106 protein-coding genes, 1 tRNA gene and 1 riboswitch (1 of these 108 running past the window's edge) are annotated in these 115,343 nt (G+C 71.7%); of the genes, 62 read left to right on the top strand and 45 right to left on the bottom strand.

The features are described 5' to 3' along the window. The 4 genes from HCK04_RS11410 to HCK04_RS11395 all read left to right on the top strand — a co-directional run. Positions 1-102, top strand: the final stretch of a protein-coding gene (locus tag HCK04_RS11410; protein WP_142647148.1) for a F0F1 ATP synthase subunit gamma. The gene continues 798 nt to the left of window position 1, outside the view; 102 of the gene's 900 nt are visible here — the last part of the coding sequence; its start codon lies off the left edge, out of view; the stop codon is at positions 100-102. A 1-nt stretch (position 103) separates the two neighbouring features. After that, on the top strand, positions 104-1,531 hold the full coding sequence (gene atpD, locus HCK04_RS11405) for a F0F1 ATP synthase subunit beta (protein ID WP_142647147.1): 1,428 nt from the start codon (positions 104-106) through the stop codon (positions 1,529-1,531). Between the two features lie 71 nt (positions 1,532-1,602). Beyond that, positions 1,603-2,004 carry a F0F1 ATP synthase subunit epsilon gene (locus HCK04_RS11400; protein WP_079320504.1) on the top strand — a complete coding sequence of 134 codons (402 nt, stop codon included), beginning with the start codon at positions 1,603-1,605 and terminating at the stop codon, positions 2,002-2,004. Positions 2,005-2,023: 19 nt separating this feature from the next. After that, the gene (locus tag HCK04_RS11395) at positions 2,024-2,422 is read left to right on the top strand and encodes a DUF2550 domain-containing protein (RefSeq protein WP_142647146.1); all 399 of its coding nucleotides are present in this window, start codon (positions 2,024-2,026) and stop codon (positions 2,420-2,422) included. Positions 2,423-2,453: 31 nt separating this feature from the next. On the opposite strand, the gene HCK04_RS11390 is transcribed toward HCK04_RS11395, so the two are convergent. The 5 genes from HCK04_RS11390 to HCK04_RS11370 all read right to left on the bottom strand — a co-directional run bounded on the left by HCK04_RS11390 (position 2,454) and on the right by HCK04_RS11370 (position 6,674). Beyond that, entirely contained in the window at positions 2,454-3,062 is a 609-nt protein-coding gene (locus tag HCK04_RS11390; protein WP_142647145.1) for a cob(I)yrinic acid a,c-diamide adenosyltransferase, read from the bottom strand. 53 nt (positions 3,063-3,115) lie between these two features. Further along, positions 3,116-3,721, bottom strand: coding sequence for a TetR/AcrR family transcriptional regulator (locus HCK04_RS11385; protein WP_142647144.1), 606 nt, complete (start codon positions 3,719-3,721; stop codon positions 3,116-3,118). 257 nt (positions 3,722-3,978) lie between these two features. Next, positions 3,979-4,806, bottom strand: a complete 828-nt coding sequence (locus HCK04_RS11380) for an ABC transporter permease (RefSeq protein ID WP_142647143.1) — start codon at positions 4,804-4,806, stop codon at positions 3,979-3,981. Positions 4,807-4,912: 106 nt separating this feature from the next. Then, a complete protein-coding gene (locus tag HCK04_RS11375) occupies positions 4,913-5,797 on the bottom strand; it encodes an ABC transporter ATP-binding protein (protein WP_142647142.1) in 885 nt (294 codons plus the stop codon). Positions 5,798-5,882: 85 nt separating this feature from the next. Continuing rightward, on the bottom strand, positions 5,883-6,674 hold the full coding sequence (locus HCK04_RS11370) for a TetR/AcrR family transcriptional regulator C-terminal domain-containing protein (protein ID WP_142647141.1): 792 nt from the start codon (positions 6,672-6,674) through the stop codon (positions 5,883-5,885). 72 nt (positions 6,675-6,746) lie between these two features. Here HCK04_RS11370 and HCK04_RS11365 point away from each other — a divergent pair, with 72 nt between their 5' ends. Continuing rightward, entirely contained in the window at positions 6,747-7,643 is an 897-nt protein-coding gene (locus tag HCK04_RS11365; RefSeq protein ID WP_142647140.1) for an NAD(P)H-binding protein, read from the top strand. 55 nt (positions 7,644-7,698) lie between these two features. Here HCK04_RS11365 and nucS read toward each other — a convergent pair whose 3' ends face one another. Beyond that, complete coding sequence (gene nucS, locus HCK04_RS11360; protein WP_142647139.1) at positions 7,699-8,373, bottom strand: endonuclease NucS; 675 nt, start codon at positions 8,371-8,373, stop codon at positions 7,699-7,701. A gap of 209 nt (positions 8,374-8,582) precedes the next feature. On the opposite strand from nucS, the gene HCK04_RS11355 reads away from it, so the two are divergent. From HCK04_RS11355 to HCK04_RS11345, 3 genes are all read left to right on the top strand, one after another. Next, positions 8,583-8,900, top strand: coding sequence for an ATP/GTP-binding protein (locus HCK04_RS11355; RefSeq protein WP_185948956.1), 318 nt, complete (start codon positions 8,583-8,585; stop codon positions 8,898-8,900). 20 nt (positions 8,901-8,920) lie between these two features. Continuing rightward, positions 8,921-9,625 carry an alpha/beta hydrolase gene (locus tag HCK04_RS11350; protein ID WP_142647138.1) on the top strand — a complete coding sequence of 235 codons (705 nt, stop codon included), beginning with the start codon at positions 8,921-8,923 and terminating at the stop codon, positions 9,623-9,625. 78 nt (positions 9,626-9,703) lie between these two features. Further along, positions 9,704-10,474, top strand: a complete 771-nt coding sequence (locus tag HCK04_RS11345) for an alpha/beta fold hydrolase (protein ID WP_142647137.1) — start codon at positions 9,704-9,706, stop codon at positions 10,472-10,474. A gap of 248 nt (positions 10,475-10,722) precedes the next feature. On the opposite strand, the gene HCK04_RS11340 is transcribed toward HCK04_RS11345, so the two are convergent. Both HCK04_RS11340 and mce read right to left on the bottom strand, forming a co-directional pair. Further along, positions 10,723-12,024, bottom strand: a complete 1,302-nt coding sequence (locus tag HCK04_RS11340) for a DivIVA domain-containing protein (protein ID WP_142647136.1) — start codon at positions 12,022-12,024, stop codon at positions 10,723-10,725. Between the two features lie 182 nt (positions 12,025-12,206). Further along, positions 12,207-12,629 (bottom strand): methylmalonyl-CoA epimerase, encoded by a 423-nt coding sequence (mce, locus tag HCK04_RS11335; RefSeq protein WP_142647135.1) that lies wholly within the window; start codon positions 12,627-12,629, stop codon positions 12,207-12,209. Between the two features lie 103 nt (positions 12,630-12,732). Between mce and HCK04_RS11330 the strand changes: the two genes are divergently transcribed. Continuing rightward, positions 12,733-13,926: an acetyl-CoA C-acetyltransferase gene (locus tag HCK04_RS11330; RefSeq protein ID WP_142647134.1), complete on the top strand. Its 1,194-nt coding sequence runs from the start codon at positions 12,733-12,735 to the stop codon at positions 13,924-13,926. 12 nt (positions 13,927-13,938) lie between these two features. Next, entirely contained in the window at positions 13,939-14,949 is a 1,011-nt protein-coding gene (meaB, locus tag HCK04_RS11325) for a methylmalonyl Co-A mutase-associated GTPase MeaB (protein WP_142647133.1), read from the top strand. 167 nt (positions 14,950-15,116) lie between these two features. On the opposite strand, the gene HCK04_RS11320 is transcribed toward meaB, so the two are convergent. Together HCK04_RS11320 and HCK04_RS11315 are read right to left on the bottom strand one after the other, a co-directional pair. Beyond that, positions 15,117-15,839: a DUF4230 domain-containing protein gene (locus HCK04_RS11320; RefSeq protein WP_260617203.1), complete on the bottom strand. Its 723-nt coding sequence runs from the start codon at positions 15,837-15,839 to the stop codon at positions 15,117-15,119. A 586-nt stretch (positions 15,840-16,425) separates the two neighbouring features. Further along, positions 16,426-18,483 carry a hypothetical protein gene (locus HCK04_RS11315; RefSeq protein WP_142647132.1) on the bottom strand — a complete coding sequence of 686 codons (2,058 nt, stop codon included), beginning with the start codon at positions 18,481-18,483 and terminating at the stop codon, positions 16,426-16,428. 414 nt (positions 18,484-18,897) lie between these two features. Here HCK04_RS11315 and HCK04_RS11310 point away from each other — a divergent pair, with 414 nt between their 5' ends. Further along, entirely contained in the window at positions 18,898-19,410 is a 513-nt protein-coding gene (locus tag HCK04_RS11310; RefSeq protein WP_142647131.1) for a MarR family transcriptional regulator, read from the top strand. 120 nt (positions 19,411-19,530) lie between these two features. Here HCK04_RS11310 and HCK04_RS11305 read toward each other — a convergent pair whose 3' ends face one another. Together HCK04_RS11305 and HCK04_RS11300 are read right to left on the bottom strand one after the other, a co-directional pair. Beyond that, positions 19,531-21,021 (bottom strand): serine hydrolase, encoded by a 1,491-nt coding sequence (locus HCK04_RS11305; protein ID WP_168065838.1) that lies wholly within the window; start codon positions 21,019-21,021, stop codon positions 19,531-19,533. 397 nt (positions 21,022-21,418) lie between these two features. Beyond that, positions 21,419-23,149: a S8 family serine peptidase gene (locus HCK04_RS11300; protein ID WP_260617202.1), complete on the bottom strand. Its 1,731-nt coding sequence runs from the start codon at positions 23,147-23,149 to the stop codon at positions 21,419-21,421. 196 nt (positions 23,150-23,345) lie between these two features. On the opposite strand from HCK04_RS11300, the gene HCK04_RS11295 reads away from it, so the two are divergent. Further along, a complete protein-coding gene (locus HCK04_RS11295) occupies positions 23,346-25,028 on the top strand; it encodes a methylmalonyl-CoA mutase family protein (RefSeq protein WP_142647129.1) in 1,683 nt (560 codons plus the stop codon). A 281-nt stretch (positions 25,029-25,309) separates the two neighbouring features. Here HCK04_RS11295 and HCK04_RS11290 read toward each other — a convergent pair whose 3' ends face one another. Beyond that, positions 25,310-25,930: a hypothetical protein gene (locus tag HCK04_RS11290; RefSeq protein ID WP_142647128.1), complete on the bottom strand. Its 621-nt coding sequence runs from the start codon at positions 25,928-25,930 to the stop codon at positions 25,310-25,312. A 184-nt stretch (positions 25,931-26,114) separates the two neighbouring features. Here HCK04_RS11290 and HCK04_RS44140 point away from each other — a divergent pair, with 184 nt between their 5' ends. Next, a complete protein-coding gene (locus HCK04_RS44140) occupies positions 26,115-27,107 on the top strand; it encodes a MarR family transcriptional regulator (protein ID WP_142647127.1) in 993 nt (330 codons plus the stop codon). A gap of 201 nt (positions 27,108-27,308) precedes the next feature. On the opposite strand, the gene HCK04_RS11280 is transcribed toward HCK04_RS44140, so the two are convergent. Together HCK04_RS11280 and HCK04_RS11275 are read right to left on the bottom strand one after the other, a co-directional pair. Next, positions 27,309-28,748, bottom strand: coding sequence for a pyridoxal-dependent decarboxylase (locus HCK04_RS11280; RefSeq protein WP_142647126.1), 1,440 nt, complete (start codon positions 28,746-28,748; stop codon positions 27,309-27,311). 167 nt (positions 28,749-28,915) lie between these two features. Beyond that, a complete protein-coding gene (locus HCK04_RS11275; RefSeq protein ID WP_142647125.1) occupies positions 28,916-29,422 on the bottom strand; it encodes a DinB family protein in 507 nt (168 codons plus the stop codon). 131 nt (positions 29,423-29,553) lie between these two features. On the opposite strand from HCK04_RS11275, the gene HCK04_RS11270 reads away from it, so the two are divergent. The 3 genes from HCK04_RS11270 (at position 29,554) to HCK04_RS11260 (ending at position 32,801) form a co-directional block, all read left to right on the top strand. After that, a complete protein-coding gene (locus HCK04_RS11270) occupies positions 29,554-30,468 on the top strand; it encodes a tetratricopeptide repeat protein (protein WP_142647124.1) in 915 nt (304 codons plus the stop codon). 245 nt (positions 30,469-30,713) lie between these two features. Then, positions 30,714-32,123 (top strand): NAD-dependent malic enzyme, encoded by a 1,410-nt coding sequence (locus HCK04_RS11265; RefSeq protein ID WP_142647123.1) that lies wholly within the window; start codon positions 30,714-30,716, stop codon positions 32,121-32,123. 102 nt (positions 32,124-32,225) lie between these two features. Further along, the gene (locus HCK04_RS11260; protein ID WP_142647122.1) at positions 32,226-32,801 is read left to right on the top strand and encodes a YqgE/AlgH family protein; all 576 of its coding nucleotides are present in this window, start codon (positions 32,226-32,228) and stop codon (positions 32,799-32,801) included. Positions 32,802-32,903: 102 nt separating this feature from the next. Here HCK04_RS11260 and HCK04_RS11255 read toward each other — a convergent pair whose 3' ends face one another. Then, positions 32,904-34,289 (bottom strand): cellulase family glycosylhydrolase, encoded by a 1,386-nt coding sequence (locus tag HCK04_RS11255; RefSeq protein ID WP_142647121.1) that lies wholly within the window; start codon positions 34,287-34,289, stop codon positions 32,904-32,906. Between the two features lie 398 nt (positions 34,290-34,687). On the opposite strand from HCK04_RS11255, the gene HCK04_RS11250 reads away from it, so the two are divergent. Continuing rightward, the gene (locus HCK04_RS11250; RefSeq protein ID WP_142647120.1) at positions 34,688-35,215 is read left to right on the top strand and encodes a leucine-rich repeat domain-containing protein; all 528 of its coding nucleotides are present in this window, start codon (positions 34,688-34,690) and stop codon (positions 35,213-35,215) included. Between the two features lie 60 nt (positions 35,216-35,275). Here HCK04_RS11250 and HCK04_RS11245 read toward each other — a convergent pair whose 3' ends face one another. Then, positions 35,276-35,941, bottom strand: a complete 666-nt coding sequence (locus HCK04_RS11245) for a TetR family transcriptional regulator (protein ID WP_142647119.1) — start codon at positions 35,939-35,941, stop codon at positions 35,276-35,278. A gap of 126 nt (positions 35,942-36,067) precedes the next feature. On the opposite strand from HCK04_RS11245, the gene HCK04_RS11240 reads away from it, so the two are divergent. From HCK04_RS11240 to HCK04_RS11215, 6 genes are all read left to right on the top strand, one after another. Then, on the top strand, positions 36,068-37,633 hold the full coding sequence (locus HCK04_RS11240) for an MFS transporter (protein ID WP_142647118.1): 1,566 nt from the start codon (positions 36,068-36,070) through the stop codon (positions 37,631-37,633). Positions 37,634-37,719: 86 nt separating this feature from the next. Beyond that, the gene (locus HCK04_RS11235) at positions 37,720-37,980 is read left to right on the top strand and encodes a DUF3039 domain-containing protein (RefSeq protein ID WP_142647117.1); all 261 of its coding nucleotides are present in this window, start codon (positions 37,720-37,722) and stop codon (positions 37,978-37,980) included. A gap of 620 nt (positions 37,981-38,600) precedes the next feature. Continuing rightward, complete coding sequence (locus tag HCK04_RS11230) at positions 38,601-39,548, top strand: zinc metalloprotease (protein ID WP_205830103.1); 948 nt, start codon at positions 38,601-38,603, stop codon at positions 39,546-39,548. Between the two features lie 178 nt (positions 39,549-39,726). Further along, complete coding sequence (locus HCK04_RS11225) at positions 39,727-40,626, top strand: hypothetical protein (RefSeq protein ID WP_142647116.1); 900 nt, start codon at positions 39,727-39,729, stop codon at positions 40,624-40,626. Between the two features lie 690 nt (positions 40,627-41,316). Then, a complete protein-coding gene (locus HCK04_RS11220; RefSeq protein WP_142647115.1) occupies positions 41,317-41,850 on the top strand; it encodes a hypothetical protein in 534 nt (177 codons plus the stop codon). A 374-nt stretch (positions 41,851-42,224) separates the two neighbouring features. Then, on the top strand, positions 42,225-43,979 hold the full coding sequence (locus HCK04_RS11215; protein ID WP_142647114.1) for a DEAD/DEAH box helicase: 1,755 nt from the start codon (positions 42,225-42,227) through the stop codon (positions 43,977-43,979). Between the two features lie 338 nt (positions 43,980-44,317). On the opposite strand, the gene HCK04_RS11210 is transcribed toward HCK04_RS11215, so the two are convergent. The 4 genes from HCK04_RS11210 to HCK04_RS11195 form a co-directional block, all read right to left on the bottom strand. Beyond that, positions 44,318-45,058 (bottom strand): hypothetical protein, encoded by a 741-nt coding sequence (locus tag HCK04_RS11210; RefSeq protein WP_142647113.1) that lies wholly within the window; start codon positions 45,056-45,058, stop codon positions 44,318-44,320. Between the two features lie 262 nt (positions 45,059-45,320). After that, a complete protein-coding gene (locus HCK04_RS11205) occupies positions 45,321-45,935 on the bottom strand; it encodes a hypothetical protein (RefSeq protein WP_142647112.1) in 615 nt (204 codons plus the stop codon). 150 nt (positions 45,936-46,085) lie between these two features. After that, on the bottom strand, positions 46,086-46,658 hold the full coding sequence (locus tag HCK04_RS11200; RefSeq protein ID WP_142647111.1) for a nicotinamidase: 573 nt from the start codon (positions 46,656-46,658) through the stop codon (positions 46,086-46,088). A 64-nt stretch (positions 46,659-46,722) separates the two neighbouring features. Then, positions 46,723-48,006: a nicotinate phosphoribosyltransferase gene (locus HCK04_RS11195; protein ID WP_142647110.1), complete on the bottom strand. Its 1,284-nt coding sequence runs from the start codon at positions 48,004-48,006 to the stop codon at positions 46,723-46,725. 39 nt (positions 48,007-48,045) lie between these two features. Here HCK04_RS11195 and clpS point away from each other — a divergent pair, with 39 nt between their 5' ends. From clpS to HCK04_RS11170, 5 genes are all read left to right on the top strand, one after another. After that, positions 48,046-48,333, top strand: a complete 288-nt coding sequence (gene clpS / locus HCK04_RS42170) for an ATP-dependent Clp protease adapter ClpS (protein WP_079315320.1) — start codon at positions 48,046-48,048, stop codon at positions 48,331-48,333. After that, positions 48,333-48,857 carry a DUF2017 domain-containing protein gene (locus HCK04_RS11185; protein WP_142647109.1) on the top strand — a complete coding sequence of 175 codons (525 nt, stop codon included), beginning with the start codon at positions 48,333-48,335 and terminating at the stop codon, positions 48,855-48,857. The genes clpS and HCK04_RS11185 overlap by 1 nt, the downstream gene beginning before the upstream one ends. Before the next feature lie 10 nt (positions 48,858-48,867). After that, positions 48,868-49,284: a M67 family metallopeptidase gene (locus HCK04_RS11180; RefSeq protein WP_142647108.1), complete on the top strand. Its 417-nt coding sequence runs from the start codon at positions 48,868-48,870 to the stop codon at positions 49,282-49,284. A 261-nt stretch (positions 49,285-49,545) separates the two neighbouring features. Beyond that, on the top strand, positions 49,546-49,824 hold the full coding sequence (locus HCK04_RS11175; protein ID WP_142647107.1) for a MoaD/ThiS family protein: 279 nt from the start codon (positions 49,546-49,548) through the stop codon (positions 49,822-49,824). After that, on the top strand, positions 49,825-50,772 hold the full coding sequence (locus HCK04_RS11170; RefSeq protein ID WP_142647106.1) for a cysteine synthase: 948 nt from the start codon (positions 49,825-49,827) through the stop codon (positions 50,770-50,772). A gap of 144 nt (positions 50,773-50,916) precedes the next feature. On the opposite strand, the gene HCK04_RS11165 is transcribed toward HCK04_RS11170, so the two are convergent. Then, positions 50,917-52,530 (bottom strand): DUF3352 domain-containing protein, encoded by a 1,614-nt coding sequence (locus HCK04_RS11165; RefSeq protein WP_142647105.1) that lies wholly within the window; start codon positions 52,528-52,530, stop codon positions 50,917-50,919. A gap of 412 nt (positions 52,531-52,942) precedes the next feature. Between HCK04_RS11165 and HCK04_RS11160 the strand changes: the two genes are divergently transcribed. From HCK04_RS11160 to HCK04_RS42165, 7 genes are all read left to right on the top strand, one after another. Beyond that, complete coding sequence (locus tag HCK04_RS11160; protein ID WP_142647104.1) at positions 52,943-53,737, top strand: thioesterase family protein; 795 nt, start codon at positions 52,943-52,945, stop codon at positions 53,735-53,737. Positions 53,738-53,810: 73 nt separating this feature from the next. Continuing rightward, positions 53,811-54,656, top strand: coding sequence for a glutamate racemase (gene murI, locus HCK04_RS11155; protein WP_142647103.1), 846 nt, complete (start codon positions 53,811-53,813; stop codon positions 54,654-54,656). Next, positions 54,653-55,405 (top strand): MBL fold metallo-hydrolase, encoded by a 753-nt coding sequence (locus HCK04_RS11150; protein WP_142647102.1) that lies wholly within the window; start codon positions 54,653-54,655, stop codon positions 55,403-55,405. Before murI ends, HCK04_RS11150 begins: the two co-directional genes overlap by 4 nt. Positions 55,406-55,410: 5 nt before the next feature. After that, positions 55,411-56,127, top strand: a complete 717-nt coding sequence (rph, locus tag HCK04_RS11145) for a ribonuclease PH (protein ID WP_142647101.1) — start codon at positions 55,411-55,413, stop codon at positions 56,125-56,127. A 19-nt stretch (positions 56,128-56,146) separates the two neighbouring features. Further along, a complete protein-coding gene (gene rdgB, locus HCK04_RS11140; protein ID WP_142647100.1) occupies positions 56,147-56,749 on the top strand; it encodes an RdgB/HAM1 family non-canonical purine NTP pyrophosphatase in 603 nt (200 codons plus the stop codon). Positions 56,750-56,807: 58 nt separating this feature from the next. Then, positions 56,808-58,733 carry a molybdopterin-dependent oxidoreductase gene (locus HCK04_RS11135; protein ID WP_260617201.1) on the top strand — a complete coding sequence of 642 codons (1,926 nt, stop codon included), beginning with the start codon at positions 56,808-56,810 and terminating at the stop codon, positions 58,731-58,733. A 134-nt stretch (positions 58,734-58,867) separates the two neighbouring features. Continuing rightward, positions 58,868-60,982, top strand: coding sequence for a toxin glutamine deamidase domain-containing protein (locus tag HCK04_RS42165; protein ID WP_240971309.1), 2,115 nt, complete (start codon positions 58,868-58,870; stop codon positions 60,980-60,982). Between the two features lie 60 nt (positions 60,983-61,042). Here the strand turns inward: HCK04_RS42165 and HCK04_RS11125 are convergent, their stop codons facing one another. Continuing rightward, positions 61,043-61,996, bottom strand: a complete 954-nt coding sequence (locus HCK04_RS11125; protein ID WP_205830102.1) for an alpha/beta hydrolase — start codon at positions 61,994-61,996, stop codon at positions 61,043-61,045. 85 nt (positions 61,997-62,081) lie between these two features. Between HCK04_RS11125 and HCK04_RS11120 the strand changes: the two genes are divergently transcribed. Beyond that, positions 62,082-62,705: a TetR/AcrR family transcriptional regulator gene (locus HCK04_RS11120; protein ID WP_168065836.1), complete on the top strand. Its 624-nt coding sequence runs from the start codon at positions 62,082-62,084 to the stop codon at positions 62,703-62,705. Between the two features lie 214 nt (positions 62,706-62,919). Here HCK04_RS11120 and HCK04_RS11115 read toward each other — a convergent pair whose 3' ends face one another. From HCK04_RS11115 to HCK04_RS11100, 4 genes are all read right to left on the bottom strand, one after another. Then, complete coding sequence (locus HCK04_RS11115) at positions 62,920-65,409, bottom strand: FtsX-like permease family protein (RefSeq protein WP_142647098.1); 2,490 nt, start codon at positions 65,407-65,409, stop codon at positions 62,920-62,922. A gap of 3 nt (positions 65,410-65,412) precedes the next feature. Continuing rightward, the gene (locus tag HCK04_RS11110; protein WP_142647097.1) at positions 65,413-66,156 is read right to left on the bottom strand and encodes an ABC transporter ATP-binding protein; all 744 of its coding nucleotides are present in this window, start codon (positions 66,154-66,156) and stop codon (positions 65,413-65,415) included. A gap of 113 nt (positions 66,157-66,269) precedes the next feature. Further along, on the bottom strand, positions 66,270-66,935 hold the full coding sequence (locus HCK04_RS11105) for a response regulator transcription factor (protein WP_221889898.1): 666 nt from the start codon (positions 66,933-66,935) through the stop codon (positions 66,270-66,272). Positions 66,936-67,121: 186 nt separating this feature from the next. Next, positions 67,122-68,303 (bottom strand): histidine kinase, encoded by a 1,182-nt coding sequence (locus HCK04_RS11100; RefSeq protein WP_260617200.1) that lies wholly within the window; start codon positions 68,301-68,303, stop codon positions 67,122-67,124. A 787-nt stretch (positions 68,304-69,090) separates the two neighbouring features. On the opposite strand from HCK04_RS11100, the gene HCK04_RS11095 reads away from it, so the two are divergent. Next, positions 69,091-69,336 (top strand): hypothetical protein, encoded by a 246-nt coding sequence (locus HCK04_RS11095; RefSeq protein WP_142647095.1) that lies wholly within the window; start codon positions 69,091-69,093, stop codon positions 69,334-69,336. Between the two features lie 352 nt (positions 69,337-69,688). Here the strand turns inward: HCK04_RS11095 and HCK04_RS11090 are convergent. Continuing rightward, positions 69,689-69,762: transfer RNA gene (locus HCK04_RS11090), tRNA-Leu, on the bottom strand. Positions 69,763-70,290: 528 nt separating this feature from the next. Beyond that, a complete protein-coding gene (gene bcp / locus HCK04_RS11080) occupies positions 70,291-70,758 on the bottom strand; it encodes a thioredoxin-dependent thiol peroxidase (protein WP_142647094.1) in 468 nt (155 codons plus the stop codon). A 135-nt stretch (positions 70,759-70,893) separates the two neighbouring features. Between bcp and HCK04_RS11075 the strand changes: the two genes are divergently transcribed. Next, positions 70,894-71,223 carry a DUF3618 domain-containing protein gene (locus tag HCK04_RS11075; protein WP_142647093.1) on the top strand — a complete coding sequence of 110 codons (330 nt, stop codon included), beginning with the start codon at positions 70,894-70,896 and terminating at the stop codon, positions 71,221-71,223. Between the two features lie 121 nt (positions 71,224-71,344). On the opposite strand, the gene HCK04_RS11070 is transcribed toward HCK04_RS11075, so the two are convergent. Beyond that, entirely contained in the window at positions 71,345-72,520 is a 1,176-nt protein-coding gene (locus HCK04_RS11070) for an amino acid deaminase/aldolase (protein ID WP_142647092.1), read from the bottom strand. 201 nt (positions 72,521-72,721) lie between these two features. Here HCK04_RS11070 and HCK04_RS11065 point away from each other — a divergent pair, with 201 nt between their 5' ends. Together HCK04_RS11065 and HCK04_RS11060 are read left to right on the top strand one after the other, a co-directional pair. Continuing rightward, positions 72,722-73,456, top strand: coding sequence for a DUF6286 domain-containing protein (locus tag HCK04_RS11065; protein ID WP_142647091.1), 735 nt, complete (start codon positions 72,722-72,724; stop codon positions 73,454-73,456). 1 nt (position 73,457) lies between these two features. Then, positions 73,458-73,949: a hypothetical protein gene (locus HCK04_RS11060; protein ID WP_142647090.1), complete on the top strand. Its 492-nt coding sequence runs from the start codon at positions 73,458-73,460 to the stop codon at positions 73,947-73,949. Here HCK04_RS11060 and HCK04_RS11055 read toward each other — a convergent pair. Beyond that, positions 73,878-75,305, bottom strand: coding sequence for a hypothetical protein (locus tag HCK04_RS11055; RefSeq protein WP_142647089.1), 1,428 nt, complete (start codon positions 75,303-75,305; stop codon positions 73,878-73,880). The two genes, HCK04_RS11060 and HCK04_RS11055, sit on opposite strands and share 72 nt — an antisense overlap. 52 nt (positions 75,306-75,357) lie before the next feature. Between HCK04_RS11055 and HCK04_RS43500 the strand changes: the two genes are divergently transcribed. Beyond that, positions 75,358-75,489: a hypothetical protein gene (locus HCK04_RS43500; protein WP_260617199.1), complete on the top strand. Its 132-nt coding sequence runs from the start codon at positions 75,358-75,360 to the stop codon at positions 75,487-75,489. Here HCK04_RS43500 and HCK04_RS11050 read toward each other — a convergent pair. The 11 genes from HCK04_RS11050 to HCK04_RS11000 form a co-directional block, all read right to left on the bottom strand. After that, positions 75,476-76,849, bottom strand: coding sequence for an L-serine ammonia-lyase (locus HCK04_RS11050; protein WP_142647088.1), 1,374 nt, complete (start codon positions 76,847-76,849; stop codon positions 75,476-75,478). The two genes, HCK04_RS43500 and HCK04_RS11050, sit on opposite strands and share 14 nt — an antisense overlap. 25 nt (positions 76,850-76,874) lie before the next feature. Next, on the bottom strand, positions 76,875-77,267 hold the full coding sequence (gene gcvH / locus HCK04_RS11045; protein WP_142647087.1) for a glycine cleavage system protein GcvH: 393 nt from the start codon (positions 77,265-77,267) through the stop codon (positions 76,875-76,877). Continuing rightward, on the bottom strand, positions 77,264-78,352 hold the full coding sequence (gene gcvT, locus HCK04_RS11040) for a glycine cleavage system aminomethyltransferase GcvT (RefSeq protein ID WP_142647086.1): 1,089 nt from the start codon (positions 78,350-78,352) through the stop codon (positions 77,264-77,266). Before gcvT ends, gcvH begins: the two co-directional genes overlap by 4 nt. Before the next feature lie 138 nt (positions 78,353-78,490). Then, positions 78,491-78,588: riboswitch (glycine riboswitch) on the bottom strand. A 98-nt stretch (positions 78,589-78,686) separates the two neighbouring features. After that, on the bottom strand, positions 78,687-79,289 hold the full coding sequence (locus HCK04_RS11035) for an AfsR/SARP family transcriptional regulator (RefSeq protein ID WP_240971318.1): 603 nt from the start codon (positions 79,287-79,289) through the stop codon (positions 78,687-78,689). A 583-nt stretch (positions 79,290-79,872) separates the two neighbouring features. After that, positions 79,873-81,192, bottom strand: coding sequence for a TIGR04500 family putative peptide maturation system protein (locus tag HCK04_RS11030; RefSeq protein WP_142647084.1), 1,320 nt, complete (start codon positions 81,190-81,192; stop codon positions 79,873-79,875). 74 nt (positions 81,193-81,266) lie between these two features. Then, a complete protein-coding gene (locus HCK04_RS11025) occupies positions 81,267-82,232 on the bottom strand; it encodes an MvdC/MvdD family ATP grasp protein (protein WP_260617198.1) in 966 nt (321 codons plus the stop codon). Between the two features lie 407 nt (positions 82,233-82,639). Next, on the bottom strand, positions 82,640-84,739 hold the full coding sequence (locus tag HCK04_RS11020) for a peptidase domain-containing ABC transporter (RefSeq protein WP_142647082.1): 2,100 nt from the start codon (positions 84,737-84,739) through the stop codon (positions 82,640-82,642). Positions 84,740-84,830: 91 nt separating this feature from the next. Continuing rightward, positions 84,831-85,520, bottom strand: a complete 690-nt coding sequence (locus HCK04_RS11015; RefSeq protein ID WP_142647081.1) for a gamma-glutamyl-gamma-aminobutyrate hydrolase family protein — start codon at positions 85,518-85,520, stop codon at positions 84,831-84,833. 11 nt (positions 85,521-85,531) lie between these two features. Beyond that, a complete protein-coding gene (locus HCK04_RS11010) occupies positions 85,532-86,296 on the bottom strand; it encodes a 3-oxoacyl-ACP reductase (protein ID WP_142647080.1) in 765 nt (254 codons plus the stop codon). Between the two features lie 4 nt (positions 86,297-86,300). Beyond that, positions 86,301-87,608, bottom strand: a complete 1,308-nt coding sequence (locus HCK04_RS11005; protein WP_240971317.1) for an aldehyde dehydrogenase family protein — start codon at positions 87,606-87,608, stop codon at positions 86,301-86,303. Between the two features lie 44 nt (positions 87,609-87,652). After that, positions 87,653-88,990: a glutamine synthetase family protein gene (locus tag HCK04_RS11000; protein WP_312845729.1), complete on the bottom strand. Its 1,338-nt coding sequence runs from the start codon at positions 88,988-88,990 to the stop codon at positions 87,653-87,655. A gap of 146 nt (positions 88,991-89,136) precedes the next feature. Between HCK04_RS11000 and HCK04_RS10995 the strand changes: the two genes are divergently transcribed. From HCK04_RS10995 to HCK04_RS10970, 6 genes are all read left to right on the top strand, one after another. Then, positions 89,137-89,940: an FCD domain-containing protein gene (locus HCK04_RS10995; RefSeq protein ID WP_240971308.1), complete on the top strand. Its 804-nt coding sequence runs from the start codon at positions 89,137-89,139 to the stop codon at positions 89,938-89,940. 44 nt (positions 89,941-89,984) lie between these two features. Continuing rightward, positions 89,985-90,845, top strand: a complete 861-nt coding sequence (locus tag HCK04_RS10990) for a hypothetical protein (RefSeq protein WP_240971307.1) — start codon at positions 89,985-89,987, stop codon at positions 90,843-90,845. A 152-nt stretch (positions 90,846-90,997) separates the two neighbouring features. Beyond that, positions 90,998-91,450 carry a DUF3592 domain-containing protein gene (locus HCK04_RS10985; RefSeq protein ID WP_142647078.1) on the top strand — a complete coding sequence of 151 codons (453 nt, stop codon included), beginning with the start codon at positions 90,998-91,000 and terminating at the stop codon, positions 91,448-91,450. Positions 91,451-91,608: 158 nt separating this feature from the next. After that, positions 91,609-91,803 carry a hypothetical protein gene (locus HCK04_RS10980; protein WP_142647077.1) on the top strand — a complete coding sequence of 65 codons (195 nt, stop codon included), beginning with the start codon at positions 91,609-91,611 and terminating at the stop codon, positions 91,801-91,803. Between the two features lie 38 nt (positions 91,804-91,841). Further along, on the top strand, positions 91,842-92,543 hold the full coding sequence (locus HCK04_RS10975) for a hypothetical protein (RefSeq protein ID WP_260617197.1): 702 nt from the start codon (positions 91,842-91,844) through the stop codon (positions 92,541-92,543). A gap of 139 nt (positions 92,544-92,682) precedes the next feature. Continuing rightward, positions 92,683-94,467 (top strand): ABC transporter ATP-binding protein, encoded by a 1,785-nt coding sequence (locus tag HCK04_RS10970; RefSeq protein WP_142647076.1) that lies wholly within the window; start codon positions 92,683-92,685, stop codon positions 94,465-94,467. A 391-nt stretch (positions 94,468-94,858) separates the two neighbouring features. On the opposite strand, the gene HCK04_RS10965 is transcribed toward HCK04_RS10970, so the two are convergent. From HCK04_RS10965 to HCK04_RS10955, 3 genes are read right to left on the bottom strand one after another with little or no spacing between them, the layout of a single operon-like run. Continuing rightward, positions 94,859-95,608, bottom strand: a complete 750-nt coding sequence (locus tag HCK04_RS10965) for an ABC transporter permease (RefSeq protein ID WP_142647075.1) — start codon at positions 95,606-95,608, stop codon at positions 94,859-94,861. Continuing rightward, positions 95,602-96,501, bottom strand: coding sequence for an ATP-binding cassette domain-containing protein (locus HCK04_RS10960; protein ID WP_142647074.1), 900 nt, complete (start codon positions 96,499-96,501; stop codon positions 95,602-95,604). Before HCK04_RS10960 ends, HCK04_RS10965 begins: the two co-directional genes overlap by 7 nt. A 17-nt stretch (positions 96,502-96,518) precedes the next feature. Continuing rightward, positions 96,519-97,058, bottom strand: a complete 540-nt coding sequence (locus tag HCK04_RS10955; RefSeq protein WP_142647073.1) for a PadR family transcriptional regulator — start codon at positions 97,056-97,058, stop codon at positions 96,519-96,521. Positions 97,059-97,097: 39 nt separating this feature from the next. Between HCK04_RS10955 and HCK04_RS10950 the strand changes: the two genes are divergently transcribed. From HCK04_RS10950 to HCK04_RS10880, 15 genes are all read left to right on the top strand, one after another. Further along, a complete protein-coding gene (locus HCK04_RS10950; protein WP_142647072.1) occupies positions 97,098-97,445 on the top strand; it encodes a hypothetical protein in 348 nt (115 codons plus the stop codon). An 80-nt stretch (positions 97,446-97,525) separates the two neighbouring features. Then, positions 97,526-98,212: an SDR family oxidoreductase gene (locus tag HCK04_RS10945; RefSeq protein WP_142647071.1), complete on the top strand. Its 687-nt coding sequence runs from the start codon at positions 97,526-97,528 to the stop codon at positions 98,210-98,212. 73 nt (positions 98,213-98,285) lie between these two features. Then, positions 98,286-99,629: a formimidoylglutamate deiminase gene (locus HCK04_RS10940; RefSeq protein WP_260617196.1), complete on the top strand. Its 1,344-nt coding sequence runs from the start codon at positions 98,286-98,288 to the stop codon at positions 99,627-99,629. A 53-nt stretch (positions 99,630-99,682) separates the two neighbouring features. Further along, a complete protein-coding gene (gene hutI / locus HCK04_RS10935) occupies positions 99,683-100,831 on the top strand; it encodes an imidazolonepropionase (protein WP_142647069.1) in 1,149 nt (382 codons plus the stop codon). Between the two features lie 224 nt (positions 100,832-101,055). Next, entirely contained in the window at positions 101,056-101,988 is a 933-nt protein-coding gene (locus tag HCK04_RS10930) for a sigma-70 family RNA polymerase sigma factor (protein WP_142647068.1), read from the top strand. A 141-nt stretch (positions 101,989-102,129) separates the two neighbouring features. Next, positions 102,130-102,429, top strand: a complete 300-nt coding sequence (locus tag HCK04_RS10925) for a MarR family winged helix-turn-helix transcriptional regulator (protein WP_168065832.1) — start codon at positions 102,130-102,132, stop codon at positions 102,427-102,429. 245 nt (positions 102,430-102,674) lie between these two features. Further along, positions 102,675-103,991, top strand: a complete 1,317-nt coding sequence (locus HCK04_RS10920; protein WP_142647066.1) for an ammonium transporter — start codon at positions 102,675-102,677, stop codon at positions 103,989-103,991. After that, a complete protein-coding gene (locus HCK04_RS10915; RefSeq protein ID WP_030510869.1) occupies positions 103,988-104,326 on the top strand; it encodes a P-II family nitrogen regulator in 339 nt (112 codons plus the stop codon). Before HCK04_RS10920 ends, HCK04_RS10915 begins: the two co-directional genes overlap by 4 nt. A gap of 4 nt (positions 104,327-104,330) precedes the next feature. Continuing rightward, positions 104,331-106,682, top strand: a complete 2,352-nt coding sequence (locus HCK04_RS10910) for a [protein-PII] uridylyltransferase (protein ID WP_240971306.1) — start codon at positions 104,331-104,333, stop codon at positions 106,680-106,682. A 230-nt stretch (positions 106,683-106,912) separates the two neighbouring features. Further along, entirely contained in the window at positions 106,913-110,227 is a 3,315-nt protein-coding gene (locus HCK04_RS10905; RefSeq protein WP_168065830.1) for a nitrate- and nitrite sensing domain-containing protein, read from the top strand. A gap of 5 nt (positions 110,228-110,232) precedes the next feature. After that, a complete protein-coding gene (locus HCK04_RS10900) occupies positions 110,233-110,643 on the top strand; it encodes a roadblock/LC7 domain-containing protein (protein ID WP_205830126.1) in 411 nt (136 codons plus the stop codon). Between the two features lie 15 nt (positions 110,644-110,658). Next, the gene (locus HCK04_RS10895) at positions 110,659-111,018 is read left to right on the top strand and encodes a DUF742 domain-containing protein (RefSeq protein ID WP_030510865.1); all 360 of its coding nucleotides are present in this window, start codon (positions 110,659-110,661) and stop codon (positions 111,016-111,018) included. A 28-nt stretch (positions 111,019-111,046) separates the two neighbouring features. Next, complete coding sequence (locus HCK04_RS10890) at positions 111,047-111,583, top strand: ATP/GTP-binding protein (protein ID WP_260617195.1); 537 nt, start codon at positions 111,047-111,049, stop codon at positions 111,581-111,583. A 482-nt stretch (positions 111,584-112,065) separates the two neighbouring features. After that, a complete protein-coding gene (locus HCK04_RS10885; RefSeq protein WP_168065828.1) occupies positions 112,066-115,212 on the top strand; it encodes a nitrate- and nitrite sensing domain-containing protein in 3,147 nt (1,048 codons plus the stop codon). An 8-nt stretch (positions 115,213-115,220) separates the two neighbouring features. Continuing rightward, a partial coding sequence (locus tag HCK04_RS10880; RefSeq protein ID WP_205830124.1) for a roadblock/LC7 domain-containing protein occupies positions 115,221-115,343 on the top strand: 123 nt, incomplete at its 3' end.

The raw sequence follows: 115,343 nt of genomic DNA, 5'->3' as shown, positions 1-115,343 counted from the left end.
CAGCAGATGAACCAGGCGCGTCAGGCCGAGATCACCCAGGAAATCAGCGAGATCGTCGGTGGCGCGAACGCGCTGGCTGACGCCGCAGCGGGGAAAGAGTGAAATGACCGCACAGACTGTTGAGACCACCGTGGGCCGTGTCGCCCGCGTCACCGGTCCGGTCGTCGACGTGGAGTTCCCCGTCGAGGCCATGCCGGACATCTACAACGCGCTCACCGTCGACGTCACGCTCGGCGAGGAGACCAAGACCCTGACGCTCGAGGTCGCCCAGCACCTCGGCGACAACATCGTCCGGGCCATCTCCATGCAGCCCACCGACGGCGTGGTCCGCGGTGCGGCCGTCACCGACACCGGCGCGCCGATCTCGGTGCCGGTCGGCGACTCCGTCAAGGGCCACGTGTGGAACGCCCTCGGCGAGCCGCTCGACGCGCCGAAGGCCTCCATCCAGGTCAACGAGCGCTGGCCGATCCACCGTCCGGCACCGGCCTTCGACCAGCTCGAGGCCCGTACGGAGATGCTGCCCACCGGCATCAAGGTCATCGACCTGCTCACGCCGTACGTTAAGGGCGGCAAGATCGGTCTGTTCGGCGGCGCGGGCGTCGGCAAGACCGTTCTGATCCAGGAGATGATCCGCCGCGTCGCGCTGAAGTTCTCGGGCACCTCGGTGTTCGCGGGCGTCGGCGAGCGCACCCGTGAGGGCAACGACCTGTGGCTGGAGATGGAGGAGGCGGACGTCCTCAAGGACACCGCGCTCGTCTTCGGCCAGATGGACGAGCCCCCGGGCACCCGTCTGCGGGTGGCGCTGTCCGCTCTGACCATGGCGGAGTACTTCCGCGACGTGCAGAAGCAGGACGTGCTGCTGTTCATCGACAACATCTTCCGCTTCACCCAGGCGGGTTCCGAGGTGTCCACGCTGCTCGGCCGTATGCCGTCCGCCGTGGGTTACCAGCCGACCCTCGCCGACGAGATGGGTGTGCTCCAGGAGCGCATCACCTCGACCCGTGGTCACTCGATCACCTCCATGCAGGCGATCTACGTGCCCGCGGACGACATCACCGACCCGGCGCCGCACAACGCGTTCGCGCACCTCGACGCGCAGACCGTTCTGTCCCGGCCGATCTCGGAGAAGGGCATCTACCCCGCGGTGGACCCGCTCGACTCCTCCTCGCGGATCCTCGACCCGCAGATCATCGGTGAGGAGCACTACGCGGTCGCCCAGGAGACCAAGCGGATCCTGCAGAAGTACAAGGAACTGCAGGACATCATCGCCATCCTGGGCATCGACGAGCTCTCCGAAGAGGACAAGGTCACCGTCCAGCGGGCGCGCCGCATCGAGCGGTTCCTGTCCCACCCGATGTACGCCGCCGAGGCGTTCACCGGTCAGCCGGGTGAGTTCGTGCCGCTGGACGAGACCATCGCCTCGTTCAAGGGCCTGTGCGCCGGCGAGTACGACCACCTGCCCGAGCAGGCCTTCTTCATGGTCGGTGGCATCGAGCAGGCCATCGCCAAGGCGAAGGAACTCGAGCGCTAGGACGCCTTCGACGCCTGTGCGGCACGGCTCCGGCCGCGCCGCACGGGCGTCCGTCGAAAGGGAGCTGAGAAGTGGCAAAGCTTCGCGTGGGCGTCGTGTCGCCGGAACGTGAGATCTGGACGGGCGAGGCCGACATGGTCATTGCCAAGACCGTGGACGGCGAGATCGGTATTATGCCGAACCACGCTCCCGTTCTCGGTGTCCTCGTCGAGGGCGGAGTGCTGCGCGTCAAGCGCGGCGACGAAGGCGACCTCGTGGCCGCGGTGCACGGCGGATTCATCTCCGTCGCCGACAACGACGTGTCGATCCTGGCCGAGGCGGCCGAGCTCGGCTCCGAGGTCGACGTGGCACGGGCCAAGGACGCGCTGCAGCGTGCTCAGGCCTCGATCGAGGCCGACCAGGAGGACGCGGACGCACGACTTCAGGCCAAGCGTGCGGCGGCCCGGCTTCGGGCGGCCGGCGAAGAGGTCTGACACCAGGAGGAGGGCGGCATTGGCGGCGCTTGAGATACTCGCGGGCGTCTTCGCCGTGGCCGCGCTCCTCGTCCTCCGGGGCTTCGTCCTGGCCCGGGCCCGGGGCACGATCGTCTGCCGAGTACGGCACGGCCAGGGGAGCTGGAAGAGCGGGGTCGCCCGCTACGTAGGGGGAGAGCTCCACTGGATTCCGTTCCTGGGATTCGGCCTGAGGCCGCGCCACGCTATCGCGAGGCGCGGCCTCACCGTTTCCAGCCGGAGGATGCTCGACACGGGTGAGGGGCCCGCCGGCTACTGGACCGTCGTCTGCTCGGCAGAACGCGGCCCGCTGTCCCTGGCGATGAGCGAGGACGCCCTCACCGGCTTCCTCGCCTGGCTGGAGTCGGCCCCGCCCAGCGCCCATCTCGACGCCGCCTGACATTCGCCGTGGGCGCGCCCATCGGTTGCGCTCAGCGGGTGGCGCCTGGCCTCCAGAGGATCTCGTCGCCGGCGGACGCCACGCGGCAGAGGATGAACATCAGGTCCGACAGGCGGTTCAGATACTTGGCCGTCAGGGGGTTCATGTCGTCGTGCTCCTCCAGCGCCGCCCACGCCGACCGCTCGGCTCGCCGTACGACCGTGCGGGCGAGGTGGAGGGAGGCCGCGGCGGGCGCGCCGCCGGGCAGGATGAAGCTGCGCAGCGGCTTCAGCTCCGCGTTGAACCGGTCGCACTGCTCCTCCAGCCAGGCGATGTACGGCTCCTCGACCCGCAGCGGCGGAATGTAGTCCCGATCTTCTGGATCGGGCTCCTGCGCGACCGGCGTGCACAGGTCGGCGCCGACGTCGAACAACTCGTTCTGCACCCGGCTCAGGACGGCCGTGACGTCCTCGGACAGGCCGCCCGTGGCGAGCGCGACGCCGATGGCGGCGTTGGCCTCCTCCACGTCCGCGTAGGCGGCCAGGCGGGGATCGGTCTTGCGGGTGCGGCTCATGTCGCCCAGTGCGGTCGTGCCGTCGTCGCCCGTCTTCGTGTAGATCTTGGACAGGACGACCGGTGTGTCGTTGTCGGCTCGGGTCATGCGGCTCAGCGTAGTCGCCGCGCTCCGCTTCCCCCGGGGGCGGCCGCCCTGTCTCACCCGGCGGAGGCCGCCAGGGGACCGTCGGAGGAGAAGGTGCGGCGGAAGATGTACACGGCGGTGTCGATCAGCTGCTCCGTGGGCGGTGAGGGCTCGCTCATCACCCACTCGATGAGTAACTCGGTGATCGCGCCGATGAGGCCGAGCGCCAGCAGGTGGAGATCGAGGGCGGGCACGCGCGTGCCCCGCGCCGAGGACTCTATGACCTTGGTGAACGACGCCACCGCCTGCTGACGGGCGCCGCTGAGCACGTTGCCCGCCCGCCTGACCTCCAGGTGCATGAGACGGGCGCGCCGCACGTCCTTGGTGACGAAGCGGATGTATTCGGCGATGCCGGCGACGATTCGGTCGTCGAGCGTCGGCGGGGCCGTGTCGATGGCCTCGCTGACCGAGGCGAGGGTCTCCTCGATGCACCGCTCGTAAACCGCGCGCATCAGATCCTCACGGCTGGAGAAGCATTCGTAGAAGGCGCGATTGGAGATGCGCGCGGTCGCACACAGCCTCTCGATGGTGGTCGCGTGGAAGCCGGGTTGGGCGAACAGGGTGTAGGCGGCCGATATGAGCCTTTCCCTCCTGTCTGCAAGCCTTTCGGCAGCCGACATCCCCCGATAGTCCCGTCCCGCCACTTTTCACCTCACACTGTCATGGTCCCCCCAGAAGTCCCCATTATGAACGCAAGATCCTTTTTGTGGAAGTGCTGGGAAATAGGCACTCTCGTGCTATGCCAAAGACGCTCAATAGCTTGACATAGCCGTCAAGAGGTCAGCACGCTTACCAATTGGGATAGATCGATCTCGCTGCAATTGCATCGGCAATTACAGAAGCGCGTGCGAACGGCATCCCCGGTGCGTGATCGGCCTCACCCGTCGCGCCGCCCCTTCCATCGGAACGTCGTCACGCAGAGCACGAGGCCACCGACGAGCCATGCGCCCAGGACCAGGGCCACCCTGACCGGCTCGTACGACCCGGTCAGTTCGAGGGCGGCCCCCGCGTCGCCGAGGAAGACGGATCGGAACCCCTGGCACATCCACTTCAGCGGGAAGATCGAGGCGGCGTTCACCAACCAGTCGGGCAGCTCCGTGATCGGGATGAAGACCCCGGAGACGAACTGCAGCACGACGAACGGCAGGCTGATCACCGCGGTCGCGCTCCTGCCCGATCGGGGCAGGCCGCTGACGGCGATGCCGAGCACCGAGGCGGCCGACACGCCGAGCACGAACACCCAGGCGAACGTGAGCCAGGCCGACACCTCTGAGGGCAGCTCCAGGTCGTAGAACAGCACCGCGATGGCGAGCAGGATTGCGACCTGGAGCACCGTCATCACCAGCACGCTGGCGATCTTGCCGATGAAGTAGGCCGCACGCGGCATCGGGAGGCCGACGAGCCGCTTCAGCGTGCCGTCGTCCCGGTCGCCCGCGATGCCGATGCCGAGGTTCTGGAACCCCGTGCCCATCACGCCCGAGCCGATGAGCCCGGCGGTGTAGAGCTGGGCGACGGTGACGCCGGTCCCCTCGGCGCTGCCGGAGAAGATCGCGGCGAACAGCACCAGGAACACGATCGGCAGGGCGAAGGTGAAGACGACGGCGTCCCTCTCCCGGAAGAGCACCTTCGTTTCGACGGCCGCGCGGGCCAGCGCGATCCTCAGCGGGGACGGCAGGGCCACATCGGGGGCGGGGGTGGTGGTCATGGCGTGCTCTCCACAGGCGGGACGTCGGCCGGAGTGGTGGTCATGCCGCCCTCTCCGTACGGGCGGGCGGCGCCCGGGGTGGTGATCATGTGACGGAGTGGGGTGGTCATGGCGTGCTCTCCACGGGTTCCGCGGGGGTCTCCGGGGCGCTGCCGGCAGATGGCTCCTCCGCCTCGATGAGGCGGAGATACACGTCCTCAAGCGTGGGCCGTGTGACGGTGAGCCCGGGGATCTCCCCGTCGTACCTGCGCGACAGCTCCAGGACGACCTCCGTGGGGGTGTCGGTCTCGATCTCGCCGTCCGACCAGGCCACCCTGGCCCTGGCGGTGGCCCGGCCGCCCAGCGTGGCGGGGTCGCCCTGGGCGACCACGCGTCCCCGCGCCACGACCGCCACGCGGTCGGCCAGGGTCTCGGCCTCCTCCAGATAGTGGGTGGTCAGCACGATCGTCGTGCCGTCGTGCGCCAGCCCCTCGATGAGCTCCCAGAACCGCCGCCGCGCCTCGGGATCGAAACCCGTCGTCGGCTCGTCGAGGAACAGCAGCTCGGGGCGGCCGATGACGCCGAGGGCGACGTCCACCCGGCGGCGCTGGCCGCCCGAGAGCTGGCGGATGCGTTTGCCCGCGCTGTCGGCGAGCCCGACCTGTTCCATGAGCTCGTCCGGGTCGCGGGGGTTCGCGTAGTAGGTGGCGAAGTGCCGGAGGGTCTCCCGTACGGTCAGCTCCGCCCGGTCGTCGGAGCTCTGCAGCACGATGCCGATCCGGGACCGCCACTCGCGGGTCGGCCGGGCCGGGTCCCTGCCCAGGACGGTGACCTCTCCCGCGTCTCGCCGGCGATACCCCTCCAGGATCTCGACCGTGGTCGACTTGCCCGCGCCGTTCGGGCCGAGGACGGCGAACACCTCGCCGTGCTCGACATCGAGGTCGAGGCCCGCGACGGCCTGCACGTCGCCGTACCGTTTCGTCAGGCCGCGTACACATATCGCGTGTTCCATGCCCAGAGGATGCATCGCGGAAGGATCACGGAACACCCCCCACAGGACGATGATCGGCATCCTCCGTACGGCGGATACGCCGCGCCTACTGGAGCTGCCCTGTGAGCGCCTGGATGCCGTCCAGAAGCCGCCGCAGGCCGAACCGGTAGGACTCGGCGTTCGCCTCCGCGGCCGGCGCGTCGAAGCCGCCCTCGCGCCAGACGCGGGTGATCGCGGGATGCCGGGTCGTGTCGAAGTAGTCGTCCCAGAACGAGCCGCGCGCCGCCCACCAGGCGTCGGCGGACTCCCCGGTCGTCCGCTCCACGTGGTCATACTCGGCGCTGACGGCAGCGGCGGCGTCGACGAAGGTGACGATCGCCCCCGCCGCAGCGGTCATCTGCCGGGGTGACAGCCCGATGTCCGAGAGCGCGGACAGCAGATACTCCTGCTGCGCCATCAGGCCCGGACCCAACGGCGGCCGCACCGTGGAGACCTGCCGCAGCCAGGGATGACGCCGGTACGCCTCCCGGGTGCGCTCGGCGTACAGCTCGATCTGCTCCCGCCAGCCTTCCGGCCGCGGGTCGCCCGGGCCGGGCAGATCCCGCTCGGAGAGCACCGCGTCGACCATGAGGTCGATCAGCTCGGCCTTGCCCGGAACGTAGGTGTAGAGCGACATGGTGCCCACGCCGAGCTCCTCCCCGACCCGGCTCATCGACATCGACGTCAACCCTTCGCGGTCGGCCACCGACAGTGCGGCACCGACGATCTGGTCGACGGTCAGCCGGGGCCGGCGCCCCTTCGCCGGCTTGTCGCCGGCGCGTCCGGCGGCCGCGTGGTCCCGCCAGAGCAGCGCCAGCGTCCGCTCCGGATCGCCGCCGCCGCTGCGCTCCACTCCCATGAGCGTGAATCCTACATTTTCGTATGCGGTACGGTTATTCTATCCGTACGCCATACGAGAATGGGGTGGAGCATGACTGTCCTGGTCACGGGTGCGACGGGCAACGTCGGGCGGATCGTCGTCGAAGGGCTCATCCGGGCCGGTGAGCGGGTGCGCGCGCTCACCCGGCGGCCCGGCGAGGCGACGCTGCCGCCGGAGGCGGAGGTGGTGTTCGGTGATCTCGCGGATCCGGCGACGCTGGCCGGGCCGCTGTCCGGCGTCGAGCGCGTCTACCTGTTCCCGCACCCCGCGACCGCCCACGCGGTGGTGGAGCAGGCGAAGCGCGCGGGGGTGCGGCGTGTCGTCGTCCTGTCCTCGGGCGCCGTGACCTTCGGCCTCGACACGGACTTCCACCTGCCGGTGGAGTGCGCCGTGGAGGAGTCGGGGCTGGAGTGGACGCACGTGCGGGCAGGCGAGTTCATGACGAACAGGCTCGAACTGTGGGGGGAGTCGATCCGCACCGAGCGGGTGGTCCGCGACCCCTTCCCGGGGCAGGCCGGAATCCCCGTGCACGAACGGGACGTCGCCGACGTGGCGGTGCTGGCGTTGACCGAGGACGGCCACGCCGGCGCCGCGTACACCCTCGCCGGTCCCCAGTGGGTGACCCGGCGGGAACAGGTGACCGCCATCGCCGCCGCGATCGGCCGGGAGATCCGTTTCGAACAGGTCGGCCGGGAGGAGGCGCGCGAGCTCTACCTCCGGATGGGCGGCTTCGCCGCGGCGAACGCCGACTTCCTGCTCGGGTTCACCGATTACGGGGGACGCGAGGTCGAGCCGGACGCCGACGCCGACGCCGACGCGGACACGGGCGCGGGCGCGCGGCCCGCGCCGGAACGCCGGCCGTTGCCGACCGCCGAGCAGGTCACCGGCAGGCCCGCACGCACGTTCGCCGAGTGGGCCCGTGACCACGTGGCGGACTTCACGGGCTGACCAGGCTCAGACAGGGGTTGAACAGGGTCGACACAGGGGTCGGCACAGGCCGGGCTCAGAACAGCGTCGGGTTCTCCGGCTCGATGCCGCGCAGGGCGTCATAGTCGAGCGTCACGCACTCGATGCCGCGGTCGGCGGCGAGCACGCGGGCCTGCGGCTTGATCTCCTGGGCCGCGAAGATCCCCTTGACCGGGGCCAGGCGGGGGTCGCGGTTGAGCAGTTCGAGGTAGCGGGTGAGCTGCTCCACGCCGTCGATGTCGCCGCGCCGCTTGATCTCCACGGCGACCGCCCCGCCGAGGTGGTCGCGGCACAGGATGTCCACCGGGCCGATGGCGGTCATGTACTCCCTGCGCACCAGTGTCCAGCCGTCGCCGAGCGTGGTGATGTGCTCGGCGAGCAGCTCCTGCAGGTGCGCCTCGACGCCGTCCTTGCGCAGGCCCGGGTCGATGCCCAGCTCGTGGCTGGAGTCGTGCAGGATCTCCTCGATCGTCAGCACGAGCTTCTCGCCGGTCTTGCCGTGCACGACCGACCAGGTGAGCACGCCGTCGATCTCCTCCTCGCGCACCTTGCAGGGAGGGTTCATCCAGTTCAGAGGCTTGTACGCCCGGTCGTCAGCGTGGATCGACACGCTTCCGTCCGCCTTCATGAGGATGAGCCGAGGGGCCATGGGGAGATGGGCGGTGAGCCGTCCCACGTAATCCACGCTGCACCGCGCGATGACCAGCCGCATGTGCGCCAACCCTACCGGGATCGCGGAGGTCCCGAGGCGTTCTGGGAGACTGTCGGGCATGGCCCGGGCGGGGGAGGAGGCCGGAGGGTGGGCTGGCGCGGTGCGCGGGGTTCGAGGCGTCCGCTTGTACGCCGTCCGACCGGGTGCTGGAAGAATGGGCCGTCTTCTCCCGTTCTGCCTGACATGAGCCCCCCGGAAGGATGCCCGCCGTGAGTCCCCGACGTGCCCGCCGCCGCGGCCCGTTCGAACGCCCGGACGGCAGTGCCGTACGGCCGGTGGGCCCTCAGGTGGCCGGGGTGGACCGTGTGGAGAGCGCGCACGACGGCGATTGGGTCGTCCGCAACGTCTCCGGCGCCGCCCAGGGCAAGGCGTACCGGTGCCCGGGGTGCGAGCAGGAGATCAGGCCCGGACTGCCGCACGTGGTGAGCTGGCCGGCCTGGGCCGGGGGAGAGGACGAGCGGCGGCACTGGCACACCACGTGCTGGCGCAACCGGGCCAACCGAGGTCCGGGCCGCAGCCGTTACTGACACGAGCTATCGGAGTGGGAATGGACATCAGGGCGTCCACGGTGCTGCCTGCCCGGCGCGAGGACATCGAGCTGCAGACGGCCGACGGGCTCACCCTCGTCGGCGAGGTGGCCGTGCCGGAGAGCCGGCCGCCGGTGGCGACGCTGGTCTGCCTGCATCCCCTGCCCACCCACGGCGGGATGATGGACAGCCACGTGCTGCGCAAGGCGTCCTACCGGCTGCCCGCACTCGCCGACATCGCGGTGCTGCGCTTCAACACCCGTGGCACGACCTCCGACCGGGGGACCTCGCAGGGGGCCTTCGACGGCGGCGAGGGGGAGCGGTGGGACGTGGCCGCCGCTCTGGAGTACGCCGACTTCCACGACCTGCCGAACCCCTGGCTGCTCGGCTGGTCGTTCGGCACGGAGCTGGCGCTGAAGTGGGGTCGCGACCCGATCGTGCAGGGCGCGATCCTGCTGTCGCCGCCGCTGAAGCGGGCCGGTGAGAAGGACCTCGTCGCCTGGGGCGAGTTCGGCCGCCCTCTGGTGGCCCTGGTGCCGGAGCACGACGACTACCTGCAGCCCGAGGAGGCCGTACGCCGGTTCGCGGCGGCACCGCAGGCGGAGGTCGTCGGCGTGGACGGGGCCAAGCACCTGTGGGTCGGCGAGCCGTACGTGCGGATCGTGCTGAACGAGATCGTCAAGCGGGTGAACCCGCCCGCCGCGCCACTGCCCACCACGGTCTGAACGTGACGGACGGGCCGCCGGGGTCGCGAATCGGTGACGAACGGCGGTGCCGGGCGCGTGGCGCGTTACCGTGACCTGATGCAGCTCTACTCGCGTTCCGCCGGGAGCGGCCTGCCAGTCGCCCTGCTCCACGCGTTCCCCCTGTCCTCCGCGATGTGGCTCGCCCAGCGCGAGGGCCTCGCGCCGGTCTGCCGGGTGATCACCCCGGACCTGCGCGGCTTCGGTGGCACGATGCTCGGTGACGACGAGCCCTCGATCGACCTCATGGCCGACGACGTTGCGCACCTGCTCGACCAGGAGGGCATCGACCGCGCCGTGGTCGGCGGCCTGTCCATGGGCGGCTACGTGGCGATGGCCCTGTGCCGCCGCCACCCCGACCGCGTACGCGGCCTGATCCTCGCCGACACCAAGGCCCAGGCCGACCCCGAGCCGGCCAGGGCGAACCGGGAGCGGATCGCCACGGCGGTCCTGGAGAGCGGCACGGGCATCCTCGTGACCGAGGCGCTGCCCGCGATGCTCGGGGCGACCACAAAGGAGTGCCGGGGGATGGTCGCCGGGCGCGTGCGCGGGCTCGTCCAGGCGGCGCCGCCCGCGGCGGTCGCGTGGGCCCAGCGGGCGATGGCCGCGCGGCCCGACGCGTTCGGCACGTTGCGGTCCCTGACCGTGCCGGCGCTGGTCGTCGTGGGCGACGAGGACGAGCTGTCGCCGCTGCCGGACGCCCAGGCCATGGCGGAGGCCATCCCGCAGGCGCAGCTCGTCGTCATCGGGAAGGCGGGCCACCTGTCCGCCATCGAGCAGCCCGAGGCGTTCAACCGCGCCATCGCGGAGTTCGTCAAGTCACTGGACTGAGCCGGGGCCGGGGGCAGGAACTGCGCCGGCGGTCGTCGGTTGATCCGGGGGCCGAAGGGTTTTCGGCTCGGCCTGAGGCCGGGGGGCCTTTGGCTCGGCGTGGGATTCGGGGGTCCTTGGCCGAGCCGGGGGCCGGGATCTTCTGCCCAGACGCGGGTCGGGGGGCGGGCATTAGAACGGGGCCCGGTATTGCCGGGCCCCGTTCGTTCAGCCGTCAGACTCCCCGATGTGCGCCTGTGCGCCGGTGGCTACTCCTGCCACCACTCCGCGTCGTCGTCGCTCTTGGTGGAGCTGATCGGCTCGACGGACGGCGTGGCGGGCACGGACGGCTTCTCCACGACCGGCGGAGCCGACAGGGCCGGCTTCGGCGGGGCCGCGGTGACGGGCGCCGGCTCCGGGTCCATGCCCGGCAGCGGGGCGCCGCCCAGCAGCTGGCGGAGCTGGGCGAGGTGGCTGGTGATGCTGTCGCGCTGGCGGGTGAGCTCGTCCACCTGGCGCTGCATCGCCGTACGGGTGCGCTCGGCCTCGTTCTTGGCCTCGGTCACGATCGTGTCGGCGCTGGCCTTGGCGTCGGCCACGAGCTGGTCGGCGTTCTTGCGGGCGTTGGCCAGCAGCTGCTTGGCGTGGGTGTCGGCCTCGCGGCGGGTCTGCTCGGCCTGCTGCGTGGCCTTGGCGGCCCGCTGCTCGGCCGTGGCGGCGCGCTGCTCGGCCTCGGCGACCAGCTTCTGGGTGTTGGCCTGGGCGGTGGCGTGGCGCTCGGCCTCCTGGCGCTCGGCCTCCTCGCGGCGGGCGGCGAGCTGGATCTCGAACTCCGCCTCGTCCTGGGCCCGCTTGGCCTCCGACTCCTCCAGGATCCGCTGCGCCTGGGCCCGCATCTCGTCCGCCTGACGCTTGGCGGTGGTGAGCACCTCGTCGCGCTCGCGCTTGGTCGAGGCCCGCAGCTGGGCCACCTCGCGCTCGGTCGTGGTGCGCAGCTTGGCGATCTCGCGCTCGGCGTCCGCCCGCTTCTCCGCGACCTCGTGGTCGGCGGTGGCGCGGATCTTGGCGACCTCGCGCTCGGTGGTGGCGGTCAGCTCGTCGGACTCGCGCCGGGCCGTCGACCGGATCTCCTCCGCGTCGCGCTCGGCGGTGCTGCGCATCTCCTCGGCCTCGCGCGCCGCCAGCGCCCGCTTCTCCGCCGCCTCGTTCTCCGCTGCCGCCCGCAGGTCGGCGGCGTCCACCTTGGCGGCGGCGCGGATCTCGTTCGCCTCCGACCTGGCCGCCTGGACGAGCTCGGTGGCCTGCTCCTCCGCGAGCCTGAGCAACTGCTCGATGCGGGCGCCGAGACCCGAGTACGTCGGCCGCTCCTGCTCCTGGAGCTGGCGCTGCGAGTCGGAAAGCTCCCGCTGAAGGGCGCCGATCTGTTCCTTGGCCTGACGCAGTTCGGTGTCGAGGGTCTTCAGGTGGTCGTGGACCTGGTGCCGGTCATAACCCCGGAGCACCACGTCGAATTCGCGAGATGGGGCGTCCTCGAAGAAGTTGTTCAGCTGGGCGTCGATGTCGGACTGCATGAGGCTCGATCCTGGTTGTCGAGACGGCTACAGGGGGCCGGACGGGGGGTCGGTTCCGAGGCGAGGAAGCCGGTGTGGCGTCCACGTCCGGTGGTACGCCAGCGTACTCCGGTACTGCCGCGTTGGAGGCCCCCTCCGACTTTCTGCGCGACTTGTTACGTATGAACGTTTCTTGCGTTTACTTAGCGCCTGGACGTCTCGACGAGCTCGGTGAGAACCCCTCCCACGTCCTTCGGATGCAGGAACGCGATCGAGGCTCCCATCGACCCATGCCTGGGCCGCTCGTCGATCAGGCGCACGCCCTTCGCCCCGATCTCCTCCAGGGCTTTGGTGACGTCCGCCACGCCGTACCCGATATGATGCACGCCCTCGCCCCGCTTGGCGAGGAACCTGCCCACCGCTGTGTCGGGGTGCAGCGGTTCGAGAAGCTGGACATATGACGCGCCCTGGGCGCCGTCGGCGACGTGCAGCATGGCCTCGCGGACGCCCTGCTCCTCGTTCACCTCCCGGCTGACGACGGTCAGGCCGAAGACGGACTCGTAAAACTCGATCTTCTCCTCCAGGTTGTGGCAGGCCACACCCACGTGATCGATCCGCAGCAGCATCGCCGTCTCCTCCGCGTTCCCGTCGTGCCGCCCGCGTCCGGGCGGCCGCCCTACTCATGGGTATGGTGACACCGTCGCCCCGATCTCGTAGTGGAGGGTCTCAATGTCTGGTTCCGTCATCGTCGCCGGAGCACGCACACCGATCGGACGGCTCCTCGGCTCGCTCTCCGATCTGTCCGCCGTCGAACTGGGCGGGATCGCGATCAAGGCCGCGCTGGAGCGCGCCGGTGTCTCCCCCGACAAGGTCCAGTATGTGATCATGGGGCAGGTGCTCCAGGCCGGGGCCGGTCAGATCCCCTCGCGCCAGGCGGCGGTGAAGGCCGGCATTCCCATGACGGTGCCCTCCCTCACCATCAACAAGGTCTGCCTGTCGGGCCTCGACGCGATCGCGCTGGCCGACCAGCTCATCCGCGCGGGCGAGTTCGACATCGTCGTCGCGGGCGGCATGGAGTCGATGACCAACGCGCCGCACCTGCTGCCCGGCCTGCGCGAGGGCGTGAAGTACGGCGGCACGGGCATCCTGGACGCGATGGCCCACGACGGGCTCACCGACGCGTTCGACCAGATCGCGATGGGGGAGTCGACCGAGCGCCACAACGCCAGGCTCGGCCTGACCCGGGAGGAGCAGGACGAGTTCTCGGCGCGGTCGCACCAGCGCGCCGCCGAGGCCACGGAGAAGGGCCTGTTCGACGACGAGATCGTCCCGGTGCCGCTGCCGCAGCGGAAGGGCGACCCCGTGCTCTTCTCCGCCGACGAGGGCATCCGCAAGGACACCACGGTCGAGGTCCTGGCGAAGCTGCGGCCGGCGTTCACCAAGGACGGCACCATCACGGCCGGATCGTCCTCGCAGATCTCCGACGGCGCCGTCGCCGTGGTGGTGATGTCGAAGGCCAAGGCCGAGGAACTGGGCCTCGAATGGCTGGCGGAGATCGGCGCGCACGGCAACGTGGCCGGGCCGGACAACTCGCTGCAGTCCCAGCCCGCCAACGCCATCAAGCAGGCGCTGGCCAAGCAGGGGCTGACCGTGGGCGACCTCGACCTGCTGGAGATCAACGAGGCGTTCGCCCAGGTCGTGCTGCAGTCGGCGAAGGAGCTCGGCGTCCCGCTCGACAAGATCAACGTCAACGGCGGCGGCATCGCGCTCGGCCACCCGATCGGCGCGTCCGGCGCCCGGATCGTGCTGACGCTGGCCCACGAGCTGAAGCGGCGCGGCGGCGGCCTCGGCGCGGCCGGCCTGTGCGGCGGTGGCGGCCAGGGCGACGCGCTGATCATCCGGGTTCCCGCGCCCGGCGCCTGATCGGAGCCGCAGGTGGACGTCCGTGAGCTTGTCGGTCAGGCGCGGCAGGGCCGGCCGCGCGCCGTCGCCCGGCTGATCTCGCTGGTGGAGAACGCCGTCGAAAACGCCGAAACCGCCGCGAACGGCGGTCAGAGCGGTGCCTCCGCCGGGGGAGACACGACGGCGAGCCGTGCGCTGCGCGAGGCGATGGCGGAGCTCGCCACCGGCGGCGCCCGGCCGCACCCCGCCAGGGTCATCGGCCTGACCGGCTCCCCCGGCGTCGGCAAGTCGACCTCGACCGGCATGCTCATCCGGGCGTTCCGCAGGCGCGGCAGCACGGTGGGGGTGCTGGCGGTCGACCCGTCCAGCCCGTTCACCGGCGGCGCCCTGCTCGGAGACCGCGTACGCATGCAGGACCACGCGACCGACCCCGGTGTCTTCATCCGCAGCATGTCGAGCCGAGGGCACCTGGGCGGGCTCGCGTGGGCCACGCCGCAGGCGCTGCGCGTGCTGGAGGCCGCGGGGTGCGACGTCATCCTCGTCGAGACGGTCGGCGTCGGGCAGGCCGAGGTGGAGATCGCTCACCTGGCCGACACGACCGTCGTCATCCTCGCGCCGGGCATGGGCGACGGCGTGCAGGCCGCCAAGGCGGGCATCCTCGAGGTCGCCGACGTCCTGGTCGTGAACAAGGCCGACCGCGACGGCGTCCAGACGACCGTGCGGGAGCTGCGGACCATGACGGCCCTCGTGGAGGCGCCCTGGAGGCCCCCGATCGTCACGACCGTCGCCTCCAAGGGTGAGGGCGTGGACGACCTGCTGGCCGCGCTGGACAAGCACCAGGCCTACCTGGAGGAGTCCGGAGAGGCCCGCAGGCGGCGGCTGGCCAGGGCACGCGACGAGATCGAGGCCATCGCGCTGGCCCAGCTCCGGTCGCGCTTCGCCGTGCTCCACGGTGACCGTCTCGACGTGCTCGCCGAGCGGCTGCTCGCCGCGGAGACCGACCCCTACGCCGCCGCCGACGACCTCATCGCCGCACTGCGCTGAGCCGTCGGCTTGTGCTGAGCCACCGGGCCGCGCTGCGCCGAGGTGCTGTGGCGCGCCGAGGTGCTGTGGCGCGCCGAGGTGCTGTGGCGCGCCGAGATGCCGCGGCGCGCCCAGGTGCCGCGCCCAGCCCCGGCCCGTACGGCTCTCGCATCGCGGCGGCCGACGGGTCAGGGCTCGCCGTCGTATTTGACCGTGACCGTCGTGAAGCCGAGGGACCTCAGCATGCCCTCAAGCATGGCCTTGGTGTTCTGGTCGGCCCGGGAACGCAGGTCGCTCGCGGCGGCGGCGTCGCCGATCTTGCGTTCGGCCAGCACGTAGAGCTCCTGCTGGTTCTGTGGCGACGACGACAGGAAGTCGGAGATCCGGTCGAAGATGCCCCGCTCCTGGGCGAAGACGTACGACCGCTTGTTGTCGAGGTTGGGCTTCTCCAGCTCGGCGTGCGGCAGCCGCACCGTCACGGTCGTGCGGTCGGGGGAGACCGTGAAGGCGTCCTTGGGCAGCGTGGAGAAGTCCACGTAGGCGTCCACGGTCCCGGCGCCCACGAAGAGCGTGCGGGAGCCCTTGATCGCGTCAGGGAGGAACCTGGCGTCCTTCTCCAGGTCGACGATGACCTGGAAGTCGCCGGTCGCGGCCTCGAAGCGGCTCAGGTTCTGCACCGACCGCAGCAGCGCGGGCCCACTGCGGTCGACGGTGCGCTCGCCCAGCGGATCGAGCCAGGACCAGGTCAGCCGCGCGCCGACCACGAGCAGCAGGACCACGAACAGCAGGCCGGCGAGCACCCGCCAGCCGCGCCGCGAGCGGGGGGCGGGGGCCGCGGCGCTCGCCGTGGCGTCGGTGGCGGCGGCGCCGGCGTCGGCCGGCGCGAATGAGGGACGGGTCTGACGGTCCACGGGGGGAATCTTCCCGGTATTTCCGCGATCTCACGCGGGACAAGATCGCGTCCGCTCGTGGGCCGTGTTTCGGTCTTCTCAAACTCATCGCCGGTCCGGACCGATAACCGAACCGGCCTTCTCGGCGGCGCTCGGGCCCGCTCGGCAACAGCCGGCCGCCCCATGCTCGACGTTGGTGCGCACCTGCTGTGCGAGCGTGTCGCCTGTCGGCAGCGGGCGGGTTGCCGCCGCCGCGCTCACGCCGCCTGCGGTGCCTTGGCGGCTCCCGCCATGCCCGGCGCGGAGTGCGGACTGCGCCGGGCGCGGGTGGTGGGGGGTGCGGCCTCGTTTGTAGGTTCGGCGGCCTGCCCGTGCCGGGTTCTGCCCCCGCATGGGGTGCGGACTGCGCCGGCGCGGGTGGTGGGGGTGCGGCCTCGTCTGTACGTTCGACGGCCTGCCCGGGCCGGGTTCTGCCCCGCACGGGGTAGGGACCGTGCGGGGCGCGGGGTGGTGCGCGGTGCGGAGCGTGCGGGGTGCGACCTCTGGGGCCTATCGGCCTATGTGGGCGGGGCCGGGGGCTTGTCCTCTCTCGCCGGGGGGGGGCGGGCTACACGACGGGTGCCAGGAGCGCGCCGGGTACGCCGGGGTCGTCCTCGGGGATCGTGTCGTGGGCGTCGGTGTCGGCGGTTGGATGCGGGGCAGGGGTGGCGCGACCGGCGTCGCCGGGGCGCGTGGTGGTGCGTCCGGCGCGGCCGTCGCGGCCGGGAGGTGTGCCGCCGGACCGTCGCCTGCCGTGACGGTGGTCCTGGGCGGGCGAAGGGCTGGCACCGCCGGGACGCGCGCGGCCGGAACGATCCGGAGCGGGCGAAGGGCTCGCGCCGACGCCGCCGGGCCGCGTCTGCGTACCCTGCCCATTCGAAGCACCAGGAGCGCCGGGCCTTTCCTGGGTTCCCGGGCGGTCCGGGGATGCGGGGTCGGCGGGCTTGCCGGTCCTTCCGGGCCGCCAGGGGTGCGGCGACCGTCCGGGGGTCGGCCCCCAAGGGCGGCCTCTCCGGGCGCCTCCGCGGTTCGGCATGTCCCACGGACCCGGATAACCCGGGCGGCCCATCGGGCCGTGACCCGTCGAGCCATGCCCGCCCGGAGCCTGACCGCCAGCGCCCGGACCGCCAGCGCCCGGACCGACGGGGCTGGGACTGACGGAGCCCGGACCCGGGGGACTGGCGGCGGGAGACGGCCACCCGGAGGCGGCCGGACTCGGGCCGATCCATCCCGGGCCGATCTCGCCGCCGCGCGGGTCCGTGACCGGCTCCCAGTCGGGTCCGGTCGGCATGCCGGTGGCGACGGCCATGCCCGAAGGAGACGGCTCGGCCGGATAGCCCGGCGCGTACGTCGGGGTGGGGTTCACCGGATAACGCGACGCGACGGGGTCGGCGGGATGGGTGCCGCCGCCGAAGTGCTTCGCCTGCAGGCCGCAGGAGACGAAGTCGGAGTAGAACATGCGCAGCCAGTCCTGCCGCTGGGCGTTGCTCAGCTCGGAGAACCAGATGGCCGCCTGCTGGTGCTCGCGCAACGACCCGCTGGGCAGCGAGACGTCTCGCAGCCAGGCGATGATGATGGCCCGGTAGCCCGCGGCCACGGCTCCCGCGCAGGGGTGGGCCAGACGGTCGAGGAACTCGGCGGCCGCCCGCTGGGCGTACCCGGACCCGAGATCGTCGATGTGCACGACTATCACGCCCGGTCCCACGGAGTCGTCCTCGCCGTACTCCCGTTGCTCGACCCTCTTGAAGGCGGCCGGCGTGCCGGCCAGCTTCAGCGCCAGCGTGGTGAACACGGTGGCGAGCTCGGCCAGGCCCCCGCGCAGCGCCGGATGGACGCAGACGTTGATGGGCCATTCCTGACAGATGAGGCGTTCGCTCACCGGCACCGCCTGCGGCACGGTGACGAGCCGGGCCGCGCCGGTCCCGGCGGCCAGCACGGCGATCACCGCGGCGGCCAGCGCCAGCGTGCGCCGGGTCACCAGGGCCACCCAGCCGAGGAGCAGCGCGGCGCTCAGGCCCAGCAGCCACAGCGTCTGGTCCGCGTAGGCGGTCTCGCTGACGCCGGAGAGCAGGTCGTACGGCTCCCGCGTGGCGGGCGTGAGCCGGTCGGCCCAGTTGGGCCCGGTGGCCAGCCAGGTGAACAGCCCGAACGTGCCGGCTCCCGCGATCAGCGGGACGACGACGACCGGCACGAGCCAGCCGAGGATCCAGCCGATCACGATGTACAGCCCCAGCCCCGCGACGGACATCGCGAGACCGCCGGGCAGCGGCGGCCCGCCCTGCCCGGTCAGCGCGGCGCGCAGCCCGAGCAGCAGCACGGTGGCTCCGAAGGAGCCGGCGACGACCGCGATGATCGACAACGGCGCCCTGGCGGCCCGCCACGGCGTCAGGACACGGCCCTTCTCGGCGCGGCGCCTGCGGAACGCGACCCAGGCCGCGAACGCGGCTCCGAGCGGCCCGGTCAGGCGCAGCGAGCCGATGACGGCCGCCACTATGTCGTCCCAGTCCATGAAACCGGGAATGAGGACGCTCCACGCGGCGACGAGCGCGAGCACGAACAGCACGGTCGCCGCGACCAGTGCGCCGTGTCTCAGCTCACCGCGTGAACCGCCCCTATGCTCACCCACAGCAGGGCGCGGCCCCTGGCCACGCCACCGAAGTCCGGCGCGCATGCGGCGCCGGGACAGCGATGCTGTCCATTGAGAATCTCCCCCGTGTCTGTGTGAGCGGTGCACGCGAACCCACGCCGTTCCCCGTGGCGCTGGTTCGCCGGCCGGCCTCGCCTCGCCCGCCGTCGGACGCGTCTCCCCGCGGACCCCCGTCCGCGAGACGTCCTCTAGCAGACGGGGTTCCCCGTGCCGCCGGGTTTGCCGCCGCCTCACCTTTCGACGTGGCAACCATAACGGAGCGTGACCCGTACGAGGGGGAGTTCTGGGGTCAAGGAATGAATTCGGTTACGCTCGGTGCACTGGTCGATCTTGGCCGGCGTCGCGCTACCGTATATCGCTGTGTCCGTTCCGCCCAGCTCAGAGCCGCCGCCCATGGGTGGCCCCCGGCCGCTCAAGCTCCCGTTCGACCCGATCGAGCGGGCGGCCGAGACATGGCGTTCGACCTTCGGGCCGTCGTCCGCCATGGCCGCCGTGACTTCGATCATGAGAGCCCATCAGATCCTGCTGGCGCAACTGGACACGCTGCTCAAGCCGTACGACCTGACCTTCGCCCGTTATGAGGCGCTCGTGCTGCTCACGTTCAGCCGGGCCGGGTCGCTGCCGCTGTCGAAGATCGGCGAGCGGCTGATGGTGCACCCGACGAGCGTGACCAATACCGTGGACCGCCTCGAACGCGCCGGCCTGGTGCGCCGCATGCGCAACCCACGGGACGGCCGCGGCGTGCTCGCCGAGATCACCGACGAGGGCCGGGACATCGTGCGGCGCGCCACGGCCGACCTGATGAACGCGGGTTTCTGCATGGGCATGTACGACGACGCCGAGCTGGACGACATGTTCGGCCTGCTCAGGACCCTGCGCGTCGCCGCGGGCGACTTCAGCTCCTGACGCGGGCCGGGAGATCGGCCGCGGGGAGTCAGGCGCGGCCCGGGGCAGGCGCGAGGAGTCAGGCGCGAGGAGTCAGGCGCGAGGAATCAGGCGCGGCCCGAGGGATCAGTCGCGGAGGGATCAGCTGCGGGCCAGCATCGCGAACGAGCCTCGCACCAGGGCCAGCAGTTCGGGCGCGGCCGAGGCCTCGTCCAACGCGGTGACGGGATCGCTCGTGAGCGCGGTCACCACGTACGTCCTGCCGGCCGCGTCACGGGCGAGGAAGCCCATGGAGAGGACGCCGGGCTCGCCGCCGCCCTTGTACCAGACCGTGGGCCAGGCCTCGGCGTCGAGCCCCAGCCCGGCGTCGTTGGCCGACATGATCTCGTCGATGGGCGGCGTGTTCAGCGCGGACAGTCCCGCGAACGCGCGGCAGACGTCTCCGGGCGAGGCGAACCATTCCAGCGCGCCGATGTCGCGCGGCCGGTCCCAGGGCGTCACCGCGCTCAGCGGCGTACGCGCGACGGTCGTGGCCAGATAGCGGTAACGCCGGGCGCGGTCGAGCGACAGGTACTTCTTCGCGAGGCGCGGATAGTCCGCGCCCTTGAGGAGGAACAGCTCCCTGGTGGTGAGGAACGGCCGGTTCAGCGCCGTGTGGCCGGACCACCGCCCCACCTGGGCCTCCACGCGGGCACGGCCGACCTTGTCGATCAGCAGGTCGGCGCCCGTGTTGTCGCTGATCGAGATCATCAGTTGGGCGGCCTCCCTGACGGAGACCGTGCTGTTGTCCGGACGGTCTTGGAGCGTGCCGCTCGGCAGGCTCTTCAGGTCGGGCCGGATGGTCAGGGGCGTGTCCCAGGACAGCCGGCCCTTCTTGATCTTCTCGGCCGTCGCGCCCAGCACGTAGAGCTTGAACATCGAACCGAGCGGCCGCGGAGTGTCCGGCGCGATGGTGTGCACGGGACGGCAGGTGCCGTTCCCGCGGATCTCGGCCGCCAGGAACCCCACCCGGGGCGCCAGCGCGCGCAGCCGCTGGTCGAGCTCGGCCCAGCTCTGCGGTGCCGGCCGCTGCTCCTGCTGGAACAGGAGGGCGGCGATCCTCCCGTCGCCGTCGACGGCCATGGAGATCTGAAGACGTCCGACGCCGGTCGTGACCACCCCGGTCAGTGTTGTGGGCGTGACGTCGGCCAGCGATTCGAGCCGCAGGCCGCCCAGGCTCTGCAGGACCCCGTTGAGCTGGGCCGGTGAGATCTGTTCGAGGAAGGCGGCGCTGAAGTGCGCGCTGATCTGGTCTTCGGGGATCGGAAGGGCCGCGGACGCCTCCAGGAGCCAGCGGAGCTGCTCGCCCACAGGCGAGTCCGGTATCTCCGGGGTGGGAGCGGGGGTGGGCGACGCGAGCGGCGCACCGGCGCCGACGGCTCGGGGCGCCACGTCGGCGGGGGCGGCGGTTGCCGGGCTGGCGGGGGTGGTATCAGCGGTGGCCGGGGTGGCGGGTGCCGTGTTGGCGGCGGGAGTCGTGTCAGCGGCAGAGGCGGTGGCCGGGGTGGCGGCCGCGGTGTCAGCGGGAGCGGCGGTGGCGGGGGCGGCGGTGGCCGTCACGGCGAGGGCCAGTGCCGCGCTCATGACGCTCATGAGGGGAATCCTCACCCGGCCCTGTGACGTGGTGCGCATCGGCGTGATCGGCACGAGAAGGCTCCTTCGCGGTAGGGGGTGCGGAGCTCGTGTGCGGGTCGTCGGCGGTTCGCCGCGGCGGGCATTACGTGATCTCACCTTCACGATCACTGTACGTCGCGATGAGACGGCCCTGATCTCCACCGCCCGGTCGCCGCGGCCGGGCCCCCGGGCGTCCGCGCCGCCCAGGGGGCCGGTGGCGCACGTCACGTGGTGCGCCACCGGCCCCAAGAGGTACCCGCCCTCGAGGGGAATCGGCCTCGGGAGGTACCGGCCTCGAGAACAACCGGCCTCGGGAGGTACCGGCCTCGAGGGGAATCGGCCTCGGGAGGAATCGGTCCCGGGAGGAACCGGCGCGTCAGCGGCCGACGGCGCGCAGGGCGTCGACGATGCCCCTGCCGTAGAAGCCGTTGTCCCACGGCCCGCCTTCGCAGGTGTGCGTCGCGGTCACGGTGGAGCCGCTCGGCAGGATGCGGGTGTAGGTGAACGCGGGCGGGTTCGGGCACGGCGTCCTGGTGGCCGTGGCCTTGAGGATGGCCTCCACCTTGTCGGGATCCAGGGTCAGCCCGCCGCGGTCGCGGTCGCGCTTGCCGTACCGGCTGACGATCAGCGCCGCGACGCCGGCCGCGCGGGGCGAGGCCATCGAGGTGCCCTGCAGGTACTGGTAGTAGCCGCAGGTGGAGCCCTTGCAGTCCTTCACGACGTACTCGACGGTCGGGTCGCCGTTCGCGTCGATCTCGCCGTTGGCGACGGCGAGCGCCTTGGGATAGGCCGCGAGCGTGGCCTTGCTGATGTCCCTGGTGTTGCCGGGGGTGTCGTAGACGTCGCCGCCGGGCGAGGCCACGTCGACGTAGTGGTTGCCGTAGCTGGAGTAGTACGTCTTGCGCTTGCTGACGCCGGTGGCGGAGACCGAGATCACGTGCTCGGACTCACTCGGCAGCGAGACGCACGACGGGGGGATGGTCCGCTCCCTGGGGGCCTGGCCGGGGAAACCGGCGAAGTCGGGGCTGCCGCTGTCGACGTTCGTCTTCGTGTAGTCGATCGCCTCGTTGCCGGCCGCGCTGACGATCGTCACGCCGCGCGCGTGGGCGTAGTCGATCGCCCGCTGGGTGGCGGCGATGTACAGCCGCTGCTGGGCCTGCTCCTCGGGGCTGTCGGCAGGGTTGTCCGCGCAGTTGAACAGCCACGGATCGACGTAGTAGCTCATGTTGACCACGTCGACGCCGATCTTGCCCGCGTAGGTGAGGGCGTCGACGGTGGGCTGGAGGAAGAAGTAGCCGGAGTCCTGGCCCGCCCGCAGGTTGACGATCGTCACCTTCGGCGCGACGCCCGAGACGCCCAGCTTGTTGATGGGCGAGGCGATCGACGAGGCGACGTGGGTGCCGTGGCCGTTCTCGTCCACGTCGTTCGGGTCGGTGCAGGAGCCGTCGGGGTCGCTATCGCAGGGGCCGTCGATCTCGGTGCCGTCGGCGTCCGCCGGCAGGTCGACGGTGAAGTTGCGGCTCAGCCTCCGGTCGAAGTTCGGCGCGATGTCGGGGTGGGAGCCGTCGACGCCGGTGTCGAGGATGCCGACGAGGACGCCCTTGTCCCCCTGCTCGAACCGGTGGGCCTGGTCCGCGTGGATCTGCTTCATGTCCCACTGGAGGTCGGCCAGCGGCTCGTCCTTGACGCTGCGCCCCCACGTGAAGCGCCCGCCGCCCCGGCCCTCCTTCTCCACGGCCTGGTTCTTGGCGGCCTGGGCCACGGCCTTCTTCACGGCGGCGGACGCCTTGGCGTCGTCGGGCACGCTGCCGATCGACTGGTTGCGGGCGACCCCTTCGATGGCCGCCGAGCCCCGCAGGGCATCGGCGAAACCGGCGTTGGCGCTGCTGACCGTGGCCAGCCCGACATCGGTGTTGACCTTGATCACGCTGCCGCCCGCCGCTTCGATCGCCTTCTGGGCGTCCGCGGCGGCCGCGCCTTCCCTGAAGAGGACCACGTATTCGGTCTGGGCAGCAGACCCGGCGGCCGCCGGTTCGGCCTGCGCGGGTGTGGCGAGGGTTGCCGCCACCATCGCCGCGGTCGCGGCGACGACTGTCAAGCGCTTCACATCCACCTCCATGTGGACTTCAAGGGCGCTGACCATGGTTGAAGATTCAGCGGCCTCGTCAAAGGTCCCTGTCAATTCGCGACCAACGTGTGACATGACGATGGTGGAGGTGGGGAGTCGAGAGGAGGCCGGTGGTGGCCGGATTTAGTAGGACGTCCTAGTATCTTCTCGAAGAGTGAGACACGGGGAGGGACGCATGGAGCCGGACGCGACGAGCGCCGAGGCGATCGAGGCGGGCAGGGCCCGCTGGCAGGCGCGTTACGACGCCGCCTTCAAACGGGACCGTGAGTTCCGCACCCTGTCGGGGCTGGAGGTGGACCCCGTCTACGGCCCGCCCGGGGACGACCCCAGGTTCGAGCGCATCGGCTGGCCGGGGGAGTTCCCCTTCACCCGCGGCCTGTACGCCACCGGCTATCGCGGCCGTCCCTGGACCATCCGGCAGTTCGCCGGCTTCGGCAACGCCAGGCAGACCAACGAGCGCTACAAGATGATCCTCGGCGCCGGAGGCGGCGGCCTGTCGGTGGCGTTCGACATGCCGACGCTGATGGGCCGCGACTCCGACGACCCCCGCTCGCTCGGCGAGGTGGGCCACTGCGGCGTGGCGATCGACTCGGCCCTCGACATGGACCTGCTGTTCGACGGCATCCCGCTCGGCGACGTCACCACGTCGATGACCATCAGCGGGCCCGCCGTACCGATCTTCTGCATGTACGTGGTCGCGGCCGAGCGGCAGGGCGTGCCGGTGGGCAAGCTGAACGGCACGCTCCAGACGGACATCTTCAAGGAGTACATCGCCCAGAAGGAGTGGCTGTTCGCGCCCGAGCCGCACCTGCGGCTGATCGGCGACCTGATGGAGTTCTGCGCCGCCGAGATCCCGGCGTACAAGCCTCTGTCGGTGTCCGGCTACCACATCCGCGAGGCGGGGGCCACGGCCGCGCAGGAGCTGGCCTTCACGCTCGCCGACGGCTTCGGCTACGTCGAGCTCGGCCTGTCGCGCGGGCTCGACGTGGACGTTTTCGCGCCGGGCCTGTCGTTCTTCTTCGACGCGCACATCGACTTCTTCGAGGAGATCGCGAAGTTCCGCGCCGCGCGGCGCATCTGGGCCCGCTGGATGCGCGACGTGTACGGCGCGCGCACCGAGAAGGCGCAGTGGCTGCGCTTCCACACCCAGACGGCGGGCGTGTCGCTGACCGCGCAGCAGCCCGACAACAACATCGTCCGCACCGCGATCGAGGCGCTGGCGGCCGTGCTCGGCGGCACCAACTCGCTGCACACCAACGCGCTGGACGAGGTGCTCGCGCTGCCGTCGGAGAAGGCCGCCGAGATCGCGCTGCGCACCCAGCAGGTGATCATGGAGGAGACGGAGGTCGTCAACGTCGTCGACCCGCTGGGCGGATCCTGGTATGTCGAGGCGCTGACCGACCGGCTGGAGGCCGAGGCGGAGAAGATCTTCACGAAGATCCGGGAGATGGGCGGCGACGGCACGATGACCTCGGGCATCCTGCGCGGCATCGAGGACGGCTGGTTCATGTCCGAGATCGCCGAGTCGGCCTTCGACTACCAGCGCAAGCTGGAGAAGGGCGACAAGCAGATCGTCGGCGTCAACTGCCACACCGCGAGCGTGGAGGAGCCGCTGGAGATCCTGCGGATCAGCCATGAGGTCGAGGTCGAGCAGCGCAGGGTGCTGGCCGAGCGGCGCGCCGCGCGCGACCAGGAGGCCGTCGACGCGGCGCTGGCCGCCCTGCGGGCCGCGTCCAAGGGCGACGACAACATGATCCCGCCCATGCTTGAGGCCGTACGGGCCGAGGCCACGCTGGGCGAGATCTGCGACGTCCTGCGCGAGGAGTGGGGCACCTACTCCGAGCCGGCCGCCTTCTGAGGCGGGCGTTCCCGGGACGCCCTTCGCCCTGACGTCCCGGGAACAGGCTCCGGCCCGACCGCCGAAGCCCCGAACCCGCCCCCTAAGCCTCGGACCACCGCCGAAACCTCGGAGCGCTGCCGGGCGCCCCCGCTGCCCCGGAGCGCCCCCGAAGCTCCGGACCACCTCCTAAGCTCCGGCCCGACCACCGAAGCCCGGACTACGGCCGAAGCCTCGGAGTGCTGCCGGGCGCCCCCGCTGCCCGGAACGTCGCCGGGGCAGCGGCCGGCGGCAGGAAGCGATCACGACATGAAGTGGTTGAGGGCCAGGCCGTCGAGCTTCCAGCCGGGCTCGTTGTTGACGATGCTGACCATGTGCGACTCCACGGCCAGCCGCCACTTGTTGTTGTTGCTCAGCCGCCAGACCCTGGTCGTGCCGGCGGCGCAGCCGTCCCCGGCCGCGTAGCCGAGGATGCCGTCGTTCACGAACTTGCCCGATCCGACCAGTTGGTCGCGCTCCTGCGGGGAGGTGGTGACCAGGTAGGACGACTTGGCCGTGTAGCGGAGCCGCCACATGGGCTTGCCGCCGGGGAAGGCCGTACGAGAGATGTAGTAGAGCGGCGTCTGGGTCACCTGCATGCCGTGTTTGGAGACGGCCTGCTCCAGCTCCTGCCGGTCGGCCGTGTAGAAGAAGCCCTCGCCGCCCTTGGTCGTCAGTTCGTAGAGCCGGACCTTGTGGATGGCCGTGCTCGAAGAAGCCGCCGTGACCGATGACGCGGCCGACGACGCGGCCGACGACGGGGCCGACGACGCGGCCGACGACGGGGCGGCCGAAGCGGGGGAGGCGACGCCGGCCGCCGCCGAGGTGGCGAGGGCCAGCGCGAGACCGAACGTGGCAGTGCCCCTGCCGAGCCGAACAGACATGTGCTGTCCTTTCTCACGATTTCAACGTTCGGTCAGCTTGGGCCGTCCAAGGGCGGGTTCCGGGCCATTTCAACGAACCTGCAAGCGACGGCCCGGTCGTTTCGCGGATCTTTGAAACGTCCGAGGGGTTCCGAACGGAATGGCTAGGGTGTGCCCGGAGTGGACGAAGTGCCTCGGGGGAGCGGTGCGACGCGCGGAGATGTGGAGCGAATTGCGGCTGTGCCCCAGTCCGGCGGTTTCGGTCGCGGTCTCGCCGCAGGTGTCGGTGCTGTCGCTGCTGGTGGACGCGGTGGCCGTGCGGCGGCGGGGACTGCCGGAGCGGTGGCGGCGCAGGATCCTGGAGTCCGTCGACGCCGAGGGCCGGCAGTCGTGCCGCCCGCTCGGCGAGCCCGGCCACTCCGTGGCGCCGGACACGATCGTCCCGCTGCCGCCGGTGTCGGACGCCTCCGTGGAGTCCCAGATCGCCTGGCTGCACGACATGCGGCCGGACGCCCTGCTCGACGACATGGAGCAGGCGTACGGGCCGGAGCGCGTTCCCGAGCACTGGAGGTGGGCCGCCGACCGGCCGCGCCGGTGGCTGAACGGCTATGCGAGCGCGGTCTCCGACGTCTGGTCCGCGGTCAGGCCACTGTGGGAGCAGGCGCAGCCGCTGCTCGACCGGGAGGTCGAGCGGGTCGGCACGGCGGTGGTGCGCGGCTCGCTCGACACGCTCCTCGGCACGCTCAGCGAGCGCATCAGGTTCGCCGACGGCAGCCTCTACATGAGCGACCAGGAGCCCGCGCGGTATGACCTCGGCGACCGCAAGCTGGTGCTCGTGCCCATGCTCTCCGGGCCCGACGCCACGATCCTCAACCTCGATCTGCCTGGCTACGTCTGGATCGCCTACCCGCTTCCGCGGGCGGACGCCCTGTGGCTCGGGGCCGATCCCGCGCGCCGGGCGGCCGACGAGCTGGCCTCCCTGCTCGGCCCGGCGCGTGCCGGCCTGCTGTCGTCGCTGGCCCGGCCCGCGACCATGGGGCAGCTCGCCACGCTGGCCGGTACGGTTCCGAGCGCCATCACCTATCACTGCGACCGTCTGGAGGCGGCCGGGCTGATCCGCAGGGAACGCAGAGGGCGCGAGGTGTGGATCCTGCGCACCCGCCGCGGTCACGAGATCATCGACCTCTTCTCCCGCTGACGGCCGCGCTGACGGCCGTGCTGACGTCCGTGCTGACGGCCGTGCTGACGTCCGCGCTGACGTCCGTGCTGACGGCCGTGCTGACGTCCGCGCTGACGTCCGTGCTGACGGCTGCGCCCATGACAGTGCTCACGACCGCGCTCGCGACAGGGCTCGCGACAGGGCTCGCGACAGGGCTCGCGACAGGGCTCACGACAGGGCTCAGGTCAGCGCGGCGACGCGGTCGAGGAGGGCTTCGAGAGTCTTGTCGTCGGTCGCCGGGGCGATGACCGTCACCCGCAGGTGGCGCACGCCCCCGATCTCGGCCGAAGTCAGATGGAAGGAGCCCTCCTCCAGCAGGGTCTCGCGGATCTCGGCCTGGTCGCCGTCGCCATACCTGAAGCAGACGATGTTGCTCTCCGGCTCGTACGGGCAGTGGAAGCCGGGCCGCTCGCGGGCCAGCTCCCAGAAGCGGTGCGCGGTGGCGTACCGCGCCGCCACGTGCTCGCCCAGGCCCCGCTCGCCCCGCCATGCCAGGTTGAGGAACACCTTGGTCCCGAGCGCGGCCTTGCTGCACTCCACGGTCCTGCCGATCAGGTCGAACCCCTGGTCGCCGTAGAACAGGTAGCTGGCCTCCTGCTTGAACGCCGCGTCGAGGTCGCCCTCGCGCCGTACGAGCACGGCCGCCGCGAGGCTGGCGGTGCGCAGCATCTTGTGGGCGTCCCAGATGACGGAGTCGGCCAGGTCGATGCCGTCGAGCAGGTGGCGGTGCTCCTCGCTGAGCAGCGCCGACGCACCGTGCGCGCCGTCCACGTGGTACCACAGGCCGTGCTCGGCGCAGAACTCGCCGATGGGCCGCAGGGCGTCGTACAGGCCGGTGCCGGTGGCGCAGGCGGCGGCGACCAGGGCCATCGGCCGGCGCCCGGCGCGCCGCGCCCGGTCGAGCCCCTCGGGCAGCCGGGCCACGTCGATCCTGCCCAGGTCGTCCACGTCGAGCGGCACGACCGCGCGCTCGCCGAGGCCGAGGATCGCGGCCGCCCGGGTGATCGAGTAGTGCGCCGACGGCGGCGCGAGGATGGCGAGATCGCCGGGCACGCCCTCGGTCCACGCGTCGGGGGCGGCGGCGGCCCGCGCGGCGAGCATCGCGGTCAGGTTGGCCAGCGACCCGCCGTGGGTGAGCACCCCGCCGCCCTCGGGGAAACCGACCTTGGCGAGCATCCAGCGCAGCACCTCGAACTCGGCGGTCGCCGCCGCGGCGCCCATCTCGTAGACCGCCATCGGGTTGTTGATCGCCCCGTGGACGAAGTCGGCCAGCGCGGAGGGGAAGTCGGGCGCGGCCGTCTGGTGGGCGAGGTAGGCGGGGTGGTGCAGCCGCGTTCCCTCCGCGAGATAGGCGCCGAGCCACTCCCGGTAGGTCTCCGGGGTCATGCCGCCCTCCCGGATCCAGCGGGCGAGCCCGAGCCGTCCGGCCAGCTCCCCGGGCGGTGTGCGGCGGATCACCGGCACCTCGCCGTCCTGGCTCTCCCGGACGTACGCGGCGAGGCCCTCGACGGTCGCCTCGGCGGCCTGGACGAAGTCGTCGATGTCCCAGGTGTGATCCGGTGTCCAGGTGTGTTTCGGTGTCCAGGTGTGTTTCGGCGTCCGGGTGTGATTCGGTGTCATGCCCGAATAATGGCTCTATCGGACGGCAACCGCCACGAACGCCGAATCGGCGGAGGGATCATCGCGTGACCGCCGGCCCGGATTCGGCGCTGATCTTCCGAGCGCGGGACCGTCCGGGGCCCGGTTGCCTGAGAAGGGGTCCGGTCGCCTGGCAAGCGGAAAGCGGCTCAGACGCCCACGGTCCCGTCGACGCCCTCGCGCAGGAAGTCGGCGTGGCCGTTGTGCCGGGCGTACTCGTGGATCATGTGCAGCATGACCAGCCGCAGCGAGACCTCCTCGTCCCACCGGGGCTGGTAGGCGGTGACGTCGAGGGACTCCGCCGCGCGCTCGATCCTGCGGGAATGCTCGACCTCCGTCTGCCAGGCGGCGAACGCCTCCTCGCCGGTGGACCCGTCCGGGTCGTACGCCGCCTGGTAGTCGCCCTCCTCCGACCACAGGAGCGGCACGTCCTCCTGGGCGATCACCCGGCGGAACCACGTGCGCTCGACCTCGGCCATGTGCCGGACCAGACCGAGCAGCGTGAGCGTCGACGGCGGCATCGACCTGCGGCGCAGCTGCTCGTCCGACAGCCCGTCGCACTTCAGCGCGAGCGTGGCCCGGTGGTAGTCGAGAAACGCCCGCAGCATCTCGCGCTCATCCGCGATGCTCGGCGGGCCGATCCGTTCCACTGCCATGTCCGTGGTCCTTCCAATATGGCGATTTATGTGTCGTTCACCCTATGGCCGGAGCCGCTTCGATCCGATCGCCCGGCGGAAGGGGTGGGGATCGCACGGATCACGCGGGCGCGTACGGCAGGATTGGGGGTATGGCAGCGGAGTTCTCTCGACCTGGATCGCTCTACGGCGCCGTGGACCTCGGCGCACGCAAGCAGGCACTCGAGGCCCAGGCGCGGCGTGAGGCCGCCGGGCCGGCCGGAGCCGCCTCGGCGGACGTCATCGAGGTGACCTCGGCCACCTTCAACGCCGACGTGGTGGAGCGCTCGCTGAGCGTCCCCGTCATCGTCGAGGCGACTGTGAGCAGGGCCGAGCAGGTCCGGCAGTTCAGCGACGTGATGGAGAAGCTCGCCGCCGAGGCGGCGGGCGCGTGGGTGCTGGCCCGGGTGGACGTGGAGGCCGACCCGCAGCTCGCCCAGGCGCTGCGGATGCGCGCGGTGCCCACCGTCTATCTGGCCTTCCAGGGGCAGCTCATGCCCCTGTTCGAGGGCCCGCTGCCGGAGTCGCAGCTCCGGCAGGCGCTGGCGCAGGTGTTCGAGCAGCTCGGCGTCGAACTGGCCGCGCCGCCGGAGGGCCAGGCCGAGGAGCCGCCGGTCGACCCCGAGCTCCTGGCGGCCGAGCAGGCCGTGGAGAAGGGCGACCTGGACGCCGCCGCCGCGGCGTACGAGCGCCTGCTGGCGAGGTCGCCGTCGGACGAGGGCGCGAAGATCGGCCTCGCGGGGGTCGGGCTGCTGCGGCGCACGCAGGACCTCGACCCTGCCGACGTGCTGCGCCGGGCCGCCGAGAACGCCGACGACGTGGACCTGCAGATCCAGGCCGCCGACGTGGAGATGGTGAACGGCCAGGTGGACGAGGCGTTCGACCGGCTTGTCGCGGTCGTGCGGCGCACCCGGGGCGCCGACAGGGACAAGGCGCGGCTCCACCTGCTGGGGCTGTTCGACGCGCTGCCCTCCGACGACCCGTCCGTCGCGCGGGCGCGCAGGGCGCTGGCCAGCGCGCTTTTCTGACCGGTTCCCGCCCGGTTCTCGCCCGCGTCCGCCCCGTGTACGCGGTGTGGCGGGGCGCGGGCCGGGTACGACGGGTGCGAACGTATGGACACGGGCTGAAACACCCCGCCGGGGATGGCACGATGGAAAGCACCCATGAGCCGTCCAGCCGGATGCGGGAGCGTGGCCGCCACGCGGAGGCCGCGCCCCAATGGAGCAGCCGGGAGAGCACGGCCAGGCATTACCCCGCAAAGGAGCGGATAGACGTGGCCACCGTGCCTAGCGTGTCCTACTCGATCACCGTGCGCCTCGAGGTGCCCGCAGGGGGCCAGGCGGTCAGCCTCCTCACCCATGCGGTGGAGAACGCGGGCGGTGTCGTAACCGCCCTCGACGTGACCAACGCCGGTCACGAGAAGCTCCGCATCGACGTGACGTGCGCGGCCAAGGACGCCGACCACGTGCAGTCGATCGTCGACAGCCTCGGCGCGGTCGAGGGTGTCGCGATCCACAAGGTCTCCGACCGGACCTTCCTCATGCACCTCGGCGGCAAGATCGAGATGCAGTCGAAGGTTCCCCTGCGCAACCGCGACGAGCTGTCCATGGCCTACACCCCGGGTGTGGCGCGGGTCAGCCTGGCGATCGCGCGCAACCCGGAGGACGCCCGCCGCCTCACGATCAAGCGAAACTCGGTCGCCGTCGTCACCGACGGCTCGGCCGTCCTGGGTCTCGGCAACATCGGCCCCGCCGCCGCGCTGCCGGTGATGGAGGGCAAGGCCGCCCTCTTCAAGCGGTTCGCCGGCATCGACGCCTGGCCCATCTGCCTCGACACGCAGGACGTGGACGAGATCGTCTCGACCGTGCGGGCCATCGCGCCGGGCTTCGGCGGCATCAACCTGGAGGACATCTCGGCGCCGCGCTGCTTCGAGGTGGAGCGGCGGCTGCGTGAGCTGCTCGACATCCCGGTCTTCCACGACGACCAGCACGGCACCGCCATCTGCGTGCTCGCCGCGCTGACCAACGCGCTGAAGGTCGTCGGCAAGGAGATGTCCGAGGTGCGGATCGCGATGGCCGGTGCCGGCGCGGCCGGCACCGCCGTCCTGCGCCTGCTGCTGGCGGCGGGGGCGCGCAACATCATCGTCTGCGACTATCGCGGCGCGGTCCACCTCGGCCGCGACGACCTCGACGACTCGCTACGGTGGATCGCCGAGCACACCAACAGCGAAGGGTACGGCGGCGACCTGCGCGGCGCGGTCAAGGGCGCCGACGTCTTCATCGGCGTCTCCGCGCCGGGGATCCTCACCGGGGACGACGTCGCCGCCATGGCGAAGGACGCGGTGGTGTTCGCGCTGGCCAACCCCGAGCCGGAGGTCTCCCCGGACGAGGCCCGCGAGCACGCGGCGGTCGTGGCCACGGGCCGGTCCGACTACCCCAACCAGATCAACAACGTGCTGGCGTTCCCGGGCGTGTTCCGCGGCCTGCTCGACGCCCAGGCGAGCGGCGTCACGCAGGAGATGCTGCTCGCGGCGGCACGCGCGCTGGCCGCCGTCGTATCGAGCGAGGAGCTCGGCCCCAACTACATCATCCCGAGCGTCTTCCACCCCGACGTGGCCAACGCGGTGGCGGCTGCCGTACGGGAGTCGGCCGGCGGCAGGGCCAGGGGCTTCACCGAGGCCTGATCAAGGTTCCTGTCCGTGACAGTGTCGTTGCGGTCGGTAATATGACGCGGCAAACCGGGGTCGGCGTACACGAATCCGCAATCCTCCCTCATGATGGGATGTATGGCGGAGGCGATCTACGTCGGCGGGTTGCTTGTAGCGACGCCACTGCTCGACGACCCCAACTTCCGGCGTAGCGTGGTGCTCGTCCTGGAGCACGACGAGGACGGCGGCACGTTGGGTGTGGTGCTCAACAGGCCAAGCGAGATCGCCGTGACCCAGGTCTTACCTTCCTGGGACGCCCTGGTCACGGGACCTCCGGTGCTGTTCGAGGGCGGTCCGGTGCAGACGGACAGCGCCCTCGCCCTCGCCGTCGTGCTCAGCGGCGAGGAGCCGCTGGGCTGGCGCCGGCTGCAGGGCAGGGCGGCGGTCTCGCGCCTCGGCACGGTCGACCTCGACGCGCCCCCGGAGATCCTGGCGGGGGAGATCTCCCAGATGCGGATCTTCGCGGGTTACGCGGGCTGGACCGCCGGGCAGCTCGAAAACGAGCTCCAGGAGGGAGCCTGGTACGTCGTGGACTCCGAGCCGGGCGACACCTTCCACCCGAACCCGGCCACGCTGTGGCGCACCGTGCTGCGCAGGCAGAAGGGGGACCTGGCGCTGGTCGCCACCTTCCCCGACGACCCCATGCTCAACTGATCCCCCTGCTCAGGTGATGCCGGTGCGCCCGTCCTTGGCCGGCCGCGACGCGCGGAGGCCGGGCGCGGGGAGCGCGCCCGGCCGTGGGCGGGACGCCGCGTCTCAGCTCGCGGTGCAGCTCACCGCCGGCACCGAGTTGGTGCCGTTCCAGGAGCCGAGGAACCCGAACGAGGTGGACGCTCCGGCGCCGAGGGCGCCGTTGTAGCTCACGTTCCTGGCGGTGACCGACGACCCGCTCGACGACACCGTGGCGTTCCACACCTGGGTGATCGCCTGGCCGTCGGCGTAGGTCCAGGTCACGGTCCAGCCGGAGATGGCGCTGGAGCCGGCCCTGACCGTCACCTCACCCTGGAAGCCGCCGCCCCACTGGTTGGAGACCGTGTACGTCGCCGAGCAGCCCCGGGCGCCGCCGGTGGGGGAGGGGCTGGGGCTGGCGCTCGGAGATCTGGTCGGCGAGGCGCTGGGGGAGACGGACGGGCTGGGAGACGGGCTCACCGGCGGCTGGCCGCTGTAGATCGTCGCTTCCCTGGCGGTCGGCCTGATGCCGTTCGCGCCGTTGAAGAGCCGCTGGCCCCACGAGGTGAGCTGGTCGACGTTGAAGTTCGTCACCTGGTCGAGGTATTCGACGCCGCCGCCGTTGCCGCTCCACGACCAGCCGAGGTAGCCGATGCCGCGCGACTGGGCCTGCGACATGATCGTGTCCTCGTCGGGGTCGCCGTCCGAGTGCATGTTGCCGAACTCGCCGATCACCAGCGGCAGGCCGGCGTTCTGGAACGCCTGGAGATAGCCGGTGACCTCGGCCGCCGTGTCGAAGACGCCGTACATGTGGATCGAGAAGACGGTGTTCTTCTGGGGGTCGCTGTCGAGGACCGAGGAGGCGTTGTCGCGCATGACGAACTGCCAGTCCTGGCCCCAGTTGGGCGCGTCGACCATCAGCAGGTGCTGGAATCCGGCCGCCCGCATCCTGCTGATCGCGCTCTTGGTCGCGTTGGTCCAGGCGGACGGGTTGTTGTTGCCGTACGGCTCGTTGCCGATGTTGATGACGACGTAGTTCTCCTGGCCGGTCAGCACGCTCTTGAGACCGACCCAGTAGTCGACCGCCTGGTCGAGCGTGTACGCGCCGCTCTGCTCGCCGTAACCGGTGGTGTCGTGGTTTTCGAGCACGCATATTAACCGGTTCTGCTTGCACAGCGAGATGACGTTGGCGACATCGCTCGCGGTGTTGGCCGTCCAGCGGCCGCCGCTCAGCACGACGCGGACGGTGTTCGCGCCCAGGGACTTGATGTTCGCGAACGAGCTCGTCTGGCTGGGGTACCAGGTGTGGGCGTGGCTGGTGCCCCGCATGATGAACTGGTTTCCGTTGGCTTCGAGGATCCTCGTGCCGCTGACGTGGAGTCCGGTCGCGGCCTGCGCGTTCTGGGTCATCGCGAGCACTGACGTCAGGAGGGCGAGGAGGGCCGCGCCCGCGGCGATGAAACGTGTTTTCATTCTGTACCTCGGGTGGGGGGATCGGCGTCGGTGGGAACGCCGAACGCACCATAGGCAGCGGGAGCCGAGGCCGTACAGGAGACGGCTCTCGCGCGCTCGCCGACGGGCATGGCCCTACTGAACCGGTTCGGCAGCGCGTGCCATCGGACCAGCGCGATTCCCCTCCGAGGGCCCCCACCTGGGCCGTGTCATCCCGATGAAACGTTCACCGGCCCCGGCCGCCGCGATTGGGTGGCGGAGGACGTCGGTAGAGTCGGCTGCCATGTCCGACCCCGGTGTGCAGGATCGCGGTGTGCAGGATCGCGGGGTGCAGGATCCCGGTGGGCCCTGCCCTGGCGTGCCCGGTCCCGGTGTGTCAAACGTCAGCCGGCTCGACCTCGGCGTGACCGGCCGCGGAGATCGGCGACCTGCCCGGCCTCACCGACTACCTCTACCTGAGCGACAACGGGTTCACCTCGGTGCCCGCCTCGCTGGGACGGCTCGACCGGCTCGGCTATCTCAACCTCGCGGAGAACCGGCTTGCCGCCCTGCCGGAGACGATCGGCGGCATGACCGCCCTGCACGAGCTGCGGATCCACGACAACCGGCTGACGACGCTGCCGGAGACGATCGGCCGTCTGACCGGGCTGCGTGAGTTGCACCTCAGGAACAACCGCCTCACCGGGCTGCCCGAGTCGCTCGGCGGGCTGCGCGCCCTGCGTCACCTTGACCTGCGCGGCAATCCCCTGGAGCGGCTGCCCGACTCCGTCGTACGCCTGACCGAGCTGACCCACCTCGACCTGCGGGCGACCAGTCTCGCCACGCTGCCCGACGGGCTCGCGGAGCTGCCGCGGCTGGAGAAGCTCGACCTGCGCTGGGTCAAGTTCGAGGAGCCCCTCGCCTGTGTCGGCCCGTTGCGCGAGCGCGGGTGCGTCGTACTCCTCTGAGGACGACCGGGGACGGCTGCGGGGCGGCTGCGCGGGCGGCGGTGCGGGCGGCCGGGTGGGTCAGCCCGTGGTCGCGGCGGGCTCGACCGGGCGTCCGGCGGTCTGTGCGGAGCATGCGGGCAGGTCCCAGCCGGGACACAGGGAACGCTCGGCCAGCGTGAGCAGGTCCTCCAGCCGCCGCGCCAGCACGACGGGGTCCTGCGTGCGCTCGTCGAAGCAGGCGAGGGCCACGCTGAGGAAGACCGCCACGATGAACTTCGGCTGGAGGTCCCACGGGTCGGTCCCCAGCCTGCGGGCCACCTCGGCGACGAGCCTGCGCTCGTTCTCCTTGATCAGCCGCATGGCCCCGGCGAGCAGGGCGGGCGTGGAGTGCACGACCTTCTGGCAACGCAGGTACCTGCCCGTTTCCGCGTCATCCGTCTTTCGTAGCATCTTCAGCAACGAGCGCATCGCCTGACACAGAGCGGTGAACGGCGACTCCGACTCGGGACGTGCGACCAGTTCGGCGAGGAGCACCCGCTGCTCGTCGGCGGTCAGCGAGAGCGCCACGTCCTCCTTCGAGGCGAAGTATCGGAAGAACGTCCTGGGCGAGACCTCCACCTCGGCGGCGATCTGGTCGATAGTCGTCGCCTCGTAGCCCTTGGTGAGGAAGAGATCGAGGGCCGCGTCGACCAGGGCGTCCCGCGTCCGCTGCTTCTTGCGTTCGCGCAGACCCACGGCGGTCACCTCCTCGAAACTGCCGGTTCACAAACTTTCACTTGTCACCGTATGTCGGATAAAAAGATTTGTCATCTGTCATCGACTGACATAAATTGCTTGAGGTCGACTCAGTGGTGCTAAGGGGGAATCTCCATGACTCAAGCCGTATCGGTGGACGCCGACGCGCCTCCAGGACGAGGCCAGGGGCATCCATGGCTCACGCTGCTCGCCGTCTCGCTCGGCGTGATCATGGTCATGCTCGACGGCACGGTCGTGGCGATCGCCAACCCGGTCATCCAGGTCGAGCTCAAGGCGACACTGGCCGACCTGCAGTGGGTGACCAGCGGTTATCTGCTCGCGCTGGCGGTCTTCCTGATCACGGCCGGCAAGCTCGGCGACCTGTTCGGACACAAGCGCGTCTTCCTCATCGGCGTCGCCGGCTTCGCGCTGACCTCGCTCGCCATCGGCCTGTCGTCCTCGATCGGCGTGCTCATCGGGCTGCGGGTGCTGCAGGGGCTGTTCGGCGCGCTGCTGCAGCCCGCGGCGCTCGCGTTGCTCCGGTCGGCGTTCCCCGGTGAGCGGCTCAACATGGCCATGGGGGCGTGGGGCGCGATCATCGGGCTGTCGAGCGCGGCGGGCCCGATCGTCGGCGGCCTCCTCGTGGAGAACGTGAGCTGGCAGTCGGTGTTCTTCATCAACGTGCCGGTCGGCGTGGCGGCGCTGGCGTTCGGGCTGTGGACGCTGCGGGAGAACCGGGCCAAGATGCTGTCGCGGGTCGACTGGCTCGGCGTCGTGCTGCTGTCCGGTGCGATGTTCGCGCTGGTGTGGGCCATCATCAAGGCCCCCGAGTGGGGCTGGGGCGACGCCAAGACGCTCGGCTTCCTCGCCGCCGCCGTGGTGGTCGGGGCCGTGTTCCTGTTCTGGCAGTCGAAGGCGAGCGAGCCGCTGCTGCCGCTGAGCCTGTTCCGCAACGCATCGGTCTCGATCGGGACCGTCCTCATGATCCTCATGTCGTTCGCGATGTTCGGCGCGATGTTCTTCCTCACGTTCTTCTTCCAGGGCGTGCACGGGCTCACCCCGCTCGACTCCGGCCTGCGCATGCTGCCCATGAGCGCCGGCATGATCGTCGCCTCGCCCATCGCGGGCGTCCTCATCGGCAAGCTCGGTCCGAAGATCACCATCGCGGGCGGCATGGTGATCAGCGCCTTCGCGATGTTCCTCATGTCGCGGCTCAGCGTCGAGGCCGCCTTCGCCGACAGCGCGATCCCGTTCGTGCTGCTCGCGTTCGGTCTGTCGCCGGTGTTCGTCGGCGCCACGGAGATCATTGTGGGCAACGCGCCGGAGGAGCTGAGCGGCGTCGCGGGCGGCGTGCAGAACTCCGCGATGCAGGTCGGCGGCGCGCTCGGCACCGCCATCCTGGGCGCGGTGGTGTCCGCCAAGGTGGCCGACGTGCTGCCCGGCTACCTCGGCCCGGCGGCGGCAGCCGTCCCGCCCGCCCAGATGGAGGGCCTGAAGGCCCTGGCATCGGTGGGTCAGGCCCCGCCCGGACTCACCGGCCCCGTGGCCAAGACGCTGGCCGACGCGGCGCACCTGTCCTTCATGGACGGCCTGCACCTCGGCTTCGTCGTGAGCACGGCGGTCGCCCTCGTTGCGGCGGCCCTGGCCCTGTTCGTCAAGGCCGGCCGCAAGACCGAGGGCGCCCCGGTCCACATGGGCTGAGGCCCGGTCTCCTCCGTACGGCTCCCGCCACCCCGGCGGGAGCCGTACGCGCGCCCGGGCCGGGCGCGCCCGCTCGCTCAGTAGACTTGGTATCCGTGAGCGGCACGAAGATTCTTCCCGAGAGCGACGTAACACCCCGGCTCTCGCACGGCGACGGTGACCACGAGCGCTTCTCGCACTTCGCCGACAAGAACAAGATCACTGAAAGCTACGTCACCGGCGCGCCGGTGCGGGCCCTGTGCGGCAAGGTCTGGGTGCCCAGCCGCGACCCGAAGAAGTATCCGGTCTGCCCGGAGTGCAAGGAGATCTACGACGGGCTGCCCAAGGGCGAACCGTCCGGCGAGTGAGTGTCGATCCGGGATCATCGCGTCCCCTGCGGCTAGGGTCTGCCTTCTGACCAGCCGTATCGGGGGAACGAATGGTTCGGCGACCCATCGCCGTCGTCCTTGCATGCCTTTACGCGCTGGGCGGCGCGTGCGCCGTCCCGGCCACCGCAGCCTCCCGGGCGCCCGGTGGTCTCACCGGCGCCGCACTGCGTGAATCGCCGGCCTCCCGGCCGGACGCCTGCCTTACCCGCAACGCCGCACCGAAGCGCCGGAAGGGCGCGGGCAGGCTGACGCGCGCCATGGAGCCGCGTGTGCCGGGGCCGGACGAGGTCGCCCGGATGTCGGCCGACCTGGTCCGCAGGCTTGGCGCGGCGCGGACGCAAGAGGCCGCTCAGCCGGCAGAAGCCGCGCCGCCGAGAGCGACCGCGCAGGCAAGAGAAGCCGCGCGGGTTGGGGAAGCCGCGCGGGCAGGTGAACCCCTGCCGCCGAGAGCGACCGCGCGGCCTGCGGTCACCCCGCAGCCGGGGGCGGCGGTGCAGCCCGGGACGACGACGGCGCGGCCGGGGGCGACGATGCGGCCGGGGAGCGGGGCCGCCGCGCGGCGGAGCGGTTCCGCGGCCCTCGAACGGATCACTGTCCCGGTGCGGGTGCACATCATCAGGGACCGCACGCTCGGCCTGCCCGACTCCGCCGTCTCCCGGCAGATCGCCGTGCTCAACACCGCCTACTCCGGCGGGTACGGCGGTGCCGACACCGGCGTGCGCTTCGAGCTCAAGGGCATCACGCACACCGAGAACCGGGACTGGTTCCGCGACCCCCTCGGCAACGAGGAGCCGATGAAGAAGAAGCTGCGGGTCGGCGGTCCCGAGACGCTCAACCTCTACATCGCGCAGCTGAGCCGGCTCGTGCTCGGCTACTCCACCTATCCGTACTGGTATGACGACGAGCCCGTGCTGGACGGCGTGGTGATCGACTGGCGGAGCGTCCCCGGCGGCCCGCTGCGCGACTTCGCCAGGGGCTTCACGGCCGTGCACGAGATCGGCCACTGGCTGGGCCTGCTGCACACCTTCGAGAACGGCTGCAAGGCCCCGGGCGACTCGGTGGACGACACGCCCCCCGAGGCACACCCGACGAACGGCTGCCCTGCGAAGAAGGACAGTTGCCCGGCTCCGGGCAGCGATCCGGTGCACAACTTCATGGACTACGCCCAGGACCGCTGCATGCGCGAGTTCACCGTGGGCCAGGGCGTACGCATCCACCAGATGTGGGACGCCTACCGCCGCCCGGCGCCGCTGGGAACCGAGGCGGCGGCGGAGAAGGCCGCCGCCGGGGTGGCCGCGGCGGGGCTTCAGGAGGCCGCGTCGGCGCCTCAGGGGACCGCTGTGGATGTCGCCGACGGCACGGAGGCGTCAAGCAGCACCGCGAGCGACCTCGATGCCGTACCCGTGGGCGACGCCCTGAGCGACACCGTGAGCGACACCGTGAGCGACACCGCGAACGGAGCGGCGAGCGACCCTGCGAGTGACCTTGTGCCGGGTCTCGCCACCCGGGGCTCCGAGCAACCCGGCTGGCGACGCGTAGGGCGATGAGGGATCATCACAGGAACAGGGCGATGACGAATCGGTCGGAGCCGTTGACGTCGCGGCGCGGGTATGAGTAACTCCACAGCAGCGTTCATGGTCACGAAGCCTCGCGCCCGGCCCTGAGCGCCGAGTCGCTCGCCGGTTCCGTCCCACACGCCCGGCCCAGGCCGCCCGGGGAGGCTATGTGGATGACCAGTGGACCCGCCGGGTCTGGCCACCCGCGGAGGAGGAGTCTCCGCCGTCCGGACAGGCGCCCACTCGCCCGTACGGCGTCCCGGGCGGGCCGCCGCGGTCGTCCACGCCGTCCACGCCCCCTCGGTGGCCGACACGGCCGTACGGCGGCCGTGAGCCGGACCGGAACCCCACCGAGGAGAGCCTCACCGGCCTGTACGGCGCGCCGGTCGCCGAACGGTCACAGTCCGGCCGCCCGGCCTGGCCCTCGCTGGGCCTGGAGTCTCCCGAGCCCGAGGACGACCTGCCTCCGTCGGCGCGCCGCTACCGTGCGCCAGAGACGCCTCCCCGCCCGATGCCGCGGTGGTTACGGCGCCTTCTCGTCGGCGGCCTCGCGCTGGTCTGCTCGGCCGCCGTCATCGGCGCGGTGGTGGTCACGGTCCTGAACCGGGCCGAGAGCGCGCCCCCCACGGTGGTCCACGACCAGATCGCCGGGGTCTCCTACACGTTGCCGCCGGAGTGGCGGGAGGGCGTGGTCGCGCCAGTGACCGGCTTCACGTCCGCCGCCGCGCGCGGCGACAGCGCCACGGTCATGGCCCGGCCCGGCGACCGGGTGGACCCGCCCAACCTGCGTTCGGCCGTCATCGACCTGAGCGATCTCTACACGCAGCTGCTGCTGCACGGCGACAAGGTCGAGGTGATCGATGACCGCGCCGTGACCGTCGGCGGGCGGCCGGGCCACACCCGGGCCGTACGCGCCGAATACACCGACGTGGTGAACGAGCCCGCCTTCATGCGGGTGACCCTGCTGACCAGGCCGGACGGCGGCAGCACGGTCCTGCTCGGGCTGGCCCATCCCGACCGTCCCCAGTCGCGCGCCGAGATCGAGGGCCTCATGTGGGGAGCCCGCTGACCCCACCGTCGTTCCCGCCGCCGTTGCTCCAGCCACCCCGCCCGCCCGCACCGCGCGCCACCGGAGCCTGATGCCCTCGCACCCCGCACCCCCGCGCGCCGCGCCACTCTCGCCCGCGGCACCTCGCCCGCCGCGCCTCCCGCCTCGTGCGGCCTCCTGCGCCTCTGCGGAGCGGGGCGCCTATGGGCCCGGCTGCCCTGCACACCACGCCATTCGCGCCTCGCGTGCCCCTGGCGTATTGCGGTGCTCCGGTCCTGGGGTCGTGCGTCCACTATGTCGGGAAATAGCGCCTGCTATCTCTTCTTGAATCCTCTCCGTTGATATGGGCGTTGAATCGGGACAGTATGCGATATGGCGGCCTGCTTCTTTGTCGCGTACGTCCGATCGAATGTGCATATCGGTGAGTTAGTGGTTTCTCCGGTGCTCGATCCCGCGATAGCGGGAGATCGCGGCATTTTCGGTGCGGCTTTGAGATAGGCGGAGCATCTGTTTGCCGGTATCCGATAAGTGGCTCGCTGCCCACGTTTCCCCGGACAGGTATCTTCGATGTCGCATCGCACGAAAACGCGGTGACCCGGAAACACCAATTCTCACCATGGGGGGGAAATCAAATTGATTTCTCGTAGGAGCAGCTCGGCCTCTGGTTCGCGTGGCGCCGGTCGCCTGCTGGCGCGGGCCGCCGCAGTGGCCGTGACGTGCGCATCTGTGGGGCTGTCGGGTGCGGTCGCGGCGAGCGCAGCACCGACGAAGACCACCCCGGCCACGCAGGCAGCGACTCCGCAGGGCGGAGGGGAGAAGCAGAAGTTCATCCCCTTCCCGAGGCTGGACGCTACGAATATCATCACCGACTTCACGTTCGCCGCCGGTGACACGACCATCTCCCCGACCGCCTCTCGGACTTTCACCGGGTCGGCGCGCCGGGGTCACGTCTTCGTCAACGACGGCAACGCCTGGACGGACGTCACACCGGTCTTCGGCAGCAGCGGCTTCTTCTATGACATCGCTCTGGCTCCGAGCACCAGCACGGCGGTCCCGGCCGGGGCCACGGGGGTCACGCTCCCCGGCACCGGTGCTCCTGCGGGCCTGGTGAGGGTGACGGTGCGTCGGGCGGACGGGGCGATCCTCCGTTCCGACTGCACGGTCAGCAGCCTCAGCGGCGGTGGGACGCTCGGCACCTTCCTGCCGCTGTCCACGGCCAACTGCACGGCGCCGACGACGCTGTAACGGCCGGTCCTGGCAGATAGCACTCAGGGCGGACAGCCGCGGAGCCCGACGGGCTCCCGGGGCTGTCCGCCCTCGTGCGTCAAGGCGCCGGCTGGACACGGCCATCGCGGGAGCATCTTCCCGTCGATGGACGAACGCGGCGGCCACGGGAAAGCAGGCCGGGGCCGTGGCGGGTGGAAGCGGCCGGGGCGGCGCACCTGCGGCATCGCGCCGGCCCCGATGTGCTCGACTGTGCTCGACGCCACACCCGGTGAATTCCGGCCAGGCTGCGCGTGCTCGGCGCGTTCTGTCGGTCCGGCGGGCTAGTCTGAATCCACTGTGAGGGAGCGAACCGATAGAGACACCAGTGTTCCGATGAGTTCGGGGAGGCGTCGTTGAGCGTTTCGGCCGCGTCCCACCTCTCCCCGTCCTACCCCGACAGAGCCGCCTGGGGCACCGCCCCGAAGCTGCGCGCATGGCAGCAGCAGGCCTACGACCTCTACTTCAGCCGCGAGCCGCGCGACTTCCTGACCGTCGCCACACCCGGCGCCGGCAAGACGACGTACGCGCTGCGGATCGCCAGCGAGCTGCTCAGCCGCGGGATCGTGCGCGCCATCACGATCGTCACCCCCACCGAGCACCTCAAGCGGCAGTGGGCCGACGCCGCGGCCCGGGTCGGGATCAGCATCGACCCCGAGTTCAAGAACAGCCAGGGCGCCACCTCGCGCGACTACATCGGGGTCGCGGTCACCTACGCGCAGATCGCCATGCACCCGGCGCTGCACCGGGCCCGCACCGAGGCGCGCAAGACGCTGGTGATCTTCGACGAGATCCACCACGCCGGCGACGCGAAATCGTGGGGCGACGGCATCCGCGAGGCGTTCGAGCCCGCGACCAGGCGACTCGGGCTGACCGGCACGCCGTTCCGGTCCGATGACAGCCCGATCCCGTTCGTCACCTACGTGGAGGACGGCGAGGGGGCGATGCGGAGCGTCTCCGACTACTCCTACGGCTACGGCCCGGCCCTGGCCGACGGAGTCGTCCGGCCCGTCATCTTCCTCGCGTACTCGGGAGAGATGAAGTGGCGCACGCGCGCGGGCGACGAGATCGCCGCCACGCTCGGCACGCCGCTGACCAAGGACCAGCTTTCGCAGGCGTGGCGGGCTGCCCTCGACCCGAAGGGCGACTGGATCCGCCAGGTCATCCACGCGGCCGACCGGCGCCTGACCGAGGTGCGCCGGGGCGTCCCCGACGCGGGCGGGCTGGTCATCGCCTCCGACCACGAGGCGGCCCGCGCCTACGCCCGGCACATCCGCACGGTGACCGGGGAGGGCGCCGAGGTCGTGCTCTCCGACGACCCGGGCGCGTCCAAGAAGATCAAGGACTTCGCCACCTCCGACCGGCGCTGGCTGGTCGCGGTCCGGATGGTCTCCGAGGGTGTCGACATTCCCCGGCTGTGCGTCGGGGTCTACGCCACGAGCACCTCGACCCCGCTGTTCTTCGCGCAGGCCGTCGGGCGTTTCGTTCGTGCCCGCAAACGTGGCGAGACCGCGTCGGTCTTCCTTCCCTCGGTGCCCGTCCTCATGGGCCTGGCGGGCGAGATGGAGGAAGAGCGCGACCACGTGCTGGGCCGCCGCCGCGACGAGGACGGCCTCGACGACCTGCTGCTTGAGCAGGCCCAGCAGGAGAAGAAGCAGCCCGACGCGCTCGGCGACGAGCTGCCCTTCCAGACGCTGGAGGCGTCCGCGACCTTCGACAGGGTGCTGTTCGACGGCGGCGAGTTCGGCACCGCCGCCGCGCCCGGCTCCCCGGAGGAGGAGGACTTCATCGGCCTGCCCGGCCTGCTGGAGCCCGACCAGGTGGCCTCACTGCTGCGCAAGCGCCAGGCCGACCAGCAGGCGGCCAAGCGTAGGACCAAGAAGAGCGAGGAGCAGGCGCCCGCCCTCGCGCCGCACGAGCAGCTCGCCGAGCTCCGCAAGGAGCTGAACGGCCTGGTGGGCGCGTGGAACCACCGCACGGGCCAGCCGCACGGCGTCATCCACGCCGAGCTGCGTCGCGCCTGTGGCGGCCCCGCCATCGCCCAGGCCACCGCCGAACAGGTCCGCGAGCGCATCGCGATGATCCGCAAGTGGGCCACCCAGCGCAGGTGACCTCGCGGTCATTCCATCGGGGCCGTACGGCTATGCGCGTGGTCCAGCGCGCCGGACCGGGCGACGCGTCGCGCCTCTGGTCGCCGTCGAGCACGACCTGCGGCTCGTGCACGCGCGCCTCCGGCGGCAGCAGCCAGAGTGCGCCGAAGAGTCGTTCGGTGTCTGCTGACGGCCTGCCGCCCGACGGGTGACGGACCGCGGCTCGCCGGTCCCCTGCGGGGCGGCGAACCGCGGTGCCGTCGCGCCGGCTACCCGGGGCGGGCCAGGAGGACCTGCGGCAAGCCGTTCCGGGCACTGCCTGGGCCCCTCCCCGGGCTCCGGATTCCGGGCCGGGTCGATCAGGCGGACGCCTCCGCTCCGCCGTCCTCGGCATCCTCCACGCGCCGAGGGGCCGGTCGGTCGGCGAAGTTTCTCATCCGGATCTGGGCGTACACATCTTCCAGCCGGGTCAGGACCGAGTTGAACATCGTCTTGTTCATGTCGGTCATCCTGCGGAGGTGGTCGGCCATGCCGTCGACCTGTTCCGTCAGTGTGGTCACCTGGCCGCTCATCGCGTCGACCCGGGTGGTGAGGCCGTCGACGCGGCCGGTCAGGGCCTCGACCTGACCGGTGAGCCCGTCGACACGAGCGGTGAGCACGTTCACCTGCCCGGTGAGGGTGTCGACGCGGTTGGTGAGTGTGTCCACGCGTGTGGTGAGGCCGTCCACGCGGCCGGTCAGGACCTCGACGTGTCCTCCGAGGGTTTCGACCTCTACGGTGAGGGTGTCCACCCGGCAGGTCAGGGTGTCGACCCGATTGCTGAGTTCGTCGATGCGCCCATCCATGCGGGCGATCGCGGTGTCGATGTGGTCGAATCGGACAGTAGCGACGGTCATCTGCCTGTTGAGAACGCTGACGTCGGCTCTGGTCTCCTCGGCGATGTGCTCGACCCGCACCAGGCGATCGCTTATCGCATCGATTTTTCCCCAATTCGGCTGCAGCGCGTCGTACGCGTGTGCTGCAGCCTGCTTGAAGCAATCGACGCCCAGTTTTTCCACTTCGTCCTCCAGGCGCTTGACGCGTTCGCTGAGGGTCTTCACGTTCAGTGCTCCGATGCTGCTCGCAGCGTAGCCGGGGCTTCGCTGGGGGAAACAAGAGCGCTGTGCGTGCGCGGAGGTAATTGCTATCAGCTCGGAGGTCGCCGGAATGGGAATGTTCACGGCGGATTTTGCGGGTCCGTCGGCGGGGTGGGGATTTTTCGCTACCGGTGTGATGAATATTCACCCGGCTCCGCGTGCTCTGTGCGTCGTGTCCTCATTTCCCGCGATTTATGAACGGCTCGTTTCCACTCGCGTGGCGGCGCTATGAGGTGCGGGAGCGCAGCGGGATCTTGTCGCCGGTGTGGCCGTTGATCGCCACGTAACGCCGGTGGTTCCGGGTGACCGAGCTGAGCCGGAGGCTGAGGGAGGCTATGCCCTGCTCCACGCGTACGGGGACGTTGTGCGCTCCCTCGTGCTGCCGCGCCTCGGCGCCCTCCTGCACCCAGATGCGCAGCCGGCGTCCGGCCTGGTGGACGGCCACCGTCGCCGTGTCGCACTGTGCGGGAGACGCGGGCCAGAACACCGTGAGGCCGTGCAGGACCCTGCCGCGGAACGACAGCCGTACGGCCTGGGGGTCGGGGACGCGGGGATCGCAGGCGGGCGAGTGGCCGGGTTCGGGGGACGGAGTCGCGGCCGCCACCACGCTGGGGGACGGCGTCGGCCGGGCTTCGGCGCGCGGGTCGCGTACGGCGACCGTCTGGGCGGGGACCCGGGCGGGCTCCTGGGCGAACCCCACGGTCATCGTGATCGCCTGCAGGGCCGCGAGCGTCAGCGCGCCCGTGGCGCGGCGCACGCCCTTGTGGCCGCGCCCGAAGAGCAGCCAGATGCAGACCGGGGTCAGGACGAGCCAGCTGAGGCCGAGCAGGAACGCGAACATCGGGGCCGCCAATCCACGAAGGGGTCGTCGCTCTAGGTAATACACCCGTGACGCTTCGTGGTGAAGCCATTGATGTCCTGCGCGTGTCCCGGCCGCACGGCTCGGCGGTGTCGCGGATCAGGCGCGGATCGGGAGCGGGTCAGGAGCGGGTCAGGAGCGGAGGACGGGCTCTCCGACGAGCTCGACTCCGGCCTCGGCGAGGCGGGCGAGCGCCGCCTCGGTCGTCTCCCGGGCCACGCCCGCCGTCAGATCCAGCAGCACCCGTACGGCGAAGCCCTCGGCCGCAGCGTCGAGGGCGGTGGCCCGCACGCAGTGGTCGGTGGCGATGCCGACGATGTCGACGGCCTCGACGCCGCGGTCGCGCAGCCACTGGGCCAGGCCGACGCCGTCGGCGTTGGTTCCCTCGAACCCGCTGTAGGCGGCCTGTCGCGCGCCCTTGCTGAAGACCTCCTCGATCTTGGAGGTGTCGAAGGCCGGGTGGAAGTCCGCGCCGGGCGTGCCGGCCACGCAGTGCGGCGGCCAGGAGTCCACGAAGTCGGGCTCGTCCGCGAAATGGGCGCCGGGATCGACGTGGTAGTCGCGGGTGGCGACCACGTGGTCGTACGGGTGCTCCTGGATGTGGCGGCTGATCGCGGCGGCCACCTCGGAGCCGCCGCCGACCGGCAGGCTGCCGCCCTCGCAGAAGTCGTTCTGCACGTCCACGACGACGAGCGCGGTCTTCATGGGGTCACCTCACAGTGGCGATCACGGAGGACCGGCGTCGTCCTCATGCGCCGGTCCCCCGCGATCACTTGAAGATAGTAGGGACTGCGGGGTCTCCGGGGGAGAGGCTGCACGCTTCCAGTGGCAACTCGGACAAAGTCGCCCGGTGGCGGTCGCGGGCGGCCGTCAGGGGTTCGCGGCCGACGATCTCGCCGTCCCGGACGAGTTCGGCCAGCAGGGGGCGGTCGTCCGTCTCCACCGGTTCGCGGGTGACGATCTCGGCGGTCGCGGTGCCGTCGACGGTCCTGCGGTAGGCCCACTTGCGCCCGCCGATGCTCGGCTTGCCGACGGACGCCTTGGCGACCGGCTGGAGCCTGCCCGCGTGGTCCTCCCGGGCGACGAGCTTGTAGACGAGGCTCGCCGTCGGATGGCCGGAGCCCGTGGACAGGGCGGTGCCGACGCCGTAGGCGTCCACCGGCGCAGCGGCCAGCGCCGCGATCGCGAACTCGTCCAGGTCGCTGGTGACGACGATCCGCGTGCGGTTCGCGCCCAGCTCGTCGAGCAGGCGGCGCACCTCCACCGCGACCACCGCGAGGTCGCCGGAGTCGATGCGCACCGCGCCGAGATCCGGCCCGGCCAGCTCCACCGCGGTCCGTACGGCCTTCGCCACGTCGTAGGTGTCCACGAGCAGGGTGGTGCCGAGACCGAGGGAGTCGAGCTGTGCCCGGAAGGCGTCCTCCTCCGAGTCGTGGAGCAGGGTGAACGCGTGGGCGGCGGTGCCGGCGGTCGGCACGCCGTAAAGACGGCCGGCCATGAGGTTGGAGGTGGAGGCGAAGCCGCACAGGTAGGCGGCCCTGGCGGCGGCGACCGCGGCGTGTTCGTGGGTGCGGCGCGAGCCCATCTCGATCAGCGGCCGGTCGCCGGCCGCCTGGGCCATCCGCGAGGCGGCCGCCGCGATCGCGCAGTCGTGGTTGAGGATCGACAGCGCCACGGTCTCCAGCAGCACGGCCTCGGCGAACGTCCCCTCCACGACCATGATCGGAGAGCCGGGGAAGAACGCCTCGCCCTCGCTATAGCCGTACACGTCGCCGGAGAAGCGGTAGCCCGCGAGGAACTCGCCGGTCGGCTCGTCCACGATCCCGGAGGAGCACAGGAACTCGATGTCCCGCTCCTCGAAGCGGAAGGCCTCGAGCGCGTCGAGGAACCGCCCGGTGCCGGCCACCACCCCGTAGCGCCGTCCTCCGGGCAGCCGCCGGGCGAACACCTCGAAGACCACCCGCCGATGCGCCGCACCGCTGGCGAGTGCGGCCTGGAGCATCGTCAGTTCGTAGCGGTCGGTCAGCAGGGCCGTGCCCGTGGTCGTGCGCACGTGTCGAAGACTACGACGGTCGTGGTGCAGGATGGGTACGTGGGTAGCACAGCTCCAACCGAGGTCGAGCGTCCGTCGTCGGACGTGCGCCCCGATCTGCCGTGGCTCACGATCGTGTGGAACGACCCGGTCAACCTGATGTCGTACGTCACGTACGTCTTCCAGACCGTGTTCGGCTATCCCCGGCAGAAGGCCGAGAAGCTGATGATGGACGTCCACCACAAGGGCAAGGCCGTCGTCGCCAGCGGCACCCGGGAGGAGATGGAGCGGGACGTGCAGATTCTCCACTCCTACGGGCTGTGGGCGACCGTCCAGCAGGACAAGTGATGAGCACGGGATTCCAGGCGACGCGCGACGGGGTGGCCGTCCAGCTCGACGCGGGCGAGGTGTCGATCCTGCGCTCGCTGGTGTCGCAGGTGCTCGGCCTGGTCGAGCCGGGGGCCACCGGCGACGACCCGCTGGAACGCGCCCTGGGCATCGGATCGGCTGCTCCGCCCGCCGACCCCGTGCTCGCGCGGCTGTTCCCCTCGGCGTACTCGGACGACGAGGACGCGGCGCAGGAGTTCCGGCGCTACACCGAGGCGACGCTGCGCGACGCCAAGCGGGCCGACGCGACCACGCTGCTGGAGACCGCGGAGCCGGGGCTGCTGACGCTGACCGCCGAGCAGGGGCAGGCGTGGCTGCGGGCGCTCAACGACGTCCGTCTCGCGCTCGGCGTGCGGCTGGAGGTCACCGAGGAGGTCCACGAGGAGATCGCCTCGATGTCCGAGGACGACCCCCGCTATCCGGCGTACGTGACCTACGACTGGCTGACCTACCTGCAGGACACCCTTGTCAGGGCGCTTTGGTAGGTTTCGCAGCATGCTGACGATCTCAAGCGAGCTGGTCGACAAGATCGTGGCCCATGCCCGGGCCGACCACCCCGACGAGGCGTGCGGTGTCGTGGCCGGGCCCGCCGGATCCGACCGTCCCGAGCGGTTCGTCCCCATGGAGAACGCCGAGCGCTCGCCGACGTTCTACCGGTTCGACTCGATGGAGCAGTTCCGTGTGTGGCGGGAGATGGACGACCGCGACGAGGTGCCTGTCGTGATCTACCACTCCCACACCGCCACCGAGGCGTACCCGTCGCGTACGGACATCAGCTACGCCTCCGAGCCCGACGCCCACTATGTGCTGGTGTCGACCGCCTCCGAGGAGGAGACGCCCTTCCGGTCCTACCGGATCGTGGACGGCGTCGTGACCGAGGAGGAAGTCAAGATCGTAGAGTCGTACGGTTAAACTTGAACCATGGCTAACGATGACGCTCGTCCTGTGTCGTCACCGGCTGTCCTGTCGCGCCGGGTGCGCCCGGAATCTCCTGTTCAGGCGTTCCTCTTCGCGCACACGCCGTCTGTCGTCGTCTACGACTGTCGCTGAACCCGGCCGCCCACGCGGCGTCGGGGGAAGAAGGCCGCTGGAATCGCCGTCCTCCTGTCCATGTTCAGAGCAGGAGGACGCCCCACCATAACGACGACCACTGATCAAGGAGATTGAGCCGACATGGCCATCGAGGTCCGCATTCCTACGATCCTCCGCAGCTACACCGATGGCGCCAAGGCGGTCAACGCCAAGGGAGCGACCCTCGAAGAGCTGATCGGCGACCTGGAGTCGCGCCACCCCGGCCTGAAGGACCGGCTGGTGGACGAGACCGGGCTGCGCCGCTTCGTCAACGTCTACCTCAACGACGAGGACGTACGCTTCCTCGGTGGGCTCGGCACCCCTGTCGCCGACGGCGACACCGTGACCGTGCTCCCGGCCGTCGCGGGTGGAGCGCGCTAGATGCGCTTCGACTCGTTGATCGACTCGGTCGGGCGCACCCCGCTGGTGGGCCTGCCCCGGCTTTCGCCGTCTCCCGACGTACGGATCTGGGCGAAGCTGGAGGACCGCAACCCGACCGGGTCGGTCAAGGACCGGCCGGCGCTGTGGATGATCGAGCAGGCCGAGAAGGACGGGCTGCTCACGCCGGGCTGCACGATCCTGGAGCCGACCTCCGGCAACACCGGCATCTCGCTGGCGATGTCGGCCCGGCTCAAGGGCTACAAGCTGATCTGCGTCATGCCGGAGAACACCTCCGAGGAGCGCCGCCAGCTCCTGCGCATGTGGGGCGCCGAGATCATCTCTTCGCCGGCCGCGGGCGGCTCCAACGAGGCCGTGCGGGTGGCCAAGGGCCTCGCGGCCGAGCACCCCGACTGGGTGATGCTCTACCAGTACGGCAACCCGGCCAACTGGCGCTCCCACTACGAGTCGACCGGGCCGGAGATCCTCGCTGACCTGCCGACCGTGACCCACTTCGTCGCGGGGCTCGGCACGACCGGCACGCTCATGGGCGTCGGCCGCTACCTGCGCGAGCACGTGCCGGACGTGAAGATCGTGGCCGCCGAGCCGCGATATGGCGAGCTGGTCTACGGCCTGCGCAACGTGGACGAGGGCTTCGTGCCCGAGCTGTACGACGCGTCCGTGCTGACCACGCGCTACTCGGTGACCTCGGCCGACGCGCTGCGCCGTACGCGTGAGCTGCTGGCGGCGGAGGGCATCTTCGCGGGCATCTCGACGGGCTGCGCCCTGCACGCCGCCATCGGCATGGCCCGCAAGGCCGTACAGGCGGGCGAGCGGGCCGACATCGTGTTCATCGTGGCCGACGGCGGCTGGAAATACCTGTCCACCGGCGCGTACGAGGGAACCCTCGACGAGGCGGAGGACCGGCTCGAAGGCCAGCTCTGGGCCTGATCACCGTCGGACGCCGACCGGCTCACCCCGCCCGCTCCGGCATGGGTGGGCCGGAGATCCGGTTCGGACGGGATGAGCCGGAGTATGGGGTGAGCCGGAGTATCGGGGTGAGCCGGAGTATCGGGGTGAGCCGGAGTATGGGGTTCAGTCGAACACGACCCGGAGGGTGAAGGTCGAGCCGTCCTCGCCGTGGGTGCCGCTCAGGCCGACCGCCCGCAGCTTCTCCACGTCGGCGCGCTCCTGGTCGTTCAGTCCGCGCAGGTAGAGCTTCTCCAGCCGGTTCAGGTCGGCGTACACGGCGTAGGTGGCGTTCGCGGCGTCCGGGACGGCCAGGCGGAAGGTCTCGCTCTCACCGAGCGTGCCGCCGCCGTTGAGCGCGTCGGCGTACTCCTGGGTGCTCGCGATCACGAACCGCCCGTCGCCCTCCGCGGTGGCGGTGTCGGCGGACCTCTCCATGCCGTTCAGATGGGCCCTGAGCCGGTCGACCACCTCGCGTGCCTTGGCGGTGTCCGTCGTGACCACGGCGCCGGCCCTGGGCAGCGCGCCGTCGAGGTCCTGCTCGTCCAGGGCGAGCGTGAACGTGCGGCCGAGCAGCGTCGCGAGGTCGTCCGGCAGGGACAGGCCATATTGCGCCCGCGCCTCGTCGAGGGCCTGCCTGACCATGGCGCCGCCCTGGTCGCTCGCCGCCTGCTCGATGGACGGCCACTGCTCGCGCAGCAGGTCGCCCAGGCCGGAGACCGAGGCCGCCGCGACCGTGGAGGCGGGCAGCTCGCCGATGTTCACCGGTTCGGGCCTGCCCCGCATGGCCGTGCCGCCGCGGGTGATCCCGGCCAGCTCGGCGTAGTCCCCGGAGAACCGGAGGGCGCCGGCGAACCGCATGCCCTTGATCTGCTCCAGCACGGGCGTCGCCGCGACCTCGCTCCAGCCGGCGTCGGCGACCTTCTCCACGTCCATCCAGAACGACAGCACGCCCTGCTCGCCCAGCGCGCCGAGGTCGGCGGCGAAGTGCGGATCACCGGACAGCGGCGCCGCCTTGACGTACTCGTCGGCCAGCTTCTGGCTCGTCGCGATGACGGCGTACCCGTCGCGGAACGCCAGGCCGCCCTTGCTGCCGAGGCCCAGCTTGGCGATGCCGGCCCGGGCCGCCGCCTCGTCCTTCACCTGTACGGCGAGCGCCCCGACGGGGTCGCCGCCGCCGTCCCCGGGGAGCACGGCGAGGCCGACGCGGTCGCCGAGCCAGGGTTCGACGTCTCTGGCGTAGTCGATCTTCGACAGCTCGGGGTCGTCCTTCTGCAGCGCGGTGACCAGGGCCTCGCGGGGGTCGTCCCCGCCGAAGGCGTCGCGGGTGGCGGAGAACTTGCGGGCGATGCCGAACAACGCGAGCTTCTGCCCGGCCGACGGGTCGAGGTCGAGCCGCACGTAGGCCATCGCGTTCGCGGGCAGCACGTCCTGCGGCTGCGTGCCGCCGCCGCTGAGCTTCGATGCGGCCCACACGCCGCCGCCGGCGACCACCCCGACGAGCACGGCGGCCACCAGCGCGATGATCCAGCCGCGTCCCCGCCTGCCCTGTCCGGGAGGCGGCGCGGGCGGGCCGACCACGGTGGCGAAGCCGATCTCCTCGGGCTCCGTCCAGGACGGCAGCCGCACGGTGTGCGCCTCGCTCGCGGCGGCGCGGGGAATGCGATAGGCGACGGTGCGGTCGAGGTCGGGCTCGTCGCCCGGCCGCCACGGGCCCGGGGGGTTGGGGGAGGAGGACATCGGGGCTCACTCACAGGCGTCGTCGTCAGGTACGCCGTGAAGGTAGGCGCGGCCGGTAGCGGTGCGCTTGCAGCCCACTTGACCGCGAGCCCGCCGCGGCCAGGCCAGGTGGGCCCGGCGATGCGTGCCGCCGTGCCCGAGCCGCCGCGCCCCGGCCCGGCCAGCCTGTCGAGCGAGGCCGACCGCGCCCGAGCCCACCGGCCCGCGATGCAAGCCGGCCGCGCCCGAGCCGCCGCGCGCTGGCCCGCGATGCGAGCCCGCCGTGCGGAGCCGGCCACGCGAGCCGCGCGCCCGGCCCTGCGCGCCCGGCCCGTTCGCGTGAGCAGGCTCACGCGAGTGAGCCGTGGGATCCGCCGGAGTGCCACGCTACAGTAATGAGCAGAACATTATTCGGTAGAGCGGCGAGGGGTGCATGACCAAGTTCGACGAGGCGACGCAGGCCATCCGGGTCGACGACACCACTTACGACGTGTGTCTCGACGACGGATACTCCATCGGAGGGCCGCTCAACGGCGGCTATCTCATGGCCACGATGCTGCGCGCCGTGGTGGACGCCTCGCCGCACGCGCACCCGATTTCGACGAGCGCCCAGTTCCTTCGCGTGGCCAGGCCGGGCCCGGCCCGGGTGCTGCTCGAACCGCTCAAGACGGGCCGTACGGCGACGATGACCCGGGCGCGGCTCGTCCAGGACGGCGAGTCGTTCATCGAGATGCTCGTCACGACCGCCACGCTCAACGAGGAGGCGGCCCCCGACTGGGCGGACGGCCCGTCGGCCGTCATGCCGGACCTGGCCGACTGTGTGCGCCTGCCCCAGCCCAAGCCCGAGTCGAACATGAACCTCAGCGCCCGGATGGAGCTCGCCTTCGACCCGCCCACGATCGGCTGGCTCACCGGCGCGCCGACCGGACGGCCCGAGTCGCGGGCGTACTTCCGGCTGGTGGAGCCGCAGGACCCCGACCCGTACGTGCTGGCGCTGGCGGTGGACGCGCTGCCGCCGGTCGTGTTCTCGGCGGGGGCGCGGGGCTGGGCCCCGACGGTGGAGCTGACCTGGCACCTGCGGGCCCTGCCCGCGCCGGGGTGGCTGACCCTGATCGGCGGCGGACGCCTGATCAGCGACGGCTGGTTCGACGAGGAGGTCGAGGTGTGGGACTCGGCGGGCCGGCTCGTCGCCCAGTCGCGCCAGATCGCGCGCCTGGGCCGGGGCTAGACCGTACGTCACCGCCGCCCGGCGCGCGATGTGAGCATTCTTACCGTCTGCGGCGGGGATCAGTCCCCTAACCTTGGGAAGCGTGCCGGAGGACAACACCCGGGCGATCGGGATCTTTGACAGCGGGGTGGGCGGCCTGACCGTCGCCCGGGCGATCATCGACCAGCTGCCCCATGAATCGATCTTCTACGTGGCCGACACGGCCCACCAGCCGTACGGACCCAAGAGCATCGCCGAGCTCCGCGCATACGCGCTGGAGGTCATGGACCACCTGGTAGAGCACGACGTGAAGATGCTGGTCATCGCGTGCAACAGCGCCAGCTCGGCCGTGCTCAGGGACGCCAGGGAGCGCTACGACGTCCCGGTCGTCGAGGTGATCCAGCCCGCCACCCGGCGGGCAGTGCGGGCCACGAGGAACGGCAGGGTCGGTGTGATCGCCACCCGGGCCACGATCGAGTCGATGGCCTACCACGACGCCTTCGCCGCCGCCCCCGACGTCGAGCTGGTCGCGGTGGCCGCGCCCCTGCTCGTGGAGTTCGTCGAACGGGGCGAGACGATGAGCGAGGAGCTGATCGAGGTGGTCACGGGCTATCTCAAGCCGATCCAGGACGCGGGGTGCGACACGCTGATCCTCGGCTGCACGCACTATCCGCTGCTCACCGGAGCCCTGTCGTACGTCGCAGGGGACGGGGTCACGCTGGTGTCCAGCGCCGAGGAGACGGCCAAGGACGTCTACCGCGTCCTGCACGACCGCGGGCTGTCCAACGGCGCGGGCGAGCCGCGGCACCGCTTCCGCGCGACCGGCGACACCGAGCTGTTCGAACGGCTCGGGCAGCGCTTCCTCGGTCCCGAGCTCCAGTCGGTGGAGCGGACCGCCTCCGGCATCGGCGACGTCAGCGGCGTAGGGAGTTCGCGATGAAGTTGACGATCATCGGGTGCTCGGGCAGCTTCCCCGGCCCCGACAGTCCGGCCTCCTGCTACCTCTTCGAGGCCGAGGGCTTCCGGCTGCTGATGGACTTCGGCAACGGCTCGCTGGGCCCGCTCCAGCGGCACGCCGGGCTCTACGACGTCGACGCCATCCTCCTGTCCCATCTGCACGCCGACCACTGCCTCGACCTGTGCGCCTATCACGTCGTGCGCACCTACACCCCCGACGGCCCCCTGCCCAAGGTGCCCGTGCACGCCCCCGCGGGCGCCTCCAAGCGGCTCAACGCGGCGTACGCGATGCCGGACGAGCCCGTGCTTGAGACCTCCTTCGACTTCGTGCGGCTGTCGCCCGGCACCCGGCACGTCGGCCCGTTCGAGGTGACGGCGGCCCCGATGAACCACCCCGTGGAGACCTACGGCTTCCGCGTCACCCACCAGGGCCGCTCCGTCGCCTACTCGGCCGACACCGGCGAGTCGGCCGAGCTGGTCAAGCTGGCCCACGAGGCCGACGTGCTGCTGTGCGAGGCGTCCTTCCTCGATCAGCCGGGCCTGACCCCCGGCCTGCATTTGAGCGGCAGGCAGGCGGCCGAGCACGCCGCCCGCGCCGAGGCCGGCGCGCTCGTCCTCACCCATCTCGTCCCGTGGTACGACAAGTCGCGCATTCTGGAGGACGCCTCGCGGGGCGGCTTCGCCGGGCCGATGGAGTTGGCACGGAGCGGGGCCGTGTATGACCTAGGGTGACCCGTATGGCTCGTTCATACGGTCGTCGTTCCGACCAGCTTCGCCCCGTGACCATCACCCGGAACTGGCTCGCCCACGCGGAGGGTTCCGTACTGGTGGAGTTCGGCGGCACCAAGGTGTTGTGCGCCGCGACGGTGGAAAGCGGCGTGCCCCGCTGGCGCAAGGGCAGCGGTCTCGGCTGGGTGACGGCCGAATACGCCATGCTGCCCCGGTCGACGAACACCCGCAACGACCGCGAGTCGGTCCGCGGCAAGATCGGCGGGCGCACCCACGAGATCTCCCGCCTGATCGGCAGGTCCCTGCGGGCCTGCGTCGACTACAAGGCCCTGGGGGAGAACTCCGTCGTGCTCGACTGCGACGTGCTGCAGGCCGACGGCGGCACCCGCACCGCCGCCATCACCGGAGCGTACGTCGCCCTCGCCGACGCGATCGCCTGGATGCGGCAGCGCCGGATGTGCCCCGGCGACCCCCTGGTCAACTCGGTCGCCGCGGTCTCCGTCGGCGTCGTCGGCACCGAGCCGATGCTCGACCTCGACTACAGCGAGGACGTCAAGGCCGAGACCGACATGAACGTGGTGATGACCGGCAGGGGCGACTTCGTCGAGGTGCAGGGAACCGCCGAGGGCACGCCGTTCGACCGGACGGCGCTCAACGGCCTGCTCGACCTCGCCGCGGCCGGCTGCGCGGAGCTCACCCGCCTGCAGGCCGAGGCCCTCGCCTGATCCACGGGAGATCGACAGCATGAACAAGGTGATCCTCGCCACCCGGAACACCGGGAAGATCGTGGAGCTGCGCCGGATCCTCGCCGACGCCGGTGTGCCGGTCGAGCTCGTCGGCCTCGAGGGGTTCCCGCACATCGGCGACGTGGCCGAGACCGGGCTCACGTTCGCGGAGAACGCGCTGCTCAAGGCCCACGCGATCGCCTCCGCCAGCGGCCTGCCCGCCATCGCGGACGACTCCGGCCTGTGCGTCGACGCGCTGAACGGCATGCCGGGCATCTTCTCCGCCCGCTGGTCGGGGCGTCACGGCGACGACGACGCCAACCTCGACCTGCTGCTCGCGCAGATCGCCGACGTGCCGGACGGCCGCCGCCAGGCCCACTTCGCGTGCTCGGCCGCGCTCGCGCTGCCGACGGGGGAGGAGCACGTGGTGGAGGGGGCCGTGCACGGCCATCTCATCCGCGAGCGGCGCGGCACCGGCGGCTTCGGCTACGACCCGATCTTCGTGCCGGACGGCGACACCCGTACGACCGCCGAGATGACGGCCGAGGAGAAGGACGCGATCAGCCACCGCGGCAAGGCGTTCCGGGCCATCGCCCCGGTGATCGCCCAGGTGGTCTCGTAACACCTCTCGTAATCACGTCGTAAGACCCGGGCGGGCGGACGGGCGTAGCGTTCAGGATGTGAACGCAGCAGGCACCCGCATGCCCGCCTGGGCGGCCGCGCTGACCGGCCTCGTCGCCGGCGCGGTGGCGCTCGGGGTGGCCCAGATCGTCGCCGGTCTGATCGATCCCGGCGCCGCGCCGGTCGTCGCCGTGGGCGGCGCGATGATCGACTCCACGCCCGCCGGTCTCAAGGAATGGGCGATCAGCACCTTCGGCTCCAACGACAAGCCGGTCCTGCTCGGCGGCATCGTCGTCGTGCTCGCCCTCGTCGCCGCGGGTCTCGGCCTGCTCGCCCGCCGCAGGACGGCGTACGGCACGCTGGGCCTGGCCGTGTTCGGCCTCGTCGGCGCCGCCGCGGCGCTGTCCCGGCCGGACGCCGGGGTGGCGCACGTCCTGCCCTCGCTCATCGGCGCCGCGGCCGGCGCGTGGACACTGCCGCGCCTGAAGCGCCGCGCCCTGAGCAGCGGCGAGGAGGACTATGTCGCCGCAAGCCGGGCCGCCGACCGCGCCGCGCCCGCCAGGGTCCTGACGGCGCCCGCACCGGCAGAGCGCACGGAGGCATCGGGCACGGCGGCATCGGGCACGGCGGCATCGGGCACGGAGGCAGCGGGCACGGAGGCAGCGGGCACGGCGGTAGAGGGCGCGGCGGCAGCGGGCACGGCGGTAGAGGGCGCGTGGGTCGCGAGCGTGGGCGAGGAGAGCCACGCGGCGGAGACCGGTCTCGCGCCGTCGCCCGGCCGGTCGACGGCACCGTCGCAGGGTCGGTCGGCCGGCCCGGCGCCCGCCATGCCGGCCGTCATGCGGCCGGGCACGGGATCCGGTGCGGGCTCGGGCACGGGATCCGGTGCGGAATCGGACGCCGTGCCGTACGTCTTCGACCGGCGCAGGCTGCTGACCGGGGCGGCCGCGGGGGTCGCGGTGGCGGGCGTCGCCGGGTTCGGCGGATGGCTGCTGAAGGGCTCCAAGGACGCCGAACTGGCCCGCCGCGGCGTGTCCAGGATGCTGCCGCGCGCGGCCCGCCCGGCCGCGCCGATCCCCGCGGGGGCGGACCTGCGCATTCCCGGCCTCTCGCCGTTCGTCACCCCCAACGCGGATTTCTACCGTGTGGACACCGCACTCGTCGTGCCGTCGGTGGACCCGGCCCGATGGACGTTGAAAATCCACGGGCTGGTGGACAGGCCGGTCGAGCTGACCTTCGCCGACCTGCTCAAACGCCCTTTCATGGAAGCGGACGTCACCTTGACCTGCGTGTCCAACGACGTCGGCGGGCCGTACATCGGCAACGCCCGCTGGCTCGGCACCCGGCTCGCCGACGTGCTGCGCGAGGCCGGGATCAGGCGCGATGCCGACATGCTGCTCAGCGTCTCCCAGGACGGCTGGACCTGCGGCACGCCGGTCGACGTGGTCATGGACGGCCGCGACGCGCTGCTCGCCGTCGCCATGAACGGCGAGGTGCTCCCGGAGGCCCACGGCTTCCCGGTCCGCCAGGTCGTGCCCGGACTGTACGGATATGTGTCGGCGACGAAGTGGGTCACCGAGATCAGGGTCACCCGGTTCGACCAGGAGGAGGCCTACTGGACGCCGCGCGGCTGGGCTCCCAAGGGCCCGATCAAGACCCAGTCGAGGATCGACCTGCCCCGTGACGGGGACGACGTCACGGCGGGCCGTACGACCGTGGCGGGCGTCGCCTGGGCCCAGCACCGCGGCATCGACGCGGTGGAGGTCCGGGTGGACGGCGGCGCGTGGCAGCAGGCGAAACTCGCGCAGGTCCCCGGGCCCGACACCTGGCGGCAGTGGTCGCTCGACCTCGACCTGACGCGGGGCCGGCACACGATCTCCGTGCGGGCCACCGACGCGACCGGCTACACCCAGACCTCGGAGGAGGCCCCGCCCGCCCCCGACGGCGCCACCGGCTTGCACACGATCGCCGTCACGGCCCGCTGACCGTCCCGCGCGATCTCCGGCGAGAGCCGGGTACGGGTCGCCGGGCCGGGATCGGCGGCCGGGCCTGAAGTCGGGTCTGGAGTTGGGAAAACCCGCCGTGCCCCGGACGGCCCGCCTCTACCATCGGCACCCTGATGGGCGCGAGGAGGGGGGCCAAGCGCGTGAACCAGGAGAGGGCGCGCCGCCACGCGAGGTGGCGGTTGCCGTCCGGTGTGTACAACCCGGTCGTGTCGGCCGACGGCCGGAGATGGCGGGACTACGAGCAGGCCGCGGAAGCGCCCGCTCCCTCGCTGGAGGACCGGCGTCTGGAGGTACGGCTGGCGGCGTTGCCGCTGGGTGTGGACACCGTGACCTTGCCGGTGGTGCCGGCAGCGAGGAACGGCGAGAACGGGCACCGCGGGGGCCACGGGCTGGGAGCGCTGACCGGGCGGCGCGCGGGGCCGTTAGATCCTCGGGACGCCGTGACCGCCGCGACGCCCGCCGACGCCGGGGCCACCCGGAGCGCTGGGGACCGGGAAGACGCCGGGGATCCCGAGGAGCTCGGGGACTTCGAGGACTTCGAGGACGCACAGGACTCCGAAGACGCACCAGACGCCGGGGACGTCGAGGGCTTCGAGGACGCCGAGGGCTTCCAGGACGCCGAGGGCTTCGAGGACGCCGAGGGGGCGGCCGACGGGGAGGCTGCTCGGGAAGCGGCGGACGAGACGGTGCCTGAGAACAGCGCCGAGGAGACCGATGAGAAGACCGCCCAGCTGATCGCCACGGCACCCGACGGCACGCCGCAGCCCGAGAAAGGAGCGGCAGGGCCCGAGATGGCAGGGGCTGGGGCAACAGGGTCGTGGGCGGCAGGATCCGGTGCGGAGCCCGGCGGGGAACGTTCCGGCTTCGGGGAGCCGAGCGCAGGATTGCCTGGCGTCGGGATGCCCGGCATCGGGATGCCCGGAGCGGAGGAGTCCGCTGCGGGGGAGCCGAATGTGGGCGCGTCCGGTACGGGGGAGCTGAGCGCAGGATTGCCTGGCATCGGTACGTCTGGCATCGGGATGCCCGGAGCGGAGGAGCCCGGCGTGGGGGAGCCTGGCCCTCACGACTCCGGCGACCTGACGCACGTGGTGGAGCGCGTGACCCCCGCGACCGAGACGGACGGCACAGGCACCGGCACCGGCACCGGCACCGGCACCGACGCCGACATCGACTCCGCGTGCGAGTACGAGGACGACGACGTCGAGGACCCGGCCAAGCTCCCGGATCCCCTGGCAAGCGAGAACCACCTTGGGACGGCGGCCGCAGGCACACAGGTTGGCGCAGTGGAACAGGACTGCGCGGCGGAACAGGAGGGTGCGCCGGTAGACGAGGTCACGACGGCCGAGGCGACCCGGACGGCCGTGCCGACCGTGACGTCCCTGACGACTGTGACGGCCATGCCGACCGTCGAGAGCGATCGGCCGCAGGACCCGATGCCCGAGACGGGACACGACGTCGCCGCCCTGGCCGGGCAGGACGAGTGGCTCGTCGAGACCTCGCCTGCGCCGACGCTTCCCATGCAGCCGGGCATGGCCGCCGACGACGGCCCGGAGACGGGCGAACTCGATGATGCCGACGACTTCTGGTCGGCCGTGCTGCGCGACGAGACCGAGCGTGACTGGCTCGACAGCCCGGACCGCCCGCGTCGGCTGGAGGAGACCCGTCCGTACGGCAGGCCCGGCGGCCTGGCCGAGGCGGATCCAGGCGGCCAGGTGAGCCTCATGCAGGCGGTGAGCGGGCGCTTCCCGGACCCGCGAGGCACGTGGATCCGCCTGATCAACGCCGAAGGCCCGACGGAGGACGCGTTCAGGTCCAACAACGCCGTCGACTGCGCGCTGTCGGTCATGTCCACCTGGCACGGTGAGCCTGTCGTGGCGGCGCGCAGGCAGCCGGAGTACGACGGGTCGGGGCGCCCGCTGCTGACCGGGGAGACCGGGGGCGTCGCCCGCGCCGAGGAGTGGCTCGGGCATCGCTTCGAATACGTGGGCCACGGCCGCCGGGCGTACGTGGCGATCGCGCAGCGGCTGATCTTCGGTGGTCACGGTGCCGCCGCCGTCCTCATCACCCGGTGGGCCGGGGGAGGCAGCCACGCGTGGAACGCCGTCAACTGCCGGGGCGAGGTCCTGTGGATCGACGCCCAGCGGGGTCACATGGCCGTGGAGCCGCCGTACGAGGATGTGACGGGGGTCTTCGCGGTGGTGATCGACCGCCAGGGCCGCCGCCTGTGACCACCCTGCCGACGCCTGCGGCCCGTGCGGCGAGCACGGGCCCTGCGGCGGCGACGGCGGTCAGGGACGGCCGTGGAGCGCGTCGTCCGCGTCGAGCCGTTCGATGAAGCCGAGGACCCGGGCGGCGACCCGCTCGGGGAACTCGCCGTTGAGGGCGTGGGAGGCGTCCGGCCACAGCTCGACCGTGCCGTGGGCGAGCAGCCGGCGGGCGCGTTCCGCGGCCCTGCCCGGATTGTGGATGATGCTGCGCCCGGCGATCACGGCGAGGGCCGGCACGCCGACCGCGGCGACCTCCTCGTCCGAGGGGTACGTCGGCGGGGGGAGGAATGCGGCGAACTCCCGCATCCCGGCGGAGATCAGGGCGGCGACCGGCTCGTCGCCGGATATGTCGGCTCCGCCGGAGATCCAGCCCAGCAGCCGCCTGCGCCACGGCTCGGGGAGCGGCCCCACCGCTCCCAGCGAGACGGCGACCGCCTTCCAGGTGATCCGGCCGAACAGGCAGGCGGGATCGAGCAGGCTCAGGGAGGCGACCTTCTCCGGGGCGTGCATGGCGAGCCGGAAGGCGGTCCACCCGCCGATCGACACTCCCAGGAGGTGCGTACGGTCGAGGCCGAGCCCGGCCAGGAGTTCCGCGAGCCACACGCCGTGGTCGGCCGCGCTCGCGAACGGCCTGCTCTGCACCGAGAGGCCGGGCTCGCCGAGCAGGTCGATCGCGTAGACGACGCGGCCGGAGGCGCGGAGGCCGGCGAGGTTCGGCGCCCACATCGGGGTGGACGCGGTGCGTCCCGGCAGCAGGAGGAGCGGCGTTCCGGCATCGGCGCCGTCCGCGCCGAAGCGGTAGGCGCGGACCGTGCCGAAGCCGGTCGGCACATCCCGGACCTCGTCACACGGCGGGAGGCCGGCCATGGCCCGGTCATACGCCCGCCGGTAGCGCGCGTAGGCCGGCGCGTCCCGGAAGTGCCCGAGGCGGCGCCGGCGGAACTGCGCTCCGATGTTGGGCCGCACCTCGTTCACGTACGGATCCTCCGCTCACCTTGGCAGTACGATCGTATTGCATCACTATCACAATACGTTCGTATCGCGAAAGAGGGAGCGGGCCGTGCCGAAGCAGGTCGACCACGCGGCCCGGCGGGAGGAGATCGCCCAGGCCGCGCTGCGGCTGTGCGCGCGAGACGGCCTGGCCGGAGTGACCATAGGGCAGGTGGCACAGGAGGCCGGCGTCTCCAAAGGGCTTGTGCAGCACTACTTCGCCGGGAAGGCCGATCTGCTGCGCGCCAGCGCCCAGGTCCTGAGGGGAGAGATCGAGCGCCAGGTTCGCGATGCCGTACGGGACGCTCACGGCCCTGCGGAAACGCTGCGGTGCGTGCTGCTCGCGATCGTCGAGCTGGGCGTGACAGCCGTGGTCCCGCTGCTCGCCGGGCACGCGTTCCTGAGCATGGCCGTCGCCGACCCGGAGATCCGCGCCCTCTATCGTGCCGGCGGTGACGGCGTCCATCGCGAGATCGCCGCGCTGCTGGCGGCCGCCGGCCCGGCCCCGGACGTCGATCCCGGCGCGGAGGCCCACGCACTGCTCGGTCTCGCGCGTGGCCTCGCCGACGGCGTGCTGCTCGGGGAACTCGGCGTCGACGCCGCGGCCGCGATCGTCGACCATCACCTCGGCCGGATCCTGCCCGGGGCCCGGGCCCGCTCCGACGATCCTTCCCCGTCGCGGGTCTCCGGGTGACGACCAGCGTCGGGTGTCGGTCGTCGGTCGTCGGGCATCGTGTGGCCGGAGACGGCGTGCGTGCCCGGCCCCGCCGCCCGGGTCACCCGCTCGCCCGGGTCACCCGCTCGCCCGGGTCACCCGCTCGCGCGGGCGGCCCGGGTCACCGCCGTACCGGCCCGGGCGACCGCTGTTCCGGTCCGGACGGCACTGGTGAGCGGCGGGGGAGCGGTGGTCAGGAGGCGGCCAGCGCTCCGACGACCGAGGCCCGGGCGGCACGGCGGGCGGGCAGCAGCGCGGCGAGCACTCCGGCCAGGCCGGAGGCGGCGATGAAGAGCAGGATCTGCCCGATCGGCAGCTCGAAGGAGACGTCCGTCGTGAACGCCGTCGTCGCCGCCCAGCCGTACGCGGTGCCGAGCACGACGCCGACGATCGCACCGACCAGGCCGAGGACCAGCGCCTCGACCGAGAGCATGCCCCGTAGCTGCGGCCGGGTCAGGCCGAGGGCGCGCAGCAGTGCGGACTCGCGGGTGCGTTCGTGGACCGAGAGCGACAGCGTGTTCGCGATGCCGAGCAGGGAGATCACGATCGCCAGGGCGAGCAGCCCGGTGACGACCATGAGGATCGAGTCGAGCGCCTCGTCGAACTGGCCGCGGATCTCGGTGGTGCTGCCGACCTTGACCGCCGGGTAGGCCGCCGTCGCGGCGTCCACGATCGTGCGCGCCCGTTGGGGGTCCACCCCGTCCGCGGTGTTCACCAGGACCTGCGCGTCGTCCACCCTGCCGAAGTGCCGCTCGAAACTCTGCTCGGCCATGGTGATCGACGGCAGCATCGACACGTCGGACTTCAGCACCGCCACGATCTTGAGCGGGGTGCTCTTTCCCTTCGACGTGACCGTCACGGTGTCACCGACCTTTGCGCCGAGATCCCGGGCCACGTCGTCGGCCACCGCGACGTCGCCCACGCCGAAGCCGTCCATGGTGCCGGACGACGCCTCCGGCTTGATGGCGGTGCCGATGGACGACTGGGTGACCGTGCCCACCTTGTAGTCGTGGCCGTTCACCTTGGCCTTCTCCCCGCGGAACTCGGTCACCGTGGCCAGGTCGCGGTTCGCGCGCAGCGTGTCGGCGATCGAGCGGGGGATCGTGCCCGTCTGCGAGGACAGGATGTAGTCGGCGGGGAACTGCTGGTCGAGCCGGCCGCTCACGGTGGTCCGCATCGTGGAGGTCAGGACCGCCATGAACGTCATCAGCGTCACGCCGACCGTCAGGGCCACCGTCGTGGTCGCCGCCCGCTTGGGGTTGCGCCGCGCGTTGTCCACGGCGAGCCGTCCCGGCACGCCGAACAGCCGCGCCGGCACCCAGCCGGCCAGCCCGCTCAGCGGCCGTACGATCACCGGGCCGAGGATGAGCACCGCGAAGAACACGAGCACGCCGCCCGCCATGACCGTCAGCAGTGCCGCCTGGCTCGGCTCCTGCAGCACGCCCGCCACGGTGAGGCCGACCCCGGCCAGCACGAACAGGGCGGAGGCGACCATCCGGACGACCCCGGTGCGGAAGGTGTGCTCCTCGACCTGCGTGCGCAGCGCCGCGACGGGCGGCACGCGGGTGGCCTGGCGCGCCGGGAGCAGGGCGGCGGCCATCGTCATGACGGTGCCGGTGCACATGCCGACGACGATCGTCTGCGGGGACAGGCTCACGGTGCCCGTGGGGATGTCCGTCCCGACGGCCCGCAGCACGGCGACCGCGGCGGCCCCGAGGCCGAGGCCCGTCAGCAGGCCGAGCACCGACGACACCAGGCCGACCACGGCCGACTCCAGCACGATCGAGCCGAAGACCTGCCGCTTGGTCGCGCCGATGCAGCGCAGCAGCGCCATCTCGCGCATCCGCTGCGCGACCAGGATGCTGAAGGTGTTGTAGATGACGAGCGCGGCGACGAGCAGCGCGACCGCGCCGAACAGCAACAGGCCCAGCCGGAAGGAGGACGTGTCCACATGGTTGCGCTGGGCCACCTCGTCGGCGCGTTCCCGCCCGGTGACGACCTTCGCCTCGCCCGTCGCCGCCGCGACGGCCGTACGCAGGCTCTCCTGCGAGGGGCCCGAGGAGAGGACGTCGATCTCGGTGAAGCCCTTGGCGCCGGTGACGCGCCGAGCCGTGCCGGGGGTGAACGCGACCGCGCCCCGGTAGGCGAGCTCCTGGTCGAGGCCCACGTCGAAGACGCCGACGAGGCGGAACTCCTGCCGCTTGCCGGCATGGTCGAGCACCGCGATGGTGGCCCCGGGCGTGAACCCCTGCGTCTTGGCGGTGTTCTCGTCGAGCACCGCCTCGTCGGCGGCAGAGGGGGCCCTGCCGGAGGTGATCTTGATGCGGCTCGCCGGGATCGACACCCCGGCCGTGGGGTAGTCCCCCACGACCTTGCCGTCCTTGCCGATGAGCGGCACGTCCCCGGACACCATGGGCTGCGCGTCCTTGACGCCCGGCACCGCCTTGATCGCCGCGAGCGCGCTCTCCGGCAGGTTCTCGTCTGGCCCGGCGCCGTCCTTGGGCGTCACCACCACGTCCACCTTGTCGGCGTCCGCGGCGAACGACTGGGCGAACCCGGCGTCGATGGTGTCGGTGAGCACGAACGTGCCCGCGATGAAGCCGACCCCGAGCACGATCGCCAGAGAGGTGAGCACCAGGCGCAGGCGGTGCGCCAGGAGCCCGGCGAGGGTGGTCCGGAACACGGCTCAGGCCTCCAGCGCCATCAGCGTGTCGAGCACGGCCTGCGGCGTCGGCCGATCGACCTCGCTCACCAGCAACCCGTCACGCAGGAAGACCACCCGGTCGGCGTACGACGCCGCCACCGGGTCATGGGTCACCATCACGATCGTCTGCCCGAGTTCGCGTACGGACCTGCGCAGGAACGCCAGCACCTCGGCGCCGCTGCGTGAGTCGAGATTGCCGGTCGGCTCGTCGGCGAAGATCACCTGAGGCTTGCTGATGAGCGCCCGCGCCACGGCGACGCGCTGCTGCTGGCCGCCCGACAGCTCGTTCGGCTTGTGCCTGAGCCGGTCACGCAGGCCGACCGTCTCGATCACGCGGTCGAACAACGCCTGGTCGGCCTGACGGCCCGCGATCTCCAGGGGCAGCCGGATGTTCTGCTCGGCCGTCAGCGTCGGCAGCAGGTTGAACGCCTGGAAGATGAACCCCACACGCTCGCGCCGCAGGAGCGTGAGCTGCTTGTCGTTCAGACCGGTGATCTCGACGTCGCCGATGCTCACCCGCCCGTCCGTCACGGTGTCCAATCCGGCCAGGCAGTGCATCAGGGTGGATTTGCCGGAGCCGGACGGCCCCATGATCGCGGTGAACGCCTCCGCGGCGAAGGCGACGTCGATGCCGCGCAGCGCGTGCACCGCCGCGTCGCCCTCGCCGTACACCTTTGTCAGTCCACGCGCGACGACCGCGGTGCGGACCTGGGTTGTCGTAGTCATGCCGCCACGCTATGGCCGTGATCAGGGCGTTTCCTCGGCCTCGCGGACGTTCTCGGCGTGCGGCCCCGGTACGGGCCCGCTGGGACGTGTGCGACTGGTGAGGTAGTCCGGCCTCAGCCCCGCGGATGATCGGGGGACACTACGCCCGTCTCGTACGCGTAGACGACCACCTGGGCCCGGTCGCGCAACCCCAGCTTGGCGAGGATGCGGCCGAGATGGGTCTTCACCGTCGCCTCCGCGAGATGCAGCCGCGCCGCGATCTCGGAGTTCGACAGGCCGCGGGCCACGTGGACCATCACCTCACGCTCCCGCGCCGTCAGCACGCCCGAGTCCTCCCGCCGCGCGTCCCCCTCCGGCAGGAGCACGGCGAAGCGGTCGAGCAGACGGCGGGTCGTGCTCGGCGCGACCACCGCGTCGCCGGAGTGGACCGACCGGATCGCGCTGATCAGCTCGGCCGGCGGCACGTCCTTCAGCAGGAACCCCGCCGCACCCGCCTTGATCGCGGCGAACGCGTACTCGTCGAGGTCGAACGTCGTGAGGATCAGCACCTTGGGGCCGTCGGGCGCCGCGCAGATCACGCGGGCCGCCTCCACGCCGTCCATCCGCGGCATGCGGACGTCCATGAGGACCACGTCGGCCTCGACGGCGCGCAGCGCCTCGACGGCCGCCAAGCCGTCCGCCGCCTCGCCCACGACCTCGATGTCCGGCTGCGCCCCGAGGACCATCCGGAACCCGGTCCGCACCAGCTCCTGGTCGTCCACCAGCATGACGCGTATCACTGCCGCTCCGTTCCGCTCGTCATCGCCGCGATCCCCGCAACCGTACGCGGCCGGGAGACGGCCGGGTCACCACGGTCCGGGACCTGCCGTTCATCACGGGTTGGGGCCGGCCGGCCGCTTCGGCCGGGGGACCGCCGGGCGTCCCGGCCGGGGGCCGGCTGGGCGTTGGGCCGGGAGCCGGCCGGGTCACGCGGCCACCCCGACGGGAATGCGGGCGACCACCCGGAACCCGCCGCCCATGCGCGGGGCGGCCTCGACGCTGCCGCCGTACATCGCCGCCCTCTCCCGCATGCCGATCAGCCCGTGCCCGCCGACCATGCGCGGTGCGGCCGCGCCCCTGCCGTCGTCGCTGATCCTCAGCTCGATCTCACGCCTGCCGTACGTCACCTCGACCCAGGCCCGAGTGCCCGGGCCGCCGTGCTTGAGCGCGTTCGTCAGCGCCTCCTGCACGATCCGGTAGACGGCGAGCTGCTCGCCCTCCGGCAGGCTCCGCGCGGTGCCGGACACGGTGAACTCGGTCGGCAACCCCGAGGCCCTGACCTGCTCGATCAGGTCGCCGAGCTGGGCGACGCCGGGCTGCGGAGCGTACTCCTCCGCCGGGCTGCCGGCGTCGTGCCGCAGCACGCCCACCAGCCTGCGCATCTCGGCGAGCGCCTGCCGCCCGGTCGCCGAGATCGCCTGCATCGCGCGCCGGGCCTGCTCGGGGTCGCTGTCGATGGCGTATCCCGCGCCGTCGGCCTGGACGACCATCACGCTGACGTTGTGGGCGACCACGTCGTGCAGTTCGCGGGCGATGCGGGCGCGCTCGGCCGCGGCGGCGATGCGCGCCTGCTGGTCGCGCTCCCGCTCGGCCCGCTCGGCACGTTCGACCAGGCTCTCCACATAGCGGCGGCGCGTGTTGGTGTAGATCCCGGCGAGCCAGACGGCGACGATGAACGCCGAAGACGAGACCCATGCCCGCCCGGCCTCGAGAGACCAGCGCAGCATCGCCAGCAGCAGCCCGAACTCGGCGACCGCACCGGCGGCCAGCGCCCACAGGAGTGTGGAGCGCGCGACGACGTTGTACAGCGCGACGAGCACCGCGATGTTGGCGGGCAGGACGATGACGCCGAGCAGCCACTGGACGAAGCTGACGGCGGAGACCACCGCGAAGACCTCACGGGGATGGTCGCGGCGCCACGTCAGCGGAACGATGAGCGCGGCCGACAACAGCAGCAGCCAGGGCACGCCGACCTCACGTGCCCCCATAGCGCTGGCCCGGCTGAACACTTCGACGGTGATCAGGCTCAACAGCGCCAGCGGGGAGACCGTGAGCGAGTCCACGAGCTTGCTGTGGCGCCGGGTCCAGGCGCGCAGTCTGCCGAACACGTACCCAACCATATGTATCGGCTGCTCAGGAGGGTCTCACCCTTGCGGCGGATCCGGTGGTACGACTCAGGTCGCAGCCGCCTGCCGCGTTTACGCCGTTCTTACGGATCTCGGCGCATTCTTGTCCTCGGGAGCGCTTCTGTGAAGCGGGTCAAGGGAGATTTGGATGGCGGATCAGGACGCGGGGTCGCGCGGCGCAGGGGACGAGCCGCGCGGCCCGCGCCCGGAGCCGGAGACGGGGCCGGCCCGGCCGAGTGAGCCGACCACGACCAGCGGACCGGCCGGACCCGCCGGGCCGACCGCGCCTCTGCCACCTGGGAACACTCCCACGACGCCCTGGACCAGCCCGGCCGGCTCGCCCGGAGGCGCGGGGCCGGGATCGCCACGGACCGGGAACACGCCCGGAGGTGCGGGGCCAGGCTCACCTGGGATCGGCCTGGGAAACACGCCCGGAGGCGGGGCAGGCGCGTCCGGCACCAGTCCGGGAAACGTCGGGCCGGGACCGGCGTGGACCGGCCCGGGGAACGTGGGGCCGGGATCGCCTTGGACCGGGCCTGGGGGCAGGCCCGGCGCGACGGGACCGTACGCGACCTGGGCAGGCTCCGCAGCCCCTGGTGGCCCCGGGCAGGGAGGCGTCGGCGCGCCCCCGACCGGCAGCGGGTATGCCTTCGGCCCCGGCGGCGCGGGATGGAACGCCCCGGGCTGGCACGACCCGCGGCCGCGGGTCGCCTCGGCCCCGCGGCCCGGCATCGGCACGCGCCTGGCGGCCCGGCTGCCCCGCGGACACGTGGGGCAACTCGTCGCCGTCGGCGTCGCGTCGGCGATCGTCGGAGCGCTCCTCGGCGGTGGCGTCGTCGCCATCACCGGCATGATCTGGGACCGGTCGCACGCGGGGACGACCTGGATCGGCGGAGACGACCGGCAGCGGTTCTTCCCCCGCGGCTTCGGCCAGGACGTGCCGCAGGGCCAGAACGGCCTGCCTCCCTGGTGCAGGCAGACCGACGCCGGAGTGCGCTGCCAGGCGCCCGGCTGAGAGCTCGCGTTTCGTCTTCCCGATAGGCGCGTGCCGGCGGAGGGGCCGGCGCGCGCCTACGGGTCTTCCCCGCATCGGCGCCGTCGGTATCGAACTTCCATGGCGGTTGCCGGAGAGCCCGTGGTCGGCGCCGTAACCTCTTGCCGCGCCTGCGCGCATCCCCATCACGGCCACTCCCGCTCACTCTGAGCGCGGAGCAGCGCGATCGCCGTGTGCCGCCGCGAACCGATCGAGGAAGTCGAGGTCGTCCGCCGTGACCATCACGGCCATTCTCGCGGGCGCTCTCCGCCGGTCGAAATAATCGCCGCCTTCGACGGTATTCGGCGTGCCGCTGTTTTCATTTGATTTGTTGTGGGGCCGGCGGGATTCGAACCCGCACTGTACGGCACCTAAAGCCGCGGTCTCCTGCCGTTGGACTACGGCCCCTTTTCCTCTTCCCTTTCCTGCGAAGTTCTCCGTCTGAGAATGGCAGTTCGGGCAGAGAAATCTCAGATTGTCTTTTCTGTTGTCCAGCCAGTTTCCGTTGATGTGGTCGATGTGCAATGTCAACGGCCGGCCTTGCCAAGTGCCGCCTATCTTACAGTCTGCGCAGCGGTAGGGAACTCCCACTTCGCGAAGCGCCCGGCGAAGCTTCGTCGGCTTCTCGCGGGTGGCACCCGGGTGGTTCAGGGCCAGCACCTGCGCCGGAAGGCTCCGCCGTGGTGACGCCTGCCCCCGCCTGTGGGCCTGGCCGAGGAAGTGGGATGTGTCGATGCCGAAGTGCTTGAGGCGGCGGCTGATGTGGGCGTGGGCGCCGCCCGACCAGGGGATGCCGAGATAGCGCAGCACGTCGGCGATGCTGGTCGCGCCGGCCGCCGCGTCGGCGAGCAGCTCGGGGGTGTATTTGTACTTCGCCATGCCCCGGAATTTATCGGCCGCGACCGACAATTCCGGGAGTGTGGCGAAAGGGATATCTCAGGAAATTCCCAGCTCTTTGGTGAGTCGGGCGACATGGCCGGTGGCCTTCACGTTGTAGAGGGCCTTCTCGACCTTTCCGTCCGGGTCGATGATGAAAGTGGAGCGGATGACGCCCATCACCGTCTTGCCGTAGTTCGTCTTCTCGCCGTACGCGCCGTACGCCTTGTGCACGTCGAGGCCGGTGTCGGACAGCAGCGGGAAGGTGAGCGCGTCACGCTCACGGAACTGCCGCAGCTTGGCGGGCTTGTCCTTGGAGACGCCCAGCACCACGTAGCCCTGCTCGGTCAGCGCGCCGAGGTTGTCGCGGAAGTCGCAGGCCTGCTTGGTGCATCCGGGGGTCATCGCCGCCGGGAAGAAGTAGAGGATGACCCGCTTGCCGCGGAACGACTCCAGCGAGACCTCGTTTTCGTCGGCGTCGGTCAGGGTGAAGTCCGGCGCGGGGTCGCCGGGCTGGAGCTTGCTCATCACGTCCTCCGGAAAAAGGTGACCCGCGGCGATCGGCGGGCAAGCGTCAACCAAACTACCGGCTCAGCCGCTGTGCGGGGCGACCGCCGGACCTGGCAGACTGATCACACACGAATACCACAGGAGGGGGATCGCATGGCGGACACCGATCCCGATGCGCTGGAACGGAAGATCGAGCGCACGCGGGCGGAACTCGCTCGCACGGTCGACGCCATCGCGGACCGGGTGAGCCCGAAGCGGGTCGCGGGGCGCGGCGTCGCGAAGGCGAAGGCCAACGCGCGCGACTTCGTCACGTCGATGGGGGACATGGTCCTGGGGCCGCGCACGTACGCCCCGGCCGACGGCGAGGGCGAGGAGCCCGCGGAGTACGAGGCGCCCGACATCGCTCCGGTGCTGATCGGGATCGGCGTGGTCGTCGTCGTGGGCGCGGCCATCGTGCTGCTGCGCCGCCGCCGATCTCGCTGAAACGCCGCTGGGCCGCCGGCCCACGGCGGACCGCTGAGACGCCGCGTGGCCACGCCGCCGTGACGGGTTCACGGCGGCGTTCGCGTTCCCCGGCCGTGTCCGGAACCATCGAGACCGGCGGTCAGAGGAAGGTTTTGCCCTCGCCGCGATAGGTCGGGACCTCCTCGGTCACCCGATCGCCCTCGACCAGGTGCAGACCGGCGAAGCGTTCGCACAGCTCCCCGGCCTTCGCGTGGCGGAACCAGACGCGGTCGCCCAGACGGAGGTCGGCGGCGGCCTCGCCCAGTAGCGGCGTCTGCACCTCACCCGCCCCCTCGTCCGGGTGATAGCGAAGCCCCGCCGGCAGGTACGGCTGGGGCAGCCGGGTGGGCCCGGGGGACCCGGAGGCGGGGTAGCCCCCGCCGAGCACGGTCGCGACGTCCGGAGCCGGCTTGCGCACGACCGGCAGGGCGAACAGCGCCGCCGGACGGCCGGTGAAGCCCCGATAGAAGTCGAACAGCCGGGGATGGAAGAACCCCGAGCCCGCCGCGACCTCGGTGATCGCCCGCTCGGCGGCGGTCTTCTCGATGCTTCCCGTCCCGCCGCCGTTGACGAACTCCAGGTCGGTGACCTGGCGTACGGCCTGCACGATCCGGCCGCGCCGCACGACCAGCTCGCGGCGCGACCGCTCCTGCATCCACCGCACCGCGCGGCCGTACGGCCCCGGAACGTCGTCGCCCACCCCGGCGATCTGGGCCTCGTACGCCATGAGCCCGGTCAGCCGCACCCCGGGGCGCTTGACGATGTGCGCGGCGATCTCGGCGGCCTGCTCGGGCTCGCGGATCGGCGACCGCAGCGCGCCCGCACGGAACGCGCCGCCGAAGGCCACGAACCCGGCGTCGATGTCCAGGCACACCCGGATCCGGTGGGGGAGGCGCAGGCTCTCGATGAGGTCGAGGTGCTCGGGCGAGTCGATCACGACGGTGATCTCCCGCGCGGCGATTTCGTCCGTCCCCAGGGCGCGCAGCGCGGTCCTGTCGGCCGTGGGATAGGCCACGAGCACGTCCCGCAGGCCGGTGGAGACCAGCCACAGCGCCTCGGGCAGCGTGAAGGCCATGATGCCCGAGACGCCGTCCATGCCCAGGATGCGTTCGAGCACGGCCCGGCAGCGGATCGACTTGCTGGCCACCCGGATCGGCTTGCCCCGGGCGCGGCGCACCATGGAGGCCGCGTTCGACCGGAGCGCGTCCATGTCGAGGACCGCGAAGGGCGGCTCAAGGTGGGCCGTCGCCTGGTCGAGGCGCTGTCGGTCGTCCATGGGCGCAGCCTAATACGGCACCGCCGGGAAATACATGAGCGCCGTTCACGTTAACCGTGCCCGGGCAAAATCTCCGCCGTGGAGCGTTCATGATCGCGCAAGGCCGCGGGTGACCCGCCCGTCCCGCCGGTGCTCCGTGTACCCATGGTGAGGTGACTACCGGGCGGGCCCGGCACGGTGAGCGGGAAGGGTGAACGGCTGATGAGCGTCGTGCAGGGAATCCTGGCGGGTTCGTCGGCGAGGAGCGCCGACGGCGACGCCGAAGGCTCCGACGACGCCGGACAAGGCTTCGGATACGGCTTCGGATACGGCTCCGGAGGCGCCGAGAGCGCGGGCGGCGGCGACGGCGACGGCGTCAGGGGCGCGGGAAGCGACACCGGCGGCGGACGCGCCGCGGCGGGCCGGAGCGCCACGCGCCTCCTCCTGCCGGGCCGGACCCCGGCCGCCGTCGTGGTCGCCACCGTGATCGCCCTGCTCGGCTGGGTGTGCACCGCCGTGGTCGTCGCCGTCATGCTCGGCATGTCCCTCGACTGGCGGCTGCCGCCCCGGCTGATGAACCTCACGACGTCGGACCCCGCCGTTCCCGCCGCCGGGGCCGGCATGATCGTCTGCGGTCTGGGGCTGGTGGCCCTCGCGCTCGTTCCCGGCCGTCCCCGGCTCATGCCCCTGGCCTGCTCGGACCCGCTGCTCGCGATGGGCCTGACCCGCTCCGGGCTGCGCCGTACGCTCGCCGCCTCGGCCCGCGAGGTCGAGCACGTACGGCGGGCCGACGTCCACATCCTCCGCAGGCGGATCGAGGTCGCCGTGGTGGCCGACGCCGACACGACCGGCGCCCTGCTCCGCGAGGTCGGCGCGGCGGTCGGCGACCGGCTGTCGGGCCTCGGCGTCCGGTCCCGCCACGAGGTGGTCGTACGGCTGCGCAGGAGAGGGGGCTGACATGCGTCCGCGATGGGGGAACCGCATCGGGCTCCTGCTGGTGGGCGTCGCGCTCGTCGCGGGAGGCTTCGGCCTGCTGACCGCCGTACGCCGGCGGCCCGGCGTGACCCTGATCGACGCGAGCGTGGCCGACGGGAGCGTCGTCGACGGGAAGCCGTGGGCGCTGCCCCTGGTGGCCGGGGCGGCGATGGTGCTCGCCCTGGTCGCGACCCGCTGGCTCTTCATGGCGCTCGGCTGGGGCCGGGTCGGCACCCGCACCGGCGCCGGCATCGCCATGCTCGGCGTGGCGTTGAAGGGGATCGACGGGATCGGCCGCATCTCGGTCAGGCTCGTGCGCGACGGCAGGGTGCGGGTGACGGTGTCGCTCCGGCGGTCGGCCGACCTGCGGCAGGTGATCAGGCGGCTGGACGAGTCGGCGGTCTCACGCGTTCGCCGCGCGGTCGGCCGCGACGACGCGCTTGCGGTCGTTCGCCTGCACGTCCGCCGCCGCTGACCGGCCCTGCCTGCGCCACGGCGCGGGCGTCGCGCCCGTGCCGATGGCAAGCCCGGCGGCCAGGCAGGCGAGCGGCACGACCGGCACCACATAGCGGTGGTCGAAGGCGGCGATCAGGGGCGGCAGCAGGAGCAGGGCCGCCGCCGCGGTCCAGGGCAGCAGCGCCGTCCACCGCCGGGCGACCAGCCCGGCGAGCCCGGCCAGCAGGATCACCGCCAGCAGCGGCCCCCGCAGGAAGCCCTGCTCCTGATAGGCGCGCAGCAGGCCCGCGAACGGCTCCACTACCTTGGTGTCCCCGGAGCTTCCCTGGTAGGCGGTGGTCAGCTCGCCCGCCGTACGGCCGGCGGAGGCCACCTTGGACGTGAACGGCTTCACCGAGGCGGGGAAGACGTACGCGCTCTGCGGCCCGGGGGAGGGGTAGACCTTCCGGTCCCATTCGAACGCCCACATGGCGTCGTGCAGCCCGGTCATGAGGAAGTCGAGGGGCTGGCTGCGGATCGCCAGCGAGGCGAACTCGCTCGCCAGCCGGTCCTTGTCCTTCTTCACCCGCTGGATGGGCGAGTCGGCGTCCCAGATGTAGGCGGGCGCGGCCAGCCGGGGCCCCGACGGGCACAGCACCGCCAGCTCCTTCGGCGGCTCCATCACCGAGCAGTCGGCGAAGGTCATCGTGCGCGACCACAGCCACGTGCTGTTGCCGCCCAGCCCGTACGACCCGTGGGTGTCGTGGAACCAGACGGCATAGCCGCCGAGCACGGCGGACGCGGCGGCGAGCCCGGCGAGCGCGGCCTTCCATCGTCCGGCGAGCACCACCGGCAGCAGCGCCAGCGCGATCAGGGGCAGCCCGAGGGTGCGGGTGACCGTGGCGAACCCGAGCAGCAGCAGCGCCGCGACGACGGCCCACCCGCCCGGGCGGGGACGCCACAGCAGGATCGTCACGGCGGCCACGACCAGCGCGGTGAACGGCAGGTCCGCCATGACGAGGTGTTCGAGCTGGATCTGGTGGACGTCGAGAAGCACCGGCGCCGCCGCCAGCGCCGCGCCCCAGCCGGGCAGCCGGGTGCGGCGGCGCAGCAGCGCGTACACGCACACGGCCATGCCGAGACCGAGCAGATGCTGGACGATCACGACGGCGGTGACGCTGCCCAGCGGGCTCAGCGCCGCCAGGAACAGCGAGTAGCCGGACGGCCGTGAGGGCAGCGGCCGCAGGTCGAGCGCCGAGCTGAGGTAAGCGAAGGAGTCGGCCCAGAACCACAGCGCGGGCCGGTAGCCGAGCACGGCGAGCGCGCGCAGTGCGACGCCCGCCGCCAGCACGACCAGGAACGCCCGATGCGGGCGCAGCGCCTCGCGCCACCTCACGTGACGGCCCTCCTCCTCGCCGGGAAGTCACCACGATATTGGCGAGCGGCACATGCGTCACATTCGAGACGTCACCGCGCGGGCCCTCACGGACGGCGGCGTGCTCAGCGCCACCTCCGGCACCGCACCCGTCCCCGCCGCCGTGCCCGGCGGGGGCGGGGACGCGGGGATCAGCACTCGATGACGTTGACGGCGAGGCCGCCGCGCGAGGTCTCCTTGTATTTGTCGAGCATGTCCCTGCCGGTGTCGCGCATCGTCTTGATCGCCTTGTCGAGCGACACGAAGTGGCGGCCGTCGCCGCGCAGCGCGATGCGGGCGGCGGCGATGGCCTTGATCGAGGCGACGGCGTTGCGCTCGATGCACGGGATCTGGACGAGCCCGCCGATCGGGTCGCAGGTCAGGCCGAGGTTGTGCTCGATGCCGATCTCGGCGGCGTTCTCGACCTGCTCCGGCGTCCCGCCGAGCGCCTCGGTGAGGCCCGCCGCCGCCATCGAGCAGGCCGAGCCGACCTCACCCTGGCAGCCCACCTCCGCGCCGGAGATGGAGGCGTTCTCCTTGAACAGCACGCCGATCGCGCCCGCGGTGAGCAGGAAGCGGATGACGCCGTCCTCGTCGGCCCCTGGAAGGAAGCGCATGTAGTAGGACAGAACGGCCGGCACGATGCCGGCGGCGCCGTTGGTCGGCGCGGTGACGATCCGGCCGCCCGCCGCGTTCTCCTCGTTGACGGCCAGCGCGAACAGCGTGACCCAGTCCATCGCCCGCAGCGGGTCGGCGCCGTCGGCCTCGCTCTGCAGCCGCCGATGGAGCTGGTGGGCCCGTCGGCGCACCTTGAGGCCGCCCGGCAGGACGCCCTCGCGGCTGGTGCCGCGCCGTACGCACTCGGCCATCACCGCCCACAGATGCAGCAGGCTGGAGCGGATCTCCTCCTCCGTACGGCCGAAGGCCTTCTCGTTCTCCATCATCACGCCGGAGATCGACAGGCCCGTGTCGGCGCAGTGCGCGAGCAGTTCGTGCGCGGTCGTGAAGGCGTACGGCAGCACCGTGTCGTCGGGCTTGATCCGGTCGGCGCCGGTGGCGTTCTCGTCCACCACGAAGCCGCCGCCGACCGAGTAGTACACCTTCTCGCGCAGCACGGTGTCGTCGGCGTACGCCGTGAACCGCATGCCGTTCGGGTGGTGGGGCAGCGACAGTTTGCGCTCGAAGACGAGATCCTCGCCGACCACGAACGGGATCTCGTGCACGCCGTACACCGTGACCGTGCCGCTCGCCCGCATCGCCGCCAGCCGTTCGTCGACGGTGTCGACGTCGACCAGTTCGGGCTTGTCGCCGGACAGGCCGAGCAGGACCGCCTTGTCGCTGCCGTGGCCCTTGCCGGTCAGCCCGAGCGAGCCGTACAGGATCGCCTCGATCCGGGTCACCTTCTCCAGCAGCCCGTCCTGGTGCAGCCCGCGGGCGAACCTGTGCGCCGCCGCCATCGGACCGCCCGTGTGCGAACTGGACGGTCCGATGCCCACCTTGAACAGGTCGAAGACGCTGATCGCCATTGACCGTCGCCCTTCGCACCGTCTGTCAGGACTCGCCGGAGGTCAGCGCGGCGTACTCCGCGGCCGACAGCAGGTCGTCGGGCTCCTCCTCCACGCGCACGCGGAACAGCCAGCCCTCGCCGTACGGGTCGGAGTTGACCAGCGAGGGGTTGTCCACGACGGCGGAGTTGATCTCGACGATCTCGCCGCCGACCGGCGCGAAGATGTCGCTCACGGACTTGGTGGACTCCACCTCGCCGACCGCGTCGCCGGCCGCGATGGTCGCGCCGACCTCGGAGTGCACCTCCACGTAAACCACGTCGCCGAGCTGCTCGGCCGCGTACGCCGTGATGCCCACCGTCACGGTGCGGCCGTCCTCAAGCCCGGCCACCCACTCGTGTTCCTTGGTGTAGCTCAGGTCGTCCGGAATGGTGCTCACTTGCTCCTCCTGTAGAAAGGCAGATCGACGACGTCGACCGGTTCTTGGCTGCCCCGGATGTCCACGGCCAGGCCACCCTTCTCCAGGGCGCCCTCGTCCACGTACGCCATGGCGATCGGGCGGCCGAGGGACTGCGACGGAGCGCCGCTGGTCACCTCGCCGACGACGGCCCCCTCCCGGGTGACGGAGTAGCCGTGGCGGGGCACGCGCCTGCCGCGCGCCACCAGCCCGACCAGGCGCCGCCTGGTGCCGTACTCCGCCGCCCGCTCAAGGGCGGCCTTGCCCACGAAGTCGCCCGGCTTGTCGAAGCGGACGACCCGGCCGAGGCCCGCGTCGAACGGCGTGATCGCCGCGCTCAGCTCGTTGCCGTAGAGCGGCATGCCGGCTTCCAGACGCAGGGTGTCGCGGGCCGACAGCCCGGCGGGGACGAGCCCGGCGTCTCTGCCCGCCTCGGCGAGGGCGTTCCACAGCGGCACGGCGTGCTCGTTCAGCACGAAGAGTTCGAAGCCGTCCTCGCCGGTGTATCCGGTGCGGGCGATCAGGGCGGGCGCGCCCGCGACGATGCCGGCGACGATGGCGTAGTACTTCAGCTCGTCGAGGTCGGCGTCGGTCAGCGCGGCCAGGATCTCGGCGCTGCGCGGGCCCTGCACGGCGACCAGCGCGTACTCGTCCGACCTGTCGGTCACCTGCGCGTAGCCCCGGACGCGTTCGGCGAGCTCACGGGCGACGAGGGCGTAGTTGGAGGCGTTGGCGACGACCATGTACTGGTCCTCGTCGAGGCGGTAGACGATGAGGTCGTCGAGGATGCCGCCGGTCTCGTTCACGATCATCGTGTAACGGGCGCGGCCGGGCGCGAGGACGCTGAGGTGCCCCACGAGCGCGTGGTCGAGCGCCTCGCCCGCCTGCGGGCCGACGACGAAGATCTCCCCCATGTGGGACAGGTCGAACAGGCCCGCGGCCGTGCGCACCGCGTTGTGCTCGGCCGACTCGCTGCCGTAGCGCAGGGGCATCTGCCAGCCCGCGAAGTCGGTCAGGGTCGCGCCCAGACTTTCGTGGACCCCGCGGAGCGGGGTGGATCGGGACATGCGCACCTCGGAAGGACGGATGCTGCGTTTGACTATCGGGCATCCTCCCCCTCTGTCATCGGCGCCTGAGAGCTTCGTCCGATCTTTGCCGGACTTTCACCTTCGGCGAGGCCTGACGGCCTTCTTTCCAGAGGTCACCTGGCCCGCACGGTCCTTTGCCTTGAGAGGTTCGCGGGGAGGGCTTGCTCCTTCAGGGGCCCTGACCGGATGCCAGGACGCTCTCCCGCACGGGATCACCGGTGTGCTGCAAGCCTAGTGGGTCGCCGCCATCCCCGTAACCGGCCGGATCACCTGATTTCCCCTGTCACTTCCCGGCCGTGCCATCCCGTACGGGTCAGTGGCTGGAGTCGCACGGCGGCCGATGCGCCGCGCGGAGCCGCACATGGGTGGACGGGAGGTCGTCGCCGGTGAGGATCCGCTGGTGGAGGGCCTGGGTGTCGGGGGACGGCTCGGTGCCGAGGCGGTCGACCAGGGTGCGGCGCAGCCGCTGGTAGGACGCCGAGGCGTCGTGGGTGCGGCCCGACCGGTGCAGCGCCAGCATGAGCTGCCGGTGCGGCCGTTCGCGCAGCGGGTGGCGCCTCGCCCATTGGGCCAGGCCGCCGACGATCTCGTGATGGTGCCCGAGCGCCAGCCTGACGTCGAAGAGGTCCTCGGTCACCGCGCGCCGCTCCTCGTCGAGCCGGTCGGCCCACGCGGAGAGCGCGTCCACATGCCTCATGGCGAGCAGGGCGTCGCCGCGCCACAGGCTCAGCGCGTTCTCGAACATCCGCGCCGCATTGTGGTAATCGCAATTCTCACGAGCGATTCTGCCCTGTGCCGCAAATTGGTTGAATACTTCAGCATCCACGGATGCCGGTGGCACGGAAAGAAGGTAGCCGCCCTCCACGGTGTGCAGTGGAGAAAGGTGGGGGTCGCGGGGCGACAGACGTTGCCGCATCTGCGCGATGTAGGTGGTAAGATTCCGCGCCGCCGATTTAGTGGGACGGCCATTCCACAACAGATCGATGAGCCGGTCCCGGTGGACCGCGATATTCGGATTGAGCAGGAACAACGCGAGCAGCTGCCGGTGCCTCGGGGCGAGTCCGGCGATGACATCCCCTGAGGGCTTCATGGCCAGGAACGTTCCGAGCACGGCGTATAACACGGTTCCCCTCGCACGAAAGCAGCGTGAACGCGCCGACGACGCGGCTGTGATCGCTATTTGACCATATCCCTCTCCGGCGGCGTGCGTCAAAATATATGCCGTTTCTATGTCGGCTGCCCGGGGGCCCATAAACACCGCTCCGCCCGGGCCAATGCCGGCTCCGGATGCTCCGATACGCCGATAACCCAAATGAAAGCGGTTGCAGATGCTGCTGCTCGTCGGCCGTCCCCGGAGGCGGTGTGCGTGAGTGGCGTCGATTAGCCGGATGATCGGCGCGCGTACGGTGCCGCGCCCGGGCTGGCGTGAATCGAGCCCGGGGAGGGGGAATCGGGCCCGGGGAGGGGGAATCGGGCCCGGGGAGGCGCGAATATCGCGCTCAGCGGGCCGCCGTGAGGCCGTCTTCCGCCGCGGGGGCCCGCAGGGCCTGGTTGACGGCCTCGGTGCGCCGGGCGTCGCCCCACACCCACTCCACGCGGGCCTCGCGCCGCCGCCCGGCCAGCCAGTCGTCGAAGAGCCGCTGCTCGATCCCTTGCCGGGTGGCGTCGTCGAAGGTAGCGGGTCTGACCTCCACGACCTGGACGACCACGGGGTCGGGTCCGTACGGGCCGAGGACGTCGCCCGGTGCGGCGTCCGCCGCCTCCGGGCCGAGCTCGGCGCGGAACAGGCGGCGCAGCCGGGCGTCCGCGCCGTGGTCGAGCGTCTCGGCGGCGGAGGCGAGGGAGCCTGGTCCGCCGTCCCGCAGCCGGTCGGCGGCGGCCCGGGCGGCCTCCACACGGGGATACCGCAGGAACACCACGCACAACCGGTCGTAGGAGCGAGGGGCGGCGGCGAAAAGACTTTCGGCGCGGTCACCGGCGACCCGGCGACGAAGCCGGGCGATCCCCGCCTCCTGGGCCACGACGTCCTCCAGGCCGGCGTGGTCGAGGCCGCGTTCGGCCATCCACTCCTGGGTGGCCTCGACCGTGAGCAGCCCCCGGGCCCGCCGGAAGGCGTCGAGAGCGTCCTGCAACTCGGCGGCGGACAGGTCTGCCGGGTCGCCGGCCAGCTCCTGCGCGACCAGGGCGGCGTCGACCAGTCTGCTGGCGAGTGAGGCGTCGCTCCACAGCTCGTCCAGCACCGCCATGGCCTGCTCCATGGCGACCTCCATGCCGTTGACCCGCACGACGACCTGCTCGCCGGAGTTGCGGCTGCCCCGCAGCGGCCAGGGCAGCGCGAGGTCGGGAGCGAAGGCGATCGAGACCGTGCCGTCGCCCACCGGGAGCAGCATGTCGTAGTGACATCTGCCGCCGGGGTGGTCGCGCTGCCACACCAGGCGCATCGGCACGCCTTCGTGCTCCGCCCGCAGGCCGCCCAGCAGGAGCCTGGCCTCGGCGGGTTCCCGATCACAGATCCGGCGCAGGTACGCCAGGACATCGGTCAGCAGACGGGCAGAAGGAACAACACCACGGTGGACACCACTCTGGGCGGCGCGGTGGGCGGCACTGCCGACAGGAGTCTCGGTGGCACCAACGGCGGCAACGACGGCGGCACTCTGGGTGGCGCGGTGGGCGGCACTGCCGGCCGGAGATTCGGTGGCATCAACGGCGGCACCAAGCGGGGCACCGACGGCGGCACTCGGGGCGGCGCGATCGGCGGTGCTGCGGTCGGCACTGCGGTCGGTGCTGTGGTCGGTGTTGTGGTCGGCACTGTGCGGCATGTCGGGCTCCTCGGGGCGCGGTCGATCCCGCTCCCTCCGAGCGGGATCTGTCGGGCTGGTCGGCGGCGGGGATGTCAGGCCGGTTCGAGCAGGAGGTCGCAGAGGGCCTCGCTGATCGGCAGGCCGGTCATGTTCTCGACCCACAGCCACTGGGCGTTGGGGTTGACCTCAAGGAAGACGTGACGGTCGTCCGGTGTGACGATCAGGTCGACGGCGCCGTACAGCAGGCCGAGGCGGTCCATAAGCGCGAGGCACCGGTCGGCGATCTCCTCCTGCAACCGGTGCGGCCGATGCGGCGTGGTCCTGGTGTCGTAGTAGCGCCAGTCGAGGCTCGACCGGTTGGACGCCTGCGAGTGGATCTCGGCGGCGAAGATCCGTCGCCCGACGATGGTGACGCGCAGCTCGACGCGCTTCGGCACCATCTCCTGCACGATCACGGGGCAGAACCGCAGGCCGTCGGCGTACGCGAGGTCGCGGGGCGACACCGGCTCGGTGAGGCGCGTCGCGGTGAGGCCGCCCGCGACGCCCTCCACGAGCGGGACGTGGAAGGCCTTCGTGATGATCCGGCCGTCGTGCCGGTCGTGGAAGTCGAGGAACGACTCGGCGTCCGTGGTGATCAGTGTCTCCGGGATCGCGAACCCGAGCTCCGCGGCGAGCGCGAGCTGGGAGGACTTCTGGCCGGACCGGCGGAAGACCGACTCGCGGGCGGGCACTTGACGGCACGGCAACTGCTCCCACAGGTCGCCGAGCAGGCTCTTGCACTCCTGCACGGTGTGGGCGGCGACCGCAGGATCGGCGATCTCGGGGTGCGCCCGCGGGGGAGTCGGCCGGCGCCACCACACGGCGGACACCGTGTCGAGGTCGATCGTCTCCTTGTCGCGGCGCAGGATGCGGCGGGTGCCGAGGTCGGTGCCGTAGCCGAGGTCCAGCTTCGCGGAGACGGGGAAGTCGCCGGGGTCGAAGACGCTGACGCGCGCGCCGCGCCGGGCGAGTAGACCGCCGACCCGCTCGGCGTGCGGGTCGTCCTCGCTGGTGAGCACGAGAACGTGAGAAGAGCGCAACGGAGGGCCTTTCGACGTGCCTCAACAGACCTGAGCGCGGACGGGACGCCGGGGCGGCGCCTTCCGGAAGTGGCCCGAAACCGGACAGGACCCGAATCGACCGGGCCTGAATGAACGCGGCCTGAATGGACCGGGTGTGAACGGCCAGGGCCTTGATCGAGCGAGCCCTGCATCGGCAGGTACGGGATCGAGCGGGCCGTGGACCCACGAGGCGCAGTGCGGGGCCGTGGATCTACGGGCCAGGCGGGTAGGGACGCCACCGAGAGCCACCGGGCGCGGGCGGAGACCGCTGGCTGCCATCGGTGGCCACGTGAGCGACCTGAGCCCCGGTGCCGCACCACCGGAGCTGCCTGGCTGCCGAGGTCACCGGTGTCGCATCACCGGAGCTACCGCCGTCGCCCAGGGCCGCAGGAGCTAGTGCGGCCACGGCCGCCCCAGTCGGCGTCCCGCACGGTGCTCAGTCGGTGGGCGATGACGACGCGGGTGCCCGCGAAGCCGCGCAGGCTCTCCTCGATCGCGGCCTCGGCCACGGTGTCGAGGTGGCTCGTGGCCTCGTCGAGCAGCAGCATCCTCGGCTCCGACAGCAGGGCGCGGGCGAGCGCGAGCCGCTGGCGCTGCCCGCCCGACAGCCCGCCGCCGTCGGTGAGCAGCGTGCGGTAGCCCATCGGCATGGCCCTGATCTCCTCGTGCAGGCGGGCCGCCCGGGCCGCCCGTTCCACCTGCTCCGGGGTGGCGGAGGGGACGTTGAGCGCGATGTTGTCGAAGATCGTGCCGTGGAAGAGGACGGGCTCCTGCGGCACCACGCCGAACTGGCGGCGCAGGGCGCGGGGATCGAAGGCGGCGGCGGGCACGCCGTCGTAGCGGATCTCGCCCTCGCCGGGCGTGAGCAGCCCCAGGATCAGCCGGGCCAGGGTGGTCTTGCCGGAGCCCGAGGCACCGACCAGCGCGACCTTCTGCCCGGGGCGCACGGTGACCGTGACGTCCCGCAGGATCCACGGGCTGTCGGGGCCATAGCGGAAGCCGACGCCGTCCAGCTCGATCCGCCCGGTGAGCGTACGGGTGACCGGGGCGGCGGGAACGGGCTCGGGCTCGGCGTGCCAGACGTCGGCCAGCCGCTCCACGTGCGGCCTGACCCCTTGTACGGCCTGCAGGCCGGCGATCAGCGAGCTCAGCGGGGCGAGCGCGGCGCCGGCCAGGGCTTGCAGGGCGAGCATCCCGCCGAGCGTCAGCGTGCCGTCCGCCACCTGGCGGGCGCCCGTCCAGACGAGGGTGAGCGGGGCGGCGAACTGCAGGGCCCCGAGCAGGGCCTCCTGCATGGCCTGCGCCCGGCCGCTTCGCCCGGAACGCTCGGCGACGGTGGCGACGGCCGTCGCCCATCGGTCCGCGATCCGCGGCTCCGCGCCGGAGGCCTTGACGGTCTCGATGCCGCGCAGGCCCTCGATCAGCCTGCTCTGCAGGTCGTTGCGGGCTTCGGTCTCGCGGTGGGTCAGGTCGCCGACGCGGCGGCGGGTGAGGAGCAGCAGGCCCGCCTGGGCGAGGGCGAACGCGACCAGGCAGCCGCCGATCAGCGGGCTGCGCACGCCGATCGCGATCACGTATCCCAGGGCCAGCGGGGCCTCCAGGAAGGCGAGCGTCACCTGGTTGGTGAGGACCTCCCGGATCAGCGAGGTCGCCAGCACGCGGTTGACCAGGTCGGCGGAGCCGCGCAGGGCGAAGAACCGGTAGGGCGCCGCGAGGAGCCGTTCGCCCGTTACACGCACCAGCTCGCCGTCCGCGCTCGCCCTGAGCGAGACCATCGCGTATCCGCGCAGCACCCGGACCAGCCCGTACGCGGCGACCAGGCCGAGCACTCCGAAGCCCGCGATGGTAAGCAGGTCGTGGTCGCCGGCCGGCAGCACCCGGTCGACGACCAGCTCGGTCAGCGCCGGGAGGGCGAAGCCGAACGCCTGCATGACGACGCTGAGCGCCACCAGCAGCGCGAGCAGCCGGCGGTGGCCCGCGAAGGCGACAGAGGCGGGCCACCGCCACCAGCGGCCCCGCCGGGGGCGCGCGGTCCGCCGGAATCCGGGGCCGGGGGTGAAGACGAGCAGCACGCCGCTGTAGTCCAGGGCGAGCTCGGCGGTGGTGACGCGACGGCGGCCCGTCTCGGGATCGACGATCGTGACCCCGCCGCGCCCGTGACGCTCGACGACCACGTAGTGGTCGCCCTTCCAGTGCGCGATCGCCGGGAGCGGCGCGTGCGCCAGCCCCTCGGGAGGCAGGGAGAAGGCCCGTGCCTCCAGCCCGCGCCGCCTCGCCGCCCTGACCAGGGTGAGCGCGGAGGTGCCGTCACGGCCGGCGCCCAGCTCCTCGCCGAGCTCGCGCACCTCCACGTGGTGCCCGTACGCGCCGAGGACCATGGCGAGGCAGGCGGGGCCGCACTCGGTGGGGGTGCGCTGGTGGACGACAGGAACCCTGCTGAAAGCTGTGCCGCGATTGAGCCTCATGGTCCACGGAGTGTCGGCCGGGAGGCTTGTCCATCGCTTGTGACCGGCTTCAATCCCGCGGCCCCGAGAAGCGGTGGCGAAAAGCGGCGGCTCAGTGGCGGGCGGCGGTGACCAGGGCGTGGAACAGCGGCCCGTCCTCGTCGGCCTCCGGATGCCACTGGACGGCCAGGGCGAACGCCGCGCCCGTGACCTCGACGGCCTCGATCGTGCCGTCGTCCGAGCGGGCGGTGACCTCCAGCCCGTCCGCCAGGCGGTCGATCGCCTGATGATGGTAGTGGGCGGGCGTGAGGTCCTCGCCGTCGTAGATCTTGGCCAACCCCGGCGAGAGCCGTACGGGAAGGCGGCCGAACGTCCCGGGCGCGGGGGAGTGGGCGGTGTGGCCGACCACGTCGGGCAGGTGCTGCTGGAGGGTGCCGCCCAGCGCCACGTTGAGCACCTGCAGGCCCCGGCAGATGCCGAGGAACGGCAGGCCGGTGCGCAGGGCGGCCTCCAACAGTCCGAACTCCGCCTCGTCGCGGAACTCCCTGACATATCCGGTCTGTTCCGCGGGCGGCGCGCCGTAGCGGGCGGGGTCGATGTCGCCCCCGCCCGCGATGATCAGCCCGTCCAGCCGTTCCACCAGCGCGGCGGGCTCCCCGGCCGGCGGCAGGATGACCGGCTGGCCGCCCGCCCGCGCGATGTGGTCGACGTACATGTACGGCAGCAGCGCCGTCGGCATGTCCCAGACGGTGAACCTCGCCGGCTCGACGTAGCAGGTCACGCCGATGACGGGACGGGCCATGGCATACCCCTTTACAGCGGAGTGACGTACGCGCCGGAGATGCCGCCGTCGACCAGGAACTCCGAGGCGGTGATGAACGACGCGTCGTCGGAGGCGAGGAACGCGACCGCCGCGGCGATCTCCTCGGCCCGGGCGAAACGGCCGATCGGCACGTGGACGAGACGGCGCTGGGCGCGCTCGGGGTCCTTGGCGAACAGCTCCCGCAGCAGCGGGGTGTCCACCGGCCCGGGGCACAGCGCGTTGACCCGGATGCCCTCGCGGGCGAACTGGACGCCCAGCTCGCGGCTCATCGCGAGCACGCCGCCCTTGGAGGCGGTGTAGGAGATCTGCGAGGTGGCCGAGCCCATGACCGCGACGAACGACGCGGTGTTGATGATCGAGCCCTTGCCCTGCCGCTGCATGTACGGGATGACGTGCTTGCAGCACAGGTAGACGCTGGTGAGGTTGACCTCCTGCACCCGGCGCCAGGCGTCGAGGCCGGTCTCCAGGATGGAGTCGTCGTCCGGCGGCGAGATGCCCGCGTTGTTGAACGCGATGTCGACGCTGCCGAACTCCTCGAACGCGGTCCGGTACATCCGGGTCACGTCGTCCTCGTTCGCCACGTCGGCCTTGACGAACAGGCCGCCGACCTCGGCGGCGGCCTTCGCGCCGGCCTCCTCGTCGAGGTCGGCCACCACGACCTTGGCGCCCTCCTGGGCGAACCGGCGGGCCGTGGCCAGGCCGATGCCGCTGCCCGCGCCGGTGATGACGGCGACACGGTCCTGCAAACGCTGCATTGATCTACTCCGTGGAGATGAAGACGTTCTTGGTCTCGGTGAAGGCCGACAGGGCGTCCGGGCCGAGCTCCCGGCCGAGGCCCGACTGCTTGAAGCCGCCGAACGGGGTCCAGTAGCGGACGCTGGAGTGCGAGTTCACCGACAGGTTGCCCGCCTCGACGGCCCGCGCCACGCGCAGCGCCCGGCCCACGTCGCGGGTCCAGATCGACCCCGACAGGCCGTACGCCGTGTCGTTGGCGATCCGCACCGCGTCGGCCTCGTCCTCGAACGGCACGACCGACACCACGGGCCCGAAGATCTCCTCGGTGAACGCCCTGCGGAAGGACTCCGAGGACGATCCGGCCAGCACGGTCGGCGGGAACCAGAAGCCGGGGCCGCTCGGGCACGACCCGGCGGCGTACACGTCGGCCTCGGTGACGAACGACGCGACGCGCTCCCGGTGCTCGGCGCTGATCAGCGGGCCCATCTGGGTCGCCGGGTCGTTCGGGTCGCCCACCCGCACCGCGCGCACCGCCTCGGCGAGCCGCGCGAGGAAGTCGTCATAGACGGAACGCTCCACCAGGATGCGCGAGCGGGCGCAGCAGTCCTGGCCGGAGTTGTCGAAGACCGCCATCGGGGCGGACTCGGCCGCCCGGGCGAGGTCGGCGTCGGCGAAGACGATGTTGGCGCTCTTGCCGCCCAGCTCCAGCGTCACCCGCTTGACCTGCTCGGCCGCCTTGGCGCCGATGAGCTTCCCGACCTCCGTCGAGCCGGTGAACACGATCTTCCGTACGTCGGGATGCTCGACGAGCCGGGCGCCGGCGACCTCACCCTCGCCGGGCACGACCTGGAGCACGCCCTCGGGCAGCCCGGCCTCCAGGGCGAGCTCGGCCAGCCGCAGCGCGGTCAGCGGCGTCCACTCGGCGGGCTTGACGATCACCGTGTTGCCGGCGGCCAGGGCCGGGGCGACTCCCCAGGTCATGATGACCATCGGGAAGTTCCACGGCACGATGATCCCGACCACGCCCAGCGGCTCTGCGAACGTGACGTCCACCCCGCCCGGCACCGGGATCTGCTTGCCGTGGTCGCGCTCCGGCGCGCCCGCGTAGAAGTTCAGCACGTCGCGGACGTTGCCCGCCTCCCAGCGGGCGTTGCCGATCGTGTGCCCGGCGTTGGCGATCTCCAGCCGCGCCAGCTCCTCCGCGTGGTCCTCGACCACCTGCGCGAAGCGGCGCAGCAGCCGGGCCCGCTCGCCCGGGGCGACCGCCCGCCACGCGGGGAAGGCCCGGGCGGCCCGCTCGACCACCCGGTCCACCTCGGCGGCGTCCGCCATCTCGACCTCGGCGACCACGTCTTCGGTCGCCGGATTGACTATCTTCACAGCCGTTCGAACCCCCGATAGAGCTCCCAGTCGGTGACCGCCGCGTCGAAGGCGGCCAGCTCGACCCGCGCGTTGTTGGCGTAGTGCTCGACCACGTCCTTGCCGAAGGCCTCCTCGGCGATCGGCGACTCCTCCCACAGCGCCAGGGCGTCGCGGAGCGTGGAGGGCACCCGCTCGGCCCCGGAGTCGTACGCGTTGCCGGTGAACGGCTCCTCCAGCTCCAGCCCGTCGTCGATGCCGCGCAGCCCCGCCGCGATCATGGCGGCGACCGCGAGGTACGGGTTGACGTCGCCGCCGGGCACCCGGTTCTCGATCCGCAGCGAGGGGCCGTGGCCGACCAGCCGCAGCGAGCAGGTGCGGTTGTCCACGCCCCACTTGACGGCGGTGGGGGCGAAGCTGCCGGGCACGAACCGCTTGTAGGAGTTGATGTTGGGCGCGTAGAGCAGGGTCAGCTCCCGCATCGCCGCGAGCTGACCGGCGATGAACCGCCGCCCGGTCTCCGACAGCCCGTACGGCTCGCCGCCCGCCATCACGGGGGTGCCGTCGGCCTCGCGCAGCGAGATGTGGATGTGGCAGGAGTTGCCCTCGCGCTGGTTCGGCTTGGCCATGAAGGTGATCGACCTGCCGTCCTGGGCGGCGATCTCCTTGGCGCCGTTCTTGTAGAACACGTGGTTGTCGCACGTGGTCAGCGCGTCGGCGAACCGGAAGGCGATCTCGTGCTGGCCGAGGTTGCACTCGCCCTTGGCCGACTCGACGTACAGCCCCGCGCCCTCCATGCCGAGCCTGATCCTGCGCAGCAGCGGCTCGATGCGGGAGGTGCCGAGCAGCGAGTAGTCGACGTTGTAGAGGTTGGCCGGGGTCAGGTCGCGGTAGCCCCGCTGCCAGGCCTGCTCGTAGCTGTCGTCGTAGACGACGAACTCCAGCTCGGTGCCGACGTAGGCGGTCCAGCCGCGTTCGGCGAGCCGGGCGAGCTGGCGGCGCAGGATCTGCCTGGGGGAGGCCACGACGTCGGCGCCGTCCTCCCACACCAGGTCGGCGAGCAGCAGCACGGTGCCCTCGTGCCAGGGCACGCGGCGCAGCGTCGACAGGTCGGGCCGCATGACGAAGTCGCCGTAGCCGCGCTCCCAGGACGACATGGCGTAGCCGTCCACGGTGTTCATGTCGACGTCCACCGCGAGCAGGTAGTTGCAGCCCTCCGCTGCGTGGCTCAGCACCTCCTCCAGGAAGTACCGCGCAGAAAGCCGCTTGCCCTGCAGCCGCCCCTGCATGTCGGTGACCGCGAGCAGGACCGTGTCCACGCGGCCCGCTTCGACGTCATCGCGGAGTCGATCCACGCTGAGCACGGTGCCTCCCGTCCAAAAGTCTGGAATCAGACCATTGAGGGCATGCAAGCACCATGTTCCCCTCGTCGTCAACAATGTCCGAGGGGTTTAACCTCGATCACAGGGACGGGGGACCCGCTGTGACGGGTGGAGGGACGATGCGCATGGAGATCACCCCGGCGGAGACGTCCGTCTCCCGTTCCCGGACCCCGGCCGAGCCCGCCTCTCGGGACGCGGCGGTGGGGATCACCGGCGCGGTGTCGCTGCTGCGGCCGGTGCGGGCGGGCAACGCGTTCGAGGAGACCGTCGAGCGCCTGCTCCAGGCCATCAAGCTCGGCGTCGTCCCGCACGGCGAGAAGCTGCCGCCGGAGCGCGAACTGGCCGCCCGGCTCGGCATCAGCAGGGTCACGCTGCGCGAGGCGATCCGCGCGCTGCAGGAGGCCGGTTACCTCGACGTACGGCGCGGCCGGTACGGCGGGGCCTTCGTCGTCTACCAGCCGCCGAGCCCGCGCAAGGGCGACCTGCGCAGGGCCGTCACCCGGATGGGAGAAGACGACCTCGAAGACGCGCTGACGTTCCGGATGGCCGTCGAGTGCGGGGCGGCCCGGGTGCTCGCGACCACCGAGCTGACCCCGGGACAGCGGGAGACGCTCGCCGCCCGGCTGGCCGGGGTGAACGACGCGGCGCCGGCCGACTATCGCAGGATGGACATCGCGTTCCACCTGGCGATCGCGGAGCTGAGCGGGTCGCCGCTGCTGGCCGCCGCGTGCGCCGACGCCCGGCTGCGGGTCACCGACCTGCTCAACGCGATCCCCGTGCTGGGGCCCAACATCGAGCACGCCGCGGTGCAGCACGCCGCCATCGCCGCCGCGATCCTGGACGGCGACCCGGAGGCGGCCGAACGGGCGGTGGCCGAGCACCTGGAGGGCACGGCGGCCCTGCTGCGCGGCTTTCTCGCGTGACCACTTCCCCCGCGTCGTAGCATCGGAGGCCGGGGGATCGCTTGATGGCCGGCTGGTTTCACGAACGCATCATCGAGGCGCACCGTCTGCCGCTGTTCTGCTTCTTCGCCGCGCTGATCACGGCATTCGTCTTCACGCGGGTGAACGTACGGCTGATCAGGGCGCGGGTGCGGTGGCTCGGCAACGTCAGCGTGGGCGAGATGCACATCCACCACGTGGTGTTCGGCGTGGTGCTCACGCTGCTCGGCGGGGTGGCCGGGCTGGTCCTGTCGGACGTGTCCACGGGGTGGTACTCGTTCTCCGCGGCCGTGTTCGGCGTGGGCGCCGCCCTCGTGCTCGACGAGTTCGCGCTGATCCTGCACCTGCGCGACGTCTACTGGCAGGAGGAGGGCCGCACCTCCGTGGACGCGGTCTTCGTGGCGATCGCCGCCACCGGCCTGCTGCTGCTCGGGCTGCGCCCGCTCACCTGGAACGGCGCGGCGGACGGCGGCCACTGGACGGCTCTCGCGTTCCTCTTCGTCAACCTAATCTTCGCCGTGATCACCCTGCTCAAGGGGAAGATCTGGAGCGGCCTGCTGGGCCTGTTCGTGCCGCCGCTGCTGTACGTGGGGGCGGTGCGGGTGGCCCGTCCCGGCTCGCCCTGGGCCCGCTGGTGCTACTCGGAGCGGGCGCGGCGGCCCCGGCCGCGCCTGATGGCCAAGGCGATCCACCGGGAGGAGCGCTGGCGCCGCCCGGTCATCCGGGTGAAGATCGCGGTGCAGGAGTTCGTCTCCGGCCGCCACGACCTGCCCGCGCCCGCGCTGCCCGACCGGCGCCTCCGGCGGCGGGTCGTGTCCCCCCGTCCCCGTCAGGGGGCGGACCATCCCGGGCGTCCCTGGCGGTCGGGCCGGCCCCGCGCCCACTGAGACCACGCCGCCGTCCCGAAAGAGGGATGATCCGTGACGCCGGGCCGACGACCGTGAGCGGTCACCGAACCTCCGGGGCCGGGGAGGAGTCGTAGGAGACAGGGCGGCAGCCGCGCCTTTCCGATTCGCCTTCGCCAAGGAGGCTGTGACTGATGGCTCGATGGTCATTCCGGCGGTTTTTATCGGGTGCCGGGTCGGTCGCGTTCTTCGTGGCCTGGTTCGGCATCCTGATCGTGGCGCTCGTCGCCCAGGTTTCCAACCTCGTCTCGGCCCTGGACCTCGGGCGGCACGGTGTCCGCACCACCGGCGTGGCCCTCGCCACCCGGTCGGAGACGTGGAACGACACCGACGGCCACCCCATTACCGTTGACTACACGAAGGTCGGTTTCACGGTGGGCGCACAACGGCACGTCGAGGAGATCTCCGGCCGGTACGCGACAGGGGAGAAGGTCCGCATCGTCTACGACCCCGAGAACGTGAACGTCGTCAGGAGCGAGGAGGACACCGGCCTCGGCGGGCTGGCCGGACATTTCGTGCTGATCGCCATCCTGCTCGCCATGCTGGTCTTCGGCGTCAGCTTCGTTTTCTCCTGGTACCGATGGTGACGATGCCCGCCGCGATGTGATCGAGATCCGCGTACGCGCCGAGGATCCGGCTCCGGGAACGCCCTGCCGGGACGTGTGCCGATCGCTCAAAGAGCATTTCGGCCGGTTCTGTGGGTATTTCACCCCAAGTAAGAGCGGTGGGGGTGGGAGGGGTGGTCATGGAGTCTCGCGAGCGGTTCATGTTCCAGCGGATGGCGGCACAGCTCAAAGGGGAGGCGGCGCTCCTGACGGGGGACCGGCTCATGGCTGCCGAGGCACGCGCGGAGGAGGCCGAGGCCGACCTGTGCCTCACCTGGTACGCGATCATGGACACCACCCGGATGATCCGCCTGACCTACGGAGTGCCGGGATGAGGGATCATCACGGTGGGTGCGCGGGCGATACTGACGTGGTGACCGCGTCTTCCACCTTCCCGGCGCCCCCGTTCCACCTGCGCCTCATCGAGGACGCGCGGCCGGTCCTCGACCGCTACGGCCTGCTGCTCGCCGGCGGTTACGCGCTGCTGGCGCACGGATGCACGTCGAGGCCGGTGGACGACCTCACCTTCGCCACCGGCGGCGAGGCCCCGCTGGAGGAGGCCGGCCGGGCGCTGGCCGAGGCGTTCGGCAGCACCGGCCTGTCGGCCGAGGTGCGCGAGGCCGGCGCCCGCATCGGCCGCGTCGTCGTCACCGACGAGATCACCGGCCAGTCGTGCGAGGTCACCCTGCTCCGCGAGCCGCTGCGCGACCGGCCCGCCGACATCGGCCCCTGCCGGGTGCTCGGCCTGGACGACGCCGTGGGGCTCAAGGTGCGCGCGCTGCAGGACCGCGGCCTGCCACGCGACTTCGCCGACGTGGCCTCGGTGTCCGGCCTCTACTCCTTCCGCCTGCTCGAACAACTCGGCGCGCGCTACGACGACGAGTGGCGGGTGGAGGACCTGGTCGAACGGCTGGAGACCGTCGACCTGCTGGCCGAAGAGGCGTTCGGCGGCCTGGACGAGGAGGGCGTCGCCGCCGTACGCCGCTTCGCGTACGCCTGGGCGGAGGACATCAAACTGCGCCGCGTCGACGACGGCGACGCCGAGTTCGACCTGGACGTCCCCGACCTGGACTGATCCACGACGTCCGAAATCCCCGCGCGCATCGGCGTTTCCGGTGAATTAGGGTCTCCGGGAGATCGCACACAGGCTGCGCAGGGCCCGGGCACAGGGCCGGCGCGCCCGGTCCGTGCGCAGTGCTCGCGGAGGGGGCTCCATGGGGACGGAGGGCGACGGCCCTGACGGGGGACGGCCCGCGCCACGGCCGAAGGCGTCACTAGGGGAGCGCGCCGCCTGGCGGCTGCTGCTCGACCAGGTGCGCCCCCACCGGCGGGTGCTGCTGCTGGGCGGCGTGCTCAGCCTCGTCGGCAGCCTCACCGGGCTCGCCATGCCGGTCATGGCCAAGCGGGTGATCGACACGTTCGGCGCGGGCGGCGCACTGGCCGGCCCGGTGCTCGGGCTGTCGGCCGCCGTCCTGGCCGGGGCGCTGATCTCGGCGGCCGGGCGGTTCCTGCTGGAGCGGATGGGCGAGACCATCGTGCTCGACTCGCGCCGGGGCCTGGTCGACCGCATCCTGCGGCTCACGGTCTCCGACGTCGACCGGCTCAAGCCCGGCGACCTGCTGTCGCGGGTCAGCTCCGACACCACCCTGCTGCGAGCCGTGTGCACCGACGCGCTGGCCTCGCTGGTCGGCTCGGTGTTCACGTTCCTGGGCGCCGCCGTGATGATGGCGATCATGGACGGCCTGCTGCTGGTCGTCACGCTCGCCGTCGTCGCGCTGGTCGGGCTCCTGGGCGTGGTCATCGCCCCGCGCATCCGCCGCGCCTCCCTTCAGGCACAGGTGGCGCTCGGCGAGATGGGCTCGATGCTCGACCGCGCCCTCCAGGCGTTCCGTACGGTCAAGGCCAGCGGCGCGGAGGCGCGGGAGATCGCGGCGGTGGGCACGGCGGCCGCCGAGGCGCGCGACCGGGGCGTGGCCGCCGCCGCGTGGACCTCGCTGGCCGGGATCGGCGCGTGGATGTCGATCCAGCTCGCGTTCCTCGCGGTGCTGGGGGTGGGCGGCGCGCGGGTCGCGTCGGGGCAGATGGAGATCTCCACCCTGATCGCGTTCCTCATGTACCTGTTCTATCTGGTCTCCCCGATCGGCCAGATCGTGCAGAGCCTCACGCAGATCCAGAACGGCCTGGCCGCGGTGACCCGCATCCAGGAGATCGCCACGCTGCGCACCGAGCCCGCCGCCCCGGCGGCGCGGGCGGGGGGCGAGCCGGTCGGGGTGACGTTCTCCGGGGTCGTCTTCCGCTACGGCGACGACCGGCCGGTGGTCCACCAGGGTGTGACGTTCGAGGTGCCGGCGGGCGGCATGACCGCGCTGGTCGGCCCCTCGGGCGCGGGCAAGTCGACGGTGTTCGGCCTGGTCGAGCGGTTCTACGAGCCGCAGGAGGGGACGATCACCGTCGGCGGGCGCGACATCCGCGAGTGGCCGCTCGGCGAGCTGCGGGCCATGCTCGGCTACGTCGAGCAGGACGCCCCCGTGCTCGCGGGGACGTTGCGGGAGAACCTCGTCTTCGGCGCGCCCGGAGCGACCGACGAGGAGGTCGCCCGCGCCCTCGCCCGTACGCGCCTGGACGACCTGGTCGAGCGGTTGCCCGAGGGACTGGAGACGCCGGTCGGCCATCGCGGCGTGCTGCTGTCGGGCGGCGAGCGGCAGCGGGTCGCCATCGCCAGGGCGCTGCTGCGCAAACCCCGGCTGCTGCTGCTCGACGAGGCGACCTCCCAGCTCGACGCGGTCAACGAGATGCGGCTGCGGGAGGTCGTGGCGGAGGTGGCGCGCGAGACCACGGTGCTGGTGATCGCCCACCGCCTGTCCACCGTGACCGGCGCCGACCGGATCGTGGTGATGGAGGCCGGTCGCGTGCGGGCCTGGGGGACCCACGACGAGCTGGTCTCGGCCGACGAGCTCTACCGCGAGCTGGCCGCCACGCAGTTCCTCGTCTCGTCCTGACCGGCGTCCGCGTAGTCCTGCCGACCGGCACACGCGATGTCCGTCCGACCGGCACACGCGAAGCCCGTCCGACCGACGCACGCGATGTCCGTCCTGACCGGCGTCCGCGAAGTCCGGCCGACCGGTGTCCGAGATCCCCGCGTGACCGGTGCCCGTGATCTCCGCAGACGCCGATGGCGAAGCCGTGAGCAGCCCTTACACCGGGCCACAGCTTCTTTCGACCGGAGACCGGGAAGATCGGTGGTGCGTAACCTCTCCTTCACCACCGCCCGGTTGCCGGAGCTGTCGCGCGTGCGGGCGCGTCCGGTGACCAGGGTCGGAGGCGGGGCGTCCCGGCCATGCCGGGGCGCTCCGCCACGCTTCACAGGCTGCCGGTTATCCGGCTACCCGGTTATCCGGCGAGGTGGCGCATGGAGCGGACCGACCAGGCCAGGGCGGGCACCGCGAGCACCGCCATCAGGACGAACGCGAGCGCCACGTGGCCGTCCGCGAGGTCGCCGGCGAACAGCGCCCGCCCGGCCTCGACCGCGTGATAGAGCGGGTTTACCTGGGCCACCGTCCGCATCCACGCCGGAGCGAGCGACATCGGCAGCAGGATGCCGGTGAACAGGATCAGCGGCAGCGCGAAGAACTGCAGGATCTGCGACATGCCGTTCTCGTCCCGCACCGCGAGGGCCAGGCCGTACGACAGGCCGGAGGCGAAAAGACCGGTCAGGGCCATGAGCACGAGCATCAGGGCGACGCCGGGCAGGCTGGGCCGCATGCCCATCAGCAGGGCCACCACGATGATCACCAGAGCCTGCGCCACCAGCACGATCATGTCGCGCAGTGTCCGGCCCAGGACGATGGCCGGGCGGCTCGCCGGGCTCGCGGCGAGCCGTTCGAGCACTCCGGTGCGGATCTCTGCGATCATGCCGAAGCCGACGAACAACGAGCCGAACAGCGCGATCATCACCATCACGCCGGGGGTGAACATGGCGAGCGTCCGCTCGTCCCGCACGCCGGGCATGGTGTTGGCCAGCAGCGGGGCGAACAGCAGCAGATAGAGGACGGGCTGGAGGAGGCCGAAGAACGGCCAGATCGGATTGCGGGCGGTGTTGCGCAACTCGTAGGCCAGGAACAGGCCGGTGTGCTTCAGCATGGCTGCGTCTTTCCGTCGGCGTGTCTTTCCGCGGGTGCCCGCTCGCCGTCGTCGAGATAGACGCGCAGCAGGTCGCCGCCGGCCCGCACCTCCCGCGCGTACGGCAGGCCCTCCAGCACTCGCGCCGCCTCGTCCGTGCCGGACACCCGCAGGGACACGACATCCCCGGCGATCTCGCGCTTGAGCTCGGCGGGCGTCCCGGCCGCGACGACGCGCCCGTGGTCGACGATGACGAGGCGGTCGCACAGCGCGTCGGCCTCGTCCAGATAGTGGGTGCTGAGCAGGACGCTCGTCCCGGCGTCGCGCAGCGCCTTGATCTGGTCCCACAGGTTGGCCCGGTTCTGCGGGTCGAGGCCGGTGGTGGGCTCGTCGAGGAACAGCAGCGGCGGCCGGTGCACCAGGCCGAGCGCGATCGCGACCCGCCGCTTCTGGCCTCCCGACAGGGTGCGGGCCGGCCGGTCGGCCAGTGTCGTGAGGTCGAACGCCGCGAGCACCTCGGCGGTGCGGGTGGTGGCCTCGGCCGCCGTCAGGCCGTTGACCCGGGCGGCGAGCATGAGGCCGGCCCTGGCCGTGTTGTATTCGTCCACGCCGCCGGCCTGGCCGACGTACCCGATGCGGCGCCGCACCTGCTCGGGGGAGGCCAGCAGGTCGTGCCCGGCCACCGTCGCGGTGCCGCCGGTGGGCGCGACCAGCGTGGCCAGCATGCGGATCGTCGTGGTCTTCCCCGCGCCGTTCGGGCCGAGCACCCCGAAGATCTCGCCCTCGGCGACGTCGAGGGCGACGCCGCGCACGGCCTCCACCGGCTCGGCGGCCGGGCCGCCGCGGCGGCCACGGCGCCCACGGGGGCCGCGAGGGCGGTAGGTCTTGCGTAACTCCCGCGCTTCAATGATCACATTCGGCTCCTCGTCGGTCAGGGAAGGTCGTCGTGCTCGATGCGCTCGACGGCCTGTTCCAGCCACTCCAGCTGGGCGCGGAATTCGGCCGCGGTCAGCTCCAGGCACTCGTCCACGTGCCGCGGGGCGCCCGCCGCGCGCTTGGCGTGACGGGCCCGCTCGTAGCTCGCGAACCCCGCGCGCAGCAGCTCGGCCCTTTCCCGCACGATCGCCGGCAGATCGGCCTTGGGCAGCCGGTCCATGAACGTCAGCGCGACCTGGAACGGGTCGACGATCGGCATGATCTCCGACCAGTGCTCGCGGAGCCGCCGGTCGAACTCGGCCCGTCCCTCGGGCGTGATGCCGTAGACCGTCCGCCCCCGGCCGGAGGGCCGGTCGTCGCCGACCACTTCGAGCAGGCCCTCCTGGGCCATCTTCCCGAGGGCGTGGTAGATCGAGCCGAAGGCGATGTTGGCCCAGTGCTGGGCGCCCCACAGTTCGAGTTTCTTGCGCACCTCGTAGCCGTGCAGCGGCCCATCGAGCAGCACGCCCAGGATCAGCACTCGCGTCGATGACATATTCAAATTTGTATACAAGTTTGAGTATGGTAGTCAACCATGAACCGCGAGACAGACAGGCACGAGATCCGCAGGGACGACGACGGCGCCCTGCTCGGATACGTCCGGCGGACCGGCGGGGAGTGGGAGCCGCTGACCGTCTTCGGCTACCCCATCGGCCCGGCCGGGCCGTACGAGCGGGCGGAGGAAGAGGTGCGCCGCGCCGGGCTCGACGTGCTCGCCGGGCAGTGGGAGTTCCTCGAAGACGGCGAGTGGTATCGCTGCGTGATCCTGGAGGCCTCCGCCGGCGAGGTGCGGGTGCGCCCGGCCGACCACCGCTACCCCCACCACCGCTACGCCCTGACCCTGGAGCGCCCCACCCCCGAGACGCTGCGCCCGGGGCGGTGAAACGCCCGCCGCACCCGGCCGGCCGGAAACGCGCCACGCGGTGTGCGGCAAGATCCGCGCGGCGTTCTAAGGTGAGGTCCATGCGACCCACGGCTCTGATCACCGGCGCCTCGCGGGGTGTGGGGGCGGCGATCGCCCGTGCCCTCGCCTCCGACTACGACCTCTTCCTGGGCGGCCGGGACGGCACGGCGCTCGACGCGCTGTGCGCGGAACTGCCCGCCGCCCGCCCCTGGGCGGTGGAGCTGACCGAGCTCACCCCCGCCGACGTGGAGGGGATCGAGCGGCTCGACGTGCTCGTCCACAGCGCGGGCGTCGCCAGTGTCGGGCCCCTGGCCGACACCCCCGCCCGCGAGTGGCGGCGGCTGATGGAGGTCAACGTCATCGCGGTCGCCGAGCTGACCCGGCTGCTGCTGCCCGCGCTGCGCGCGGCACGCGGGCACGTCGTGCTGATCAACTCGGGGGCCGGGCAGCGGGCCAACCCCAACTGGGGCGCCTACGCCGCGAGCAAGTTCGCCCTGCGGGCGTTCGGCGACACGCTGCGCGAGGAGGAGCACGCCAACGGCGTCCGGGTCACCGCGATCTTCCCCGGGCGGGTGGACACCGACATGCAACGAGCCATCCGGGCCCAGGAGGGCGGGCCGTACGAGCCGGGAAGATACCTGGAGCCGGAGTCGGTGGCGCGGGCCGTGCTGGCCGCGGTGACGGCGACGCCCGACGCCCACGTCACCGAGATCACCGTGCGGCCGGCTGGGGGACCCACCCGCTGACGCCCCCGCGAGGCGCGCGGGACGGATGTTCATTACAGTGGCATCACCGCCATGCCGCCCATCTGGAGGACCGGTGCACGTGACCTACTGGTGCGAGATGGCGTGGCTGCCGCCCGGCGAGATCGTGGAGAGCGTGGTCGTCGGCGTCGAGGGCCGCCGCATCGTCGAGGTCAGGCCCGAGGCGGCGCCTCCACCCGGAGCCGTACGGCTGGCCGGGCTCACCCTGCCCGGCCTGGCCAACTGCCATTCCCACGCCTTCCACCGCGCCCTGCGCGGCCACACCCAGACCGGCCGCGGCAGCTTCTGGACCTGGCGCGAGCGGATGTACGCGGTCGCCGAGGCGCTCGGCCCGGACAGCTACCTCGACCTGGCCACCGCGACGTACGCCGAGATGGCGCTCGCCGGGATCACCACCGTGGCCGAGTTCCACTACCTGCACCACGGACCCGGGGGGCGGCCGTACGCCGACCCGAACGCGATGGGCCACGCGCTGGTCGAGGCGGCCAGGAGGGCCGGGCTGCGCATCACCCTGCTCGACACCTGCTATCTGACCGGCGGCATCGGCGACGCCCTCACCGGCACCCAGCTGCGCTTCGGCGACGGGGACGCCGATCGATGGGCCGCCAGGGCCGACGACCTCGCCCAGGTGTACGAGGGCGAGGAGGACGTCGAGATCGGCGCGGCCATCCACTCCGTGCGCGCGGTGCCGCCCGAACAGATGCCCGTGGTCGTCGACTTCGCCCACCGGCACACCGCGCCGCTGCACGCGCACGTCTCCGAGCAGCCGGCGGAGAACGAGGCGTGCGTCGAGCTCTACTCGGCCACGCCCGTGCAGGTGCTGCACGAGCACGGCGCGCTCGGACCACGCTCGACGGCGGTGCACGCCACCCACCTGTCCGACGTGGACGTGGCGCTGCTCGGCGGCTCCACCACCCACGTGTGCATGTGCCCCACCACCGAGCGCGACCTCGCCGACGGCGTCGGCCCCGCCCGCAGGCTGCTGGACGCCGGATCGCCCGTCACGCTCGGCACCGACAGCCAGGCGGTCATCGACCTGTTCGAGGAGGCCAGGGCGGTGGAGCTGGACGAGCGGCTGGTCACCGGCGAGCGCGGGCACTGGCACGCCGAGCAGCTCCTGAACGCCGCGACCGCCATCGGGCAGGCGTCGCTGGGTTTCCCCGACGCCGGATGCCTGGTGCCCGGGGCCTGGGCCGACCTCGTCTCCGTCCGGCTCGACTCGGTCCGTACGGCCGGAGCCACCAAGGCGACTGCGGTGGAGGCGGTGGTGTTCGCCGCCACCTCCGCCGACGTCTACTCGGTGGTCGCGGGCGGACGGCGGATCGTGGAGGACGGACGGCACGTGCTCGGTGACGTCGGCGCGCTGCTGGGCGAGGCGCTCGCCCCGCTCAACCGGTGAGGTTTGCGCCGTTCACGGGGTGGCGAGGATCAGGAAACGTGGGGCCGAGCGGCATGACATCAGTCGTTTACACGGGGATCGGATCGCTGTACACGGCGGACCCCGAGCGGGAGGAGATCGAGGACGCCGCGCTGGTGGCGGAGAACGGGGTGGTCCGGTGGATCGGCCGGTCCGCCGACGCCCCGGCCGCCGACGAGCAGGTCGACGTGGAAGGGCGCGCGGTCATCCCGGGGTTCGTGGACAGCCACGCGCACCTGGTGTTCGCCGGCGACCGCACCGAGGAGTTCGCCGCGCGGATGGCCGGACGGCCCTACACCGCGGGCGGCATCCGCTCGACCGTCGAGGCCACCCGCCGGGCCACCATCCCCGAGCTGGTGTCCACCACCGCTCTGCTGGTGTCGGAGATGGCCATGCAGGGCACGACGACGTTCGAGATCAAGAGCGGCTACGGCCTCACCGTGGACGACGAGCGCCGCAGCCTGGAGATCGCCTGCCAGTTCACCGAGGAGACCACGTTCCTCGGGGCGCACGTCGTGCCGCCGGAGGCGTGCGCCGACGACTACGTCCGCCTCGTGACCGGCCCGATGCTGGAGGCGTGCGCGCCGTACGCCAAGTGGGTGGACGTGTTCTGCGAGCGCGGCGCGTTCGGCGAGGAGCACAGCAGGGAGGTGCTCGCGGCGGGCCGCAAGGCCGGGCTGCAGCTCAGGGTGCACGCCAACCAGCTCGGCCCGGGGCCGGGCGTGCGGCTGGCCTGCGAGATGGGGGCGGCATCCGCCGACCACTGCACCCATCTCGATGACGCCGACGTGGACGCGCTGGCCGCCTCCGGGGTGGTCGCCACCCTGCTGCCGGGCGCGGAGTTCTCCACCAGGTCGCCCTACCCGGACGCGCGGCGGCTGCTCGACGCGGGCGTCACGGTGGCCCTGGCGACCGACTGCAACCCGGGCACCTCGTTCACCACCTCGATGCCGTTCTGCGTCGCTCTCGCCGTACGCGAGATGGGCATGACGCCGCTCGAGGCCGTGCGGGCGGCAACCCGTGGCGGCGCACGGGCGCTGCGGCGCACCGACGTGGGCACCCTGTGCGTCGGCGCCCGCGCGGACCTCGTCATCCTGGAGGCGCCGTCGTACGTCCACCTCGCGTACCGGCCCGGAGTGCCGCTGGTGGCGCAGGTGTGGCGAATGGGGCGCCGCCTCGTTTAGACCCGCGCAACCTGGGTAAACGCCTTTCTTCCCGGCCGCGCATCCTCCTCAGGGAGGAAACCGAAACCATTCCCCGGTCGTATCCGTTTGGGGAATCTTTGCCATGGACCGGCCGTTGTCCGGGTCAGAAGCAGGAAGCCGGGGACCGTGCCGAACGGGGCGGACACGTCCGGCTCACCGGCTCACATATTGCATATCGCGGCGGCGGAACGAGGTGCCATCGGATGGCGACGGGGAATCGGACGCAGGAACAGCACATCTCTGACCGGGATCTGCTCGGGACATATCTGGCCGAGATCGGCCGCGTCCCCTTGCTGACCGCGGAGCAGGAGGTCGAGCTGGCCAAGCGTATCGAGGCGGGGTTGTTCGCCGAGCAGTTGCTCGACAGCGGGCGGCCCGAGCCGAAGATCGCGAATGCGACCGACGAGGAGCTGGAGCGAATCGCGATCTCGGGACGGCGGGCCAAGGACGAATTCATCCAGGCCAATCTGCGCCTCGTGGTCGCGGTCGCGAGGAAATACTCCGGACGGGGAATGCCGCTGATCGATCTTGTGCAGGAGGGCAACCTCGGTCTGGTCCGCGCGGTGGAGAAGTTCGACTATCGCCGGGGATACAAGTTCTCGACCTACGCCACCTGGTGGATCAGGCAGTCGGTGGGCCGCTCGATCCACGAGCAGGCGCGGCCGGTGCGGCTGCCCACCCACGCGGGCGAGCAGATGACGCGGCTCATGCGGGTGCGCAGGGACATGCTGGCGGAGTTCGACGCAGAGCCGACCGACGCCGACCTCGCCGAGGTGCTCGACCTGCCGATCGAGCGGGTGCAGGAGCTGCGCCGCTGGGCCTCCGACCCGGTCTCCCTCCAGCTCGGCGTGGGCGACGAGGACGAGACCGAGCTCGGTGACATGATCGCCGACGAGACCTGGGCGGACCCCGAGCAGCAGGCCATGGCCACGCTGGAGAAGGAGCGCCTGGAGGAGTGGCTGACCGGCCTGGAGGGCCAGATGCGCGAGATGCTGCGCTGGCGGTACGGCCTGGTGGACGGCCGCGAGCACACCCTCACCGAGGTGGGGGAGCGCTACGGCATCGGCCGTGACCGCGCCCGGCGCATCGAGCGCGACGCGCTGGTGCGGCTGCGCAAGATGGCCAGCGCCGCGTAACACGCGCCCCCACACCGGCCGGTTCGTCACGCGGGGCGGGCGTTCGCCCCGCGTGCCGGCCGCCTCGCCGCTACGAGGCTTCGCCGTCGAGCCCCAGCGCGTGCGCGTTTCCGGCGCACCAGTCGGAGAAGCCGGGGGGCGGTGGCCGATGGTGGCGGCGATGCTCTCGACCTGCCCCGCGATGGTGAACGTCTCGTCGCCGGTGAGGGTGTAGGTCCGGCCTTCGTGGCCGTTCTCGGTCAGCACGAGGGCGGCGACGGCCGCGACAGCAGGCTCGTGAGGCTCTGGCTGACCGACGCGGGCCGAGCGCTCCGGGAGCCGGTCGCGGCCGAGCGCCATGGCCTGGAGGAGAAGATCGCCGCCGGGCTCACCGAGGCCGAGATCCGCAAGCTGATGACCGCGCTGGGCAAGGTCTACGAGTCGGCCAGAGCTCTGCTGTGAGCAGGGCATCGTGACGCGCACCCTCTTTGGGGGTGCGCGTTTTGTCGTTCCAGACACATCCGAAACAGGCCCGAAACACGGTGGTGGCGAGTTTCACACATGTGAAACACACATGGTCGTGGGCTGAAACGGCGGAAGAACACGCTGTCGCCAACGTCAGTGCGCCAGCCGGCCGAGGTTGCCCGGGAGGAAGTCACTGCGGGAGTGATAACGGCCACACGCCAAATGTAAGGAGGGCCGCGTCGGTGAAGATCGATACCGGCACCACCGCCTGGATGATCACAGCCACCGCTCTGGTGCTGCTGATGACGCCCGGGCTCGCGTTCTTCTACGGGGGCATGACCAGGGCGAAGAGCGTCCTGAACATGATGATGATGTCTTTCGTCAGCATCATCACCATCACCCTCGCCTGGGTCCTGTACGGCCACTCGCTGGCCTTCGACGCCTTCGGCGACGGTGACAACTTCATCAACAAGCTCGTGGGCGGGGGAGACGCCCTTGGCCTGCAGAGCCTGATCGACACGCCCACCGCGGACGACGGCACCGGTATGCCGAGCCTGGTGTTCTCGGCCTTCCAGCTCACCTTCGCGATCATCACCGTGGCTCTCATCAGCGGCGCCATCGCCGACCGCGCGAAGTTCGGCGCGTGGGTCGTCTTCGGCCTCGCCTGGGCGACGATCGTCTACTTCCCCGTGGCCCACTGGGTCTGGGGCGGCGGCTGGCTGGCGAACCTCGGCATCGAGGACTTCGCGGGAGGCACGGTCGTCCACGTGAACGCCGGTGCCGCCGGCCTCGCGCTGGCGCTGGTGCTCGGCAAGCGCACCGGGTGGCGCAAGGACCCGATGCGGCCGCACAACCTGACCCTGGTCCTGCTCGGCGTGGGTCTGCTGTGGTTCGGCTGGTTCGGCTTCAACGCGGGCTCCGAGCTCGCCGTCGACGGCACCGCCGGCCTCGCCTTCATGAACACCCAGGTCGCCACGGCCGCCGCCGCCGGTGCCTGGATCCTCGTGGAGAAGCTGCGCGACGGCCACTCCACCACCCTCGGCGTCGCCTCCGGCGCCGTCGCCGGCCTCGTCGCCATCACCCCCGCCTGTGGCTTCATCGACCCGTGGGCGGCGCTCGTGCTCGGCCTCGTCGCCGGCGCGGTCTGCGCGTACGCGGTCGGCCTGAAGTATCGCCTCGGCTTCGACGACTCGCTCGACGTGGTCGGCGTGCACCTGGTCGGCGGCGCGATCGGCGCGGTCGCGCTCGGTATCATCGCCCGCTACCCCTTCGCGGACGGCCAGAACCAGGGCCTCATCTACGGCGGCCCGATCTCGCAGCTCGGCGTGCAGGCCCTCGGTCCTGTCGCGGTCGGCCTCTACTCCTTCATCATGGCGTATGTCATCGGGAAGATCATCGACAAGACGATGGGCTTCCGGATCAACCAGGAGGACGAGGTCACCGGCATCGACATCACGACTCACGCCGAGACCGGGTACGACCTCGGCACCGTCCACTCCTCGGGAGTGGCCTCAGTCAACGGGCCCGTGCCCGCGCCTGCGAAGAAGGTCGACGCATGAAACTCATCACCGCAGTCATCAAGCCGTTCAAACTGGACGACGTGAAGGCCGCCCTGGAGCAGTTCGGCATCAAGGGAATGACCGTCTCGGAGGCCAGCGGCTACGGCCGTCAGCGCGGCCACACCGAGGTCTACCGCGGCGCCGAGTACCAGGTCGACCTGGTGCCCAAGGTCCGGGTCGAGGTCCTCGCCGAGGAGGACGACGCCGAGGACGTCATCGACGTCATCGTCAAGGCGGCCCAGACCGGCAAGATCGGCGACGGCAAGGTCTGGTCGGTCCCCGTGGACACCGTCGTCCGGGTCCGCACCGGGGAGCGCGGGCCGGAGGCGCTGTAACCGGATGATGAGAGGGGAGGCGCGCTCGTTCGCCGCGGTCCGCAAGGACAGGGCCGCGGACATCGACAGATGGCTCACCGATCTGTTCCGCACGGCGGCGACACGGCCGTACGCGCGGGAGGGCGGATCGGGAGGGAAGGGCGGCTTCCCCGACGAGCGTGGCCCCGCCGCCTCCCACGGGATCGGCCCCACTGGAATCGGACACAGCGGGGCCGCTCCCAACGGGATCAGCGGGGTCGCCCTCGTCGCGGTCGGCAGCCTGGGGCGGGGCGAGCTCGCCCCGGGCAGCGACCTCGACCTGGTCCTGCTGCACGACGGCCGCGACGATGTGGCGAAGATCGCCGACCGCATCTGGTATCCCATCTGGGACTCCGGAATCGGCCTCGACCACTCGGTCCGTACGGTGGACGAGGCGGTGAAGGTCGCCAGGGAGGACCTCAAGGCCGTGCTGGGCCTGATCCAGGCGCGCCACGTCGTGGGGGACCCAGAGCTGACCAGGGCCGTACGGGAGGCCGTGCTCGCCGAGTGGCGGGCCGACTCCCGGCGCAGGCTCGCCGAGCTGCGCTCCTCGGCCGACAAGCGCGCCGAGGTCGGCGGTGAGCTGGCCTTCCTGCTCGAACCCGATCTCAAGGACTCCAGGGGCGGGCTACGCGACGTGCAGGCGATGCAGGCCGTGGCCGCCGCCTGGGTCGCCTCGGCCCCCGGCCCGCGGGTCCGGGAGGCGTACGAGCTGCTGCTGGATATCAGGCACGGGCTGCACCTGGTCACCGCGCGCGGCACCGACCGCCTGGTGCTCCAGGAACAGGACGCGGTCGCGGGCACACTGGGCCTGCTGGACGCCGAGGCGCTGATGCGCCGCCTGGCCGAGGCGGGGCGCACCATCTCCCACGCGTTCGACGCCACCTGGCGGACGGTCGACCGGCTGCTCACCGGTCCCGCGCCGCGGGGCCGCAGGCCGCTCGCCGACGGCGTGGTGGAGCACGGCGGCGAGGTCGTGCTGGCCCGCGGTGTCAACCCGCGCACCGACCCCACGCTCGTGCTGCGCGCCGCCGCGGCCGCCGCCGAGGCCGGGCTGCCGCTCGCGCCCGCGACGGTGAGCGCGCTCGCCGCGCAGTCGCCGCCCTTGCCCGTGCCGTGGCCTCCGGAGGCGCGCGGCGCGCTGGTCGCCCTGCTCGGCGCGGGGCGCGCGGCCGTGCCGGTCTGGGAGGAGCTCGACCAGGCCGGTGTGCTCGTGAAGCTCATCCCCGACTGGGAGCGGGTGCGGCACCGCCCCCAGCGCAACCCGGTCCACCGCTACACCGTGGACCGGCACCTCATCGAGACCGCGGCCGGGGCCGCGGCCTTCACCCGCGAGGTGTCCCGTCCCGACCTGCTGCTGATCTCGGCGCTCCTGCACGACGTCGGCAAGGGCTGGCCGGGCGATCACTCCACCACAGGTGAGATCGTCGCCAGGGACATCGGCACCCGCATGGGCCTGCCGCCGGCGGACGTGGACATCCTCGCCACCGTGGTGCGTCATCACCTGCTGCTGCCGGAGACCGCCACCCGGCGCGACCTGGACGACCCGGTCACCATCTCCAGGGTCGCGGAGGCCGTCGGGTCCCGGGAGGTGCTCGAACTGCTGGCCGCGCTGGCGGTGGCCGATGGCAACGCCACCGGCCCGGCCGCATGGAACTCCTGGAAGGCGTCCCTGGTCTCCGACCTGGTCCGGCGGGTGCGGTCGGTGCTGTCCGGCACGCCGCCGATGCCCGCGCCCGTGCTCTCCCCCGAACAGGCGGCGCTCGCCCGGCACGGCGGCGGCGCGGTGCGGGTGAACGGGAGCGCGGTCACCGTGGTCGCGCCCGACCGGCCGGGCCTGCTGTGGCGGGCGGCCGGGGTGCTCGCGGCGCACCGCATGGCGGTCCGCTCCGCCTCCGCCGCGTCGGCCGGGTCGACGGCGGTCATCGAGTTCGTCGTCGTCCCCGAGTACGGCACGCCGCCCGACCCGGCGACGCTGGAGGCCGACCTGCGCCTCGTGCTGGCCGGCCGGCTCGACATCGAGCAGCGCCTGGCCCGGCGGGCGAGGTCGATGCGCCCGTCGCGAGTGCCGGTCGCGCCGCCCCGGGTCACCCTGGTGGACGACGCGTCGCTCACGGCCAGCGTGGTGGAGGTGCGGGCGCACGACAGACCCGGGCTGCTGTGGCGGATCGGCCGTGCTTTCGGCGACTGCGGCCTTGACGTACGCGCCGCGCGTGTGGAGACTCTGGGCGCAGAAGCGGTGGATGTCTTCTATGTGGCGGATCGAATGGGTCGTCCCATTCTCGATGAGCAACAGCGGATCCAGGTGCGAGAGCACGTGCTTGCGGCACTCAGATGACGTAAGTAACGATCCTCACCTCTTGGTAACAATTGGGGTGCTGCGGTAGGGGTAGGGCCGCTCCCCGTCGTGACCTTGTGGTCGAATTGTCCCCGCTTATACAGCTGTGTCACTTCATGCTGTCCAGACGCGTGAAGGCAGGCCGAACGATGGCGGGGCCGGTGAGCATGGAGCAGTCGAATACCGATAACCGCAGGCGACGGAGTCGTCTCTCGCCGCGCAACTGGAGAGTGCCGACACGTCTGACCGCGCTGATCCTCGCCCCGACGCTCGTGGCCGTGCTCCTCGCCGGTGTCCGCGTCGTGGGTTCGATCGACAGCCTGACGGCCTACCAGCGGACCAGGTCGGCGGCGGAATACTCGGTGCACCTGCGGGATCTGGCCGAGCAGCTGGCTCTCGAGCGCGACCTGTTCGTCTGGGGCGGCAACACCAGCCGCAAGTTCAACGTCGACGGGGAGACCGTCGTGACCCGCGCCCAGCAGCGCGCGGCGGTCGACCCGCTCATCGCCCAGGTGAAGGCCGACCTCAAGAACATCGACGAGGAATACGGCACCCGTGCGGTGGAGCAGGCCCAGCAGCTCGAGAGCCGCCTCTCGAGCCTCGCGGGCATCCGCAAGAACGGCGCGCCGGAGGACTTCAGCGCCGTGATCGCCAACGTCCTGCGCCTGCACGACGAACTGGGCAACAACGACGACAACGCCGCGATCCTGGGCAACCTCCGCGCCCTCAGCGCCCTGGCCCACGCCAAGGAGGAGGCCGCGCTGCAGCGGGCCATCCTCACCCGTGAGCTGCTGGAGCGCAACCAGGTCTTCACCACGTTCGAGCTGGAGGACTTCCTGGCCTCCCAGTCGCGTCAGCAGAGCGCCCTGGCGACGTTCTACACCGAGGCCCCGGCGGCCGAGGCGAGCCGCCTGGTCACCCTTCTCGGCGACAAGGACGTGGTCAACAGCGAGCTGACCAAGTCGTGGGCGCTCACGCTCGGCCTGCAGAACCAGTCCCTCAGCCGCTATCGGAGCAGGGACAGGACGGCCCAGACGTGGTTCCAGGACAGTACGAAGGCGATCGAGCAGATGGCGGCCGTCGAGGGCCGCGTGTCGGACCTGGTGCAGAGCCGCGCCCGCGACCTGCAGTCGGTCGAGCAGCGCAACGCCCTCATCGCCGGTGGCCTGATCCTCGCGCTCCTCGTGCTCGTGCTCGTCACGACCGTGCTCATCGCGCGGTCGATGGTGCTGCCGCTGCGCCGCCTGCGGGCGGAGGCGCTCGACATCGCGGGGCGGAGGCTGCCGGGCATCGTCCGCCAGATGCGCGAGTCCGAGGACCCCGAGCGCGAGGCCCACGTGCAGCCGATCCCGGTCGACAGCAGCGACGAGATCGGCGAGGTGGCGCAGGCGTTCGACGAGGTCCACACGCAGGCCGTGCGCCTGGCCGCCGAGGAGTCCCGCCTGCGCGCCAACGTCAACGCGATGTTCGTCAACCTCTCCCGCCGTACGCAGACGCTGGTGGAGCGGCAGATCTCGCTGATCGACGGCCTGGAGCGGGGCGAGGAGGACGGCCGGCGTCTGGCCGACCTCTTCAAGCTGGACCACCTGGCCACGCGCATGCGCCGCAACAGTGAGAACCTCCTGGTCCTCGCCGGTCACGAGCCGCCGCGCAAGCGGAGCCAGCCCGCCCGGCTGGTCGACGTGGTGCGCGCCTCGCTGTCGGAGGTCGAGGACTACGAGCGGGTCGTCGTGCGGGTCCCCCGGACGATCGCGATCGCCGGGCACGCCGCGAACGATGTCGTCCACCTGCTCGCGGAGCTGGTCGAGAACGCCATCGCCTTCTCGCCGCGCAACACCAAGGTGGTCGTCTCCACCAGCCCTGTCGAGGGCGGCGCCGTGATGCTCGGCGTCACCGACGCGGGCATCGGCATGTCGCCGGAAGAACTCGCCGAGATCAACCGCCGCCTGGCCGAGCCGCCCACGATCGACGTCTCGGTGTCCCGGCGGATGGGCCTGTTCGTGGTCGGCCGCCTCGCGCTGCGGCACGGCATCCGCGTGCAGCTGCGCCGGGGCGACGGCGCTGGCGTCATCGCGATGGTGCTGTTCCCCTCCCAGCTCATCTCCAACGCCGACCAGCCGGTGGTGCCGCGTCCCTCCGTACCCGCCGGGCAGACGGCGTCCGGACTGCCGGCGCGGCAGGCGTTCGCCGAGCCGGACCCGCTGGGCCCGGCCGCGCCGGGGGCCGGTTCGTTCGAACCCTGGAGCCCGGGCAACGGCGCGGCGGGCGGCGTCGGAGCCCGCAGGCCCTCGGCCGCCGCCGGGAACGGTCCCGGCGGGAACGGGCTGAGCGGAGCCGGCGGCAACGGCACGGGCGGGTTCGCCGCGTTCGGCGCGCCGACGCTGGACGCGCCCGCAGAGAGCGCCTACGGGGACAGCGCCTACCGGGACAGCGCCTACGGGGAGAGCTCGTTCGGCGAGCACTCGGGGCCGCATTCGATGCCGGGCCGGGCCGGAAGGGCGCCGGAGGGCGACATACCCCGTCCGGCGTTCGGCGAGCAGCCCGGGTCGTCGTGGCCGTCGTCGTTCCCCGAAAGCGGACCGCAGAGCGGATCCCCCGGCGGCTCCGTGAGCGGCCCCCTGAGCGGCCCCCTGAGCGGCTCCGTGAGCGGATCGCAGAGTGGCTCGCAGGGCGGTGCGGCGAGCGGGGGCGGCGACGACCGCTCGGAGCACTCGTGGCCGTCGCTGCCCACCGGGCCGAACGCGCTGCCGCAGCGGGGCGCGTCCAGGGGCCCCACGGCCTTCTCGCCGTCGAGCACCGGGCCGAACGCGTTCTCGCCGTCCAGCACGGGGCCGACGGGGTTCCCTCAGCCGGGCTCCCCGTCGAGCACGGGCCCGAACGCGTTCTCGCCGTCGAGCACCGGGCCGAACGCCTTCTCGCCGTCCAGCACCGGGCCGAACGCCTTCCCCGGTGCGGCGTCGTCCGCGGGAACGGCCGAGGACGCCGCGGCGGCCACGGGGTCGCTGCCGTCGGTGGAGGAGTCGCCGCTGGAGCAGGGTGAGGAGTTCCTGCCGATCTTCGCCTCGGTCGAGTCGGCGTGGTTCCGTCGTCCCTCCGACACCGGCCCGCAGGCCGCGCCGGCGGCGCGGACCGGGGCGGACGCGGAGAACGCCGGGGAGAAGCCCGGAGAGACCACCGGGGAGATCGCGAGGGTGCCTGGTTCCGGCCCCGCCCCGAGGCCCGCCGCCGCCCCGCAGGCGCAGGGCGGGAACCCCGGTGCGTGGCGGTCGCGGGCCGACAGCGGCTTCCAGGCCGCGGCCAGCGCCCGTGACCCCCTGCTGGGCGGCGTGACCGCGGCGGGCTTGCCGAAGCGCACGCCGAAGGCCAACCTGGTGCCGGGTTCGGTGGGCGCGGACGGCCCCGCCGCCGCGGCCCCGCGCCCCCCGGTCTCGGCCGACGCGGTGCGCAGCCGCCTGTCCAGCTTCCAGCAGGGTGTGAGGCGAGGCCGGGCCGAGACGGCCGGAGGGCTCGCCGAAGGGTCGGGTAAAGAGGAGGAGGGCTCGTGACTGAGCTGAGCGTGGAAGCACGCAGGTTCGACTGGCTGATCACCGAGTTCGTCGGCAGCACGCCTGGCGTGGCGCATGCGGTGGTGGTGTCGTCGGACGGCCTGCGGCTGGCCCAATCGGACGGCTTTCCGCCTGACCGCGCCGACCAGCTCGCGGCCGTCGCCGCCGGCCTGCTCAGCCTCACCGTCGGCGCCTCGCGGGTGTTCGAGGGAGGCGCGGTGACGCAGACCGTCGTCGAGATGCAGCGGGGACTGCTGCTCGTGATGGCGATCAGCGACGGCTCCTGCCTCGCGGTGCTCGCCGCACCGGACTGCGACATGGGCCTGGTGGCCTACCAGATGACCCTGCTCGTCGAACGAGCAGGTCAGGTGCTCACTCCGGCGCTGCGCGCCGAGCTGCAGACGTCGCGGCGATGACAAGAGGAGAGGGCCGTGCGTGATCGTGACGGGACAGAGGACGAGCCCCTGTTCCGTCCGTACGCCGTCACCGGTGGCCGATCCGAGCCGCGTTACCACATGGCGATGGAAACCCTCGTATCATCGGTGACCTTGAAGAGCAACGATTATTCTCTGCTCAGCCCAGAGCAGGAATCGATCATGATGCTATGTCGTTCCGTACGATCGGTCGCGGAGATCTCGGCACTGCTCCGGGTCCCGCTCGGCGTGGCCCGCGTGCTCATCGCCGACATGGCCGACGAGGGTCTGGTCCGCCTGCACATGCCGCAGCTGAACCAGGGACAGCCAGACCTCAACCTGCTCGAAAGGGTGCTCAGTGGACTACGCAGGCTCTAGCCGTGGTCTTACCTCGACGAAGATCGTCGTGGCGGGTGGGTTCGGCGTCGGGAAGACGACCTTCGTCGGTGCCGTCTCCGAGATCCTGCCGCTGACGACCGAGGCCGTGATGACCGACGCCAGTGCGGGCATCGACGACCTCGGGCTCACGCCGAACAAGACGACCACCACGGTCGCCATGGACTTCGGCCGGCTCTCGCTCGACCAGGACCTCATCCTCTATCTGTTCGGCACGCCGGGCCAGCACCGCTTCTGGTTCATGTGGGACGACCTCGTCCGTGGCGCCATCGGCGCGGTCGTGCTCGTCGACAGCCGCAGGCTCGCCGACTGCTTCCCGGCCATCGACTACTTCGAGGAGGCCCAGCTTCCCTTCCTGGTCGCGATGAACGGCTGGGAGGGGCAGTTCCTCCACTCGGAAGAAGAGGTCCGTGAGGCGCTGTCGCTGCCTCCGCACGTCCCCGTCGTCCGTACGGACGCGCGCTCGCGGGAGGCCGTCAAGTCCACGCTCATCAGCCTGGTCGAATACGTGCTCACCGTCCGGGCCGCGTACGGCAGACAGTACTGAGACGGAACACGGCGTGTTCCAGGAAGACCGCGCCCCGAGGCTCGGGGCGGCGAGGGCGGCATCCCGGTGGGTGCCGCCCTCGCGGCGTCCGGCCAGGGCACGGCGCCGGGGCGGGATTCTTTGCCTTCGGGGGCCTCATCCCCAGGACCCGCGACTACCCGGCAGGGCAGAATTCGGTATTGATGCTGACCCGATATTTAACCAAATAACATCATCTACATGCCTGTCTAGGCTGTTTGTGCACGGGTGTTCGGTTGGCCTCCCTGGTGTCGGTGTGCTGCAATTACCCTCGCCTGCAGGATGTCTCGCACGTCACGCCAGCCACATCCGTGCTGAGACACTCCCCCTGTGCGCACATACTGCGAGAGGTTGCAAAGCCTGTGAGGACACAAGACCCCCGGACCGACGAGAGCCCCGGGACCGGGGTTCCGGCTGAGCAGGAGCCCGACGAGGGTAGTCGTTTTCTCCTGCGCAACTGGCGCGTGCGCTCCAGGCTTGTCGCGCTGATCCTCATCCCCACCGCGGCGGCGCTGCTGCTCGGCGGTCTGCGGGTGGTCACGTCGGTGAACACGGCGGCCGAGTATCAGCAGATCAGTGACCTGGCGCGACTCGTCGACAAGGTCGCGGGCCTCACCCACGAGTTGCAGTCGGAACGCGACCGCGCCGCCTGGAACGCGACGCTCGGCCATCCGGCGAAGGCGACCGCCGCGGTCAAGGCGCAGACCCTGCTCACCAACAAGGCGGCCACCGCCGTACGCAACCTGGCCAACGAGGTCAGGACGAAGGTGAGCACCCGCGCCTCCGACGAGATCGACCACATCATCGGCAAGCTCGACGGCGTGGAGGTCCTGCGGAGCCAGGCCATGCAGGGGAACCTGCAGCCGAGCGCCGTGCTCGACCAGTACACCCTCGTCATCGAGACCCTGCTGGCCCTGCAGGACGAGCTGGCCAAGAGCACGCAGGACGACCGGCTCGCCGCCTCGTCCGTCACGCTGGCCGCGCTCGCCCGCGCGAAGGAGAGCGCCTCCATCCAGCGCGGCCTGCTGACCACGGTGCTGCCCAACGGCCGCTTCGAGCAGGCCCAGCTGCAGAACTTCCTCGGCGCCGTGTCCGCCCAGGACAGCGACCTGCGCGCCTTCCGCAAGAGCGCCACCCCCGCGGAACGCGCCGACTACGACAACACGGTCACAGGTGGCCAGGTAGACCAGGCGGAGTTCATCCGCACGCTGGTGCTCGACCGCGCCAACGCGGGCTTCCCGCTCAAGGGCCTGGACCTGTCCGTGCGCGACGACACGCGCCTCTGGTACGACGCGATGTCGCAGCCCATCAACCGGATGCGCACCGTCGAGGCCAAGCTGACCTCCTCCATCGTGGCGCGGAGCCAGACGCTGAAGGACGACGAGCAGCAGCGGGCCATCATCGTGGCCGTCGCCGTCGCCCTCCTGCTGATCGCGGTTCTGCTCGTCACCACCGGCGTCGCCCGCTCGCTCGTACGCCCGCTGCGGCGGCTGCGCTCCGAGGCGCTGGAGATCGCCGGCAGCCGCCTGCCCGACACGGTCCAGAAGCTGCGGGAGGCCGGCGACTCCGCCGAGGTCCCGCCGATCGCCCCGATCCAGGTGGTCGGCCGCGACGAGATCGGTGAGGTCGCGCGGGCCTTCGACGAGGTCCACCGCGAGGCGATCCGGCTGGCGGGTGACGAGGCCCGGCTGCGGAGCAACGTCAACGCGATGTTCGTGAACCTGTCGCGCCGTACGCAGACGCTGGTGGAACGCCAGCTGTCCCTGATCGACGGCCTGGAGCAGGGCGAGCAGGACGAGCAGCGGCTCGGGAACCTGTTCAAGCTCGACCACCTGGCGACCCGCATGCGCCGCAACAGTGAGAACCTGCTGGTTCTCGCCGGACAGGAGCCCGCACGCCGCTGGGGCCAGCCGGTGCCCATCGTCGACGTCGTACGCGCCTCGCTGTCGGAGGTGGAGGGCTACGAACGCGTCGACATCCAGGTGCAGGCCGGAGCGTCGGTCGTCGGCCAGTCGGTCAACGACGTCGTCCACCTCGTGGCCGAGCTGGTGGAGAACGCCATCTCCTTCTCGCCCCGCGACACCAAGGTCACGGTGTCGAGCAACCGCATCGACGGCGGCGGCCTGATCATCTCGGTCAGCGACCAGGGCATCGGCATGACCCCCGAGGAGCTGGCCCAGACCAACTACCGGCTCGCCAACCCGCCGGTCGTCGACGTGTCGGTGTCCCGCCGCATGGGCCTGTTCGTGGTCGGTCGTCTGGCGTTGCGTCACGGCATCCGCGTGCAGCTGCGCCAGCAGGACACCGGCGGCCTGACGGCCATGGTGCTGCTGCCCGAGGCGCTGCTGGCCAGCGCCGGCCCGGCGTTCCCCGGCGTGCCGGGCATGCCGCAGCCGGAGCTGACCAGCCCGATGCCGGCGGTCGGCACCGGGCCGCAGTTCGGCGCCTCCGTGTTCGGCAACGCCCCGGCCCTCGCCAGCCCGACGCCGTTCGAGAACCCGCCGCGCACCCCGGTGTTCGGCGCGGACGCGCCCGGTGTCGGCGCCCCGGGCGCGGATCCCTTCGAGCGCGGGCCCTTCGAGTCGTTCCCGCGGGAGACCGTCGGCTTCGACCCCGACCCGTTCGCCCGCAACCCGTTCGAGCCGCCGCCGGGCCGCGGCGCCGACGCCGACCCGTTCGCGCGCAACCCGTTCGAGGCGGGCGGTGCGGGGCGGCCGGGCGAGCCGTCCGATCCCTTCGCTCGCAACCCCTTCGACACCGGCGGGTTCGGCCAGGGCGGGCAGTCCGACCCGTTCGCCCGCAGCCCGTTCGAGTCGGGGCCGTTCGACCGGGCGGCCTTCGACAAGACGCCGGTCGAGAGGACGGCGCCGGAGCGGGACCCGTTCGAGACGGCGACGTTCGACTCGGGACCGTTCGACGCCAGCCCCTTCGACACCAACCCGTTCAGCCGGGGTCATGTCGGCGAGGCCCCCGTGGACACGCCCTGGCCCGGCCACCTGCCCCCTCCGGGAGGCGGCGGCTCCTGGCCCGGCGCGTCGCAGGACGACGGCGCGGGCTGGCCCGGCCGGACCGGCCGCGGCGGGTTCGAAGGCGACGACAACACCGGCCCGCTGCCGGTGGTGCGGACCTCGCCGCTGGAGTCGGAGGAGGAGTTCCTGCCGATCTTCGCAGCGGTCGAGTCGGACTGGTTCAAGAAGGTCGACCTCCCGGCGGACAAGAACGACTCGGACGGCGAGTCCGCCGCCGACACCAGGAGCTGGTCGTCCCCGGCGGACGCCGGCTGGCAGGCGGCCAAGGCGGCCAGCGAGCCGGCCCTGGGCGGGGTCACCTCGTCCGGCCTGCCCAAGCGGGTGCCCAAGGCCAACCTGGTGCCCGGCTCGGCCACGGCTCCCACCCCTTCCGCGGAGCCCGCCGCGGCAGCGGCGGCCGCCCCGCCGCCGCCCCCGCCCGTGCTCTCGCCCGAGCGGGTGCGCAGCAGACTCTCCAGCTTCCAGCAGGGCATCCGGCAGGGCCGGGCCGTCGCCCGCGGGGAGGCCGGGGAGGACCAGGGATATCCCGGGGCGGCGCCCCTGGGCACGCCCGATGCCCAGGACAGTGAGAAGGAGGACTGATGAGGGAAATGAGCCAGGCCGCGCGCGGCATCAACTGGTTGATCACGGACTTCGTGAACAACGTGCCGGGTGTGGCGCACACCGTGGTGGTGTCGGCCGACGGGTTGCCTCTCGCGTTCTCGGACGGCTTT

Source organism: Microbispora sp. CL1-1, from assembly GCF_012034195.1.
In the GTDB taxonomy this organism is placed as follows: Bacteria; Actinomycetota; Actinomycetes; order Streptosporangiales; family Streptosporangiaceae; genus Microbispora.
The sequence above is the reverse complement of the archived record's forward strand: the minus strand, read 5'-3'. Positions and strand labels throughout refer to the sequence as shown.

Bases quoted from the DNA above. Each gene is read 5' to 3' on its own strand.
- atpD (WP_142647147.1), top strand. From the start codon at position 104: ATGACCGCACAGACTGTTGAGACCACCGTGGGCCGTGTCGCCCGCGTC.
- HCK04_RS11390 (WP_142647145.1), bottom strand. From the start codon at position 3,062: ATGACCCGAGCCGACAACGACACACCGGTCGTCCTGTCCAAGATCTAC.
- HCK04_RS11385 (WP_142647144.1), bottom strand. From the start codon at position 3,721: ATGTCGGCTGCCGAAAGGCTTGCAGACAGGAGGGAAAGGCTCATATCG.
- HCK04_RS11380 (WP_142647143.1), bottom strand. From the start codon at position 4,806: ATGACCACCACCCCCGCCCCCGATGTGGCCCTGCCGTCCCCGCTGAGG.
- HCK04_RS11375 (WP_142647142.1), bottom strand. From the start codon at position 5,797: ATGGAACACGCGATATGTGTACGCGGCCTGACGAAACGGTACGGCGAC.
- HCK04_RS11370 (WP_142647141.1), bottom strand. From the start codon at position 6,674: ATGGGAGTGGAGCGCAGCGGCGGCGGCGATCCGGAGCGGACGCTGGCG.
- HCK04_RS11365 (WP_142647140.1), top strand. From the start codon at position 6,747: ATGACTGTCCTGGTCACGGGTGCGACGGGCAACGTCGGGCGGATCGTC.
- nucS (WP_142647139.1), bottom strand. From the start codon at position 8,373: ATGCGGCTGGTCATCGCGCGGTGCAGCGTGGATTACGTGGGACGGCTC.
- HCK04_RS11350 (WP_142647138.1), top strand. From the start codon at position 8,921: ATGGACATCAGGGCGTCCACGGTGCTGCCTGCCCGGCGCGAGGACATC.
- HCK04_RS11345 (WP_142647137.1), top strand. From the start codon at position 9,704: ATGCAGCTCTACTCGCGTTCCGCCGGGAGCGGCCTGCCAGTCGCCCTG.
- HCK04_RS11340 (WP_142647136.1), bottom strand. From the start codon at position 12,024: ATGCAGTCCGACATCGACGCCCAGCTGAACAACTTCTTCGAGGACGCC.
- mce (WP_142647135.1), bottom strand. From the start codon at position 12,629: ATGCTGCTGCGGATCGATCACGTGGGTGTGGCCTGCCACAACCTGGAG.
- HCK04_RS11330 (WP_142647134.1), top strand. From the start codon at position 12,733: ATGTCTGGTTCCGTCATCGTCGCCGGAGCACGCACACCGATCGGACGG.
- HCK04_RS11310 (WP_142647131.1), top strand. From the start codon at position 18,898: ATGGGTGGCCCCCGGCCGCTCAAGCTCCCGTTCGACCCGATCGAGCGG.
- HCK04_RS11305 (WP_168065838.1), bottom strand. From the start codon at position 21,021: ATGAGCGTCATGAGCGCGGCACTGGCCCTCGCCGTGACGGCCACCGCC.
- HCK04_RS11295 (WP_142647129.1), top strand. From the start codon at position 23,346: ATGGAGCCGGACGCGACGAGCGCCGAGGCGATCGAGGCGGGCAGGGCC.
- HCK04_RS11290 (WP_142647128.1), bottom strand. From the start codon at position 25,930: ATGTCTGTTCGGCTCGGCAGGGGCACTGCCACGTTCGGTCTCGCGCTG.
- HCK04_RS11280 (WP_142647126.1), bottom strand. From the start codon at position 28,748: ATGACACCGAATCACACCCGGACGCCGAAACACACCTGGACACCGAAA.
- HCK04_RS11275 (WP_142647125.1), bottom strand. From the start codon at position 29,422: ATGGCAGTGGAACGGATCGGCCCGCCGAGCATCGCGGATGAGCGCGAG.
- HCK04_RS11270 (WP_142647124.1), top strand. From the start codon at position 29,554: ATGGCAGCGGAGTTCTCTCGACCTGGATCGCTCTACGGCGCCGTGGAC.
- HCK04_RS11260 (WP_142647122.1), top strand. From the start codon at position 32,226: ATGGCGGAGGCGATCTACGTCGGCGGGTTGCTTGTAGCGACGCCACTG.
- HCK04_RS11255 (WP_142647121.1), bottom strand. From the start codon at position 34,289: ATGAAAACACGTTTCATCGCCGCGGGCGCGGCCCTCCTCGCCCTCCTG.
- HCK04_RS11240 (WP_142647118.1), top strand. From the start codon at position 36,068: ATGACTCAAGCCGTATCGGTGGACGCCGACGCGCCTCCAGGACGAGGC.
- HCK04_RS11205 (WP_142647112.1), bottom strand. From the start codon at position 45,935: ATGTTCGCGTTCCTGCTCGGCCTCAGCTGGCTCGTCCTGACCCCGGTC.
- HCK04_RS11200 (WP_142647111.1), bottom strand. From the start codon at position 46,658: ATGAAGACCGCGCTCGTCGTCGTGGACGTGCAGAACGACTTCTGCGAG.
- HCK04_RS11185 (WP_142647109.1), top strand. From the start codon at position 48,333: ATGAGCACGGGATTCCAGGCGACGCGCGACGGGGTGGCCGTCCAGCTC.
- HCK04_RS11180 (WP_142647108.1), top strand. From the start codon at position 48,868: ATGCTGACGATCTCAAGCGAGCTGGTCGACAAGATCGTGGCCCATGCC.
- HCK04_RS11175 (WP_142647107.1), top strand. From the start codon at position 49,546: ATGGCCATCGAGGTCCGCATTCCTACGATCCTCCGCAGCTACACCGAT.
- HCK04_RS11170 (WP_142647106.1), top strand. From the start codon at position 49,825: ATGCGCTTCGACTCGTTGATCGACTCGGTCGGGCGCACCCCGCTGGTG.
- HCK04_RS11165 (WP_142647105.1), bottom strand. From the start codon at position 52,530: ATGTCCTCCTCCCCCAACCCCCCGGGCCCGTGGCGGCCGGGCGACGAG.
- HCK04_RS11160 (WP_142647104.1), top strand. From the start codon at position 52,943: ATGACCAAGTTCGACGAGGCGACGCAGGCCATCCGGGTCGACGACACC.
- HCK04_RS11150 (WP_142647102.1), top strand. From the start codon at position 54,653: ATGAAGTTGACGATCATCGGGTGCTCGGGCAGCTTCCCCGGCCCCGAC.
- rph (WP_142647101.1), top strand. From the start codon at position 55,411: ATGGCTCGTTCATACGGTCGTCGTTCCGACCAGCTTCGCCCCGTGACC.
- rdgB (WP_142647100.1), top strand. From the start codon at position 56,147: ATGAACAAGGTGATCCTCGCCACCCGGAACACCGGGAAGATCGTGGAG.
- HCK04_RS42165 (WP_240971309.1), top strand. From the start codon at position 58,868: ATGGGCGCGAGGAGGGGGGCCAAGCGCGTGAACCAGGAGAGGGCGCGC.
- HCK04_RS11110 (WP_142647097.1), bottom strand. From the start codon at position 66,156: ATGACTACGACAACCCAGGTCCGCACCGCGGTCGTCGCGCGTGGACTG.
- bcp (WP_142647094.1), bottom strand. From the start codon at position 70,758: ATGAGCAAGCTCCAGCCCGGCGACCCCGCGCCGGACTTCACCCTGACC.
- HCK04_RS11075 (WP_142647093.1), top strand. From the start codon at position 70,894: ATGGCGGACACCGATCCCGATGCGCTGGAACGGAAGATCGAGCGCACG.
- HCK04_RS11070 (WP_142647092.1), bottom strand. From the start codon at position 72,520: ATGGACGACCGACAGCGCCTCGACCAGGCGACGGCCCACCTTGAGCCG.
- HCK04_RS11065 (WP_142647091.1), top strand. From the start codon at position 72,722: ATGAGCGTCGTGCAGGGAATCCTGGCGGGTTCGTCGGCGAGGAGCGCC.
- HCK04_RS11060 (WP_142647090.1), top strand. From the start codon at position 73,458: ATGCGTCCGCGATGGGGGAACCGCATCGGGCTCCTGCTGGTGGGCGTC.
- HCK04_RS43500 (WP_260617199.1), top strand. From the start codon at position 75,358: ATGCGTCACATTCGAGACGTCACCGCGCGGGCCCTCACGGACGGCGGC.
- HCK04_RS11050 (WP_142647088.1), bottom strand. From the start codon at position 76,849: ATGGCGATCAGCGTCTTCGACCTGTTCAAGGTGGGCATCGGACCGTCC.
- gcvT (WP_142647086.1), bottom strand. From the start codon at position 78,352: ATGTCCCGATCCACCCCGCTCCGCGGGGTCCACGAAAGTCTGGGCGCG.
- HCK04_RS11035 (WP_240971318.1), bottom strand. From the start codon at position 79,289: ATGCGGCAACGTCTGTCGCCCCGCGACCCCCACCTTTCTCCACTGCAC.
- HCK04_RS11030 (WP_142647084.1), bottom strand. From the start codon at position 81,192: ATGCCGCACAGTGCCGACCACAACACCGACCACAGCACCGACCGCAGT.
- HCK04_RS11020 (WP_142647082.1), bottom strand. From the start codon at position 84,739: ATGAGGCTCAATCGCGGCACAGCTTTCAGCAGGGTTCCTGTCGTCCAC.
- HCK04_RS11015 (WP_142647081.1), bottom strand. From the start codon at position 85,520: ATGGCCCGTCCCGTCATCGGCGTGACCTGCTACGTCGAGCCGGCGAGG.
- HCK04_RS11010 (WP_142647080.1), bottom strand. From the start codon at position 86,296: ATGCAGCGTTTGCAGGACCGTGTCGCCGTCATCACCGGCGCGGGCAGC.
- HCK04_RS11005 (WP_240971317.1), bottom strand. From the start codon at position 87,608: ATGGCGGACGCCGCCGAGGTGGACCGGGTGGTCGAGCGGGCCGCCCGG.
- HCK04_RS10995 (WP_240971308.1), top strand. From the start codon at position 89,137: ATGCGCATGGAGATCACCCCGGCGGAGACGTCCGTCTCCCGTTCCCGG.
- HCK04_RS10990 (WP_240971307.1), top strand. From the start codon at position 89,985: ATGGCCGGCTGGTTTCACGAACGCATCATCGAGGCGCACCGTCTGCCG.
- HCK04_RS10985 (WP_142647078.1), top strand. From the start codon at position 90,998: ATGGCTCGATGGTCATTCCGGCGGTTTTTATCGGGTGCCGGGTCGGTC.
- HCK04_RS10980 (WP_142647077.1), top strand. From the start codon at position 91,609: ATGGAGTCTCGCGAGCGGTTCATGTTCCAGCGGATGGCGGCACAGCTC.
- HCK04_RS10970 (WP_142647076.1), top strand. From the start codon at position 92,683: ATGGGGACGGAGGGCGACGGCCCTGACGGGGGACGGCCCGCGCCACGG.
- HCK04_RS10965 (WP_142647075.1), bottom strand. From the start codon at position 95,608: ATGCTGAAGCACACCGGCCTGTTCCTGGCCTACGAGTTGCGCAACACC.
- HCK04_RS10955 (WP_142647073.1), bottom strand. From the start codon at position 97,058: ATGTCATCGACGCGAGTGCTGATCCTGGGCGTGCTGCTCGATGGGCCG.
- HCK04_RS10950 (WP_142647072.1), top strand. From the start codon at position 97,098: ATGAACCGCGAGACAGACAGGCACGAGATCCGCAGGGACGACGACGGC.
- HCK04_RS10945 (WP_142647071.1), top strand. From the start codon at position 97,526: ATGCGACCCACGGCTCTGATCACCGGCGCCTCGCGGGGTGTGGGGGCG.
- hutI (WP_142647069.1), top strand. From the start codon at position 99,683: ATGACATCAGTCGTTTACACGGGGATCGGATCGCTGTACACGGCGGAC.
- HCK04_RS10930 (WP_142647068.1), top strand. From the start codon at position 101,056: ATGGCGACGGGGAATCGGACGCAGGAACAGCACATCTCTGACCGGGAT.
- HCK04_RS10915 (WP_030510869.1), top strand. From the start codon at position 103,988: ATGAAACTCATCACCGCAGTCATCAAGCCGTTCAAACTGGACGACGTG.
- HCK04_RS10910 (WP_240971306.1), top strand. From the start codon at position 104,331: ATGATGAGAGGGGAGGCGCGCTCGTTCGCCGCGGTCCGCAAGGACAGG.